Here is a 115,343-nt window from a genome sequence, read left to right as displayed (position 1 = left end):
TTGGATCTGCACTAACTACATTTCCGCCATGCTGAAATTTTACAATAGCCGTTTTTTCTAATAAATCTGAGGATCCCGGCCCCATCATCACGTTAGCTGGTTCGACACCTTCGTATTCGGCAATTTGCTTAACCAATGCTCCTAAAGCACCCCAAGAATAATGATTCCCCTCTGTAACTGCTTTTTGGAAAGCTTCCGCAGCCAATTTAGAAGGACCGTGCGGATTTTCATTCCAAACCAATCTTGCCTTTACTGTTTTAAGATCTGGAAATCGGGGAGGAGTATATTCGTCGAACGAGTTACTATAATTGTATAAAAATTTGTTGTTTTCTGCATTTGCATCAGAAACGGCTTTGGCCAAAAGATCTGCCGGTGCTACTGCAGCTGCTCCCATCGCAAGCGCGCCTCTTTTTAGCCATTCTCTTCTGTTAAGACTCATAATTGGTGGTATTTATGTTATATTTTAAAGTTAGAAATTAACACAACATTAAGCAATGGTAATACCTTAAAAATGAATACTATAAATTCCTAATTTCAAAAAATATTAATGGAAATTTAAGATTTGTAAAAATTCGGCAGATTTGATTAAAATGAGCCAGATTTTTAATGCGTCGTTCATTGTATTTTTGATTTAAATGAAATCAAATTTGTTCTCAGGTTGATTTTGGATAATTAAGACATGATTTATAGGCATTACTACTACTTATTGTTGGAGGAATGTCTATTTAATTATTACATTGAAAATTATTTAAGAAAGTTTAATAGGTCGCTCACGACTATATCCAAAAAATTATTCAAACTGAGTTCTATGAATCAACCAATTCTTGATCATGTTTCTAAAATTATTGATCTTACTGAAGAAGAAAAAGCCGAATTTTTAAGCATTCTGACTCCTGTGAAGCATGCTAAAAAGGATCTTTTAATAAGGGATGGAGAATTTGTACATCATAATTATTTTGTAGTTAAAGGATGTTTGCGAGCCTTCTATCGCGATGATTTCGAGAATGAAGCAAATCTGCAATTTGCAATGGAAGATTGGTGGATTAGCGATTATGAAGCTTTACTAGAAGGTAATCCCGCAAGGTTGAATGTAGAATGTCTTGAAGACTGCGAATTAGTGGCGATCCATAGAGATGCCCAAGAAGAACTCTATAGACGTATCCCTAAATTTGAACGATTTTTTAGAATTAAAGTCACTAACTCCTTTATAGCCTTACGTTGCAGAATTATGTCTAGTCTTCAAAAAAGCAGTAAAGAGCGTTATTTAGAATTTTACGATCGTTTTCCAGAATTAGAAAATAGAATTGCGAATTACCATGTCGCTAACTATTTAGGCATTAAACCCGAAAGTTTAAGTAGAATTAGGAAAGAGCTCATCTAGCTTAACAGTATTTAACAGCTTTCGCTAACATAGGTCAATGTACTCTTATTAGAAGATCGCTTAGATTTGTACTGAAAAAGGGATTAAAATTGCTATTTAAGTTCCGGCATATCGATGATTGCCGGAATTTTTGTAAAAAAGAAAGAACGATGAGTAAACAACCACTATTAGAAGAATATAATCTGAATGGCTTAAAATTACCAAACCGTGTGGTAATGGCGCCCATGACGCGTACTCGCGCTGATAATGATGAAAACGCACCGCGTGAAGAATATGAAGCTGAATATTATGCACAGCGCGCTTCAGCAGGTCTAATTATAACTGAAGGATCTCCAATTAACGATAAAGCGATTGGATATATAAATGTTCCGGGGATTTATAAACCTGCACAAATTGAAGGATGGAAAAAAGTAACCCATAAAGTGCATCAGGAAAACGGTCGAATATTTATCCAATTATGGCATGTAGGAAGGATGTCTCATCCAGATTTTCATAATGGAGAAAAACCATTAGCACCATCTGCTATCAATCCAGATGCGCAGGCTTTTACTGCAGACGGTTTTAAAGATACCGTTACTCCTAAGGAAATGACTATTGATGAAATTAAGCAAACCATAGAAGATTTTAAAACAGCAGCAAAAAATGCAATGGATGCAGGTTTTGACGGTGTAGAAATTCATTCTTCTAATGGATACTTATTGCATCAGTTTTTTAATGCGACCTCTAATACCAGAACAGATGAATACGGCGGAACTATAGAAAAGCGTGCTAAAATTCTTTTGGAAGTAATTGAGGCGATTAAAGAAGTAATGCCAGAACAAAAAATTGGATTGCGTTTAAATCCATCTCTAGATGGATTATTCGGGATGACATTGGATAAAGAAACGATTCCTACTTTCGATTATATCGTAAACAAATTAAACGAATATGATCTGTCTTATGTGCATTTATCTGAGCCTTTCACAGATGTTTCTGATAATGAGTTCGCGGTTACTGAAATTGCGAAACATTACAGACCATTATATAAAGGTACTTTAATTATTAACGCAGGTTTCGATCAGGAATCAGGAAATGATGTTATTGAAAAAGGAAATGCAGATTTGGTTGCCTACGGAAAACCATATGTTTCGAATCCTGATTTAGTGGAAAGATTTGAAAAAGATGTAGCACTTACCGATTGGGATAAAGATACTTTTTATACAACAGGAAAAGAAGGCTATTTAGATTATCCAATTAAGGCTAGAGATTAATTATAGACCTATTTTAATACTAAAAATCCCAGCAAATTGCTGGGATTTTTTTATTGCATGATTTTTTAGATTTTAACCTTGACGGTTGCTCGTTGCATAGATCTCAGTTTGCTTTTCAATTTGAAATGGGGCGCATTGCAAAGTGCAAGAAAGGAATCTTCGCTATAAATTTTGGTACCGAAAGACTTAGCTTCTTCAATAACGAAATCATCAGGATTTTTACCTGTGATCAAAATCCCCGTTTTAGTAGACATTTTGTGCTGCATTTCTACATTAAATCGCTTCAATATTTTTTTAATTTTAGAATAATCTTCGTTCAATTTTCCATCGATCAAAACTTTTTGTCCCTCAAATTCTTCAGCTAAAGTTTTAATTCTTCTCTTTTTTGATTGTTTATCGTCATCAGACAAATGCTGAATCACTAAAAATGAGATCAATAGAAAAATTAATACATAAGTTGCAATAATGATGGTTTCGGTTGTCATAGCATTATGGTTTAGTGTTCTTTTTTCAATTGAAATTCAGAATGGAAATACTTTGGATTGCTAAGCTGAATTACCCTTTATAAAGAGCGAAATTTATGCTAGAACAGTCGTTTAAGAATTATTTAACCTAAGTTTTAGAAAGCAAAAAAGGGATTCCGTTACTGAAATCCCTTTATTAATTATCGAATGTTGATTCCTAAATTATCAAATATAACTGATCACATTTTTACCAATCGATTTTCCGCTTTCCTGAAATTCATGAACTTCTCTAAACACATCGGTGTCCAGTCCTTCATAAGTTTTGTAGGCTGTAGATTTTAAACTTCCTTCTTCAAATAAAAGTCGTAGTTCTTCTAAGATTTTATGCTGAGCGATCATGTCTTCAGTTTTAAAAAGAGAACGGGTAAACATAAATTCCCAGTGAAAAGAGGCACTCTTATTTTTCAGTTTGTTTAAATCTAGCGGATCTTTATTTTCTACGATCGAACAAATTTGACCTTGTGGTTTGATTAATTTAGCCATCGCATCCCAGTGCATATCGGTATCAGAAAAATTCAGAATATAATCAACTTCAGTAATATTCGCTGATTCCATTTCTTGGGTAAGTTCATGATGATTAACGATAACATCTGCTCCTAGCTTTTTGCACCAATTGCTAGTTTCTTCACGAGATGCGGTAGCGATCACTTCGATATTGGTCAACTTTTTAGCAATTTGTATAGCGATAGATCCAACACCGCCAGCGCCGCCTATAATCAATAATTTCTTACCGCTTTCTCCATTTTTCCTTAAGCGCAAACGATCAAAAATAGCTTCCCAGGCAGTAAGAGACGTTAATGGCATCGCAGACGCTTCAGCAAAAGACAAATTAGAAGGTTTGTGTCCTGCAATTCGAGAATCTATCAACTGAAATTCAGCATTACAACCGGGTCTATCGTATTCGCCCGAATAGTAAACTTCGTCTCCAACTTTAAAATTAGAAACTTCGTTTCCTACCGCCTCAACAATACCGGCTGCATCCCAACCAAGAATCTTAGGTTCATCCAATTCTTCATCTTTAGCCGCATTTTGGCGGACTTTATAATCTACCGGATTTACAGAAACAGCGTGTATTTTAACCAAAAGATCATGATCTTCTGGCATTGGTTTTTCAGTTTCAAATGCGATAAAACAATTTTTATCTGATGTCGGTAAAGACTTTGTTATTCCTATAGCTTTCATAATTTTTTATTGAAAATTAAAACAAGAATTATGCTTCTCCAAAACTTTGACGTTTCTTTAATTTCCGCCAAATATCATCGCTCCTAATGGCACTAGAACTAGCGATAATATCATCGAAAAAACGATAAGCAAAGCCGATTGCTTTTCTTGCGATTTTAAAAACGAAGCAAATACTGCGAGATTGGCAGCGATAGGGAAGAGACCAATCAACGCCATGATGCGACGTTCTTTTTGTTCAAGCCCATCAATAAGCCAATATTCCAATCCTATTAATCCTGCGGTAATTACGATTGCCGCAATGGCTCTTACACCAAGAACTTTAGAATAATATTTCCAGTCTAAAGACTTAAACTCGATATTGGTTAAATTCATCCCTATAATTAGCATTCCCATTACTGAAACTACAGTTCCCATAACTTCAACTACGGGTTTCACAACTTCAGGTGTTTCTACTTTAAAACCTTTTAGGACTAACGCTAAAATAATGATGTAAATAAATGGAATCTTAAGTACTTCAATAATAGCTTGTTTTGTCCCGAATTTGGATTTTGCTACCTGAATATACCCTACAATATTTCCGTAAAGCGCGGTACCTACATAAATACAGACTAAGGTGGTTACGGCTTCTTCACCAAAAAGCGACTTTACGGTTGGAATTCCGAAGAAAGCCACGTTAAAATAGGAGAAGCCACTTTTTAGAATATTAATATCCCCAGATTTGTCCAGCCACTTGTCTACCAGCATAGCGGGGAAAATCATTAAAAAAGCCAATAAAAAAGAAATACTGGCTAAAATCAATAAATTGGAGAATTCTGCATTTAAAACATGATCTATTACCAGAATTGGTAAAAGAACAAAAAGCAACGGTTTATGGATCCATGCTTTAGGAATCCATTCTTTTTTGCTTATAAAATAGCCTACAGGAATGCAGCATAAGTAGGGTAATAAACTTGAATATAAAGATTTAAATGTGTCCATTCGTGGTTGTTTTGAATATGATTTCTGAGGCCAAGCGAGCAATTGTTCGTACGTTAAACCAAACGGCATTAACATCCATCAACATCCCGTTTACAAGATGTCCAACGCCATAAATATGATCTCCGTCAGCTTCAGACATACATTGCATCGTATGTGTATTAATTACTGCACCACCAATCGGATGTGGTTTTAGGTATTTTTTCTCTAGTAGGTTTTGCACAAGTACATTATCCATCTCTTCTAATCTTCCTGCACTTCCCGTAGCATTTACCAGTTTATCAACTTCAAAAACGCCATCTTTTCCTGTAGCAATTTTAAAACAGTTTTTATCTTCTAAAAATTCCACTTTATTATTTTGTGGAATAATTTCCAGTTTGCCCTCTTTTAAAAGTTTAGCCAACCTCTTGGCATTGTAGAGTGGAATGGCGTGCCTGGTGATCGTCCAGTGTCTACCTAGCCATTTCGTAAATAAAATTTGTTCGTGTAAACTCATCCAACTCCAAATAGTTGAAGTATCGTAGCGCATAGAATACGCCATATTAGATAATAAATCACCTCCTTTTTCGGCTACTTCAATATCATATTCCAATAGCGGTAATGGATCTTTAGAATGGCGATTAAAAGATTTCCAATCCAATGATTTCCCTTCTGCTGCTTCGACATCTTTTATAAATAGTCGAAACAATTCTTTTGCTCGTGGTGTATGTCCTTTATCTCGCTTTAATTTATGAAGATTTGCGAGAGTTAGATATTTACGTTCAAAACCTTTGTCTTCATCGGGTTGTACTCTGGGAAGCATTCCATCTGGAGAAAACATGGTAATTTTACCTTCGTGGCCATTATCGACCAAAGTCATTACCGTATCGATAGCACTAAGACTACTTCCTAAAACACCAACATGATCGTTCTTATTCGTTTTTTCTAACAAACGTTTTGTTGGCCAGGGAAAATCAATATAATTTGAATTTTCCTTAAATTGTGTAAATATGTTTGGTTTTGGAGTTCCCGGCGCAAGCAAAACTTCGTCAACTTCAACTGTATTTTCACTACTTAGATGAATAAGCAGTTTTTCGTTTTCAAGTTTGTCAATATTATAAGCCTCATCCTTAATCCGCTCTACACTAACATTATTCTTTTTCGCTTTTTCGATGGTTTCGTCTAATTGCTGCGAAACATAATGCCCGTATAGCAATCGGCTGGTATACGCATTGTCTTCATCACTCTCACTCTTTACATCATCTCTATACTTTCTGCCATTTTCCTTTAACCATTCCGCAAAATGTGCCGGTTCGTTGGCATATATTCCCATCAGGTCGGCTTGTGTATTTAGAATGTGGCTACGTTGTTTAGAACCAAAGGCTAAACCGTAGCCTGCTTTTTCTTTACGTTCTATAAGTACGAAGGAAATCTGATCTTGTAATTTGGCTGTGATACTTTGGATAATTAGCTCGATAAGAGCAGCAGATCCACAAGCACCGCCACCAATAATGGCGATTTTTTTCATCTGTAACATTTAGGTTTTCGGTAATTTAAAGAATCGTAGAGAAGGACTAAAATTATTAACTTTATTTAAGGTATGCTTGAAGTTTATTAGCATTTCAAAAACAACATCAGCATTTTAGAAAGGAAAAAAATATTATCAAATTAAGGCGAATCTCGACTATTAAAAGATAAATCTTTAGCAGAATTGATTACTACTGAAAAAACCGAAATGATTAGGCTCGTTTAAAACTGAAGCATTATTTTCGAATTCAAAATACCATTAACTACATGAAAAAATCGATTTTAACAGCATCCTTAGGTTTATTATTTATTAGCCAATTCGCAATAGGACAAGACTTGTATGTTCCAAGAGACGTAACTAAAGCCTACGAAAATAATACCCGCAGTAAAACAGGAAAACCGGGTGATAATTATTGGCAGAATTCGGCAGTATATAAAATCAACCTTCAGGTGAATCCTCCAAATCGAACGGTAAAGGCTTCAGAAGATATCACCTATACCAATAATAGTCCTGATACCTTAAATTCGTTAAATTTTAAACTAATTTTGAATAATCACAAACCCGGAGTTCCGCGTTTAGGAATGGCTTCAGAAGATTACATGACTAGCGGAATTCATATCGATTCGTATTCAGAAAATGGGAACGAAAAAGAATGGAATTCTAAGAACGACGGTACTAATAAAATGATCAAACTGGATACTCCGTTAAAATCCGGCGAAAGTATAGACTTAAGCATTAACTGGCATTTCGATATTTCTAAACAGAGTGGGAGAGAAGGCGCAATTTTAGAAAATACATTTTATCTAGCCTATTTTTATCCAAGAGTTGCGGTTTATGATGATTATATGGGTTGGGATACGATGACTTTCTTCGGAATGCAGGAATTTTACAACGATTTTAATGATTACGAAATCAGCGTTAGTGTTCCAGAAGATTTTATTGTGTGGTCTACAGGAGATTTACAAAATCCGGAAGAAGTACTTCAGAAAAAATATGCGAAAAAACTTGAAAAATCAATGCAAAGCGATAAAGTGATTCGTATTGCGACGCCAGAAGATCTTCAGAAAAAAGAAATTACCAAAAACGGGAATAATACCTGGAAGTGGAAAGCTTCCAATATTACCGATGTTGCGATCGCTATAAGTAACGAGTATAATTGGGATGCAGCAAGCGTTGTTGTCGATTCTACCACTAATCGCCGGGTAAGTGTGCAGGCTGCTTATGATAATGTTTCCGAAGATTTTAAAGAAATGGTAGATTATGGACAGCATGCCTTAAACTGGTTTTCTTTTAATTATCCGGGCGTTTCTTACCCATATTCCAAATCTACACTAGTTCGCGGTCATGGCGACATGGAATATCCTATGATGGTAAACGACAATTCTCACGAAGATCCAGAAATGGCTCGCTTTGTTGCCGAACATGAAATCGCGCATACCTATTTTCCTTTTTATATGGGAACCAACGAAACTCGGTTTGGTTTTATGGACGAAGGTTGGGCTACTACACTAGAGCATTTAATCGGAATCGAAGATCTGGGAATAGAAAAAGCAGTGGAGAGTTTTCAAAACTTTAGAGTTCGCAGATGGATTAGTGATGATAATATGGAACAGGATGTCCCAATTATAACACCTTCTAATATTTTAAGCGGACCGGTTTATAGAAATAATTCCTACGGAAAAGCGGCTCTTAGTTATCTCGCACTAAAGGATATGTTGGGGGATGAAGTTTTCAAAAAAGCCTTGCAAGGATATATGGAACGCTGGAATGGTAAACACCCAATCCCTTGGGATTTCTTTTATAGCATCAATGATATTAGCGGAGAAAACCTGAACTGGTTTTGGGACAGCTGGTATTTTAGCCCTAATTATATCGATATTAAGATTGAAGAAGTACACCAAAAAGATAATTCGGTTGAAGTTAGTTTGACTAATGTTGGAGGAATGCCGGCTCCTTTTGATTTGCAACTAACTTTTACAGACGGAAGTACAAAAAATATACATCAAAAATCGACAATTTGGAAAGATGCTGAAAACACCACCTCGATAAAAATTGCTACGGAAAAAGAAGTAAAAGCTGTAGCCATCGAAGGAGGAATCTGGATGGATGCCACACCAGATAATAATTCTTGGAAAAAGTAATTTGTAGTTTTTATTATTTCAATTGAAACAGCTTCTGATTTTCTATAATTAGAAGCTGTTTTTTTATTGCTGAAATTAAGATCTTAAATTTATTTTTAATGAATTATTATTACTTTTGATTATAATGTTCGATTTTAAATTACAAGTTTTTCAAAATGTAGCATCGCGGCTTAGTTTTTCTAAAGCTGCTGAAGATCTACATATTACCCAACCGGCTGTTACAAGGCATATTCGGCAAATGGAAGCGCATTTTAATCAAAAGCTTTTTGAGCGAAAAGGTAACAGCATAGCGCTTACTGAAGCTGGGAAACTTTTATTATCACATAGCAAGCTTATTTTTCAGCAATATGAGCAAGCGGAATTCGATATGAACTCTTTAGTAGATAAGAACGAAGGAACGCTTAGAATTGCGGCAAGTACGACTATCGCACAGTATATTTTACCAGAGGTTTTAGCCAAATTTCATCAAAAATTTCCAAAAATTAAGATTCATCTTTTAAATATGAATACCGAAAAGGTTGAAAAATCGGTAATGAATAATTCAGTGGAACTTGGTTTTATTGAAGGGCAATCCAGAAATAGAGAACTATCATATCAACCCTTTTTAAAGGATGAAATTGTATTTGTGGTAGATAAATCTCATCCTTTGGCAAAAAACAATCAAATTTCAATTACAGAATTAAAAGAAATTCCGCTGGTTTTACGAGAAAAAGGTTCGGGTACAAGAGAAGTGATCTTAAAAGCTTTTCAGCATAAAAATCTAAAAATAGAAGACTTAAATATTGAATTAGAGTTAGGAAGTTCAGAAAGTATAAAATCGTATCTATCTAACGGGCATAGCGGTAGTTTTCTTAGTATAAATACGGTTTTAAAGGAATTAAAACATGGCGACTTTTACATTCTCGATATAGAAAATCTACAAATTACCCGTGATTTCTTTTTTATACAGCAGCAAGGACATCACTCCAAACTAAATGCTGTTTTTCTAAAATTCTTACAGCATCATTATAACTTTTAGTTATAGAGTATAACAATTTGTCATTTGAATTCGACCACAGCTGAGACTATCTTTGGAGTTGTTAATACAGCTTATGAAAATTTCAACTCATCAGATCGTTTTTCTGCTTTTATGCCTGGCATGCTTCCTTCCGGTAGTAAATCCTCCAATAGCATTAGCCATTGGGATTGTTTTTGCACAGTTGGCTAAAAATCCATTTCAGGAAAAAACACAACTTACGATCAACTGGCTTTTAAAAATGTCGGTTATAGGATTAGGTTTCGGGATGAATTTCGATAAAGCTTTAGCCGCCGGGAAAGACGGATTCATTTTTACGATAATTTCAATTTCCCTAACTATTGGTGCCGGATTATTACTTGGTAAACTTTTCAGAATAGATCAAAAAATAGCGAAACTTATTAGTTCGGGAACTGCTATTTGTGGCGGGAGCGCCATTGCTGCGATTTCTCCGATTATAAAAGCTGACTCTAAACAGATTTCTATCGCAATTGGAAGCGTATTTCTTCTAAACAGTATCGCGTTATTTCTTTTTCCGGCAATTGGACATTATTTTAATATGAGTCAGCATCAATTTGGTATCTGGAGCGCTATTGCCATTCACGATACCAGCTCGGTCGTTGGTGCCGCTCAGGTTTATGGCAATGAAGCTTTAGAAATTGCGACGACCGTCAAATTAGCAAGAGCGCTATGGATTTTACCGGTTTCAGTTTTATTTGCTTTCAGTAGCCATACCGCGCTTAAAAACATTAAGATTCCATATTTTATAGGGCTTTTTATTTTAGCTATTTTGGCCAACACCTATATCCCGAATCTAGATTGGTTAGCACCAAAGATTGTTGCATTTTCAAAAACGGGATTAACACTGGTACTTTTTTTAATTGGTAGTGGTTTGCGTTACAATAGCTTTAAAAGAGTAGGGGTGAAACCTGTTTTTTTAGCGGTAATTATATGGGTTTTTATTAGTGTCATTTCCTTTTTAGGAGTGATGGAAATAATTCAATAAACTTCAAAATTTAAAAATCTGGCCATTTTAAGTGGCATAATTTTCTAAAAAGCTGGTATTAGTTTGCAATTTCAAAGGTTTTAGTATTTTTATAAGGCTTCCTCTTACCTAAGAACAGATTTAATTGGTTAAATTTATCATCTAAACGCTCAACCCAAAAGTTATAAATACATGAAAATCGGAATTGCAGCAGATCATGCTGGCCTAGAACAAAAGAGAAAATTACTGGATCTTTTAAAAGAGAAAAATTTCGATATACAAGATTTTGGAGCCTTCGAATATCAGGGTGAAGACGATTATCCAGATATAGTTACCCCTTTAGCCAATGCACTTATTGACAAAAAAATCGATAAAGCCATCGCTGTTTGCGGTAGTGGTGTAGGGGTGTCTATCGCCGCCAATAAATTTCCCGGAGTGCGCGCTGCACTAATTTCTGGAACCTATTCTGCCCACCAGGGCGTAGAACACGATGATATGAATATGCTTTGCGTTGGTGGCCGTGTATTGGGAACTTCATTAATTTTAGAAATCATCTTAGCGTTTTTGAAAGCTGAATTTCAGAAAGAAGAACGTTTTCAAAGAAGATTAGATAAAGTAATTGCAATAGAAAAAAAATATTTTAAATAACGTAGAAAACTAAAAAAGAATCATGGAAGAATTCGATTTTGGAATTGTAGGTCTTGGAGTAATGGGTAGAAACCTTTTACTTAATATGGCCGATCATAATTTCTCTGTAGCTGGCCTAGACTTAGACGCCGAAAAAGCTGCATCTCTAGAAAAAGAAGCCTTAGAAAATCATACTATAAAAGGAACAACCTCGGCAGAAGAGTTTTGCGGACTTATTCGTAAACCCCGTGCGATTATGTTGTTAGTACCTGCTGGTAAACCTGTAGATGCCGCAATTAAATCGTTATTGCCATTTTTAGAAGAAGGAGATGTTTTGGTAGATGGCGGAAATTCTTATTTCCCGGATACCGATCGTCGTGTTAAAGAACTTGCTGAAAAAGGAATTCATTTCTTCGGAATGGGAATTTCTGGTGGAGAGAAAGGAGCACGATTTGGTCCAAGTATGATGCCAGGAGGAAATGCTGAAGCTTACGAAAGACTTCGTCCTATTTTTGAAGCGGTAGCAGCGAAAGTAAATGGCGAACCTTGTGTAACTTATTTAGGACAGGGATCTGCAGGGAACTACGTAAAAATGGTTCATAATGGAATTGAATATGCTATTATGGAGCTTATCGCAGAAACTTATGATCTACTGAAAAGAGGTTATGGCGTTGAAGATTCTAAAATTCAGCAATTATTTGCGAAATGGAACGAGTCTGAATTATCGTCTTTCTTAGTTGAAATTACTTCTGAAATTCTCGAAAAACAAGATGAAGTTACTGGGAAAGGTTTATTACTAAATTACGTTTCTGATGCTGCGAAATCCAAAGGAACTGGTAAATGGACTTCTCAAAATGCTATGGATATTCAGGCGCCGGTACCGGCAATTGATGCTGCGGTGCAAATGAGAGATATTTCAAAATATAAGGAAGAGCGTGTTGAAGCTTCAAAAGTTTTAAAATGGAAAGACAACTCTGAAACTTCCGAAGAACAAATATTCGAAGAACTTACAGATGCTTTTTACTTTGCGATGATTAATATCTATGCCCAGGGAATGGCGCAACTATTTATCGCTTCTAAAGAATACAATTACGGTTTAAATTTAGAAGAAGTTGCAAAAATTTGGAGAGGTGGATGTATCATTAGAGCGGCTTGTTTAGAAGATTTGCGCCAGGCGTACACCAAAACGCCAGAGCTTCCTAATTTACTAATGGACGAAAAATTAGGCAAAGCGTTACAAGAAAAACAAGGAGCTGCGCGTAATGTGGTAAAAACATTTATCGATAAAGGAATTCCTGCTGCGGTATTTACTTCAACAATATCTTATTTTGATTCTTATAGAAGTGAAATTTTACCAACAAATATGATACAGGCCCAAAGAGATTATTTTGGTGCGCATAAATATGAGCGTAACGATCAGGAAGGAATTTTTCATACAGAATGGGTTTAATCCCTAACTAATTAAAAATTAAAATGAAAACAGAAAAGAAAGCTGCTCCTACGATTATAGTAATATTTGGTGGGACCGGAGATCTTGCCAGTCGTAAGTTAATCCCCGCATTTTATAACCTTTTTATAGACGATCGAATGGCCGATAATTTTGCAATTATCGGTTTAGGTAGATCTGAATTTGATAATGAATCCTATAGAAAGGATTTATATGCAAAATTAAAAGAATTTTCTCGTAGAGAACCAGATAATAAGGTTTGGAAAGAATTTCAGGAATCAATCCATTATTTCCAATCAGATATCACGAACGAGAAGTCTTATAAAGAATTACACACAAAATTAAGTGATCTTGATAAAGAATGGGGAGAACGAGCTAATCGCTTGTTCTATCTATCGGTATCTCCTAAATTTATCGACGATATTACGAAAAATCTAAAAGATCAAAAACTGGTAGAGTCTTTAGAAAAAGATCGTTTAGTTATCGAAAAGCCTTTTGGTTATGATCTAGAATCTGCTAAAGAACTTAATCAATTACTAAGACGTACTTTTGATGAGAAGCAGATATTTAGAATCGATCATTATTTAGGTAAAGAAACCGTTCAGAATATTTTAGCGTTCCGTTTCGGTAATGCTTTATTCGAACCTCTTTGGAATCGTAATTATATAGATTACGTGCAAATTACAGTTGCTGAAAAAGTAGGAGTAGGAACACGTGGTGGTTATTATGAAAGTTCTGGTGCGTTAAGAGATATGATCCAGAATCACCTGCTTCAGATCCTTTGTATGGTTGCTATGGAAGCTCCAATTTCGTCAGATGCTGAAGAAATTAGAAATCGTAAAGTAGAAGTTTTACGTGCTATCCGAAGAATAAAACCAGACGAAGTTTCTAAAAATGCCGTTCGTGGTCAATATAGTAATGGCTGGGTGCAAGGTGAAGAGGTGCCAGGATATCGTGAAGAAGAAGGAGTTAGTGAAAATTCTAACACCGAAACTTTTGCGGCTATCAAATTCTTTATTGATAACTGGAGATGGCAAAACGTACCGTTCTATTTGAGAACAGGTAAGCGTATGCAAGAAAAAAGTTCTTCAATTACAATTCAGTTTAGACCTGTACCTCATGCCACTTTCCCGGGAGAACAGGCGAGTAATATCATGCCGAATAGACTAACGATCAATCTACAGCCTCAAATGGATATTAGATTGCGTTTTATGACTAAAAAACCAGGATTAGAAATGAATTTGAATCCTTCTGAAATGGTTTTTGATTATGATAGTTGCTCTACTCATACTCCAGAAGCTTATGAGACTTTATTATTGGATGCTATGATAGGAGATACCACCTTGTTTATGCGTTCAGATCAGGTTGAAGAAGCCTGGGACGTGATAAAAACGGTGCAGGAATCATGGGAAGGTAGAGAATCACTTAATTTCCCTAATTATCAAGCGGGAAGCTATGGTCCGGAAAATGCAGAAGCTCTAATCGCTCAGCAAGGACATGTGTGGTCTATTAATCTTCGTAACAAGAAAGAAAAGAAAGAAGACGAATGCTAAATATATATAAATCCAAAGAAGAGGCTAGCCATGCAGCAGCATTGCATTTTGTAGAGCATGCGAAGCTAGCGATAGAAGCTAAAGGAAAGTTTACAGTTGCGCTAACGGGAGGTTCTTCACCGGCGGGAATGTATGATCTACTAACTACCGAATTCAAAGATCAGGTAGCTTGGGAAAAAATTTATATTTTCTGGGGTGACGAGCGTTGGGTCCCTATAGAAGATGAGCGCAGCAATGCGGGAAATGCTTTTAATGATTTTCTGAATAAAGTTGCTATTCCTAATGAACAAATCTATCCTATGTATAAGGATGGTGTTTCTGCTGAAGATTATGCCAAAAAATATTCTAAAATTATGGATGAAGTTTTAGAAGACGGTAGAACTTTTGATTTAATATTCTTAGGAATGGGTGATGATGGCCATACCGCATCATTATTTCCGGGACAAAAAGTAATTCACGAAAAGGACAAAAAAGTAGCAGCCTATTTTCTAGAACCTCAGGATATGTATAGAATCACTTTAACAGCACCAATACTCAATGCGGCTAAAAGTGTAGCATTTATCATATTTGGTGCTAAAAAAGCAGATGCACTTTACGAAGTTGTAAAAGGTGAAAAGAATATCGAAAAATACCCATCACAAATTATAGATCCCGTTGGCGAATTAATGTGGTACGTTGATCAAAACGCCGCGGCAAGACTATAGCCCAGGTTTATTTATAACGAACATTTTAAAAAAATCCAGACTGCTTTTGGCTGTCTGGATTTTTTATTTAAATACTTTCAATTCTATACCTGAAACCATTTATATATATATAACCTTAATTGTAGAAAGCTTAGAAAATAACCTTTAAATTATAATGTTAATAAAAATATAAATTCATTACAAAAAGCTTATTATTGCCTTTCATTTTATAAGGTTAACCGTTTTGAAATTCGTCATATTTTTTCTCATTTTTTTTCTAAATATAACTATTCATGCACAATGCCCTACAGGTAATATTATTATAAATTCCCAACAAGAATTTAATGAATTTTCCAATAATTATTCTAACTGTAAAATTGTTAATGGAAATGTTACAATTACTGGCGCGGTAACCAATTTGCAACCTCTTAAGAATATTGAAGAAATTAAGGGGAATTTAATTATTAGAAATACCGATATTGAAGATTTTACTTTAAATCTTTCGATTACCAAAATAGATGGTGATCTTCAAATACAAGCAAATACTCTTCTAAAAGATCTTAATTCATTCAACGAACTAATAAAGGTCAATAATATTTACATAGACGGAATGTTGGGTTATCTTGATGGCTTTACTAAATTGGAGCAGGTTAATACAGTCGACTTAAAAAGCCTTGGGATGTCGTTAGATGCATTTCAAAATCTAAAATTTGTTGAAAATACTATAGATATGGACAATTCAGGTCTAATATTAGGGGTGTTTAATGCATTTGATAAGGTAGAATATATTAAAGGTTCTCTTATAATGGAGGATTATCCACATGGAGTAGGATTGTTTTCGGAACTAAAATATGTGGGCAATAACCTTTTTATCAGGAGAACTGGTATTAATGAAATAGAGGGCTTTAATAAACTCGTATCTATAGGTAGTCTGGGAGGGGGCAATTTTGAAATTAGTGAATCCTTAGAACTAACCGTATTTACAGGATTTAATAGTCTGGAAAGAATCTATGGTAATATGATTATAAAAGATAACCCTGAATTACCAACGATCAGCGGATTTAGTAATCTCAGAAAAATTGATAAAGCCTTGATTATTCAAAATAATAATAATCTTCCAAGCTTGATGGGATTAGAGAATCTAATTTCAGTTAGCGGAAATTTTGGAATCATTGGCCTTATTGTTTCCAACAACTCGAATTTAAAAGATTGTTCCGCAATTTGTACTCTTTTAGCTAATGAGAAAGTCTACGACGATTTAGAAATTATCAATAATCCTTCTGAATGTAGTACCAGACAGGAAATTCAAGAAAAATGTCTACCAGATTTTGATAATGATGGAATTCCCGATGATATTGATTTGGATGACGATAATGATGGAATTCTAGATGTCATTGAAGATAATGGTATTTTAGATCGAGATACAGATCAAGATGGTCATCCTGATAAAAGAGATTTAGATAGTGATAATGATGATTGTTTTGATGTTATAGAAGCTGGATTTACCGATAAAGATAATAACGGAACGTTAGGAAGCTTACCTGATACTGTAGATGAAAATGGACTAATTATAAATGTAAAATCAGGATATGAAGAACCTCTAGATGAAGATGATAATGATATTCCTGATTTTCAGGAACAATTTTTACTAAATGCAGGGAATGATGTAAATCTTAATATATGTAAAAATGGAAGCTCGATAGACTTATTTGATTACTTGGGACCAAACGCACAGATCGGCGGAACTTGGAGTCCTAAACTAAGTTCAAATTCTTCTGTCTTTGATCCTTCTTTAGATAATGAAGGACTGTATGCTTATACAGTGAATAATTATTGTGTATCGAAAACGGCGCTAGTTGAAGTCGTTTTTACGCCCCAACCAAATCCAGGAATAGATTCAAGTATCACAATATGTCAATATGAAACCTCATTTGCATTAATTGATTATTTAGGTGGTAATCCAGATTCAAATGGCTATTGGGAACCTGCTTTACCAAATGGTATTTTTGATCCTCAAATAAATAATGCCGGTAAATATGTATATAGAGTATCCAACAATAATTGTGAAGTGCTATCAAGTGAGATTAATGTTGCAATTTTTGATCGAAATGAAACTGTAAATTATGAATTACTTACAAAATATAATAATGATGGCTCTTATGATATAAGTCTAAAAGCTGAAAATGAATCAAATTACATTTTCACATTGGATAATCGCGATAATGGTAAAGCAGAATTTTATAGCGTATTGCCAGGTGTTCATAAAATTGAAATTATAGAAATTGATGGATGTAGCTATACCAGCAATGAGATTTATTTAATTGGATTTCCTAATTATTTTACTCCAAATAGCGACGGTATCAATGATACTTGGAAGCCTATTGGAACTGGAGAAAAAGAGCTAAATATCCTTATTTATGATAGATATGGGACTTTAATTACTACTCTTACAAATGGGGAAGATTGGGATGGGACTTTTAATGGACAGCCATTACCTGAAGACGACTATTGGTTTAAAGCAACAATAGACTTAGAAACAGAAGAAAGGGGGCATTTCAGCTTGATTCGTTAACTATTCAAAAATTCCAATTGTTAATAAAATTCTGCAAAAAATCAAACAAAAATAGTAAATGGCACTACAATTGATATCTATTTACAAATACTTATTTAATTTATAAATAGCCGTAGCGTTTTATACCCTACTACAAACGAAGGCTTTTAGATAAAAACAATCGCATTTATGAGTTTGTTAGCATCTTACGTAGCGTACTTCGTACTTCATAGTAGTTTAGGGAATTTCACATTCACCTCAGTTTCCCTTATTTTATTTATTTTGCTTGCATTTTTTTTAGTGATGCTCTGTAACCGTGGTTTAATTTTTAGAGAGAATAATACCGAAACAGAACAAAGCTATATAGATTACAATACGGCAACCGAATATTCAAAACTTCTAGACAAGATTATGTGTAAAGAGAAGTTTTTTTTAATTCATAATTTAAAGATTAAACAGATTAGTCGGCATTTAATGTTAACACCAGGAGAACTCGATTATATTTTATTGAAAGCGAAAAGAAAAACCTTCAATGAGTATCTGGACGATTTCAGAATAAAGGAATTAAAAGAAATGCTTAATATTCCTGAATATCAGGAATGTGACTTAAAATGTCTTGCCGAAGCTTGTGGATTCGATGATTATTCCGATTTCGAAAAAGCCTTATCAAGGACATACCATATCAAACCAGAAAATTTCCGTAGAGAATTACTAGAAGAGTATTAGAAGGCACTAACCTAAATGTTAGTGGAAAAATCCTTGGAAGTACTATAAATACTAGTAATAGTGTTTTATATTTGTATATACAAATGTCATACAAAATTTAAGTCATGAAAAAGATACTTCACGTAATTTCAAGTTTAAACGGTCAAAACTCTTACAGCTTAGCTTTAGGGAACAAAATAGTAGAACAACTTAAAGAAAGCTATCCCGAAAGTACTATCGTTGAAAAAAAACTTGTTGCTGAAGATTTCCCACATCTTACTGAAGACAGATGGCAGGCGATCATTACTCCTGAAGAAAATAGAACAGCTGCTCAAAAAGAAAATATCGCTATACAAGACGAAGCGATCAAAGAATTATTTGATGCAGATATTTTAGTTGTTGGTGCTCCTTTATATAATTTTGGAATTCCTTCGCAATTAAAAGCATGGATCGACCATCTTGCTAAAGCTGGAGAAACTTTTAAATATACTGAAGAAGGTCCACAAGGATTAGTAACTGGTAAAAAAGTATATATCGCGATGAGTTCTGGTGGTGTTTATTCTGAAAATCCTGGATACGATTTTGTTTCAGATTACCTGATTAAAGTATTCGGATTCCTAGGAATGACAGATGTAGAATTAATTAGAGTAGAAGGAGTTGCTATTCCTGAATTAAGAGAAAATGCGCTAAATAAAGCTGAAAAAGAATTTGCAGAGATATTAGCTTAATTTCTTAAAGAAAAAGAAAAATTATCACTGGCCTTTCGGATGTATTTTCGAAAGGCTTTTTTTATTTAACTGAATAACGGATTGATGACGCTGTAAAATTAGCAATTCCTACTTCAGATCATTATTTACCTGTACTTTATACACTGGCCCTACAAGAAAATAAAGATGAGCTGGAATTTTTTAATGATAAAGCCGTTGGTGGGTCACTCACGATGACTTCGGTTAAATTATCTTAGCGCAAGCTAAATTCCTTAACCTTAAACATACACTTATTTAAAATTCACGTAAACACTTTTAAATCATATTCTTATACATTTAATTCGAATAATCGTTTTAATTGAAAAGCTTATGAAACGAAAAAGTGAATTCCAGAAAAGTGGTCACAGAAACTACTATTTTAAAGAACGATTCCAGCAATTATTAGTATCCGTTTTTGTTCAGCGTCGATTAAGCTCGATGATTTCGCCTTTCCGACTATCACATTAATGAAGATATTATATGCGATTCAGGGAACCGGAAATGGACATTTAAGTCGCGCTTTAGAAATTATTCCCATTCTTCAGAAAAAAGGAGATCTAGATCTACTGGTAAGCGGGACTCAGGGCGATTTAAAATTACCATATTTTGTAAAATATCAGTTTAAAGGACTCAGTTTTATCTTCGGAAAAAAAGGTGGTGTCGATGTTTGGAACACGTATCGCAAAAACCGAATGAAACGACTTTACAGCGAAATTAAAAGTGTACCTGTACAAAATTATGACCTTGTAATAAACGATTTTGAGCCCGTAAGTGCCTGGGCATGTTCGATGGCTCATAAACCGTGCTATGGCTTAAATCATCAATCGGCTGTTTTGCATCCTTCTGCGCCAAAACCTTTAAAAGAAGATTGGTTAGGATTAAAGATTCTAAAGTCTTATGCGCCATGTAGCTTCAGTTTTGGTTTTCATTTTAAAGCTTTCGACGATCGTATTTACACACCGGTAATACGCTCTGAGATTCGTAAACTTCAGCCTATAAAATCAAGTCATTACACCGTATATCTACCTTCATATTCCGATAAAAAGCTACTGAAATTATTCAGCAGTTTCCCAGAATTCAGATTCGAGATCTTTTCAAAACATTTTAAAAAAGCATCAAAAATCGATAATATCATCATTCGCCCTGTCAATAACGAAGTTTTTGTGGAAAGCTTAAGAACCTGTAAAGGGGTAATTTGTGGAGCAGGATTTGAAACTCCGGCAGAAGCATTATTTCTGAAGAAAAAATTATTGGTAATTCCTATGAAAGGACAATTTGAGCAACAATGTAATGCCGCAATGCTGAAAACCATGGGAGTAGCCGTGCTGAAGAATTTGAAAAAGAAACGATATCCTGAAATTGGACAATGGCTGGTTGAGGATAAACTTATCGAAGTGAATTTTCCAGATCAAACCGAAACGATAATCGACAAGCTTATTGAAATAGCGCTGAAAGAACACAAAACTAACAATACAACACCTGAAATTGCTTAAATGAAATCGAATTTTAATTCAACTTTAAAAAGCAGTGATTTTGGTGATGATTTTATTTGGGGAACATCTACAGCTGCATTTCAGATCGAGGGAAATCCCTATGCCGATGGTAAAAAAGCATCTATTTGGGATGAGTTTTCACATAAAAAAGGAAAAATATATAAGGGTCAAAATGCAGATATTGCGTGCGACTTTTATAATCGTTATCGTGAAGATCTATTGCTTTTAAAAGCCATGAATATTAAGCATTTTCGATTTTCACTTTCCTGGAGCCGAATTTTACCAGATGGTACAGGCAAAATAAATGAGGCCGGTCTCGATTTCTACGATCGATTGATAGATGAATGTTTAGCCTTAGGAATCACGCCCTGGGTAACTCTTTATCATTGGGATTTACCGCAAGCTTTAGAAAATAAAGGCGGCTGGACTAATCGTGAAATCATAAATTGGTTTACAGAATATGTAACGATTTGCGTGCATAGATTTGGGGATCGCGTAAAAAACTGGATGGTTTTAAATGAACCTTTAGTGTTTTTGGGTGCCGGTCATTTTTTAGGAATCCATGCGCCGGGTAGGAGAGGAGTCAAAAATTTTATCCCGGCGATGCATCATGCTTCACTTTGCCAGGCCGAAGGTGGCAGAATCTTAAGAGCTTACGATTCAAGCTTAAATATTGGTACAACATTTTCCTGTTCGTATATAGAGGCATATCGCGATCGTGTAAAAGATCATCATGCAGCAAATCGCGTAGACTGCTTAGTAAATCGATTGTTTTTAGAACTCAGTTTGGGTTATGGTTATCCTTTTGAGGAATTACCTTTTTTGAAAAGAGTAGATAAATTTTATAAAGCTGAAGATAATAAGTTGCTTCAGTTTGAATTTGATTTTATAGGAATTCAGAATTATACTAGAGAGATCGTAAAAAGTGCATGGTGGATTCCGTATGTCCAGGCGACCAATATAAAAGCTGAAACACGAAATATTCCTACTACTGAAATGGGGTGGGAAATCTATCCTGAAGGAATATTAGAACTTCTAAAGAAATATGATGCTTATCCTGAAGTAAAAAACATTCTGGTCACCGAAAATGGTGCCGCATTTCCAGATCATTTAGTAAACAATCAGGTTAAAGATCCTAAACGCCAAAAATACCTTCAGGAATATATCAACGCAGTTTTAAAAGCAAAACAGCAAGGCGTAAATGTAAACGGCTATTTTGTCTGGAGTTTTACCGATAATTTTGAATGGGCAGAAGGATATAAACCTCGATTCGGCATGGTTTATATCGATTATCCAACTCAGCAAAGAATAGTTAAGAATTCAGGAATGTGGTATCGCGATTTTATAAAGACACAATCGCAGAAGATAGGAACTCCGGAATTTTGCACTAAAATTAGTCGCTAATTAAAGATGATCTGATGTTTTTCTAATTTTGAAGGCTTTTACATTTTCAGTTTTTAGCATCAAATTTCAATATTACATTGCATTAGTTTAGGAAATTGAAAATGAATTAAATTATTTCAAACTTTAACATTAAAACGCAGCTCCCGCCAATACTACGCTAACAGCTAAAATTGTTTATTTTTAGACATATTTTTATAAATCAAACAGAAATATTTTCAAATTATAGTGTGTTATCGGAATATTAGTTGGATATTTGTCACTTATAATTTAATACATTAAGATGAGTAAAGGAACAGTAAAATTCTTTAACGACACTAAAGGATTTGGATTTATCACTGAAGAAGGAGTTGACAAAGACCATTTTGTACACGTTACAGGTTTAATTGACGAAATTCGCGAAGGCGACGAAGTTAAATTTGATCTTCAGGAAGGTAAGAGAGGATTAAACGCAGTAAACGTAGAAGTTATATAATATATATTTTTTCAAGGTTTATGAAAAAGCTCACCAGAAATGGTGAGCTTTTTTTGTTTTTGCCTAATTTTATCTTATCCCGTACCGTTTATTTTTTTAACTTGGTTACAGATCTAATACCTCAGTTTTATAAAGGTTAACCAGCGATTTTGCTATTTCATAATTACTAGAAAAAATAGATTAATGCGTAGTTTGTATTTTGTTATAGTGGTATTGTTTCTTGGAATTCAATCCTCAGTTGCTCAAGAGAAGCAGATCGAAAAGATTATATCATTTACTAAAAAAGGTTCTATCTATACTGATAATGTAGATTGGGATAGCTTAACACCAAAAGTTAAAGAGGCAGTCGATCTGAATGCCAATACTACATACGATCAACTAGCACCCGCTGTAGGCGTATTGTTAGATGCTTTAGATGATAGTCATTCTCAGTTGACTCATCACGACAAGCGGTCTGGCAGAGCTCATCCAACCGATAAATTTGAACGCTTAAACGATAGTACTAAAAGTATATTAAGATCTGGCGCCACACTTCATATTACCAAACTAGAAAATATTGGATACATACGTATACCCGGTAGTCATAATGAAGATGATGCTCAGATTTTTATGGAGGCGCTATGTGGGCTAGATATAAATAGTTTATCTGGTCTTATCATTGATCTTCGAATAAATACTGGAGGAAACATGTGGACAATGATTGCAGGACTTGCGCCAATATTAGAAAATGGAATTTTAGGTTATTTTGAGCAAGATTCTTATTTATCGGAATGGAAATTAAAAAAGAATAAAATATATAGTGGGAAAAATAAAATGATAAGGTTTAAAAAATTATGCTCTTTAGAGGAACCACTCAAAATTGCAGTGCTTCTGGGCCCAATAACGGCAAGTTCTGGAGAAATGACGGCAATTGCTTTAAAAGGAAAAGAATATGTAAAGTTTTTTGGAGAACGAACCGCTGGTTATGTTACTGTAAATAATCAATATAATATTGAAGGAGAACTTTACTATCAATTATCCTCGGGATATTGTTTAGATAGAGATAAAAATGAATATCGTAATTACGTAGAACCCGATATTGAAATTATAGGTGGCGATGCTTTTAATTATTTACAAAAAGATCAGAAAGTTATAAAAGCTATGGAATGGCTTCGATAGCAAAGAATGACTTTATTACCACTATATTAGATACATATAAGTTGAACTATAATTTATATTATGTAAAATAGAATATTTAGATAACCAGTTTTTTTTATTTTTCTTATTCTGTAAGAATTTCAAACCAAGCTTCAGATATCTAACTATTCTCCTTCTTCAGATGAAAGCTTGCTAAATTTTCCGGTATAAGAAATATTATCCCTTTGCGAACTATTTACAGATGTATTGGTATTTCCGTTAGGATATAATGTGACATAAAATTGATATTGTTCAGAATCATCATTTGCGGTAAATTCGTAGCGCACATATTTTTTGTCTTCGTTTTCAATGATTTCAAAATCCTCAGGAACTCCCTCAAATTTTATTGCACCACGATCATTATATCCGCCGCTCATTTGTCGCACACCAAAATACGGTAAGAACACATTAATAGAATCTCCTTTAAACCTTATAAAGTTGGCGTTACCTATCAAATTTATAGTTCCGCTATTAAAATTTGGATGATTTATAAAACTTACCGTATTAGCACGCATGGGATTGGCCCAGCGGTTTTCGATTTCAAATTCTCTATTTTGAGCAAAGGATTTCAGATCTTCGAAATTATTCACACCTTCGACAGCACTACTCGACGAGCCACAACTTAAAATTCCGAAGCTAACAGCAAAGCTAACTAATAATCGTTTTATCAATTTTATCTTTAAACGTTTCATACTTAATTGCTTTTAAATCAACTGATTTATGATCCATAATTACATTTTAATTTACAACTATTGTTCCGCTTTAATGCTAAATCCATACTAAAACAGGATTTTAGACTATTAGTCCGATCAATTTTATTGTATTTTGCGGCAACTAACTAAATCATTATGGCCGGAAATTCGAACATCGCAATATTTGGCGCTATAGGCGCTAATTTTTTAATAGCTGTAAGCAAATTTACAGCTTCATTTTTTACAGGAAGCTCAGCAATGATGGCTGAAGGAATTCATTCGCTGGTAGACACCGGCAACGGATTTTTATTATTGCTTGGTATAAAACGATCTAAACGGAAACCAACTAAGCAACACCCATTTGGCTACGGAAAAGAAGTTTATTTTTGGAGCTTTGTCGTAAGTATCCTCATCTTTGCTCTAGGTGGTGGTTTTGCTATTTACGAAGGAATTCATGCGCTGGAAGCTCCTGAAGTCGCTGAAGATCCTACCTGGAATTATGCCGTACTTATTGCTGCACTTTTGTTTGAAGGTACTGCCCTGGTTTTGGCACTTAGGACTTTTAATAAATCTAGAGCTGGTGCTAAAACAGGTAATATTATCACTAAAATTACTCAAAGTAAAGATGCTGCAACATTCGCTGTAATTATCGAAGATACGGCAGCAGTAATAGGTTTGGCCGTTGCTTTAATTGGTGTATTTCTTAGCCAAACGCTAGACAATCCTTATTGTGATGGTATCGCCAGTATTATTATTGGTTGTATACTTTTAGTAGTAGCAACTTTCTTGGCAAAAGAAAGTAAAGGTTTACTATTAGGAGAAAGTGCTCAGCCTGAAATTTTGGTTAAAGTTGAAGACATCTTAAACAATAATCCAAAGGTAAAAGAGATCGGACTGCCACAAACCATGCATTTTGGTCCAGAAAGTATTCTACTAATTGTTGAAGTCGATTTGTACGATGATTTAGAGCTGCTGGATGCTGAAAATGCGCTGCAAAGTTTAAGAGAAAAAATTAAAGCTGAAGTTCCCAAGATTACGCAAGTATATCTACAGACAACCAATAAACTTTAATTTTAAGATAAATTTATAATTTCAATACCACTACCCTATATTTATTAGGGCAATTATTGTTTTAGTTAACGATTTAAACAAGAACACCCCTTTATATTTAAATCTATCACAAAAAATTGTGAAATAGAGCTTAAAAACTTGTCTAAATTAGCATTATTAGCGTTCTTAGGTGTTTTAAAAAAAATTAATATGGAAACCATTTACCAATTTGTTGCTCTTAGTAAAAGTGAACGTTTACAAAACTATGTGAATGAGAAACTTGAGAAGCTAGAAAGAAAATATGACTTTATCACTCGTGCAGAAGTACACTTTAAAAGAAATCATGCAGAAGATCCTAAAGGTTTTATCTGTAATATAAAAGTAAGCATTCCAGGACCACAACTTTTTGCAGAATCAAATTCAGATTCTTTTGAAGCTGCTGCATCTCAAACTGTTAAAGATTTAGATAAGCAGTTGGATAAGAAAAAAGGGCAAATGCAAACACACTAGAAAAATTACCAATTTAAAAAAACCTTTCAGTTTCCTGAAAGGTTTTTTTATATCTAATTATCTCCTGAGTTATTCCTGAGCTTGTTCTTTTTTCAAGCGCTCTTTAAACTCATTTATAATTCCACCTTTAAGTAGAATATTTATTTGACGATCACTTAATGTATGCTTCGTCTCAAATTCTTTGTCTTCGCCGTTTTCCTTTTTTACAACAACCTTGATGTTGTTTCTCTTTTTAACATCTTCGCGAAGGTTTTTAAAACTTACCGTATCTCCCTGTTCGATTTTATCGTAATCTTCGACATCTATAAATTCTAAAGGTAAAATACCAAAATTCACTAAATTTTGCCATGCTATACGTGCATAGCTATTTGCGATTACAGCATGTTGTCCCAAATATTTTGGAGCAATAGCGGCATGTTCACGACTAGATCCCTGGGCATAATTGTCCTTCGCAACAACGATGTGGCCTCCCTCCTTTTCTTTAGATTCCATCGCTCTATCGTAGAAAGACTCGTCAATTACCGTAAAAGTATATTTACTTATTTCTGGTAGATTACTTCTAAAAGGTAAAACTTCAGCACCGGCTTTTAAGATTTCGTCGGTAGAAATATTATCGCCCATTTTTAATAAAACAGGAATATTAATTTCATCAGCTAAAGGTTCAATTTCAGGTAAGGATTTTATATTTGGACCTTTCTCAAGTTTCACTTCTTCTCCGTCATCTGCTGGCGGAACCAACATATCTTCATTTATAGTTTCAATCTCTGGTGCTTCAAACTGTGGATACTTCATATCGTAGATCTTCTCTAAATCTCTAGGATCTGTAATCTCTCCTGTTAATGCTGAAGCTGCCGCGGTTTCCGGACTTACCAAATGTACCTGATCGTCTTTTGTTCCACTACGATCTGGGAAGTTTCTAGGCATTGTTCTAAGACTTATCGTACCTGAAGCTGGTGCCTGTCCCATTCCTATACATCCCATACAACCAGATTGATGAAAACGTGCTCCTGCTTTAATTAAATTTGCAAAAGCTCGGTTATCAATCATATTCTGAATCATTTGTCGTGATGTTGGATTTACATCCATAGACACATCTGGGTTCACCGATTTATCTTTGACGATCGCTCCTGCTATCCAAAAATCTCTTAATCCAGGATTCGCAGAAGATCCTATTACCACCTGACTAATTTTTTTACCTGCAACTTCTTCAATTGGCACCACATTACCCGGACTTGTAGGTAAAGCAATAAGTGGAATCAATTCGCTTAAATTAATTTCTTCATGAAGATCGTATTCACAACCTTCGTCTGCCAATAATTCTTTCCAGTCATCTTCTCGCTGCTGTGCTTTTAAAAATTTCTTTGTTTCATGATCACTTGGGAAAACAGTAGTCGTAGCACCTAATTCAGCTCCCATATTAGCAATAACATGCCTATCCATAGCACTTAGATTATCTAATCCAGGACCGTAATATTCTATAATTTTTCCTACACCACCTTTTACATCATGCCTACGTAACATTTCCAAAATAACATCTTTAGCGCTTACCCAATCCGGTAATTTTCCGGTAAGCTTCACTCCCATCACTTGTGGCATTTTCACATAATATGGCTGTCCTGCAATCGCTGCAGCAACATCCAACCCACCAGTACCAATTGCAAGCATACCTAGTGAACCTGCAGCCGGTGTGTGACTATCAGACCCTACCATCGTTTTGCCCGGTTTCCCAAAACGTTCCATATGCACAGGGTGACTTACACCATTCCCTGGTCTACTAAACCATAAGCCGAATTTTCTGGCTGCAGAAAGTAGAAATTTATGATCATCGGCATTTTTAAAGTCGGTTTGCAAAAGGTTATGATCCACATATTGCACAGCAACTTCAGTTTGCGCCTTTTTAAGCCCCATAGCTTCCAGTTCTAGTTGAACTAGTGTACCTGTGGCATCTTGCAGTAAAGCCTGATCAATTTTGATTCCGATTTCTTTACCGGCGGTCATCATATCCCCTTCTAAGAGATGCTCTTTAATAAGTTTTTGAGTGACATTTAATTTTGACATAGTTGGTTTTCTTTTATCCTTTAATTTAAGAATTACGCTTTTAAGGAATAAGCTCTTTAACAATACGTTATGCTGAAACCCTACAATTTTCTCATACTGTTTAGAAAATTGCTATATTTTATATTTAAGGATAAAGCATTAAAAAACCCTGCAATTTCAAAAATGAAAAATACAGGGTTTTTCTTATCCTATATGTCGGATAATTCTATTTCTTATTTAGTTCTACTCAAATCGTTTAAAATATCAACTTGTTGCCCTTCTTCTACATTAAATGCAGGTTTTCCTTTTCTTGGGAAAAAATAGCTGAAATCATCTTCAAAAGCACTCCAGCTTTCAGCTAATCCAAAATCGTCATTTTCTCGCTTCATTTCAGGACGCTTAAAAGTGTTTAAATCTGAATCGTATGAAGATCCTACAGCATCATCTCCCGGGAATAACATACCACCATTAATTTCAGAATAAACTAGAACAGAAGCTCCACCATTTCCTGGTAGATCAATTACTTTGATACCAAAATGTTTCAGATCATTCGCCTGTGTCATGATATCTTTAGTTTTGAAATCATCTTTAAAATTATTTCTTGAATGCGCATAAACAGGAGCATTATCTGCATCTTTAGAAATAGTTTTAAGATCGGCATAAGCATTCTCTAAAATACCATCACAGGTAATTAGTAAACCTTTGATTTGATAACCTTCTTCAATCAATTTTTTAACCGCTGCTTTGGTTTCTTCCTCTACTACATCAATTAAAATAATATCACGGCGATTAATGTGTCTTATCGCATATCCCTGATTAAATACACCGTCTTTTTCTTTTCCTTTAATTAGAAATGTATCTGGAATAAGCTTTAAAAATTTACCAGTTTCGCCTTGCATAATATATTCAGCAGATTGGCTATGCAGCACCTCCATTTTATCAACAGTCTTCATATTGTAAATTGATTTTTTTATTAGTTAGTTTGAAGATACAAACCAATACGAATAACGACAAAAGTGTTTAGATGGGTTTAACTCGTATTTAGGAAAGCCTTAACTCAGCTCGAAATTTCCTGATTCTATAAATACAAAAAGCCGCCCATATGGACGGCTCTAAATTTTCAATAAGCAAAACTACAATTTAGTTCTCTGTAGTGTTTTGTTCAGCTTCTTTCTTAAGTTCTTCGTTAGCTACAATCGCTAATTCTACTCTTCTATTTTTCGAACGACCTTCAGCTGTAGTATTATCAAACTTTGGTTGTGCTTCACCGTACCATTTAGTTTCAAATCTACTTGCTGCGATACCATGACCAGTTAAGAAGTTAGTTACCGCTTGTGCTCTGTTCTTAGAAAGCGTTAAGTTGTAACTTTCGCTACCTGTATCATCTGTATGACCTTCAACTAAAATATTAGTATCTGGATATTCTTTAAAGATACCTACTAGTTTATTTAAAGTTTCTTCAGATTTGTCATTAATATTATATTTTTCCGAAGCAAAATAAACACCGCTATTTTCATCGAATGTTACATTAATTCCTTCTCCTACGCGCTCTACCTCTGCTCCCGGAACTTCGCTTTCAATTTTCTTTGCCTGCTTATCCATTCTATTACCAATATAAGCACCAGCTGCACCACCAACAACACCACCAATAATAGCGCCTAATGCACTATTACCATCACCGGTATTGTTACCAATTACACCACCGATAGTTGCGCCACCAGCAGATCCTATTACCGCACCTTTTTGTTTATTATTTGCGTTTTGAATGGCATCACATCCAACAAGCATACTTGCAGCAAAACAAACCGCCATTACTTTATTTAAAGTCCTCTTCATAATTATTATATTTATTTAACCGATTCTTATTTAGTAAACATCATTCTTATTACAAACGGAGATCCTTCTAAGGTTACTGTTTGTTCCCAAACCATAGAATTTTCAGAAAGATTTACAAGATTTAATCTAAATCCTTGATCACCATTAGTTGACTTGTATTTTTCATTTACTGGCTTAAGAAGAAAATCATACATTCCGCTTGGCGTATTTTCTTCATCAATAGACCAGATAAAATTTCTGGTTTCAGCAACACAATCCAAACCAGATACTTCGTAAGTTCCTCTATTATTATTAGAAACAAAATCCCAGGTACTACCCTCAAAGCAATTCGCTGAAGCATCATTAAATAATGTTACGTTAAATTCCCCAGTATTATTAGGATAAGTAATATTGGTAAGTGTCCAGTTTCCGTCAAACGTTTTTCTGGCTTCTTTTGCAACTTTGCTTGGCCCTCCACAGGAAACCAATAAAATTAATAGTGCAAAAATTGAAATTACTTTTTTCATAGTAGTAGTTTTAAATCATAAAAAACCAATGCAGCACATCTATCGAAGACGAAACTGCATTGGATAAGTTATTTAGTAATTTTATTATCTTCTAAAAAGTCTGCTTATTAGAGATATTACAAGAAGGACAACAAAGATGTAAAATATAATTTTAGCGATGTCTGTTGCTCCATCAGCGATTCCACCAAATCCAAATATTGCTGCTACAATAGCAATGATTAAGAAAATAACAATTAAACGTATCATAATAGATTTTTTTTGATTAGCTGAATCTAAATTAGCGCAGGGATACAGCGCTGGCAAAAGATTATTAATACTTTAACAGAGGCACTGTTAACAAATCTTAATTAAAGCACAATAAAAATACTAATTACTAATATTCTATTAATTCTTTTAGTTTTTCGCGGAAGCGTTGATACGGTAAATAGTTCGTCTCTAGGATAGAAGCAAAAGGAATCGGAGTCTCTAAGCTCCCTACTCTAATTACCGGAGCATCCAGAAATTCAAAGCAATTCTCTGTTATTTGTGCTGAAATTTCTGAAGCAATACTTCCAAACAAAGAATCCTCAGTAAGAATAATTACCTTTCCTGTTTTTCTTGCTGAAGCAAAGATTGAAATCGTATCCAAGGGCTGAAGTGTACGAAGATCTAAGACGTCTATATAATCGATTTTCTCTTCTTCGATAATCTTTAATGCTTCTTGTAAAGCTGCGCCGTAGCTTATAATCGTTAGTATTGTGCCTTCTTTTAATAGAGATGCTTTTCCAATTTCAGTAGTATAATAATCAAATGGTACTTCTTGTCTTTGCGTTCGGTAGAGCGCTTTATGTTCGAAATATAAAACTGGATTAGGATCGTTGATCGCTGCTATTAGTAACGCTTTAGCATCTACAGGATTAGATGGATAAACCACTTTTAGTCCAGGCACTTTAGTAAACCATGATTCGTTAGACTGACTATGGAAAGGGCCTGCACCAACACCGGCGCCACAAGGCATGCGTATTACCACATCGGCATTTTGTCCCCAGCGATAATGAAATTTCGCAAGATAGTTTACTATAGGATTAAAACCAGAACTCACAAAATCTGCAAACTGCATTTCTACCACGGCTTTCATTCCCTTTATAGAAAGTCCTGCAGCCACTTCTATGATTCCGCTTTCACAAATAGGCGTATTTCGAACTCGATCTTTTCCAAATTCTTCAACAAAGCCTTTCGTAATTTTAAAAACTCCGCCATATTCAGCAATATCTTGTCCCATTAAAACAAGATTGGGATGCTTTCTCATGGATAATCGTAAAGCATCACTTATCGCATCGATAAACCGAATTTCACTAATTTCGCCGGATATTTCAAAATATTGATTTTCAGTAACTTTAAATACATCATTTAATTCTATAGTTTCATCAAACTCGGGTAATCTATCTTCCGAAGCAATCGCTAAATGCGCTTCAATTTCTTGTTTTATCTTACACTTAATATGTTCTGCCCAATCCCAGTTTAAAATACCACGATCCAAAAGATGCTGCTCAAATCTTACAATAGGATCTCTTTCTCGCCAATGCGCTAAATCTTCGTCGGGAACGTAGGCTGTACCACTAGCCTCTTCGTGACCACGCATTCTAAAAGTTTTAAACTCAATTAAAACAGGACGCGGATTTTCCCGAACATCATTAGCGATATTCGATAATTTTTGATGAATTTCTAAAATATTATTACCATCGATGATATGCGATTCCATTCCGTAGCCTTTTGCTCTATCGGCCAGATGTTCACATCGATATTGTTCGCTTGTAGGCGTTGATAAACCATAAGCGTTATTTTCTATACAAAATAGTACTGGTAAATCCCAAACCGCAGCGATATTCAGGGCTTCGTGGAAGTCGCCTTCGCTAGTCCCACCTTCACCACTAAAAACTGCCGTCAATTTCTTTTCATTTTGAAGTTTGTGCGCAAGTGCTATTCCATCTGCAACTCCCAATTGCGGACCCAAATGCGAGATCATTCCTATAATCTTATATTCATGTGTACCAAAATGAAAACTACGATCTCTACCTTTTGTAAATCCATTTATCTTTCCCTGCCATTGCGAAAACAACCGATGTAAAGGCACATTTCTAGTTGTAAAAACACCAAGATTTCGATGCATGGGAAGAATATATTCATCTTCCTGTAAAATTGAAGTGACCCCTACTGCAATAGCTTCTTGCCCAATACCACTAAACCATTTACTTACCTTTCCCTGTCGCAAAAGAATCAACATCTTCTCTTCTACTAAACGAGGTTTCAGCAATTTCTCATAAAGATCTATTAGAAAATCTTGATGGTATCCTTCAGAGTCAAAAATCATATCTGTAGCGCTATACGACATATAAAAAAGGTATATTCAAATGTAGCAAATTAGTAAACGACCTTGTGCGGTACTTTAAAATAAATCCTTATAATTCATTTTAATTACTTAATTTTAGAAGCATAAACAGATATTTTATTCCTATTAGTTTTATCCTTTTTTCATTAAGTTTGTATGCTTTATCAATAAAAATTAGAGAATAAATGGCAATGACGAATATCCCAAGTGTAGATCTTGCAGACTTTGTATCTGGCGATTCTACACGAAAACAAAAGTTTGTTGATGAAATAGGAAAAGCCTACGAAGAGATTGGATTTGTGTCACTTAAAAATCATTTTTTAGGCGACGATCTTGTATCTGAATTATATAAAGAAGTAAAATCATTTTTCGATCTTCCATTAGAGACGAAACGGAAATACGAAATTGAAGGTTTAGCAGGACAGCGTGGTTATATTTCCTTCGGAAAAGAACATGCAAAAGGAAAAAAAGAAGGTGATCTAAAAGAATTTTGGCATTTTGGGCAGGAACCTGCTGAGGATGCAAATCTAATTGAAGAATATCCAGAAAACGTTCATGTAGACGAATTACTAGATTTTAATCATACCGGTATGGAAGCGTATCGTATGTTAGAAAAAACTGGTATCCATGTTTTGCGAGCTTTAGCACTATATATTGGATTAGAGGAAACTTACTTTGATCATTGGGCAAGCAACGGAAATTCAATTTTAAGACCAATCCATTACCCTCCAATTACAGAAGAACCAGAAGGTGCCGTTCGCGCGGGAGCTCATGGTGATATTAATTTAATTACCTTATTAATGGGTGCTTCTACTGGTGGCTTGCAAGTGTTGCGAAAAGATGGCGAATGGATCGACGCAGTGCCAAATGAAGACGAATTGGTAATTAATGTGGGCGATATGCTAGAGCGTCATACCAATAATAAATTACGTTCTACCATACACCGTGTGATTAATCCACCAAAGGAAAAATGGAGCGAACCTCGTTATTCTATTCCGTTTTTTATGCATCCAAGAAGTGAGATGCCTTTAGATTGTTTGGACGAATGTGTAAATGAAGAAAATCCTAAACACTACGAAGATATTACTGCTGGAGAATTTTTACACCAGCGACTTGTTGAAATTGGATTATTGAAAAAGTAAAATATTTATGGCCAAAAAGAAACTAGGACTAGAGGATTTAGGCGGATTTGTTTTTTCTACAAATGATGAATTTGATGATAGTGATTATGTAGAAAATGAAGAACAAGAAAACCTGAAACCAAAAGATCAGCGTCTAGAAGCTCATTTTAGTAATAAAGGTCGCGGTGGTAAAACCGTGACCATAATTAAAGGTTTTGTAGGTCCAGACGAAGACCTTGTCACATTAGGAAAATTGCTAAAAAAGAAATGTGGCGTGGGCGGATCTACAAAAGATGGCGAGATTATTATTCAGGGTGATGATCGCGACAAAATTATGCAAATCCTGAAAAAAGAAGGATATAACGTAAAACGCGTAGGCGGATAATTTTGGAAAAAAAACCTTTACATATTATTAATGGGGATAGCCTTGCAGAAAGTGCTGCAGCGCTAGATTTACCCGGTCAACAGATCATTTGGCGTGAAATGCTATGTGAAGGCCCAACAACACAGGAAGTTGGATCTGATGATTTTATCGAAATGAGATCTAAATTTCTGCATAATTACTACGGAATTTCAGCGCAGGATTATCAGGAAAAGTTTGTTTCAGAATTAAATAAACTGGGCGAAGTCGAAGATTATGATCATATTATTTTATGGTTCGAATTCGATCTTTTCTGCCACGTAAATATTCTGGCAACCATCAGTTTTTTAACCGATAAAAAGAATGATGTACCGTTTTACCTGGTGTGTAGTAAAAAACTAAAAGGCGATAAAAAGCTGACTCCGCTTTCGCAACTTTCAGAAAAACAACTTTTAAAACATTATCAAAAAAAGATATTGCTGGATGAAAATGACATCGAAGTTGCAAACCTTATGTGGGAGTTGTACTGTGGAAACAATCCGACGCTTCTAAAGCGACAGATCAAAACAAATACCAATTTTGAATATCTTTCCAGCTGTATTCGCGCTCATATAGAACGTTTTCCAAATAGCGTTACGGGGATTAATTCATTAGAGAAAAACATACTTCAGCTTATTAAGGAAAGGGATATTCATAATTATACCCAGCTTATGGGTTATGCGTTAGAATACCAGGGCTATTATGGATTTAGCGATATCCAAATGAAAAGAATACTGGAAAAATTATCCATTTTTTACGCTGCTGAAGACAACAAAATTCAACTTACCGAAAAAGGACATTTAATTTTAAATGGAAAAAAGAATTTCTACAGAGAATTAAAGAATGACGATATTCTTGGAGGTTCTAAAATGTATGATTTCCTTTATGATCCTGAGGTTCACCAATTATTAAAATTATAGCATGAGCTTAAAAGCTTCTGAATTTATACTGAATGAAGATGGCAGCATCTATCATTTAAACTTACGACCAGAACATTTAGCAGATACGGTTATCACCGTTGGCGATCCCGATCGCGTCGATCAAGTAACCAAACATTTTGACGAAATTGAAATTAGCGTTAAAAAACGCGAATTTCATACTCAAACAGGAACGTATCACGGGAAACGAATTACAGTTATTTCTACCGGAATTGGAACTGATAATATTGACATTGTTTTTAACGAACTTGATGCTCTTGCCAATATTGATTTTGAGAAAAAAGAAATTAAGAAAGAGTTGAAATCGCTAGATATTGTTAGAATTGGAACCACAGGAAGCATCCAGGCTGAAATTCCTATCGATTCTTTTCTACTTAGCGAAAAAGCAGTTGGTTTTGATGGTTTACTTCATTTCTATCAAGCCGATCAATTCTTAGATCAAGACTTTTCTGAAGCTTTTGTAAAACATATGGATTGGAATGCTAAAAAAGCAACTCCGTATGTAGTTGAAAATAGTAAAGATCTACAACAAAAATTAAATTCAGACACAATTTATAAGGGTGTTACCGCTACGAATATTGGTTTTTACGGGCCACAAGGTCGTTCCTTGCGTCTTAGTTTACAAGATGCAGAAATGAATGATAAACTGGCCAAATTTGAATTTCAGGATCAAAAAATAACGAATCTTGAAATGGAAACTTCCGGGATTTATGGCATGTCGAAACTTTTAGGGCATAATGCCGTTTCTATGAATGTAATTTTAGCGAATAGAGCTACTGGTGAATTCACTAAGACTCCTAAAGAAACAATGGAAAAACTTATTATTTATTGCTTAGATAAGCTTGCGAATTAACCTTATTTAACAGAAAATTAGAAGCTGAACATATCTCAACTTTGTATTTTTGGTCAAACAAGTGAACCAAAAAATGCAACAACCTACCGAAGATCGATTTAGACATCGGGATCTTAACTGGCTATATTTTAACGAAAGAGTTTTACAAGAAGCTGAAGATAAAAAAAATCCACTTTTCGAGAGAATACGATTTCTAGCCATATTTTCTTCAAATCTGGATGAATATTTTAGAGTGCGGGTTTCTCAACTTCGGCAGATGAAGCGGGTTGAGAAAAGTATTCGTAAAAAGCTTGATTTAAAGCCAAACCGACTTACAAAACAGATTTTAAAAATTGTAAAAGAACACCAGGAACGTTTTGGTGACATCTATACAAAACAAATACTCCCAGAACTTTCTGCAAATGATATTCATCTTATTGATTCAGATCATTTTGATGAAAAGCAGCAGAAATTTGCGAATTATTATTTCGAACATAGTATAAAAAATCATCTGGAAATTAAGAAGATCGACTTATCGACTGAAAACGATCTATTTCTAGATAATGCGATGATCTATTTTTTAATTGGTTTTAAAAATGAAAATCATCTAGGTATAGTAAATATTCCTGTAGATAAATGTGGCCGATTTGTATACTTTGAGCATGGTAAAAATATGCTTACTTATTTAGATGAAATTATTAGAAGTGAATTGCCATGTTTATTTCCTAACGATAAAATCACGGGGATTTACGAGATTAAATTAAGCAGAGATGCCGAGCTTTATATCGAAGATCAATATGAAGGTGTTTTAGCTGAAAAGATTTATGATAGCTTAGATCAACGCGCAGATGGGCAACCCACAAGATTACTTTACGATGCGAAGATGCCAAAAGACCTGCAAAAAAAGGTTAGAAATCTGCTGAAGTTGGGCAAAATAGATATGATGCCCGGCGGAAAATATCATAATTTTAAAGACTTTTTATCACTAAAAGATCCTACAGAAAATCCAGAACTTCAGTTTGAAAAGCAAGCTCCTATTCCGCATCGTGTTTTAGAGCATTCCAATAATTTCTTTGATGCCATCAAGGAAAAAGACCAACTAGTTCATTTTCCCTATATGTCTTTCCATTATGTAGAAAAGTTTTTAGACCATGCGGTTAAAGATGAGAAGGTAACGCACATTAAAATTTCACTTTATCGCGTTGCCGATAATTCACCATTAACTAGTAGTTTACTGGAAGCTCTAGAAAAAGGAAAAAATGTTACGGTTTTTGTTGAAGCTAAAGCGCGCTTTGATGAGGAAAATAATATTATTTGGGGTAGAAAATTTAAAGAAAAAGGCGCCAATGTAATTTATAGTTATCCTAAGATAAAGGTGCATTCTAAAATTATGATGATTACCCGGCAAGAAGGAGAAGAGTCGGTAAACTATTCTTATATAGGAACAGGGAATTTTAATAATGAGACTTCTAAAATTTACTGTGATCACGCCTTATTCACGGCTAATAAAGAGTTGACCAAAGAAATGTTTCGTCTTTTTATGGTTTTGGAAGGCGAACTTATTGTACCTAGAGAAAAACATTTATTGATCTCTCCATTTTCTACACGCCAAAAATTTACCACCTTAATTTATAATGAAATAGAAAATGCCCGCATGGGTAAAAAGGCGAAAATTACAGCTAAGATGAATAGTTTGGAAGATTACGAAATTATCGATCTTCTTTACAAAGCTAGTAAAGCCGGTGTTGAAATTCGACTTTTAGTAAGAGGTTTCACTTGTTTGATCCCAGGAGTTGAAGGTTTGAGTGAAAATATTTATATTACAAGTATTGTAGACCGTTATTTGGAACACGGCAGAATTTATCTTTTTGAAAACGGCGGAGAAGAAATTATGTATTTTGGAAGTGCCGATTGGATGAATAGAAATCTAGATCGAAGAATCGAAGTGGTTACCCCCATTTACGATAAAGATATTTTTGCTGAATTAAAAGATATTTTGGCAATTCAGCTTAGCGATAATGTGAAGGCCAGGATTCAGGATTCTAGAGAAAGCAATCAGTATGTTGAAGCTGAAGAAGGAGCGAAATCCAACCGGTCTCAATATTCAATTTATGAATATCTCAAACAAAAACATACCATATGAAAACTCTAAAAGTAGGTGGAGTCCCCGAACACTTTAACCTTCCGTGGCATTTATGCATAGAAAATGAAGAATTTAAAAAAGAAGATATAAATGTTATCTGGAAAGATTTTCCTGATGGTACCGGAGCAATGACAAAAGCGTTACGTAATGGAGAAATTGATGTTGCTGTGTTGCTTACTGAAGGTGCCGTAAAAGATATAATTTCTGGAAACGAAGCTAAAATTGTGCAATCTTATATTGCTTCACCTTTAGTTTGGGGAATTCATGTAGATGCCAATTCAGAATATAATAATATAGAAGATCTTGAAGGAAAAAAAGCAGCCATAAGTCGCGTTGGCTCTGGTTCTCAATTAATGGCTTATGTGAATGCACAAAATCAAGGCTGGGATATTTCAAATCTTGATTTTGAAATTGTTGGCGACATTAATGGTGCAATTGAGGCATTAAAAGAAGGTCGCGCAGATTATTTTATGTGGGAACATTTTACTACCAAACCTTTAGTAGATAATAACACTTTTAAAAGAGTAGACGACTGCCCTACTCCATGGCCATGTTTTGTGGTTGCTGTAAAGAACGAAGTACTTCGGCTTGATCATAGCGACGTACGCAAAATGATGGATATCGTGAACGCGAAATCAGCGGAAATTTTGAATGTGGAAGGAATTGATAACATTTTTGCTGAACGATACGGCCAAAAAATCGAGGATATTAGGAAGTGGATGGAAATTACCAGTTGGAGTCAGCATCAAATCTCTGAGGAAGAATTAAAAGAAGTACAACAGCAACTACTTCAGCTTAATCTTATATCGAATACTATTGATAATTCTTGTATTCTATATAATTTATAAGCGCTAATATTTTCAAAATAGACTAAAAAGGAAAAGAATTTAAATTGATTTTTTTCCTTTTTTTAATTTTATTCCTTTACATTTCTTTTTCAAAATATAAATAAATATACATTGCTGCTCCAAAATTGGACGCATCTGTAGAGGCAAGTCGATATCCATTCTTCGTATATTCACCTAACTTTTCCTGAATTTCAAGTTTTGAACTTTTTACGATATGATTAACATCCAAAGTTAATTTAGAATAATAAATTAATGTTTCAACTTTATAATCTTTCATATTTTTTAGGTTTTAAGTTGGTGTAGTTAATAACTAGCTAATTACTTAAATACTTTATAGTTCCGTTAATAGGAGAGATTTTCACTTCCGTATTACCCTCTATTAGATAAAAAACGTAGGAACTATTTTTTCCAATTAATTTGGCATCTAGTAATTCTCCATCAAGAAAGTTAATCTGATTATTATATTTTACTTCTCCAGATTCTATTTTTTGCTTTAACCTTAGACCTTTGCTATGTCCTGCACCTATAAAAATTCCGATAAAAAACATAATAGAAAATACGCTTAGTCCTTCAAATACTTTTTTTTCGATGTTTGTTTCTGATGGATCTAATTTTAAAAAGGATGTGAACCATTTCTTATCTTTTAATTTTCTGCTCATTTTCGGAACTGTAATCAATATTAAAATTACGAATGATGATAAAATCAATAATGAGACATTAGAAGACAATTTCGAAATAGGACTAATTAAGACATCAAGAATATCACTGTATTCTAAAATATTAATTCCAAACTGACTGTAGAAGAGTGTTTCATTGATAATACCAAGAGCTATTAAAAAAATATATCCTAGCTATAATATATTTTGTATTTTATCAAGATAATTATTCATTCCAGTGTTTGCTTATGGTTTAGTCAATGAAATACCCACAATTTTATTCAATAAACATGAAAAAAAATCGAGTTTATCTAACATGTATTCAACTATTTCATTTCCTTATAAGTATATCTATCTCAATTATGTTACACCACAATGTCTATTAAAATATTCTGAAGCTAAATCAAAAGCGATTTACCATCCTAACCCTAGCGAATGCTAAATAAATTATTATTTATTTTAAGCTAATATTATAGAAACACTAATTAGCAATTACTTAAATGGCTCGTTACTTTCCGAAAAATCTACCAATCAATTGGTTTTTTACCATTTGCGATCAAATACTCATTAGCTTCAGAGAAATGTTTATTCCCAAACCAGTACCCGCGATTTGCACTTAAAGGAGATGGATGTCCACTAGTTAAAATTAGGTGTTTTGAGCTATCAATTTTCGAAGCTTTTTTCTTGGCATAACCGCCCCACAGCATAAAGACAACATTTTCTTTTTCAGCAGAAACAATTTCAATTACACGATCGGTAAACTGTTCCCAACCTTTACCTTGATGCGATCCTGCCTGATGCGCTCTTACCGTAAGCGTCGCATTGAGTAATAAAACACCTTGATCTGCCCAGCGCTCTAAGTTTCCACTTTGTGGAATTTCGCTACCGATATCATTCTTAATTTCCTTAAAAATGTTCACCAAAGACGGTGGCTGTGCTATCCCATCATTTACCGAAAAACAAAGTCCGTTTGCCTGTCCCGGCCCGTGGTAAGGATCTTGTCCTAAAATTACAACCCTGGTATCTTCAAAGGTGGAATGATCAAAAGCCGAGAAAATTTTCTTACCCTGGGGATAAACATTAAAATTAGAATATTCAGTTTTAACAAATTCAACGAGATTTTTAAAATAATCTTTCTCAAATTCGGCATCTAAATGCGTTTTCCAACCTTGATTGATATTTACGTTCATTATAATTTTAAGTAAATTTGCAGTTCCTCAAAAGTATGAAAAAATGAAGAATCTTGAGGAATGCATAAAAGTTGTAAAAGAGAAAATATTATTGATAATTTCTAGTTTTCCCGATTCGTTTACAATCTTAATAAAAATAAGATTCAAATATAGATCGGAAACAGAAATTTAAACCCTTTGTGAGGGAGTTACTATGATAAAAATAACAGAGAAAAGCCTAGCCGACTTAGAATTTCCGGTAGTATGTGAGCAAATTAGCCAATTGTGCGTCACCGACCCTGGTAAAGCAAAAGCTTTAGAAATTAAACCTTATAAAACTTACAAAAAAACCTATTTTGGTTTACACCAAACCAACGAATATGTAAGTTCTAAATTACAGGAAAGCCCAATACCCAATCACGGTTTCGATCAAATTAATAATGAATTAAAATTATTGAAAATTGAAGAGACCTTATTAGAGGTTGCTGGTTTCAGAAAAATTGCAACGATTTCTGAAACGGTGAATACTCATATTCGATATTTCAATAAATACCAGAGAATTTATCCAAACTTACATCGAACAGTTTCTGAAGTTGAATATACTACGGTGCTTATCGATCAGATTAATAAAATTGTAGATCGTTTTGGTGAAATTAAAGATGATGCCTCTCCCCTTTTACAAAATCTAAGGCGTAAAATAAATTCGGTTAAAGGTCAAATTAACGGAAGTTTCAGCAATGCACTTAGCACCTATTCTTCTTACGGATATTTAGATGATATTAGGGAAAGTGTCGTAGAGAATGTAAGAGTTTTAGCCGTAACTGCCATGCACCGTCGTAAAGTTAAGGGCGGAATTATGGGAAGTTCTAAAACCGGAAGTATTGTTTTTATACAACCAGAATCTACTTTTCAGTATACTCGAGAACTTAATAATCTTCAGTATGAAGAGAAAGAAGAAGTAAATCGAATCTTAAAAGAATTAACCGAGTTTGTTCGACCTTTCCGCGAGCTTCTAATTCAGTATCAAGAATTACTAACTACAATAGATGTAATTGCTGCAAAAGCAAAATATGCAGATAAGATTAACGGTTTACTACCGACAATAACCACAGATCAAGAAATTCAGCTAAAAGAAGCGTATCACCCGCTGCTACTTATTAGTAATAATAAAAAAGGCGCTAAAACTTATGCGCAGGATATCGATCTGAGTAAGGATAATAGAATCGTTGTAATTTCAGGACCTAATGCCGGTGGTAAAAGTATCACGTTAAAAACCGTTGGATTATTACAATTGATGTTGCAAAGCGGACTTTTAATTCCGGTTCATGAATTTAGCCGCGTTTCCTTTTTCAGCAGAATTCTAACCGATATTGGCGATAATCAGTCGATCGAAAATCATCTAAGTACCTATTCGTATCGTTTAAAGAATATGAATTATTTTCTTCGGAAGTGTGATGATAAAACATTGTTCTTAATTGACGAATTTGGAACTGGTAGTGATCCTGAACTTGGCGGTGCTTTAGCTGAAACTTTTCTTGAAGTATTTTACGAAAAAGAAAGTTTTGGTATTCTAACAACGCATTACGCGAATCTTAAAAAATTAGCTAGTGAATTACCGAATATGAGCAATGCAAATATGTTGTTCGATTCGGCTAGTTTAGAGCCATTGTTTAAATTACGTGTAGGCGAAGCCGGGAGTTCGTTTACTTTTGAAGTAGCACAGAAAAACGGAATTCCGTACAGCCTGATTAACCGTTCAAAGAAAAAAGTGGAACGTGGTAAAATTCGTTTTGATAAAAGTATTGCTAAGCTTCAGCAGGAACGTAGTAAACTTCAGAAAACCACCGATTCTTTAAAACAAAAAGAGCAGAAAGCAGCAGTGCAAAAAGATAAGCTGGAAGAAACCAATACGCGTATTCAGCAGAAATTAGAAGATTATCAGGAGCTTTTTGATGCCAACCAACGTATGATTTACATGGGGCAAAAAGTTAATGATATTAGTGAAAAATTCTTCACGAATAATAACAAAAAAGAGCTTATCGGGGAATTTTTGAAGTTTGTTGCTATTGAAAATTCTAAGCGTAAAAAGCAAAACGCAAAACAGCGAAAAGCAGAAAAGGCAAAAGAAGCAAAAGTAAAAGCCGAAGCCGAAAAGAAAGTTGAAGTAATTCGACAAAAGAAGAAAGAAGAAAAGAAAAAAGAAGAAATTGAGGCTAAGAAAGAAGCTAATAAGCCAAAGTCGAAAGTGAAACTTGGCGATCGCGTTCGTTTGGAAGATAGCCGAAGTGTAGGAACGCTAGATAAAATTGAAAAAGGAAAAGCTACCGTTAATTACGGTATGTTTACCACCCAGGTTGCTATTGAAAAACTAGAGTTGGTGCAAGCCATGAAAAAATCATAATGAATATTCCAGAAAATAAGAAAATCGTGTTGTTTGACGGTGTTTGTAATCTTTGTAACGATGCCGTGATATTCATTATAAAGCATGACAAAAAAGACCAATTTCGCTTTGCATCTTTGCAGGGAGAAATTGGTAAACAACTGCTTGAAGAACGTGGTTTAGATCCTAATTATTTGGATTCCATAATTCTTATTGAACCCGGAATTGCCTGGTATCAAAAATCTGATGCTGCACTTGAAATTGCTAAAGAATTAAGCGGAATTTATCAAGGCTTAAAATTTTTTAAATTCTTGCCTACAGGTTTAAGAGACATAGTTTACGAGGATATTGCTAGCAATCGTTACAAATGGTTTGGTAAGAAAGAAAGTTGTATGATTCCAACACCAGATCTCAAGGCTAAATTTTTGGATTAGGTTTTTTTGTAGCTAAAGCAATTTTATATCTTACCGTTTTAAACTATAATTTATGGAGCCTCATTGGCATTGTGACCTTTGCGAACATCAAGATGTAAGCTTGAGGAAAGGGAACATCTGCGGATTAACAGGAAATAAGCCAAATTTTAAAAATACCTGCAATACTATCGAATTTGGAGAAAAAAGAAAACAAAAAGTAATCGATACCAATGCAAAACTTCAGAAGATACTGAAAAATAAATGGTGGGTATATAGTTACTTTATTCTATTCAATATTTTCGCTATCGTACTTTTCTATCTGGATTACTTATTTCTTAATTATCTGAAGCATTTCTTTCTAATGGCTTATGCTGTGCCTATCATCATTTCGGCAATTGCTATAGTTCTATTGGGAATGGGCTGGGGTGCTCTAAACAATTATCGAAATAACTTAAACATTGCCAAAGCGAACAAATCTGAAGTTGATGCCGCACTTTCTGCCTACGATATTAATTATGATCTTAAATTAGATTTTCTAAAATCTTTTCACGGAGTACCGAAGGTTAAAAGTTATCTGAAATTTTATTATATAAAATAATAATTCAGCACTCCGAATTTCAAATCAAGTTTCATACAAATTATGAATCATTAGGCAGAAAAACGCCGAATGAAGATTTTTTTCCGAAGCAATAAAAAGTACAAATCAGAATTTGCTAAAATTATTTATCTTCTTCTTTAGCGTACTCATCGTCCCATTCTTTCACATTTGGTGGTCCCATCATATCCACAGATTTTGCAACCATTACCGATACGGCAGCATCACCGGTTACATTGACGGTTGTTCTACACATATCTAATGGTCGATCTACTGCAAAGATCAAAGCTAAACCTGCTTCGGGAATACCGGCTTGAGCGAGTACAATTACTAACATCACCATTCCTGCGCCTGGCACCGCGGCTGAACCAATGGATGCTAATGTTGCGGTGGCAATAATTCCTAATTGTGCTCCAATACTTAAATCCATACCAAAAGCCTGTGCGATAAATACAGCAGCAACAGCTTGGTACAAACTCGTTCCGTCCATATTAATTGTTGCTCCAATCGGCAATACAAAACTAGTTACTTCTTTATGTACACCCATGTGCTCTTCTACTCTTTCCATCGTTACTGGTAAAGTAGCTGCACTAGAACTGGTAGAAAATGCTAAAAGCTGCGCCGGAGCGATCCCGTTGATAAAAAAGGAAGGTTTGTTTTTAGTAAAAATCCATACTAGTAACACATAAACACCAATCATTAAAGCCAATCCAGTTAAAACGGTTAGCGCGTACATCGCTAATGCCGCAAAAAGATCTGTACTAGGTGATTCTACAACTAAAGCTGCTAATAATGAGAAAACACCGTAAGGTGCAAAAAGCATAATTAAATCGATTAGTTTCAGAATCACTTCATTAAAACCATCAAAGAAATCTTTAACAGGTTTTGCCGTTTTTTCATCAATTAAAATCAATCCAATTCCGAAGAAAATAGCAAAGAAAATAACCTGTAGCATATTGGCATTATCACCTGCTGCAGCAAAAATATTACTAGGTACAAGATCTTCTAACGCCTGCAAAGGTCCAGCTTCTTTTTGCTTGGCGGCATTAGCCTGCACACCAACCGCATCACCTTCGTAACTGGCTATAAGCTCTTGCCGAGTATCTTCACCAATGGTAGCTCCCGGTTTAATCAAGTTAACCATTACCAGGCCGATTGTTACTGCTACAATGGTAGTAGCAATATAAATCCCGATCGTACGGAATCCCATTTTAGATAACTTCGAGATATCTTTTAAATCAGAAATACCTTTTATTAAAGAAGCTAAAATTAGCGGAACTGCAATTAGTTTTAAAGCATTTATAAAAATATTCCCGAATGGTTTTATCCAATCACTTATAAATTCAGCTCCCCAGCTAAAATTGGTCATGATTAAAGCAAAAACAACTCCGGCAAACATTCCTAACAAAATCTGCCAATGCAGTGCTAATTTCTTCATAGTGTGGTTTTCTGTATTGTTTTGTTATAATTTAGAAGATTTATTCTGAAGTAAAAAGTCGGCAATAGTAAGTGCTGCCATTGCTTCAACAATAGGAACAGCTCTTGGTACAACACAAGGATCATGACGACCTTTACCCTGCATTTCTACTAATTTACCTTCTTTATCGATAGTTTCCTGATTTTGCATAATCGTAGCCACAGGTTTAAAGGCAACATTAAAATAGATGTCCATTCCATTAGAAATTCCACCTTGTATTCCTCCACTCAAATTAGATTTTGTAGAACCGTCTTCGTTAAAAAGATCGTTATGTTCACTTCCTTTCATTTGAGTTCCTTCAAAACCGCTACCGTATTCAAAACCTTTAACGGCATTAATAGACAACATAGCTTTACCTAATTCAGCATGTAATTTGTCGAAAACCGGCTCTCCTAATCCTTTAGGCACATTGCTAATAACACATCGCACTGTACCGCCAACAGTATCACCTTCAGATCGAATTTGCTTAATATAGGCTTCCATTTCTTCAGCTTTCGCTTTATCTGGACAGCGAACAGGGTTCGTTTCAATTAAAGAAAAATCGACTTCGTAATGGGGTTTCTCTAAAGATATTTTACCCACAGAATCTACGTAAGCAGTAATTTTGATATTCTCTAGCATTTGCTTTGCAATCGCTCCTGCTACTACTCTACTTGCAGTTTCACGAGCAGAACTACGGCCACCACCACGATAATCTCTTACGCCGTATTTCTCATCGTAAGTATAATCGGCATGCGAAGGTCGATAAGCATCTTTAATATGAGAATAATCTTTAGATTTTTGATTGGCGTTATGGATTACAAAGCCAATTGGCGTACCAGTAGTTTGTCCTTCAAAAATTCCTGAGTAGAATTCTACCGTATCTGGTTCTTTACGTTGTGTAACAATGGAAGACTGCCCGGGCTTTCTCCGGTTTAGTTCTTCCTGAATTGCATCTAAATTTAATTTTAAGCCTGCCGGACATCCATCGATGATTCCACCTATTGCCGGGCCATGTGACTCACCAAAAGTGGTAAGTTTAAAAATTTTTCCGAAGGAATTTCCTGCCATTGCTACGATTTTGAACAAATGTAATTTTTTAGCCTATAAATTAAAAATGTTAACACAATTAATATTCAAGTAACAATAAAATCAGATTTAATGATTTAGTAAGATTTCTTTAAACTGAAATAAACCTTTAATTAGCTTAATTTCAGGTTCTTTACTTCAAATATTTAAGTATTGCGAAAAAAAAGAGAAATTGATTTGGTAGTAATTTCAGATGTGCATTTAGGAACATTTGGATGTCATGCCAAAGAATTGCTGTTATATCTGGAAAGTGTAAGCCCTAAAAAACTAATTCTGAATGGCGATTTTATAGATATTTGGCAATTTAGAAAACGCTATTTTCCGAAATCACATTTAGAGGTTATAAAAAAGATAATTGATTTAAGTACTAGCGGAACTGAAGTGATCTATATTACAGGAAATCACGACGAAATGCTAAGAAAATTCAGCGAAACCTTTTTGGGATCTTTTTCTATAGTAGATAAACTGGTGTTAGAATTAGATGGTAAAAAAGCATGGTTTTTTCACGGTGATGTTTTTGATGTTTCTGTACAAAATGCGAAATGGATTGCTAAACTTGGTGGCTGGGGCTACGATCTTTTAATTCTAATTAATCGATTTTTAAATTGGTGTCTTGTGGGTATTGGTAAAAAGAAATACTCTCTTTCAAAAAAGATTAAAAATCGTGTAAAAGGAGCTATAAAATTTATTGATGATTTTGAAAAAACAGCAACAGATCTTGCCATCGAAAATGGATATAAATACGTTGTTTGCGGGCATATACATCAACCCCGAATTGTGCGTAAGACAAATAAAAAAGGTACCTGTCTTTATCTAAATTCTGGCGATTGGATAGAAAATCTAACCGCTTTAGAATACCACGATAAAAAATGGGAATTAATCCGATTTCCTGAACTTGATTTCAAGAAACATGAGAAACCCCAACTGCTTACTGCTATTACCGTTGTAAAAAGTAGTAAATCGAAATAAGTAAACGTAATTAGAAACTTTCCTTTTCCTGGCGATCGTGTCTGGTTACGTGACCTTTTCGTCGTTTACGTTCTTCTAATAATAAAGAAAGCTCTCTACCTGTTTGTCCTTTTACAGAGGAATTTTCTTGTGCTCTTCGCATTAAATATGGAACAACATCTCTTACCGGACCAAATGGGACAAGCTTCGCCGCGTTGTAACCGCGCTTAGCAAGATTATAACTTAAATGATCACTCATTCCAAAAAGCTGACTAAACCAAATTCTGGAATCATTAAGATCTATATCCTTATCTTCTATGATTTGTAAAGCTAAGTAATTACTCACCTCGTTGTGAGTTCCTATAAAAACAGCGATATCTTGTAAATTTGCCAAACAATAAGACATTACGCTATTAAAATTCACATCGGTTGCTTCTTTACTTTCACAGATTGGGGAAACATAACCTAACTTTTTAGCACGTTCATTTTCCTTTTCCATATAAGCACCTCTAACTATTTTGGCGCCTATTTTAAATCCATCAGCTTTACCTTTTTCGTGTAAATTTTTTAAATACTCAATCCTATCCCAGCGATAACATTGCAACGTATTAAAAATTAATGCTTCTTCCTTATTATACTTTCGCATCATATCTTCCATAAGATCATCTGCTGCAGTTTGCATCCAGCTTTCTTCGCCATCTGCATATAATCTTACTTTTAGATCGTGCGCTGTTTTACAAAGTTTATCAACACGTCTTTTGATGTTTTCCCACTCCTTTTTTTCATCATCATCCAAACTAACATTGGCAGTCAACTTCTCCCAGATGTCAAACCTTCCAACTCCGGTAGGCTTAAATACTGCAAAAGGAAGTTCATTTTCTGCTTTTGCGAATTTTATTAAGCTTAATTTCTTCTCTAAAGCCGCATCAAATTCTTCTTCGGTTTCTTTACCTTCTACAGAGTAATCTAAGATGCTGCAAAGATTTGCCTCGTACATGGTTTTGATTGTGGGTTTACAATCTTCCATTGTTTCGCCCCCGGCAAATTGTTCAAAAATGGTTTTCTTGATAAGCCCTTCTACAGGTAATTTCAGTTTTAAAGACATTTTGGTAAGTCCAATACCAGATTTAACTAGAGTTGGTTTTCCCATCATACTAAATAGAAAGATGGCTCTATCTAACTCATTATCCGATTTTAATTTAAAAGCCGTTTTGGTATTGTTAAATATCTTTTTTCTTATCATGGGATAGCGTTAATTTTCGCAAATATAATTATTGAATATTGATTTCGATTTAATTATTTCTGCTTATTTTCGAATCTGTTACAAACAATCAATATTATGGTAGATACGGCAAAAGGAACCGTTTATTATAAAGAAGAAGCATACGAGCAAATTAACAAATATCTACAAGATGCAAATCATTCTAAAATTTTTGTACTTGTGGACTCTAATACCCACGAGCATTGTTTATCAGCATTTTTACCAAAAATAGCTACAGAAAGTACAATTGAAGTTATCGAAATAGATGCCGGGGAATCCTACAAAAATTTAGATACCTGCATGGGTGTTTGGCAAGCAATGTCTGATCTTGAAGGCGACCGGAAAAGTTTAATGATTAATCTGGGAGGTGGCGTTGTAACCGATCTTGGTGGTTTTGTTGCCTCTACTTTTAAAAGAGGAATTAATTATATAAACGTACCTACTACTCTACTTTCTATGGTCGATGCCTCTGTAGGCGGTAAAACAGGTGTTGATTTAGGTAACCTAAAAAATCAAATTGGAGTAATTTCTAATGCTGAACTTGTTGTGGTAGATTCCGATTATCTAGCCACCTTACCCACAGAAGAAATGCGCAGTGGATTGGCTGAAATATTGAAACATGGTCTTATCGCTAGTGAAGATTACTGGGATAAAGTTGGGCAATTAAGTGATCTAACCTTAAATGATTTAGACGAAATTATACGAACTTCCGTAGATATAAAAGCCAAAGTTGTTAAAGAAGATCCCTATGAAAATGGATTACGAAAAACTTTAAATTACGGGCACACTTTGGGACATGCCATAGAATCGTATTGTTTAACTCATGACGATAAAAAAACCTTGTTGCATGGTGAAGCTGTTGCTATAGGAATGATATTAGCAACTTATATATCAAAGCATTTGAAGGATTTTCCTTCTGAAAAACTAGATGATATCACTAAACGAATTGTTGATCTCTACGGAAAAACGGAATTCAGTCAGAAAGATATCGATCAGGTTATTGATTTGATGAAGTACGATAAGAAAAATGAAGCGGGTAAAATAAATTTCGTCTTGCTGAAAGATATTGGTGAAGCTGAAATTGATTGCCAGGTACCCAATGAATTGATTCTAAATGCCTTTGAATTTTATAAAAACGCCTAATTATTATAATTTTATTATTTCATTAAAAAATTGCACTTAAGCTTTTAGGTTTCTTATTTTTAAGTATAATTGCAAAAAAATCAACCTTAGAAAATGAAAAGAGTAATTGTTGACTTTAAAAAATTAACACCTGAAATATTAAGCCTTCTGGTTGAAAAATACCCTGATGGTTATGATGATGATCACATCATCTCCTTTAAGAACCTTAAAGGGGAAACAGTGGATGCTGTTGAAGTAAAAACCGAGGATGCAATTTATCTTGTTAAAGTAAGTACACGTTTAGAAAATAAAATGGCTAATTTTGACGAAGATGATTATGATGATGAAGACTTTAACGAGCCAATCGTAGATATTCCAGAAAAAGACAACGAAGAGGAAGAAGAAGAAAATTAATACATAATAAAAAAAGGAGAACTTTGAAGTTCTCCTTTTTTTTTATCAATTTTTTAAAATTGATTTATGCATGTTGGTAATCATGCTTTCCTTCTTTAATCTCTTCGATTAATTTATCATTAAAAGCTGGTAAATCATCCGGAGTCCTGCTTGTTACAAAACCTTCGTCTACTACTACTTCCTTATCTACCCATAAAGCTCCTGCGTTTTCAAGATCTTTTTTGATAGATGGGAAAGATGTCATCGTTCTTCCTTCAACAACTTCTGCGTTAATTAAAGATTGAGGACCATGGCAAATTGCAGCAACGATCTTACTTTGCTTAAAGAAATCTCTAATAAATACTAAAGCATCTTCGTTAGTACGTAAGTTATCAGGATTAATAACTCCACCTGGTAAAACTAGTGCGTTATAATCTTTAGCGCTTACTTCGCTAACTAATTTATCTACAGTAATATCTTTTCCCCAGTTGTCTACATCCCAACTTTTAATAGAACCAGATTTAATACTTACTACATCTGCAGTAAAACCTGCTTTTTCGATAGCTTCTTTTGGAGAAGTAAGTTCGCTTTCTTCAAATCCATCAGTTGCTAATATTGCGATTCTCTTTTCCATAATTTTCTTTTTTTTAGGTTTACCCCAAAATTAAGAACTAACAGGGAGAGGCTGTATTAAAGCGATTTTAAAATTATATTCTTTGGAGTTAATAAGAGTTAAACTTTAAGATTCTGCAGTTTCAGACCAATTTATGCATCCGGTTTTTTACCTTTCTTTGCCGCTCTAAGGTTCTCCTTCAATCTATCGATAATTCTTTTTTCCTCTTTAATCTGAACTTTCTTTTTCTCCAGTTTTTCCATTTCCTGATAGATAGCAGGCTCGCCATTTTTACCTAACTGTATTTTTTCGTTTTTCGCTAAAGCATATTGTACGGTAAACTCGGCGCCATAAAACAAAATCATACAGGCATAATAAACCCATAATAATATAAGCACAACACTGGATGCACCACCATAAACAGAAGTTGGCTCACTTGTACCAAAATAAAAGCCAATTAAATATTCACCAATCAAAAACAAGATTGTAGTTAAACTAGCTCCCCAAAAAGTAGTTTTCCATTTGATTTTAATATCTGGTAAGATTTTGAAAACTGCCATGAATAAGCTAGTTATTACAAAAAAGCTAATTACAAAATTGATTATATACAACATTGCGCCAGTAATATTCGGAGCTATGAAGTGAATTTTTTCTTTGATAACATTCAATAAGGCTGAAAGTACCAGTGAAACTAGAAGTAAAAGGCCGATAACCAGGATCATTCCAAAAGAAATCGCTCTATCTAACAATAATCCCCAAAAATCATTACGTTTTTCAGCCACATTCCAAATATTATTCATTGCCAGTTTTAGCTGAACAAAAACACCGGTAGCACCAAATAATAACATTCCTACGCCAAAAATAATAGCAAAAGTTGAATCTTTAGAAAGCCAGGCATTTGAGATCATACCCTGAATGGCATTAGCAGCATCAGATCCTATAAATCTTCCAATTTCAGAGGTAATTCTACCCTGAACCGCTTCTCTTCCAAAAAAATATCCGGCTATTGTTACAATTATGATCAATAATGACGGTAAGGAAAATAATGTATAATAGGCTATCGTCGCACTACGAGAGTACGGCTCATTCTTATTCCAACTATTAAAAGCTCTTACTAATAGTTTAAAGAAAGACTGTACCGATTTGAGATATTTTGGGGGATTCTTCAAAGTTTGTAGCGTTCTTGTAAAATTTTTAAATGGTGCTTAGTATGGCCAACGATTATAAAACCAATAGCTCTGGGTGTTGCCGATGCACCATTCATCTGTCCAGAAGTTGTAAGCATGTTATCGGTAAAAGAATCAAATAAAAATGAAGTCGATTTTCTTACAATTTCAAATTCTTCTTTTAAACTTTTTAAACTCCGATTTTCTGCTCCTGAATTTACGGCATATTCTTCGTGATCAAAACCGGGCAAAGATTTTACTTCTTTCCGTGCTAAACTTAAAGCTCTAAATTGAAAAATGCGTTCCACATCGATCAAATGCTGTAGCACTTCAGCAACGCTCCACTTTCCTTCCTCGTATCTATATGATAATTGATCTTCAGATAAATTTTCTAATAGATGTGAAACCTCTTTCAGATTATCTAAAAATAATATCCCCAAAGAAGTTTCTTTGGGGATAATCTTGATATAATTTTCATAGAACGAATTATATTCAGATGCACTTATTTGCTCTACATTCATTATGCAGAATTTCTACTTGCATTAATATTTCCGTATAATGATCTGGTAACCATTTTTTCAAATTCATCTAAACGGGCGCCATCTTCACCTTTTTGGAGTTTCTGCACCATTCTTAATGCATGTTGCTGTATTGTAAGTAATGGTAGTACGATACGCTCTCTAGCTTGTATAGAAGCTCTCATCGCAGGTTCGTTTTCCATTAATTCCTTATAACCTGTAACTTTTAGCAACATTTCTTTAGAACGTTCATATTCATCATGAATTAATTGCCAGAATTCACCAAACTCTTCATCATCCTTCATATAAGAAGTAAGTTCGAAGAAAGATTTAGTTAAACTCATCATACTATTTTCCAACAAGGTTTTAAAGAATATCGAATTATTGTAAAGTTGCTTCACTTTATCAAATTCTCCTTTTTCCTCGTATTGCTTCAATGCGGTTCCTACTCCAAAGAAACCAGGAACATTCTGCTTTAACTGGCTCCAGCTACCTACAAATGGTATCGCTCTTAAATTATCTAAGTTTAATTCATTATTGTTTCGCTTAGATGGGCGACTACCAATGTTTGTTTTAGCATAATACTTTAATGTACTCATTTTCTCTAAGTAAGGAATAAACCTTGGATGAGATTTGAAGTTCATATAAGTATCATAGCTAGATTCGGCTAAATCTACCATCGTCGCGCGATCTTCTTCAGATAAATTATTTTTACCGTGATTAAAGATCTCGTTTGATACTCCAGCACTAATTAACTGCTCTAAGTTGTATTGGCAACTGTCTTTAGTTCCAAAATTAGAACTAATGGTTTGTCCCTGTACTGTTAACTGAATTTCTTCATTTTCGATAGCAGATCCTAAGGAAGCATAGAACTGGTGAGTTTTTCCACCACCACGCGCTGGTGGTCCTCCACGACCATCAAAGAAAGTTACTTTAATATCGTATTCTCTAGAAATCTCAGTTAATTCTTGTTTTGCTTTGTAGATACTCCAGTTAGCCATTAAATAACCACCATCTTTTGTACCATCACTAAAACCAAGCATTATCGTTTGCTTATTCCCTCTGCGCTCTAAATGCTCACGATAAACAGGATTGCTGTATAAAGTCTTCATCACATCTGGTGATGCCTTTAAATCTGGTACTGTTTCGAATAACGGAATAATATCTACCGTTGGCTTATCCCAACCACATAACCTTAAGAATGCAAAAGGTTCTAAGATACTCTGTGGAACTTCACTGTGACTAATTATATAGCGATTAGCTCCTTTTTCACCATTTTTCTGCTGAATTTCTTTCATAGCATGGATAGAAGAAATCGTAGCTTGTCCCATACCACCTTCTTGATTAAACTCATCTGCAGAAAGATTTCCTTTTACATTCGTAAGAATTTCAATTTGCTCCTCGTTAGAAAGCTCTTTGTAATTCTTCGGAATTAAATTGTCTCCTCTTTTTTCACAAACTTCGATAATTTCAGAAAGAACTTCTTCGTGAACACCACTATCCTGACGGATGTCTAATGTTGCTAAATGATAACCAAAAAGGTTTACTTTATTTAATAGATCATCTACATCATCCAAGAAAAGCGATTGATGCTTATCGATAATTACTTCTCTTACTGACTGAAGTTTAGACTTCAAGTCTTCAAGAGATAATTTAATATCACCGCTTTCAGAAACTGCACCTTCGTACAATTCTTTTTCGATCTCTTCAATGGTCTCTCTTACTCCTTCAAAAGTCAATCTTCTTTTCAGTTTTCTGGCATCTTGATAATAGCAGAATAGGATGGTACTTTTTAATCTTTTAGCTACCTGAAGTGTAATATTTGTTGTTACAAAAGGATTACCGTCACGATCTCCACCTGGCCAGAAACCTAATTCTATAATTTCATTTCCTACACTTTCACCATCAAATAAATTTTGCTGAATGTAGTTGTAGATTTTACTTACGCTTTGATAAAACACGTTTTCAAAATACCAAATTAAGCTAACAGCCTCGTCGTAAGGCGTTGGCTTTTCTTTTTTGAAAAATGGTGTTTTTCCTAATTGTGATAAAAGCTGCTTAATTTTTAAAAGATCATTTTCTTGAATTGCTTTATCCAAATCGGTAATAATTCCAAGAACAGCTCCTGGATAAAATTGAGTTGGATGGGCAGTTAAAGTTGGTCTTACCTTAAATCGCTTTAAAAATTCTCTTATTCCTTCTGTCTGATTTTGAGATTCAGACTCTTCCTTCATATTTCTTAAAGTCCCAATACCATCCATGTTATTCACAATCGGGAATGCAGCATCCTCAATAGCATCAAACAATACAACCTGTCTTTCTATATACTGAATAAACCTAAAAAGTAGTTCATTCATCTCATTTTCAGAAGGATCATCAAGATATTTATCAAAAAATGCTTCTACAATTTCAGAAGGATTTTTCTTTTGCTTGAAACCTTCCTCACAAACTTCCTGAAAAAGAGGAAGTAAAGAGCCTGTCTTTTTGATATCATCAAAAGGCAAGGTTAGAAAAAGACTGTTATAAATTTGGTACTTAGAAAGAACGTTTTCATTAAAACGCTCTAACTTAGGTTCTCTATGCATAATAATTGGTATTTAGTTGATTTAAAAATATAAAAAAACCCTTCAAACAAAAGAGCTTAAAGGGTTTTTAATAAAAGTTTAAGTATTCCCTTAATTACAGCTCCTTGAAGATAGAGTGCATTAAACGCTTCTTATCGTTGATGCTTTCTTCTAAAGAAATCATAGTTTCTGTACGGTAAACTCCTTCAATATCATCTAATTGGAAAATAATTTCCTTAGCATGTTGTGTATTACGAGCACGAACTTTACAGAATACATTAAATTTCCCTGTAGTTACGTGAGCAACAGTCACAAAAGGAATCTCATTGATTCTTTCTAAAACAAATTTAGTTTGAGAAGTGTTTTTAAGGAAAACACCTACATAAGCGATAAACGCATATCCCAGTTTTTGATAATCCAATGTTAAAGAAGAACCTATAATGATTCCCGCTTCTTCCATTTTCTTAACGCGAACATGAACAGTTCCTGCAGATATTAAAAGCTTTTTGGCAATATCTGTAAAAGGAGTCCTAGTATTCTCGATAAGCATGTCGAGAATCTGGTGATCGGTTTCGTCTAATTTAAATTTGGCCATTTTCTTAACTTCTTTTTATTATATGAAGTTCAAAAATAATACAAAAACTTTGAAGTATTTATAATTTTTTGAAGAATTAATCACATTTAACCATTAAAATCTCTTTATTTAAGAGTATTTTATCGACTACAACGTTTTCGACTAGTGACTTCTCCCCTTCTAATTCAAGAATTTTTCCGTTTCCATCAATTTCGCGATGACCATATTTATCAATTTTAGCGCTTATATTTTCAATTTTTGGTATAAATTCTACTTTCTCTCCCTCTAATTTTTCTGAATACTGAATACTAACATCAAAAATACCGTTCTTAATACGTACATTTTTGATTAAAATATCATTGAATTTCTTCCCATTTTCAGGTATTTTGAAGTAGTCTTCTCCGCTAAAATTCAGATAACTTTTAGTAGCGATGCTTCGTAATGAAGAAAAGATACTAGCAACTGCAAACTCTCGAGTAGTTTCTCTTGTGTAATCATTAGGGAAATGTCCTTCTTCAAATAAAATTGTTGGTACACCTTCACTTTGGAACGTATCTCCGGTACAATTTAAATTGAAACCATCATCATATCGTCCAATTTGTTCTGGTAATACTGTTTTTAAATCTTCAGCAATTTGTGCAATTACCTTCATGCTTTCTAATCGCTTTGGGGTGATATTGCGCTCATGATCTTCAGCTGGCGTTAAAAAGGACATTACAGCAGACTTATTGGTTAGTCCTGCACTAAAAATAGTTCGTTGCCCATGTAGATTTAAGCAAAAATCTGGTTTAATTTCCTCAAAAATCTTTCTAAGAATGCGACTTTCCGGTTGTGTAAGGTGTTGCGCATCTCTATTTAGGTCTACATTATTATAATTAAAGCGAGTATACTTTCTAGAACCATCAGGATTAAGCATTGGTATACAATAGAGTGTAATATTATCTAAAATCAACTTCAGATCTGCCGAATCTTTGCTAATTAATGCATTAAAAACGTCCAAAATGGCTTTGGTTGTAGTCGATTCGTTTCCGTGCATTTGCGACCAGGCCAGAACATTGGTTTTTCCGCTACCAATTTTTAAAAGATGAATAGGTTCTTTATTTACAGAGAATCCAATTTTTGAGATTTCTACATGCTCTTCAAATTTATTCAATATTGGTTGAATATGGGACTGATTAATATATCGACCCTGAATTTCTTTAAGCTTAAAATCTTCGTAGAGATTCACAATACTTCCTATAGTTGCTGCATACTTTTTCATGTTGACAAAAGTAAAAAACCTTTATTTTACAATTGTAAACACTTCAATATATTATAATTGTTTACAATTGTGACATTATGTTCAGGAGTCGATCTATTATCTGCTGGAAATTTTCCATGAAACTACAAAATTATATCTAATATATTATAATTTAGCGTATTAAATGTCTTTACATGAACTTATTATTCAATAAATTACAATGGTTTACATTTGTGATTTGTTTCATTGTAAATTATAGTTTACATTTGTAAAACATTAAACGGAGCTTGATTTTACAATGGTAAACACGGAAGAATTTACAAATAGACTACAGAAGATCATTGAATATTATGATTTAAGTGCTTCTTCTTTTGCAGATAAAATTGAGGTGGGACGCTCTTCTATTAGCCACCTTCTTTCGGGAAGAAATAAACCGAGTTTAGAATTTGTGATGAAAATTGTAAAGACTTTTCCCGAAGTCGAACTCTATTGGTTACTTAATGGCAAAGGCGAATTTCCTAAAAGAGATCAAGCTTTTGAGAAAAAAGAAGAGCCTAAAGCGGAAACTAAACAGCAATCTACAACCGCAACTAAGAATAGTGATAATGATCTGTTTACAGAAAGTCAGGATAATAATAAAGAACAAAGGAATAGGACGCCTATTATTCCTAATAACGGAAAGAAAATTGCGCGTGTAATTATATTTTATGAAGACGGCACTTTTGATGCCTTTGAAAATTGAATATCTAAGCCATTTGGATTAATTTTGCACTATGAAAAAATTAATCTTTCTTCTTATACCTTTCCTATTCTTAAGCTGCTTTGAGCCTGAAAAAAATTGCAAGGATTTTCATACAGGAACTTTCGAGTTTCAAACCTATTTAAATGGCGAAATGGTTACTTCCCGTTTTGTTCGTAATGATAGTATAGAGATTGATACTTTCCAGGGTAAGACCGATACTTCTTCTGTAAGATGGGTAAACGATTGTGAGTATGTAATTAAAAATTTGCATCCTAAAAACATTAAAGAGCGCCAAGCGATTCATATCCGTATAATAAAAACCGATAAAGATGGATATACTTTTGAATATGGTAAAGTAGGAGATCCCCGCAAAGAACGAGGATCTGTTTATAAAGTTGAAGAATAAAATCTATTTTGAATTATTATTCTTTAGCAATTCATTTTGCTCTTTTACGAGATCGGTCAAATTCGAGAGTAATTCTATATCCTTTGGCGTAGATACCTTTTTATTCTTAGGATCTTGCGCTTGTGCTCTAAATCTGTTCATAAACTTTACCACGAGGAATATGGTAAAGCCAATAATAAAAAAGTCTATTAGCGCTTCTAATAAAGTTCCGTAATTTATCGCCACTTCTTCGATCGCTTCTCCACTAGCAGTTACTGAAGCATCTACAGCATCCCTTAAAACAATCTTGCGATTGGAAAACTGAATTCCATCGGTCATTAAGCTTAGCGGAGGGGTTATTACCTGCTTCACTAAAACATCAATCACTTTATTAAAGGCAGCACCAACGATTACCCCTACGGCAATATCTACCATATTACCTTTAATGGCAAATTCTTTAAATTCTTTAAAAATCCCCATTATTCTTCGTCAAATAATTTAGTCTGATTTTCTTCGGAAGAATCTTTATCCTCCTTAAAACTTGTCCCGGACTGATTGAAATCTACTTGGTTTTCTTCTTCGTCTTCATCCTCTTCTGGGTCGGGAACGTCTGGTAAAGGATCAAGTAGATTAATCGATTTCACCTTATCCGTAGTTAATTGATTTCCAAGCGCCTTAATTCCTTTTACTGAAATGAATTCTTCAATATTCACTTCTTCGTTTGGACGGCGATCTTTTCCTTTCAGTTTCGTAAATTCAATCTCGATCATCGGGAAAAAGTCGGTAGAAGCAATTTCTAAATAAGCATTTTCATGATCACTTATAAATTTCTCTTCTCTATCTGGATGTTCGATTAAGAATCGTTTTACATAATATCGCTCTTTTTCTGGCTCCCAATAAATTGCTGAAATTGGCTTTTTTGGATTCCATTTTTCAAGCACCACCATTGCCTCGTTAAAATGTTTGGTTAACTCTGGCTTAATAGTTTTTACAATACCATCTTGTGTAACGATCAATAAACGATCTTCTCCTTTAAATTCTCCTAAAAGTTCACCACGTTCATCAACATTTAGTCGTTTCACAACTTCATCAAACCAAATTTTTCTAGGCTTTAAAGTAGAAACACCTTCCTCTTTCATTTCAATCCGTTTCACCGAATATTTGGTGACAATATTTCCTTTTACGTTTCGCCCTTTGATTAAAATTTCAGCAAAATCTAAATCAAACTTCAGTTTTTTAATACTACCTACTTGTCTAAGGAAAACAGTAATAACTTCAGCTTCACCATTTGGATTCGCTGAGAAGTAATATACTTTAGAATCTTTTTTACCCTGCGTTAGATCGTATTCGCGATCTCTGGTAATCGATGTGACCGCAAAACGTTTTACATAAGTTTTACCAGCTTTTCCATCGCGATAAATCATGTTGTAAATAGTACGCTTGTCTTTCTTTTTAAAGACGGCCACATGTATAATATCTTTACCAATAAAAGTTTTAGTATCTACTTTGGTGACCATCATTTTACCATCTGCAGTGAAGCAGATAATATCATCAATATCAGAACAGTCAGTAACATATTCATCGCGCTTTAAAGCCGTACCTACAAACCCTTCTTTACGATTAACGTATAATTTGGTGTTACGGATAACAACTTTAGAAGCTTCAATGTCTTCGAATAATCTTAATTCGGTTTTTCGATCTTTATCCTGGCCATATTTCTCTCTTAATTTTGAAAAATAATCTACAGCGTAATCTACAAGATTATCCAAATGATGCTTTACACGGGCAATTTCATCTTCAAGAGCGTCAATCTTTTGCTGGGCTTTGTCGATGTCGAATTTAGAAATTCTTTTAATTCTAATTTCGGTTAACCTAATAATATCTTCTTCAGTAACAGCCCTTTTAAGATGCTTTATATATGGTTTTAATCCTTCGTCAATCGCTTTTATAACCCCTTCCCAGGTTTCTTCTTCTTCGATTAGACGGTAAATTCTATTTTCTATAAAAATACGCTCTAATGAAGAAAAATGCCACTGTTCGTCTAATTCATCTAGGGTAATTTCCAGTTCGCGCTTCAGTAAATGAAGCGTATGATCTGTAGAATATCTTAAGATATCGGATACTCCTAAAAATTCTGGTTTATTATCAACAATTACGCATCCAAGAGGTGCCAGTGAATTTTCACATTGGGTAAAAGCATACAGCGCATCTATAGTACGATCTGGAGAAATATTATTTGGAAGATGAATTTGAATTTCTACTTCAGCAGCAGTATTGTCTTCAATCTTCTTAATTTTAATCTTTCCTTTATCGTTGGCTTTTAAAACCGAATCTATTAAACTTGTCGTCGTGGTGCCAAAAGGAATTTCAGTAATGACCAGCGTATTTTTATCAAGCTGACTTATTTTTGCGCGTACTCTTACACGCCCTCCTCGTTGGCCATCGTTATAATTGGAAACATCTGCTATCCCTCCCGTTGGGAAATCTGGAAACAATTGAAATCTTTTTCCTCTAAGATGCTTTATTGACGCATCTATTAATTCATTAAAATTGTGCGGAAGCAAACGTGTACTTAAACCAACGGCAATACCTTCACCTCCCTGTGCTAATAGCATTGGGAATTTTACCGGTAAATTTACAGGCTCTTTTTTACGACCATCATAAGAAAGTTGCCACTCGGTTAATTTAGGATTATATAAAACTTCGAGCGCAAACTTAGATAATCGCGCTTCTATATATCTGGGAGCTGCTGCACGGTCACCGGTTAAAATGTTCCCCCAGTTTCCCTGCGTATCAATTAAAATATCTTTTTGGCCTATTTGTACCATCGCATCACCAATACTGGCATCACCGTGAGGGTGATACTGCATGGTGTGCCCAACGATATTCGCTACTTTATTATAGCGACCATCATCAAGATCTTTCATAGAATGCATAATTCGCCTTTGCACCGGCTTAAAGCCATCTTCCATGGCTGGTACAGCACGCTCTAAAATAACATAAGAAGCATAATCCAAAAACCAGTCTTTATACATCCCGGTTACTCGGATAATTTCTTCTTTAGGATTATTTAATTGTTCGTCTTTAGATTCTTCGGGATTCTCTTCCATAAGTTAAGCCACAGCTTTAGGTTTGTCCAAAACATTTTTTAAAGAACCGACCAATTCTCGTTTCTTTTTTCTACTTAAAAATGTGGTGTTAAAAGTATATTTTTTAAAACCTTTTCTTCGTCTGGATTTTATATAAATAGTGATGCTTGAATAAACACCATAATCTGAAAATTTATAATCGGCGAGCTTCCTCTTCGGAAATTCTGCTTTCTTTAATCGGTATTCCATAAACTTCGAAAAGAAAACGCCATTATTTTTGAGAATTAAGGTTTCTCCTTCGCCATCAAAATCAAAACTTACCCCAATTCTATGCACAAATAAGAATAACAAAAAGGTCACTATATTTGGCAAAAAATGACTAAAATTAATAGGCTCATCGCGGCCCATTAATTCGATATTCACAAATATATTAGTAAGAAAAACGGCCACCAAAACAATGTAAACTGGTGGTATTATTTTTACTTCGTTTTTATTATTCAATCTCATATGCCTAATTCTTCAATGAGATCAAGTTCAACCTTCAAATTGTCAATAATGAATTCCTGTCGATCTGGTGTATTTTTACCCATGTAAAAACTTAGTAATTCTTCAATAGATTTATCTTTATCCAGCATCACAGGATCTAATCGTATATCTTCTCCGATAAAATATTTAAATTCATCTGGTGATATCTCTCCTAAACCTTTAAATCGGGTTATTTCAACCTTTCCTTTAAGCTTATCTATAGCCTGTCTTCTCTCTTGTTCAGAATAGCAATAGATCGTTTCCTTCTTATTCCGCACTCTAAAAAGAGGTGTTTGAAGAATATAAAGATGATTTTCTTTAATCAATTCAGGAAAAAACTGAAGGAAAAATGTAATCAATAATAATCGAATATGCATACCATCAACATCGGCATCTGTTGCGATCACTATATTATTATATCGTAAATCTTCTAATGACTCTTCGATGTTTAAAGCCGCCTGCAAAAGATTAAATTCCTCGTTTTCGTAAACAATTTTTTTACTTAGTCCGAAACTGTTTAATGGCTTTCCTTTTAAGCTAAAAACAGCCTGTGTATTTACATCACGTGATTTTGTGATCGATCCACTTGCCGAATCTCCCTCTGTAATAAAAAGAGTACTCTCAAGATAACGTTCTTTTTTACTATCCCCTAAATGAATTCTACAATCCCTAAGTTTTTTATTATGAAGACTGGCCTTCTTCGCTCTCTCTTTGGCAAGTTTACGTATTCCCGATAAATCTTTACGTTCACGCTCAGCCTGTAAAATTTTACGCTGAAGTTTATCTGCCGTTTCCTGGTGTTTGTGCAGGTAATTATCAAAATTACGCTTTACAAAATCATTAATATAAGTTCTGACCGTTGGGAAATCACCTCCCATATCAGTTGATCCTAATTTTGTTTTGGTCTGACTTTCAAAAACTGGTTCCATTACTTTAATGGAAATAGCTGCTACCACAGATTTTCTAATATCTGAAGCATCATAATTTTTTCCGTAGAATTCTCTAACGGTTTTCACCAAAGCTTCTCTAAAAGCAGCAAGGTGTGTCCCTCCCTGCGAAGTATTTTGACCATTTACAAAAGAGTGATACTCTTCACTATATTGAGCTTTACTATGCGTGATTGCAAGCTCGATATCATCACCACGTAAATGTATAATTGGATATAATCGATCTTCCTGATTCAGTGTATCACTTAAAAGATCTTTTAATCCATTTTCTGAATAAAATTTTTCTCCATTAAAAATTATAGTCAATCCAGGATTTAGATATACATAATTTTTAATCATCTTCTCTATGTACTCATTTCTAAACTTGAAGTTTTTAAAAATAAGCTCATCTGGTACAAAAGTTACTTTGGTACCACGGCGACGAGAAGTTTCCTCCAATGATTCTTCTTCCTTTAAATTCCCCTGCTCAAATTCTGCGGCATGGGATTTCCCGTCTCTATTCGATTCAACTCTAAAATAAGAAGAAAGCGCATTTACTGCTTTTGTACCAACTCCGTTTAATCCAACAGATTTTTTAAACGCTCTAGAGTCGTACTTACCACCGGTATTCATCTTAGAAACAACATCCACAACTTTCCCAAGTGGAATACCACGCCCGTAATCACGAACGATAACACGTTGATTTTGTACAGAAACTTCGATAGTTTTACCAGAGCCCATTACAAACTCATCGATACAGTTATCTAAAGTTTCTTTAAGTAAAATATAAATTCCGTCATCTGCACTAGAACCATCTCCCAGCTTCCCAATATACATCCCGGGACGCATTCGGATATGCTCTTTCCAGTCTAGCGACCGAATATTATCTTCAGTATACTTTGTTTCCTGACTCATATGTGTAAATAGTGGAGATTCCCGGCTAATATAACATATACCGATAAAAGTTAAAACTCTGCAGCCACAAAGTAATTAACAAAGACTTTAGAAAAAGTGTTAATTCTCTTAATCTGACTAAAAAGCGCTTCAAATTCCTTCCTGAAGAATAAAATTACTTCAGGAAAAGGCTAAAGAAGATACTAATAATATAATTTTAGGAATGATATTATTTAATTACAATTGTGTTGAATTACACATTGAACCTAAAATGCATTACATCGCCATTCTGAACAATATATTCTTTTCCTTCAACTCGCATTTTACCAGCTTCTTTTACTTTAGCTTCAGATCCTAATTCTGAAAAATCATTATAAGAAATTACCTCAGCACGAATAAAGCCTTTTTCGAAATCGGTATGAATAACTCCCGCTGCTTGTGGTGCCGTAGAACCAATCGGAATAGTCCACGCTCTTACTTCTTTAACTCCGGCTGTAAAATAAGTCTGTAAATTCAGAAGACTATATGCACCGCGAATAAGTTTTGCAGATCCAGGCTCTTCTAAACCTATATCCTGAAGAAACATTTGGCGTTCTTCGTAATCATCAAGTTCTGTAATATCTGCTTCAGTTCCTACAGCAAGTACGATAACCTCAGCATTTTCCTCTTTTACTGCTTCACGAACACGATCTACGTGGCTGTTACCATCTACTGCAGCTTCTTCATTCACGTTACAAACATACATTACCGGTTTATCGGTAATAAACTGTAATGGATTGATAAATTCTCTATGCTCATCTTCAGTAAATTCAACCGCTCTAATAGATTTTCCTGCTTCTAAACCTGCCTTTGCTTTTAGTAAAGCAGCTTCTTCTTTCTGAGCTTCTTTGTTACCAGTTTTGGCTGCACGCTTCACTTTATCCAGCTTTTTCTCAACAGTATCTAAATCTTTAAGCTGAAGTTCCATATCGATCGTTTCTTTATCTCGAATAGGATCTATAGAACCATCAACGTGCACAATATTGTCGTTATCAAAACATCTTAGCACATGAAGAATAGCATCGGTTTCACGAATATTAGCCAAAAACTGGTTTCCAAGACCTTCCCCTTTACTAGCTCCCTTAACAAGACCAGCAATATCTACAATTTCTACAGTTGCAGGTTGTACTCTTTCTGGATTTACTAATTCTTCTAATCGTTGGATACGAGGATCTGGAACATTAACTACCCCTACGTTAGGTTCGATCGTACAAAAAGGAAAATTTGCACTTTGCGCTTTGGCATTGGAAAGACAATTAAATAGAGTCGATTTTCCTACGTTTGGTAATCCTACAATTCCGGCTTTCATAAACTAAATTTTGATGCTATTTATTTTGCGGCTGCAAAGATAGGAATTAGATACGAATTTACTCGATAATACCGATTTTAAATGTATCTGCAAAAATAGTGTTATAAAAAAAGGAGAACTTAGCTGTTCTCCCCTATTTCACACGGAAATTTCAATCAAAATTAGTAGATCTCCGAATAAATTATTCTACAATATACATTTCGTTCGAGGCTTTGATATATTCCTGCGGATTAAAAGTAGATTCGAAGGTGTTTTTTACAATATCCAGTTTCACTTCTAATTCTCCCATCTCCTTTTTCAAATAAGGATCCTTTTTATACTTTTCTATCAATCCTTCATACTTTTTTAAGTTTTCTAAAATTCTGAAAGTAATATCACCAAAACGAATTTTGAGATTCTGAACGGCTAGCATTTCATCATGGTAACTTTGCTTCCAGTTTTCAGGATTTTTTTCACGCTCCTCTACTATTTTATTTTCAGCAATTTTTGAAATATCCAGAATATATTGAGTTCTTTTCTTTGCATCGGTTTCTCCTGTAAATTTTCTATCAAATTCTTCAAGATTAACACCAAGCATTTTTACGAAATTTTCCTTCATCTCTTTATCCTGAAGGTTTCTCAATTCATCCAGACTTTTATTGATCGCCTCCCATTCAGTTTCAATTAGATCTTTGTCGTGCGTAAACTGAGATACCGAAGTTGTTAACTTCAACATCTCTATACTTTGTTTTTGAAGCTCTTTTTGTCTTCGGTTTAGAGATTCAATAAAAGTCCCTATTCCATCAAAAAGACTTCCAGCAAACATTCCTACAAATGGAGTTCCCTGGCTTAAATCACCGGTTACAGCCATAATATGATTTAAAGCGGCTAAGCTTGCATTGCTATCCTGTTCTTCTTTTACAAAATTTTGAAATTTACCAAACCATTCTTGATAACCTTCGTAATGCATAGGGTTACTCACTCTATCTAGCGTAGAGTAAAATTCTCTTGAGCTATTAAAAAGGTTTAGCGGTTTTATCTCTCGCTCCATACTGGCAAGATTTAATACTGCGGAACTGTAATTATATTTATAAACGCTTACCGTATTCTTATCGATTTCAGTTTGGCGTTGTTCCAAAAACTTTACGCGCTCTAAAAGTTTTTCAACTTTATCTGAAGCATTTTTAGAATTCTTGATACTCTCGTCAAGATTGGTGATTTTAGAGTCAATTTCTTTAATGCGAAAATCTAGATTCTGACTCAATAATGCTCGTTCCCGATTCAATTCTTTTAAAACCTGATCGGTTACCGTTTCATTAGGAACAGTAGTAGAAAGACTTTGCGCAAAAGTAGCTCCGCTAAAAGCAAGAAAGAGACTAAAGCTTATGGTTAATTTCTTCATTAGTGGTTAAAGTTGATATAGTTATCCAGCATTTTTTATGCCAAGCTAAATTATCAATTTTTACTTAATAATCGAGATTAAATGCTTCAACGCTACGCTTAAATATTCATTTTTTATAAAAGTTTACCAATTTTAAATAATATTGGGAATTCTATCGTATTTGAAGTTCCAAAGCTCATTTTTAGATCCTTATAAATATCATCTACAGGATCATATCCATTTTTAGCAATAAAATGTTTAACTGCAGACCATGTTTTTAAATAGCCAATAAGTCGATCAAAACTCCATTCTTCTTTAAAATTGATTTTGGATGTAGCTATTTCTTTAAACGGAAATGGGATTGTGTCATAACCTTCATCTAAATATTTTCGCTCTTCGTCCCAATAAGGACCAATGACTTCATAATAAAAATGTTGCATAATTTTATTAGTTTCAGCATTAGTTTTAAAAAGACTATAGCCTAAAACCGCTAATATCCCTTCAGGTTTCAGCGTTCGCTTTACTTCATCATAAAATTTATCAAAATCAAACCAATGGATGGCTTGAGCGACAGTTATTAAATCGAAAGAATGATCTTTAAAGTCAACATTTTCGGCAGGTTGAATGCTATAATTAATATTCTTTAATTTTGGAGCCTGTTCTATTTGATTTTCGCTAATATCAGTAGCCTCAACTTGATTAAACAATTTTGAAAGTTCTTCAGCAACCTGCCCATTACCTGTTGCGCAATCCCATGCTTTTGATCTTTCAGCAACATGCTTCATTATTTCATTGAAAACTGCGTTTGGATATTTAGGACGAAAATTTGCATAATTCTGAGACTGGTCTGAAAAGTTATCTTTCATTGGTTGGCTGTGTTATGATTTAAATACTGAATTTCAATTCTAATATTTTCTTCTGAATTGATCTTCAGAAATATACAAAATCGTATTATTTCTGCACTTGGATCTATTAAGATTTTAAATCCTTTTTCAATATTAATTATCTAAAGCTTAGCTTTCGCCTAATTATCTTTTGCGTCCATGACTTCCTAGCCACACAAATGTTTTTTTTATCGATTTCACTTCTTAGTTCTGAGAATTCTATAGTTTTTAGCTAAAACGATTTATTCTCTTAGATTTTATTTTCGTATAATAGCAATATCAATTAATTTTCGTTGTTATATCATGAAAAAAAAGTTATTTACGATTTTGGCGCTTCTCTCGCTCTTTAATAATGCGAAAGCGCAAGACCATCTTATTGAAGCCATAGATAATCCTGTAGATTTTGTAAATCCGCTAATGGGAACAGATTCTAAGCCAGAATTATCGAATGGAAATACTTACCCAGCTGTTGCAGTGCCTTGGGGAATGAATTTATGGACACCCCAAACAGGCAAAATGGGAAATGGATGGGCGTATACATACAATGCAGATAAAATACGCGGATTCAAACAAACGCACCAGCCTTCTCCCTGGATGAACGATTACGGCCAGTTTTCATTAATGCCAGTTACCGGCGGAATGAAATTTAATCAGGACGATCGTGCAAGCTGGTTTTCACACAAGGCTGAGAAGTCTACTCCTTATTACTATAAAGTCTACTTAGCCGATCACGATGTAACGGTAGAGCTTACTCCTACCGAACGTGCAGCGCAATTCAGAATGACTTTTCCAGAATCAGATAGTTCTTATGTGGTGATCGATCCTTTTGATAAAGGTTCTTATGTTAAAGTGATTCCTGAAGAAAATAAAATTATCGGGTATACCACGAAATATGCGCGAGGAAAATTAACCAATTTCAAGAACTATTTTGTAATTCAGTTTGATAGATCTTTTAATGATGTAAATACCTGGGAAGGCGATAAATTGGCTAAAGGACAAGCCGAAATGGAAGCCGATCATGCCGGAGCTATTGTTGGTTTTAAAACCAAAAAAGGCGATGTAATTAATGCAAAGGTGGCCTCTTCTTTTATAAGTTTAGAGCAAGCGCAATTAAATTTAGATCGTGAGATAGCAAATAACGAATTTGAGACAACTAAGCAAAACGCTCGTGATCTTTGGAATGAAAAATTAGGAAGACTAGAAGTTTCTGGCGGAACGATCGACCAGATAAGAACATTTTATTCCTGCCTTTACAGAACTTTATTTTTTCCGAATAAATTATACGAAATAAATCAAAATGATGAGATCGTACACTGGAGCCCTTACAACGGAGAAGTACTTCCCGGCTATATGTTTGCTGGTACCGGATTCTGGGATACGTTTAGAGCTCTATATCCTTTCCTAAATTTAGCATATCCCTCAATAAATAAAGAGATGCAAGCTGGTCTTGTTAACGATTTTAAAGAAGGTGGATGGTTACCAGAATGGTCCAGTCCCGGATATGCGAATATTATGGTAGGAAATAATTCAGCTTCTGTAGTGGCAGATGCATATATCAAAGGACTTAGAGGTTATGATACTGAAACCCTTTGGAAAGCTTTAGAAAACGGTGCAAATAACGAAGGACCCATGACTGCTGTTGGACGTGCGGGAGCCCCTTATTACAATGATCTTGGTTATGTTCCTTACGATGTTGGTGTTCACGAAAGTGCTGCTAGAACTTTAGAATACGCTTATGATGATTTTGCGATCTACCAATTTGGTAAAGCGATTGGAAAGTCTAAAAAAGAAATAAAAAAGTATAAAGAGCGTAGTATGAACTATAAAAATCTTTTTGATCCCGGCTATGGATTAATGAGAGGTAAAAATGAAGATGGAACTTGGCAAGAAGATTTTAATCCATTTAGATGGGGAAATCCATTTACTGAAGGAAATAGCTGGCATTACAGCTGGTCAGTTTTTCATGATGTTGAAGGTTTAATTGATCTTATGGGTGGTAAAGAAAATTTTGTCAAAAAATTGGATTCTGTGTTCTCGATGCCTCCAATATTCGATGAAAGTATGTACGGCGGAGTAATTCATGAAATTCGCGAAATGCAAATTGCAGATATGGGACAATACGCACATGGTAATCAACCCATTCAGCATATGATTTATCTTTACAACTATGCTGGTGAGCCTTGGAAAACTCAGAAATGGGCACGAGAAACTATGGATAGAATGTACATGGCAACTCCAGATGGTTATTGTGGTGATGAAGATAATGGCCAAACTTCTGCATGGTATGTATTTTCAGCAATGGGCTTTTATCCGGTGACACCCGCTGTAGATGAATATGTATTAGGCGCGCCATTATTTAAAAAGGTAACCGTGAATCTAGAAAACGGAAATAAAATAGTAATTGATGCTCCTAAGAACAGCAATGAGAATAAATTTGTTGAGCACATGGAGCTTAATGGAAAAACTTACAAAAAAAATTACGTAAAACATTCTGAATTGGTTGAAGGTGCTACGATAAATATCGAAATGAGTGCATCCCCAAATAAAGATCGCGGAACTAAAAAAGATGCTTTTCCATATTCATTTTCTAACGAATAGAATTAATTCATGATTTTAAATTCATTTAAAAAGGGAGTCCGACTTTTAAGCGCTGGTATTTTACTAAGCTCTTTAAGTTTATATACTTCCTGTAAAGACGCTGAGGCCGAAGAAAATTCGGTTTCAACATCTAAAATAAAAGGTGCTAAGGATTTTGCGCAATATATAGATCCAATGATTGGTACAGCTAAAATGGGACACACCTATCCCGGTGCAACTGTTCCTTTTGGTAGTGTACAATTAAGCCCAGATACAGATACTATTCCTTATGCTGTAGATGGTCATTACAATCCAGATGTCTATAAATATTGTGCAGGTTATCAATACGATGATAAAACCATCGTTGGTTTTAGCCATACACATTTTAGCGGCACAGGACATTCAGATCTTGGTGACTTTTTGATTATGCCCACCACAGGAAATCTTAAATTAAATCCTGGTACAGCTACAAATCCAGAAAGTGGTTATCGCTCCCGATTCTCTCACAATAAAGAAAATGCTGAGGCTGGTTATTACAGTGTAATGCTAGACGATTATAATATTAAAGCTGAAATGACCGCAACCACTCGCGTGGGAATGCATCAATATTCTTTTCCTGAAAATGTAGAAGCACACCTTATTTTCGATTTAATGCATGGTATTTATAATTACGATGATAAAAACGTATGGACATTTGTACGTGTAGAAAATGATACTTTGGTAACAGGTTATCGCCAAACAAATGGGTGGGCAAGAACACGCCGAGTTTACTTTTCCATGTCTTTTAGCGAACCAATCAAAGAGTATGGTAGAAATCGTTATGATAAACAACCTTACAATGGATTTTGGGGAAAATTCGACCAATCTAAAAATTTTCCTGAAATCGCTGGAGAGAAAATTAGAATGTATTTTGATTTCGATTTAGAACCTCAAGAAAAATTAAAGGTGAAAATGGCTATTTCTCCGGTAAGTTCTGAAGGTGCTTTAAATAACATGAAAGAGGAAGTTCCACATTGGAACTTTGCAAAGATTAAAAACGAAGCAAAAGCGAAATGGAACCGCGAGCTTAATAAAGTTCAATTAGCTTCAGAACATAAAGATGAACTAACTAATTTCTATACTGCAATGTATCATGCCTTTTTAGGCCCTACAGAATATATGGATACAGATGGCAAATACAAAGGTTTGGATATGAATGTTCATCAAACCGATGGATTTACCAATTATACTAGCTTTTCTCTTTGGGATACTTATAGAACTTTACATCCACTGTTTAATATTTTACAACCAGAACGAAACGCCGACATGGCCGAATCGATGATGGCGCATTACGACCAGAGCGTTCATTCTATGCTACCCGTCTGGTCTCATTATGCAAACGAAAACTGGTGTATGATTGGCTATCATAGTGCTTCGGTTTTAGCTGATGCTATTATAAAAGGAAATGCAGATTTCGATCAGGAACATGCATTAGAAGCTATGGTAAATACGGCAAGAACCAGATATTACGATGGTCTTGGTTATTATATGGATATGGGCTATGTTCCAGAAGATAAAAATGGAGCCTCCGTTTCTAAGACTTTAGAATATGCCTACGATGATTGGGCGATCGCTCAGGCTGCCAAAAAATTAGGGAAAGGAGACATCTATCAGGAATTTATTAAACGTTCAGAAAATTATAAAAATGTTTACGATGCAAAAACCGGTTTTATGCGTCCTAAACTTAGCGACGGCACCTTTAAAAAGGACTTTGATGAATTAAATACACACGGGCAGGGTTTTATTGAAGGAAATAGCTGGAACTACAGTTTATATGTTCCACACGCTCCTGCTGAAATGATCGAGATGATGGGCGGAAAAGATCAATTTTCTCAGCATTTAGATTCACTTTTTACTATGGAACTTCCAGATAAATATTTTGAAAATACTGAAGATATTTCTCGTGAAGGGATTATTGGGAACTATGTACACGGTAACGAGCCGTCACATCATGTTCCTTATCTTTATAACTGGACCAATACACCTTGGAAATCTCAAGACAAAATTAGAATGATCTTGAAAACTAAATATCAAACAGGATCTGACGGATTAAGTGGTAATGATGATTTTGGACAAATGAGTGCATGGTATATTTTCAGTAGTCTCGGCTTCTACCCTGTCGCTCCAGGATCCTTAGATTATGCTTTAGGAAGTCCCGCGGTTAAAGATGCGACTATAAATCTTGAAAACGGAAACTCATTTAGAGTACTTGCTAAAAATCAAAGTGATAAAAATGTATATGTGGAAAAAGTAGAGCTAAATGGTAAGGAATTATCTAAACCTTTTATTTCTCACGATACATTAATTAAAGGTGGCGAGCTAATATTTCATATGACTAATAAACCAAATAAAGAATTGTTTATAAAATAGTTCTATCATATTGTTTAAGACATAAAAAGGCGAGCATTTAGCTCGCCTTTTTAATTTTCGTGAATTTATGCCATAAACAACTTATCTAATAAGCTGAAAATTAGTTTTCATCTAAACCGTCTTATATGCGGAATTTTACAGGAAGTGCATAGATAATATTCACAGGTTCACCATCTTTAATAGCAGGCTCACTTCGCCTCAATTTCTTAACTGCTCTTTTTATATGTTTTGCAATTTTTTCATTCTCAAAATCAACGGTTATTTTGTCTATTTTTCCTTTGGTATTTACTCTAAACTTTGCAATTGCTGTATATAATCCTGGCTCTAAATTTTGTCGTTTTATAAAATTGATATCCACCCGATTCATTACAGTTTTTTGCACGCTTTTGCCATAACAAATCCGTAAAGCTCTGTTATCTAAATCTGAATCACAGTCTTTTGCCACCGGTACTTTGTCTACAACATCCAAATTAAGGCCAGGGCTATTATCCTGAGCATTGATAGAAAAAGAAAGAAAAATTAAAATTAAAAATGTAAATACCTTTTTATGCATTGCAATTAAAATTAAAATGAAATGCCAAAATAAAGAATCGTAAGAAGAATGAAGTAGAACAATAAAAATTTTATTTTTTATACCTAAGCGTATATTTATTGTAATTTGCTAAAAATATCAGTTTCTCCAAATTACTTAAATGAAATTATTCATCACTATTTTCATGAGTTTGCTATGTTGTTCAGCAATTTCTCAAACTAAAATTTCAGGTAAAATTATCGAAAATGACTCCACTCCAATTGCTTTTGCTGAAGTTATTTTAAAGCCACTAAATTCAGAAAAACTAATCGGTACCATTACCGAGGATGACGGAAGTTTTCAGTTGAATGCTACTCCGGTAATTACACTTTAGAAATTTCATATGTAGGTCAACAACTGTTTAGTAAAGCAATTGAAGTCAAAAACGAACCTATAGATTTAGGAACAATTAGTGTCGAAAATGCTCAAAAATTGGATGAGGTGCTAATCACTTCAAAGAAGAAACTGATTGAGCGAAAAATTGATCGGCTTATTTTTAACGTTGAAAATTCATCAAAATCTTCGCAAGGCGATGTAGTTGAGGTTTTAAAAATAGTTCCCGGTATTCGTGTAGAAAACGATGCGATAAACATGATTGGCAAAGGAAATATGAGAGTGATGCTAAATGAACAAATACTACAACTATCTGGCGTTGATCTTATTAATTTTCTGCAAAGTATCGATTCTGAAACTATTAAAAGCATCGAAGTGATTAGCAATCCACCGGCAAGATACGAGGCTGAAGGAAATAGCGGACTAATAAATATTATCTTGAAAAAGCCCAAAAGCGATTCTTGGAATGCGCAGCTTAAAGGAACGTATATTCAGCGAACCAAAGCGAATTATAGAAGTTCAGCAAATTTCAATATCAATAAAAACAAATTCACCTTTTCGGGTCGGCTTGGTTTTATAAATCATCAAATAGCACTTCAGGAAAGCCTTAAATCTACGTATCCCGAAGAAACTTCAGCAACATTAACTCCTATTGATATTGATTTGGAAGGCTCGGTAGCTTCCGCAGAAATTAGTTATGAAATTGACGAAAATTGGCAATTAGGTGCACAATATTATTTTAATGGAACTACCGTAGATATCCAAACGTCACCTAGAACTACTATCACTCAAAATAATTCAGTAAATAGCTTTATAAGAATTGAAGGATCAGAACCACAACATCCAAGAGTTCATAAATTCAACCTAAATAGTAATTTCAACCTCGATTCCGTAGGAAAAAAATTGATTTTGAATTTGGATTATCTGTATAATACCAACGAAGATAAAAAGTATTATCAAGGGATCGAATCGCCTAGCCTGGATGAAAATGCAGAGAATAGCTATTTTAGATCTTTTAATAAAACTAATAATAATTATGACATTTATTCGGCTAAAGTTGATGTTGAAAGTCCATTACAATGGATCGATTTAGATTTTGGGGCAAAGTATGCTTATTCCGACATTTCTAGTGATATTGAAAGTTTCAATACTGGGTACACGTCGAATCCTACAGATGATATTCCTGATGTTCCTGCCATTCCTTTTAACTACGAAGAAAACATCGCTGCGGCTTACATTTCAGCAAATAGAAATTTTGGCGAGCGTTGGTCTGCACAGTTTGGTTTGCGCCTAGAAAATACTGCTATAAGCGCACTTTCTCCAAATTTGGACATAAATCGTGAGGATAATTACACCAACCTCTTCTCTACTTTTTACATTAACTACAATCTTGACAAGGAAACAAATTTCTCGCTTAATTACAGTCGCAGGATAGAACGCCCAAACTTTAGAGATCTTAATCCTAATACTTATTATAGAAATCCTTTAATATTTTATTCAGGAAACGCATATTTAGATCCCTCATTTATTCATAATATTGAATTTAGTGTTTTACATCATGATTTTGTAACCCGACTTTATTTTACTCGGGAAAACAACGCATTTGGTGAAGTTCCTATAGCCAATACATCGACTAATAGTACAGGATTTAGTTATAAAAATTATATTGACAGGACGCTTTTAGGAATCTCTGAAAGTTTTACATGGAGTCCAATACATTGGTGGACTAACGTAAATAATTTGGATCTAAATTATGCAAATTCGACTTTTAATTTGGAGCAGCCACAAGCAGATCGCAGCGGTTTTAATAGCAGAATTAGTACTAATAATGATTTTAATATAAATTCTGAAAAAACGATTATCGGCGGAATCAATTACTGGTATCAATTTGCAGGTGTCGATGGTATTTTTGAAACCAAAGCGCAGAGTTCTTTAGGACTTTCCCTGCAGTTTTTACTCTTAGATAAAGATTTGAATATTAGCCTGCGTGGGGAAGATTTATTTAGAAATAGTATTGAGCGAAAAACGGCTAAAATAAACGGCGTTACTCAGCACATTAGAAATTTTTATGATACCCGTCAATTTTGGCTGAGTATAAGCTATAAATTCGGAAATGATAATTTGAAAGTACGTTCTCAAAAATCAGGAAATACTGATACCGAAAGACGCGCAGGAGGTTGATCTCAATTAAATGTAGATGAAATAAAAAAATGAAGTATTTGGCCAAATTTTACTGCTGACCAAATACTTCAATCAATGCTCTAGATTCTGGCTATTTTAGGCTTTTAAAGCATTCAGCAGAATACTTACCGGATGTTGTGCATTTCGCTTTGTTCCGTCGTAGATCTGATGCCTACAACTTGTTCCGTTTGCTGAAATTATCGTTTCTTCAGAAGCTTTTCTAACCGCAGGGAACAAAGTCTGCTCTCCTACCGCCATACTTACTTCATAATGTTCCTTTTCGTAACCAAAACTACCCGCCATGCCGCAGCAACCTGATGGAATGATCGTTACCTTATAATTTTCAGGGAAATTCAAAACATCAAAAGTTACAGCCGTATTCGATAATGCTTTTTGATGGCAGTGACCGTGAACTTTTATGTTTTTTTCTTCGGAAGTAAAGTGCTCTTTTTTGATGTTTCCCAGAGCGATTTCTTTCTTCAGAAATTCTTCAATAATAAAGCAATTTTTAGATAATGCTGTTGCTTTTTCTTGATCATCAGCTAATCGCAAATATTCATCTCTAAATGTCAAAATGGCTGAAGGTTCCAAACCTAAAAGCGGTTGATCTTCTGAAACCAGATTACTGAAAATCGAAACATTTTTATTCGCCATTTCTTTCGCTTCTTCTAAAAATCCTTTAGAAATATGCGCTCTTCCACTCTCTTCATGATCGGTAAAAATGACTTTATAATTCAGTTTACTTAATAATTCCAACGCATCAAAACCAATTTCAGCATCTAAAAAATTCGTAAACTCATCATTAAAAAAGTAAACCGATTTTATTGGATTTTGAGGTTTTAACCGATCTTTATTCTTTTCAAAATAAGATTTTAAAGTCATTTTGGCCAATTTAGGCAATGTTCTTTGTGGCGCAACACCCATCACTTTCTTAGCAATTCCTGAAGTAACGCTATTGGAAAACATAAAATTGGCCACTCCCGAAACTTTAGAAGCCATTTTATTCATTTTCCCATTGTTTGCAAAAGCTTTGCTTCGATTAGAGAAGCCGTTTTCCTTTTGATATTGATATTGAAATTCTGCTTTTAAAGCAGCAACATCAACACTACTTGGGCATTCACTTTTACAACCTTTACAACTTATACAAAGATCAAAAGCCTCTTTAATTTCTTTATGGCTAAACTTATTTTCTTTATCTGAGTTTGTTAAAAATTCTCGTAACGTATTTGCTCGCGCTCTGGTGGTATCTTTTTCGTCTTTAGTAGCGCGATAACTAGGACACATGGTGCCGCCACTTTCCGCAGATTTTCTACAATCGCCACTACCGTTGCACTGTTCAGCTAAACGCAAAATCCCCTTACTTTCATCGAAATTCATCAGTGTTTTGATTTGCGGCTCTTTCCTATCAGGTTGATATCTTAAGGACGTATCCATTGCCGGAGCGTCGATAATTTTCCCGGGATTAAAGATGTTTTCAGGATCAAAAGCAGCTTTTACTTGTTTTAATAGTGCGTAATTTTTAGATCCTACCATCATTTCTACAAACTCGGCACGCACACGACCATCGCCATGTTCACCGCTCATAGAACCATTGTATTTTTTCACCAATTTCGCAACATCGGTCGTAATTTTTCTAAAAAGCTTTACATCCTCTGTTTTCTTTAAATCTAAAATTGGCCGTAAATGAAGTTCTCCAGCGCCAGCATGAGCATAATACACCGCATTTTGCTCATAAGATTTCATAATCTGGCTAAACTCTTTGATGTAATCTGCCAACACCGGTAAGGCAACGGCAGTATCTTCAATACAAGCCACCGCCTTTTTATCGCCAACGATATTTGCCAATAAACCAAGCCCCGCTTTTCTTAATTCTGAAGCCATATTAATTTGCTCTCCATAAAGAATGGGATTGGCGTAACTAATTCCGTTTTCCTCCAGTGTATTCAACAAAGCTTTTGTTTTCTCCTGAAGTTCATCGGCGGTATTTGCTCTAACTTCGAGCATTAAAATCGCTTCAGGATCGTCCTGAATAAAAAATCGATTTTCTCGGTATTTAATATTCTGTTTGGTGCAATCTAATATGGTTTTATCCATCATCTCGCAAGTGAAAAGCGAATGCTCCATAGTTGAAGCTACATCCTGCAAACAACCTTCGATACTGCGGTAATGCGAAGCGATCATAGCTGCTTCAGGTGGCTGTAAATCGTCTAGCTGTAAGGTAAGCTCTGTTGTAAAAGCTAATGTTCCCTCACTACCGGCAAGAAGATGACATATATTCAGGGGTTCGTTGGAATCTTCAGAAAAAGCATCAGAATAAATTAATTCATCTATCGCATAACCTGTATTTCGGCGATGTAATTCTTTCGGCGGAAATTCCTTTATGATCTCTGCTTTGTTTTCTTCCGAAGAAAGTATTTCAGAAATATTTCTATAAATATCACCTTCTAAATTATCAAATTTCAGTTTTTCCTGAAATTCTTCTTTTGGAATAGCCTTAAATTCGGCTTCGCTGCCATCACTAAGAATCGTCTTTAAAGCGACAGTTTTTTCTCGAGTTGTTCCGTATTTAATGGAAGTCGTTCCACTACTATTGTTTCCTACCATTCCTCCTACCATACATCGGTTAGAAGTTGAAGTATTAGGACCAAAGAAAAGACCATATTCCTTCAGCATTCTATTAAGATCGTCCCTTATTACTCCCGGTTGAAGCGTCACCGTTTTATTTTCTGTATCGAGACTTAGAATTTTCGTGAAGTTCTTAGAAACATCTACCACAATCCCTGTTCCTACACATTGCCCTGCAAGTGAGGTTCCGGCTGTTCTGGGAATTAACGATGTCTTATTTTCTTTAGCAAAAAGAATAAGCTCTTTTATATCTTTTTCGTTTTTAGGATAACATACCGCTAATGGTAGTTCTCTATAAACAGAGGCATCGGTAGCATAAATTGATCGCCAAAGTTTATCAAAAAATAACTGACCATCTAAACGCGTTGCTAATTGCTGAAGTTTCTTTTCCATACAGTTTTTAAAATTAAGCAAATTAGCTAAACTGCTTAACAGATTTTTAGAGATTATTAACAATAGATTGGCTAATTGAAATAATGTTACTTTCAGTCAAAAAGTATTTTTGCCCAAAATCTATAAATTAAAACAATGAAGAAGTTTTTAGTTATTGCATTGATTGCCTTAGGATCGGGCTTATTTACGAACGTAAGTGCACAGGAAATTGCTGAGAATGCTATTGGTCTTAGACTTGGCGGAAGCAATGGTTTTGGTCCAGAAGTTTCTTACCAAAGAGCGGTAGGAAGTGATAACAACCGCTTAGAATTTGATCTTGGTTGGAGAAGCCATTCAGATTACAATATTGTAAAAGCAGTTGGTCTTTATCAATGGGTTTGGAATATCGAAAACGGATTTAACTGGTACGCCGGTGCTGGTGCTGGTTTTGCTAATGTTAATGACGATCGAAGAGATTTTAATGATGGTGCTTATCTTTTCTTGGCTGGGAATATAGGAGTTGAATATAATTTTGACATTCCACTTGTATTATCGTTAGACCTAAGACCAGAAATTGGATTTAGTGATTACAAAGCAATAGACGATTTATCTCCAGATTTGGCAATTGGTGTTCGTTACCAATTCTAAATTATTGAATAATTTATATAAAAAAAGTGGAAATTAATTTTCCACTTTTTTTGTGCTTTTTTCTAAAAGTTCAGAATACATTGTTTCGTACATGGGCACAATTTGATTAATATCAAAAGTAGCTGCAACTTTTCTTGCGTTTCGCTTGAAGGTTTTTAGCGTCTCGTTATCACTTAGTATAGAAATTGCTTTTTTGGCCATTCCTTTTACATCACCTACATCACATAAATAACCTGAAACTCCTTGTTGGTTAACTTCTGGCAATCCTCCAGTATTACTAGAAACTACAGGCACACTATTTATCATAGCTTCTAGAGCCGCTAGTCCAAAACTTTCTCTTTTTGACGTCAGTAAAAATAAGTCTGAAAAACAAAGAATCTTGTCAATTTCGTGGCTTTGCCCTAAAAACATCACTTTATCCTGAATGCCAAGCTCTTCTGCCAAAGCTTCGGCTTTTTCTTTTTCGGGTCCTTCACCTACCATCATTAAACGGCATTTTAAACTCTTCTGAACTTCGTAAAAAACCTTGATCGTATCCTGAATTCGTTTTACTTTCCTGAAGTTACTAATATGCGTAATAATCTTTTCGTCACCCTCTGCCATCAATTCTCGCTGACAATTGGTAAACGTTTTTTCCTGATATTTAGACGCATCAATAAAATTAGGAATTACTTTTATTTCTTTCTTGATTTCGAAAAGTTCAAGAGTATCCTTCCGTAGACTTTCAGAAACTGAAGTCACCATATCACTGGCATTTATACTAAATGTCACGGCAGGTTTGTAAAAAGGATGATTGCCTACAAGCGTAATATCTGTACCATGTAGTGTAGTTACCATCGGAATATGAATTCCCTGATCTTCCAGCATTTTTTTAGCCATATAACCAGCATAAGCATGTGGAATAGCATAATGAACATGCAACAACTCTATACCGTGCAATTTCACCATGTTTACCAGTTTACTACTTAAAGCCAACTCGTAAGGTTGATAGTGAAACAAAGGATAATCTGGTACGTGAACTTCGTGAAACTTTACATTGCTGGATAATTGATCTAATCGTACCGGCTGCTTATAGGTTATAAAATGAACTTCGTGACCTCTTTTTGATAGCGCCAGGCCAAGTTCTGTTGCCACTACTCCACTACCACCAAAAGTGGGATAACACACTATTGCTATTTTCATTAATCCTTTTTTAAAACCGGCAAAAACCGATTCAATTTAATCATTTCTAACACATCAAATCAGTAATCTATAGCATCGTAGATTACTTCCTGTATTTTCGTTCTAATATTTTCGCGTATCAATTTTCTATTGGTAGAATCTGGATACACGCGATTAGATAGAAAAATATATACAATCTCTTCTTCTGGATCTGCCCAGGCTAAAGTTCCTGTAAAGCCGCTATGTCCAAAGCTACTGCGTGAAACGCAAGAGCAAACCGGACCTCCGCCACTAATTTGAGGTTTGTCGAAACCAACCCCACGCCTTACATTTTTATTGCAATAATAACAGGTATTAAACTTATCTATGGTTTTAGATTTTAGATAGGTTTGATCGCCATAGCTACCACCTTGCATATACGTCTGCATTATTTTAGCGACATCGTTGGCATTGCTAAACAAACCTGCATGACCGCCAATGCCACCCTGCATGGCAGCTCCCTGATCGTGAACATAACCATGTACCAACTGTCCTCTCCATAATTTATCATTCTCGGTTGGAACAATCTCATCTAAGGGAAATCTTGTAATTGGTAAATATCCCGTATAATTTGCACCTAGAGTTTTGTAAAGCTTATTTTGAGTGATACTGTTTAAGTTGGAACCATAAAATCCTTCCAGATAATATTTTAAAATGTAAAATGGAAGATCACTGTATTTATACTCCTTTTTTCGATTTAATCCACTTTTCGCGATAATATCAATAATCGTATCCTGCATATCTTTTCTAATATACATATCATTTGCTACCTTCGTATTAAAGCGTTCATTTGGTGCTTCGTTATAGTATAAGGTTGAAGGATGCTTGGTTACCGCGTCTATCGTAGGAACATAGAAAGGAATCCAGGCTTTTAGTTTTGCATAATGCATTAGCATATCCTGCAACCTTATGTTTTCTTTATTTGTTCCCTGAAAAACCGGCATCATTTCACCCAATTTGGTATCAAAACTGATAATACCATCTTCTACCTGCTTCATTACTAAAGGTAAGGTTGAGAGTATTTTGGTTAAAGATGCTAAATCGTAAACTGAAGTATCGGTAACAGGATTTATATGCTCATATTGATGAAAACCAAAATTCTTACTATAAATCACTTTTCCTTTTCTTGCTACTAAAACCTGTGCACCCGGCGTCATTTTCTGGGCAATAGAATAATTTACAATCGAATCTATTTTCTTCAATTTAAAGCTATTCATCCCAACACTTTCTGGGGAACCATAAGAAAGTCGGTTTATAGACTTGGTATCATAGCCAGTTCCTTCAGGAAATTCTATACCTATACTCACAGGCAATTTACCTTTAGCTTCAATTGCGCCAAAAATAACCTGTGCTGCTTTTTTCTGAGCGATTTCACTATTTTGATAGGCTTCTAATATGCTCTGAATATTTGTAGTGCTTTTTATGTCTAAAATTGAATAAGGACTTGCAAACACAGTTAAAAGCGTATTATTTTCTCTCGCTATTTCATGCAGCCAAACTAACTCCTGATTGCTAAAGCTGTAAGATTTCCAAGGATTATCATTGCTTTTATGAAAACCTATAATCACATAGTTGTAATCCTTTAGTTTATCTAGAAGTTGTGGTAATTTTTCTGCGGAAATATGATCAACTTTCGCGTATTTTTTCAATTGCTGAAGAAATACAGTGCCATCGTCATCACCTAATTCTACGTACGCGATTTTCTGTTCATCTAAATTCTTAATAGGCACCATTCCTTTGTTATTCCGAATCAAAGTCATGGCATTTTCCATTAAGTTTTCGTAAAGAACCTGATCTCTAACACCGTTTAATTCTTCGTAAAGAAAAGCTTCTTCAACAGGTTTGTAATCATTTAATCCTGCTTTATACTTTGCTTTTAAAATCTTTTTAACCGAGTGTGCCAGTCTATCTTCAGTAATTAAACCTGAAAAATATGCAGATTTCAGTTTCTCTACAGATTTTGGAACGTCTTCAGAAATTAATAAAATATCGTTTCCTGCTCTAAAAGCGGCTAGATCTATTTCTCCAGGTTCGTCGTAATTGGAAGCACCACGCATATTTAAAGCATCTGTAAAAATTAGACCTTTAAATTGTAGATTTTCGCGAAGCATTTCAGTAACAACCTTTTTAGATAAGGATGTAGGTCTTCCTTCCTGAGTTCCTAAAGCAGGAACATCCAAATGCGCTACCATTACACTGCTTAAGCTGTCTTTTATTAAGCTGCGATATGGATAAAGCTCTACTCCTTCTATACGCTCTTTCGGAAAACTAATAGATGGTAAGGTTTTATGAGAATCCTGATCGGTATCTCCATGACCAGGGAAATGCTTCGCACTCGATAAAATTCCTTCTTTATGCATTCCATGCATAAAGGCTAAAGCCTTTTGCGTAACATTAAATTTATTCTCGCCAAAAGAACGATTACCTATAATTGGATTCTGAGGATTTGTATTTATATCTACAACTGGTGCAAAATTGATATGAATTCCTAGTCGCTTTGTATGTCTTGAAATTGCAGCACCAGCTTCTTCGATCAATTTATTATTCTGAATAGCTCCCAAAGTCATATTCCACGGAAGCGCAAAAGTAGAGTCCAATCGCATGGCTAGTCCCCATTCTGCATCCATACCGACCAAAAGTGGAGTTTTACTAAGCTTCTGAAATTCGTTAGTCAGTTTTGCTTCTCTTACTGGTCCACCTTTAGAAAAAATAACTCCGCCTATCTGCTGCTCTCTAATAAGCGATCGTACTCTTTCGAAATCTCTCTCAGATCCGCTCGAAAAAATATCGACCATAAAAAGCTGCCCTAGTTTTTGTTCTAAGGAATAATTGGAATATATACTATCTACCCATTTCTCTTGTGCCAGACTGTCCTTCGTTATTAAAGGATCGGGAGTGTTTATAAGCTGCGCTTTTAAAATAGAATTGAAAAAACAGAAGGATAGAAAAAATAATGTAACCCTAGCATTAATTCTCATTAATTCATAAATCTCTTATGCCAACTCTCCGATGCTGGGACTTCCCAATCTGAAAGATATTCAGCTTTGTTATTTACTAGGTTATTGAAGACGATAGTTTTAGGCGAAACCGACTTATTTTTGGCTAATTTTCTAAAGTCTGCCAATGGTTTATAGGCCACAAATTCTCCTTGTTTGAAGGATACATTCATCTTATCTAACAAGTCTACATTGTATTCTTTTTCAATACTTTGAATAAACTGAACTGAAGCATCTATTGAACATCCTGAAGCTGCATTCATTTCCTGATCCAGGCCAATTGTTATAAACCTTTTATATTTAATATCGTAACCTGCCTGAAGACTGGATCCATGTACAGTCCACTGCGTTAAAAATTGATCTAATTTTTGTTTAATTTGATCTAGTTCTTCTTCAGTAAAAGATCGATTAGATTGATAGATCCAAACTCTTGCATTATCAGGTAAGGATTCGAAAGGTACTAACATATTGTGGTGGTAATTTATCGGTTTATGAACTCAATTTACAGATATATAGTCGCAAAAAAGCTACCATATTTCAAATAAATTAAGCTTTAATAAGAGAATTTTAGTTAGGTATTGATTTAAAGATCTTTAGCATTTGCTATCATCTCTGCCACATCCATTACAGCAACATTATCTTCCTGATCTTTACTTTTAACTCCATCAGTCATCATAGTATTACAGAAAGGACAACCAGCAGCAATAACTTCAGGTTTAGTTTCCATCGCCTGCTCGGTTCTGGCAACATTTACGTCTTTGTTACCAGGCTCTGGTTCTTTAAACATTTGCGCGCCTCCTGCCCCACAACAAAGTCCGTTGCTTTTGCATTTACGCATTTCGATAAGTTCAACTTCAAGCTTTCTTAAAAGATCTCTAGGTGCTTCGTATTCACCATTGGCTCTACCTAAATAGCATGGATCATGGAAAGTAATTCTTTTTCCTTTAAATTTTCCTCCTTCAACCTTCAGCCGACCTTCATTCAGTAACGTCTTCAAAAATTGTGTGTGGTGCATTACCTCATAATTTCCGCCTAATGAAGGATATTCGTTTTTAATGGTATTAAAACAGTGTGGACAAGCAGTAACCACCTTTTCTATCTCGTAGCCGTTTAAGACTTCAATATTCATGGAAGCCTGCATCTGAAATAAAAACTCATTTCCAGCACGTTTAGCAGGATCTCCAGTACAAGTTTCCTCGGTTCCTAAAACTGCAAAATCTACTCCTGCTTCATTTAAAAGCTTTACAAAAGCTTTTGTTATTTTTTTGGCACGATCATCAAAACTTCCTGCACATCCTACCCAAAACAAAACTTCAGGCTTTTTACCTTCAGCCATGTATTCTGCCATAGTTGGTACTTTTATCGCTTCTGCCATATTCCTTCTATTCTATCTGTTCAATTAATTTTCTTCAGCCCACTTTAGACGATCCATTTGATTATAAGGCCATGGAGCTCCATTATTCTCAATATTTGTTAGCGAAGCTGATAGCTCGTTAGGAGCAGCACTTTGTTCCATTACCAAATATCTACGCATATCTAAAATTATCGATAAAGGATCGATCCCAACCGGGCAAGCCTCTACACAAGCATTACAAGTGGTACACGCCCATAATTCTTCTCTTAAAATATAATCGTCTAATAATTGCTTACCGTCATCTTCAAATTTGCCATTTTTATTGATATTCTCTCCAACTTCTTCAAGACGATCTCGAGTATCCATCATGATCTTCCGAGGAGATAATTTTTTTCCAGTCTGATTGGCAGGACATTCCGCAGTACATCGACCACACTCTGTACAGGTATAAGAATTTAATAGTTGGACTTGATTAAGATCCATCACATCTGAAGCTCCAAACTTTTCAGGTTCCCCTTCATCTTCAGCCGGTGCAGCAAAAGGATCGGCATTTGGATCCATCATAAGTGCTACTTCTTTCTTTACGGCTTCGAGGTTATCCATTTCTCCTTTAGGTTTTAGTTTAGAGAAATAAACATTTGGGAATGCTAAAAGAATATGAAGATGTTTTGAATAATATAGATAATTAAGGAAAAATAATATTCCCAAAATATGTAGCCACCAAGCGGCTCTTTCGATAATTACTAAAGTTGTATTGGAAAGTCCTTCAAAAAGAGGGGCTATAAACTGGCTAATAGGAAATCCACCAGTTATTCCTCCTTCGTGGGCATAATGCGTAGCACCATTTAACTGAAGTTGATAATCTGCAGCGTTCATTACCAGAAATAGCGTCATTAAAACCATTTCAAAATAAAGAATATAATTGGCATCGTTTTTTGGCCAACCTTTTAATTCTCTACTTAAAAATCGATAAATATTCAAGATATTTCTTCTAATCCAGAAAACCACTACGCCGACAAATACCAAAAGTGCTAAAACTTCAAATATCCCAATTAAAACGTTGTAGAGACCTCCCATAAAAGAAAGTATACGGTGTGTACCGAAAATACCATCGATTATGATTTCTAAAACTTCAATATTTATAATTATAAATCCTAAATATACAATGATATGAAGCGCTCCTGAGACTGGTTTTTTTACCATCTTAGATTGTCCAAAAGCTATTCTCATAGTTTTGGACCATCTTTCTGAAGGATTATCGATACGATCAATTTCGTTCCCAAGTTTTATATTTCTAAGCAGTCGCCTAATATTTCTTACAAAAAATGAAATACCGGCTACTAGTGCTATAAGAAATACTATTTGAGAAACAATTTGCATACCTATTTTATTTTAGAGAATCCTTAGGCTCATCGTAAGGACCAGGATTTTTACCGAAAACTGAGAAATGAACGTATCGTTTAGGATTCAGTTTAATATCCTGAAGTAATTCTTCTAATTGGTGGGTTGCACGATCAAGATTGTTATAAACCTTATCGTCATTTAGCAACTTCCCTGCAGTTCCTTGACCGTTATTAAGATTATCGGCTATATTACGAAAATCGGCAACTACAGTTTCCAGATCATCTGTGATCTGACCTAAATTAATAGCTTTCAATGAATCTGATACTGTTTTAAAGTTACCAGACATCTTATTTAGATTGTCGAAAGTTTTATTAAGATTTTCAGCATTCCCCTGCACAATGCCTTCTAAAGAACCACTAGTATTCTTCAAAGATCGCATCGTTGCGTTTAGATTTTTGAATGTGTTATTGATATTTTCGGTTGTACTATCATTTAAAACATCGTTTATAGAAGTAAGTAAAGAATCTGCACTAACAACGGTTCTCTCTAATTTCTGCTGAAGTGGCGTAAGACGTTCATTAACCAATTCCATTATTCCTTCCTCAACATTACTATCTAATGTGTCGCCTGTTTGAGCCATTTTACCTTTTTCGTATTCTGGCACGATAGCTAATGATTTTCCTCCAATAATACCGCCTCCGTACACTTTTGCGGTACTATTTTTAGAAAAAGTAAAATCTTTCTCTACAGTAAAAGTAACTACAAGTTGACCAACTTCATTAAAGAAATCTATATTTGTAACCTGTCCTACTTTAAGACCATTAATAGTTACTGCGGAAGATGGTGATAATCCTTCAACATCATCATAAATTGCGTAAAATGTACGACTGGAATCTAATAAGTTCTTACCCTTTAGAAAGCTGTACCCAAAAATAAGAAGTACAATTGCAACGATTGCAAGAATAGCGGTTTTAACCTCTTTAGAATATTTCAAAAGCTAGTTTTTTAGTATGCAAACAAATTTAGGCATAAATATAGAAAAGTATCTTAATTGACATTAGTTTTTAACGCGTCATTAACTGTAATCTTTTCGCCATTTTTAAAGGCTACGATATAACTATTTGGATAGCCCTTGTTTATCGCATTTTGATGCAGTTTTTGTATATCGAGGTAACTAGAGGTTTCTCCCAGATAATATTTGTACAATTTGCCTTCTTTTTTTCTAAAGACGTTTTCAATACCCTTAAAATTATAAGATTTTGTCTCTAATTTAGAAGAACCGGCAGCAAGTTGCACGCTAAAAATAATTCCTTCGTAATAGTCTGCTGGTTTACCGTCTATACTTACCCCAGATTCAGATTGGGGAACGGTTTTAGGAGTTTGAGCAATACTTTCTAAAGAGGACATATTAATTTGTGCACCATAATTTAGAATACCCTCTACTATAGCACCAGACATTTTACTTTGGCCTGCGTTACTATTTAGAAAAGCACCCTCACTATTATTGGTAAGAAAACCTACCTCTACCAAAACGCTCGGCATGTAGGTTTGGTGTAACACAATTAAAGCACCTTCTTTTACTCCACGGTTTTTACGCTTTAGATCTAAAGTAAATTTTTTCTGAATTAAATCGGCTAATAAAATACTTTGATTAAGATACTCTTCCTGCATTAATGTCATACCTATAAAGGATTCGGGAGAATTAGGGTCAAAACCATTATAGGTCACCTTATAATCCTCCTCCATATATATCACCGAGTTTTCACGCTTAGCTACCTCAAAATTAGTTTTATTTCTATTTAGCCCCAACACAAAAGTTTCAGTTCCTGAAGCCTGGGAATTGTGAGAGTTACAATGTACTGAAACAAAAAGGTCGGCTTCCGCATCGTTAGCAATCTGCCCTCGTTCCATTAAAGGAATAAAAACATCGGTATTACGGGTATAAACCACTTTGATGCCCCTACTTTCCAACTCTTTTCCTACCTTCAATACAATATTAAGGGCTATATCTTTTTCTTTATAGCCATTCCCCATATTTCCAGGATCCTTACCACCGTGACCGGCATCCAGAACCACGACAAAGGGATCTGTAGGCATAGGTTTCTCTGCAGCTAAACTTAACTGTCCTGAAACTAAAATAAATGCTAATAATAAAAGTCTAAGTATATTCGTTCTCATAAATAAGCAACGCTAATTCTTGGGTGAATATTTTAATTACTATTTTCGCGTGATCACAAAAGTTAGCTAAAAAAATATATGTATTTTTGGAAACTCAAAAAGTAAGCCATTCTTTACAAAAATAGTACTTAAAGCATTGCAAACAAATATACCCAATATACTTTTTTGCTGTATTTTCCTATTGTTCTCTGGTGCCCTTTTACAAGCTCAGGAAATAGAACAAAATCGAAGTATTAGGATAGAAGCCGAGAAAGATTCGCTTGTTCTGGTAAGTACCTTACCGTTAGCACAAATGATCAAATCCCAGGATAGTATTCTTGGCCTTTTTCAAACAGATACCCTTAAGCAAGAGCGAAAAAATCGGATGATTACCGATGTTGTAGATTACAAAGCCACCGATTATATGAGGCTTAGTAATCGTGAAAAGAAAATGTATCTCTACAACGAAGCTCAGGTGGTGTATCAGGATATGACCATCGATGCCGGTTACATTATAATAGACAACGAAAAAAATGAAGTCTATGCCTATGGAATAACGGACTCTACCGGCGCCTACACTCAAACACCAGTTTTTCAGCAGGGAGCAAAAACTGTAGAACCCGATTCTATTCGGTTTAACTTTGATACAGAAAGAGCTTTAGTGTATAATTCCAGAACACAAGAAGCTTCTTTTAATGTAAAAGGAGAGGTTACGAAGAGAGAGAATGACTCTGTTTATTTTATGAAGAATGTTCGGTTTACCACTTCAGAAAACGTAGACGATCCAGAATATTATTTTTATGCCAGAAAGATAAAATTTGTTCCAGACAGGAAAATTGTATCTGGTTTTGTAAATATGTATATCGCAGATATTCCAACACCTTTAGGATTACCTTTTGGGTATTTCCCACTTACTGAAGAACGAACTTCAGGATTTATTATTCCATCTTTTGGAGATAGCCAACAGGGTTATTTTCTACAAAATGGAGGATATTATTTTGCGCTGAGTGATTATGCAGATCTTTTGGCAGTCGGGGATTATTATACCAACGGAAGTTATGCCATGCGACTTGAATCCAGTTATACGAAAAGGTACAAATTTAGAGGTAATTTTAGTTTTAGATACGAGCGGCAATATAATAGTGAGCGAGGTTTTCCTGATTTTTCGGAAAGTTCGGTTTATAACATCCGTTGGTCCCATAGTCAGGATGCAAAAGCGAGTCCTTCTTCAAGATTTTCTGCTTCCGTCAATTTAGGTAGTAGTAATTATTATCAGCAATCTGTAAACCAAAGTAACACCGCAAACTTCTTAAATAATACACTTAGTTCTTCTGTTTCTTATAGTAAAACTTTTGAAGGAAATCCTGGAGTAAATTTCAGTTTAACAGCAACCCATAGCCAAAATACAAATACGGGAGAAATAAATATGACTTTGCCAACATTACAGGCAAGCGTAGATCGAATATATCCTTTTGCTCCTCAAGGCGGATCAAAAAAAGGAATTATTCAGAATATTAATTTACAATATAATTTAAGAGCTGAAAATCGATTTAATACTACAGATTCTTTATTCTTTCAACCAGAAATGTTTAGAGATGCCGTTTTGGGTGCACAGCATAGTATTCCATTAGCTACAAATTTTAAGATACTGAAATATTTTAGTGTAAGCGCAAGTACCAATTTTGAAGAAAACTGGGTTTTTAAAACCTACGAGCGGTCTTACGATGAAACTACAAATAGTGAGGTTATCGATACGATTAATGGATTCGATTCTTATCGAACTTATAATTTCAATACCAGTATAGGTACAACACTTTACGGTCGTAAGGATTTTAGTAAAGATAGTAAGATACAGGCCATAAGACACGTTATTCGCCCATCGATTAGCTACGGAATAAACCCTGCTTTCGATCAATATTACGACACTTACGAAAGAGAATCTCTTACAGATAGAGATGGATTAACAGATCTTGTTGAATATTCTCGATTTACAGGAACACTTTACGGAGCGCCCAATCGAAACTATTCAAGTTCTATTGGATTGAGCGTTAGTAACACGTTAGAAGCGAAAGTAAGAGATAAAGATAGCACTGCAACCGAGCCAAAAAAGATCAAATTATTGAATAATTTCAGCTTCAGTACTTCTTATAATTTAGCTGCAGATAAGTTAAAACTAGCACCAGTTTCGGTTCGAGGTGGTATTCCTATTATTCAGAATAAATTAGACATAAACTTTACCGGGAATTTAGATCCTTACGCCCTTAATAACAATAACCAGCGAATTGACAAGTTGAATATTGCCAATGGCGGTAGTTTATTCAGATTAACTAATGCTAACGTAAGTTTCGGATATTCGTTTTCCAGCAAAGATTTTTCAGATAAGGATAATGAAAATGAAGATGAAATTGATAACGAATCTTATAGAAATGGTGGTCGTAAAGATGATCTCTTCGGAAAAAATACCGATTTAGACGGCAATCTTTATGAAGATGAAGATCCTTTTGAAGGCGATGAGGAAGAAGAAAAAAACAAAGAATGGTATCGCTATAAAATTCCATGGGATATACGATTATCGTATACGATGACGTATAGCAATCAAAGAAGACAGAGCGAGATTTCTTCACATTCCTTAATGTTTTCTGGTGATGTTGAATTATCTCCAAAATGGGCTGTTGGAGCCTCTTCTGGATTCGATATTAGAGAAGGTGGTTTTACCTATACACAATTGCGTTTCCAGAGAGATTTAGAAAGTTGGAGAATGAGTTTTAGCTGGGTGCCATTTAGTGCAAGAAGATCATGGAATTTCTTTATCGGCATAAAATCTTCAGTTTTAAGTGATATTAAATACGACAAGCGTAGACAGCCTACAAGAACTATCGGAAGAAACTAAAACCTATAACCACTAAATACAGATTATGAAAAAACAAATAATAAAAACAGAAAAAGCACCTGCTCCTATCGGTCCTTACAATCAGGCTGTGAAAACCGGGAATATGATTTTTATTTCAGGACAAATTGCGATTAATCCGGTAACCGGAAATTTGGAAACTAGTGATTTAGAATCGGAAACTAAAATGGTGATGGCTAACCTTCAGGCTATTTTAGATGAAGCTGGCTGCACATTCGAAAATGTGATTAAAACCTCTATTTTTATAAGTGACATGAATAACTTCAGTAAAATAAATGAAATCTACGGAACTTATTTTGAAGCTAAAACTGCTCCCGCAAGAGAAACTGTAGAAGTTGCCAATTTGCCGAAGTTCGTAAATGTAGAAATAAGCGCTATTGCGGTAGTAGAATAAAATTAAGTATTAAAAACCTCGAATCTTAATTCGAGGTTTTTACCGTATTATCCATTCAGTATTTTCTCTATTTTTTCTAGTTCTTCCGCTTTAAATTCTAAATGATCTAAAGCTGCAATATTATCCTCCAGCTGCTTTATCTTGCTCACTCCTACTAGAACTGAACTCACGCGATTATCTTTAAGCAACCAGGCAACAGCCATTTGCGCTAAACTTTGATTCCGGTCTTTTGCTATTTCATTTAATTGCTGCACTGTATTCACAATTTCAGGAGTGATTCGATCTTTCTGCAAGTAGGTTCCTTCCTTATCAGCTCGAGAACCTTTCGGTATGCCTTTTAAATATTTATCTGTCAAAATCCCTTGCTGAAGCGGAGAAAAAACAATACTACCAAGACCAGCATTTTCTAGAGTATCTAACAGATTATCTTCTTCAACCCAACGATCCATCATGCTGTATTTGGGTTGATGTATTAAAAATGGAGTTCCTAGTTCTTTTAAGATTTTAGCAGCTTTGGCAGTTCTATCTGCGGGATAATTTGAAACACCAACGTATAATGCTTTTCCGCTTCTTACAATTTGATCTAAAGCGCCCATTGTTTCTTCTAATGGCGTTTCGGGGTCTGGCCGATGATGATAAAATACATCAACATAATCTAATCCCATTCTTTTTAGGGATTGATCCAAGCTTGCTATTAAATATTTTCTAGAACCAAAGTTTCCATACGGGCCTGGCCACATATCATAACCTGCTTTGGAAGAAATTATTAATTCATCACGATAGGATTTGAAATCTTCAGCAAAAATTTTTCCGAAGTTTTTCTCAGCACTACCGTAAGGCGGACCATAATTATTTGCCAAATCAAAATGAGTAATGCCATTATCAAAGGCAGTTCTCAAAATCGCTCTAGAATTATCCAAATCGTCCACATCGCCGAAATTGTGCCACAGGCCCAGTGAAATCATTGGCAATTGAATTCCGCTTTTACCGCAGCGGCGATATTTCATTTTAGTATATCTGTCTTCCTTTGGTTGATAATTATTCATTTTTAGCATGTTTAATGAGCAAGACTACAAGCTAAGAAAACAATTGAAATTCCATTAATTTTACCTGAAATAGTTACCGAAAAAAGACAAATATTGAGTTTCAGTTTAAAAATATCTTTAATAAGAGGTTTAATTTATGTAAATACTATTTATTTGTAAAAAATTTAAAAAAATGAAATTGAAAAGCTTTAATCTAAAGCTATATTTTCAGAGCTTACTTTTTGTTTTAACCGCATCATTAGTAGCTCAGGAAGGAACTCCTGAATTTAATACCACTTTTAATAATCCTGAAGAATCTACCTGGGAAACCTTAAAAGGTGACGCAGAACTTATGTTTGGCGGATTAAAATACACATATTCAAGACCTTTCCAATGGCAAAATAATGATATCGGTCTTTTTTTAGGAACGGCTATAGGAACCGCAGGGCTGAATCTTATGGATGAAGAAGCTCATCAATTTTTTAGAGATCAAGAAGAAGATGTTCCGGGTGTTATCAAAGAATTTGGATGGTATTTTGGAAGTCCGCAGAACAACTACGGAGTTACCGGATTAATCTATTTTACTGGATTGTTCACTAAAAGTCCTAAAATTAGAAGAACGGGAATTTTAATGATTTCAGCAGCCAGTAGTGCAGGACTTATTCAAACTATTTCTAAGAATATTGCGGGAAGAGCCCGTCCCGGTGATGGTAGAGGTCGATTATCTTTTAAACCATTTTCTAAAGAGGGTACTTACCATTCCTTTCCTTCAGGACATACCATATTATCATTTACGACATTTTACGCTTTAAGTAAGCAATTTGAGAGTCCCTGGGCTAAAGGTGGTTTATATTTAGCCGGTATGGTTTCCCCCGTATCTCGACTATGGCAAGGCGCTCACTGGCTAACAGATGTAGCTTTAAGTATGGCTTTGACTATTGCTGTAGTAGATTCGGTAGATAAATATCTTGATCAGCAAACATTAATGAGAGACAATCCTGAATTAAGAAAAGAGACTAAAGTGAGTTGGCATTTAACTATTGGTGCTGGTACCATAGGTGTTGTAGGAAAATTCTAGCGGTTTTAATTTAGAATAAATATTAATGAAAAAACAATCTATAGCCATAGACATGGACGGTGTTATGGCAGATGTGGAAGCACATTTTATAAACTGGTATAATAAGGAATATACTGAAAATCTATCTAAGGAAGATATCAGAGGTAAATCTGAATCTAAAGCTTTTCCTGTTGATGGCATTATAAAGAAATATGCAAATTCTGCACGTTTTTTTGAAACTGCACCGGTAATGGATGGTGCTGTAGAAGCCATAAGAAGATTACAGAAAAACTATGAAGTTTATGTTGTTTCTGCAGCTATGGAATTCCCAATTAGCCTTACTGAAAAAAGAAACTGGCTAAAAGCCAACTTTCCTTTTATTAGCTGGAAGAATATTATTTTCTGCGGAAACAAAAGTATCATCAATACAGATTTTATGATTGATGATCATCCAAAAAATCTAGACCCTTTTAAAGGAGAAACATTACTTTTTGAAGCTTTCCACAACCTGAAAGTTAAGAATCACTCTAGGGCCAAAAATTGGAAAGAAGTTTTAGATTTTTTTGAGATTTAAAGCAAATAGTATTTTTATAATAAATAAAATCCTATGCCAATATCTAATACTAGAGAATCATAACCATCATTCACCTGATTGATGTTAGCATTAGAAACATGGCGATAACCTATCCGTGAATCCAAAAAAAATCGGTTAATATCGTAACTAAAACCTATTGCCAAATTATCAGAAAAACCAATTCCTTTTTCCATACGTTCACTGGTCTTCTCAAAATAACCTGGACCAATACTAGCAAGAAAATAAAGACTACTGGAATGGCCGATTTTCTTTCTAGCAATCATCCCAAAATTCATTATATATTCATGAAATTTTTTAAGTGTTTTCATTTCCTCCACTCTATCAATTAAAGGATGATTAACACTCACAATATACCTATCACTAGTGAGTTGATGTTTAACGGTATTATATTCTGGCTGAAAAATAAATTCTAAATCATAAAGAATTCCTTCTTTAATTTTATAGTAAATCTCAATTTTTCTAAGCTGAAAATCATAGAAATAATCATCATCTGTAAAGATCGGATTGTCTACACTTCCAAACCCATAGTTAAAACCTAATTTATAAAATTCACCTTGATAATTAGATTTATTTTTCTGTCCAAAAGAATTATAAAACGAAAAAAGTATCGCAATAAATAATAGTGGTTTATTATACTTCAACTGAAAAATCTATTTAAATACCCTCTACTAACAGTTTTGCCGTAGCCGGATTTGTTGCTAAAGGAATATTATGAACATCGCAAAGTCTCATTAGCATAAAAATATCGGGTTCATGCGGATGTTTATCCATAGGATCTCTAAAGAAAACCACCATATCTACTTTACCCTCTACCAACCTACTCGCTATCTGTGCATCGCCACCAAGCGGACCAGACAATAATTTATGTACACTAAATCCAGCAACCTCGGCTTTGCTACCCGTTGTTCCGGTAGAAATTAATTGCACGTCTTTTGATTCCAAAACGGTTCGATATTCATTAAGAAACTGAACCATTTCAGCTTTTTTCCCATTGTGGGCAATAATTGCGATTGTCTTCATTAAGTAGAAAGGATTTCAGAAATTCTAAGTAAGTCTTTATTTATTGATGGTTTTTCGTGAATTACATCATCTAATGGACAGGAAATTATATTATCATCTTTTAGACCTACCATTAGATTTTTTTGATCATCTAATAACAGTTCTACAGCCTTTACAGACAATCTACTTGCTAATACTCGATCAAAACAAGTAGGAACTCCTCCTCGCTGGATATGTCCTAAAACTGTAACTTTGGCGTCGTAATACGGCAAATTCTCTTTTACATAATCTGCTAGTTGAAAAACACTCTTTCCTATTTTATCACCTTCAGAAACAATAACAATACTAGAAGATTTTCCTGACCTTCTACTTTTTTCCAAAGAATCTAATAAGCGGTCTAATCCTAAGTTTTCTTCAGGAATTAAAATTTCTTCAGCTCCTGCTCCAATTCCAGTATTTAGAGCAATAAAACCGGCATCTCTCCCCATTACTTCAATAAAAAATAAGCGATCATGAGAACTCGCTGTATCTCTAATTTTATCTATAGCGGTAACAACGGTATTCAATGCCGTATCGTAACCTATAGTGTGTGAAGTACCAAAAATATCATTATCAATAGTTCCCGGTACACCAATAACCGGAATATCGTATTCTTTACTAAAGATTTGGCCACCGGCAAAAGTTCCATCACCACCAATTAAGACCAATCCGTCAACTTTTTCTTTTTGAAGAACTTTATATGCTTTTGCTCTGCCTTCTTTTGTTCTAAATTCTTTAGAACGAGCACTTTTTAAAAAAGTACCTCCCAAATTTATAATATTACGTACACTACGAGCATCAAGTTCTTCAAACTCTCCGTTTATTAGTCCGTTGTATCCATTGAAAAAACCTACACAGCTAACATGATAATAAGAGCATGCTCTAACCACAGCGCGAATTGCAGCATTCATTCCAGGTGCATCACCTCCAGAAGTTATTACCCCGATTCGTTTAATTCTTTTACTCATAAAATAATTATAATTTGGATTGTAAAATTACAAAGTAAACACGAAAATAGTAAGCGAACTGGGATTTAATTGACTTCAAATTATCAATTATTTTTTACTATTTATAAATCTGTATCTTCAGATGGAAAGTTGATATAGTCTGGAGCTAATGAGTTTTTAGCTTCAATTTTCTCGTTTACATTTTCCTGAGGAGTATTGGAGCTTTCCAATTCTTTATTTGTTATTTTTCTAATCAATTCTTTGAAAGTATCGAAATCTACAGAATATGATAATCCAACACCTTGGGTAAATCCAATTTGCTCACCTATAAATTGAATATTATTTTCTCTATTAAAAACCGTAGCTCTTAAAGAACCATCTTCATTTAACAAAAAATCGATTTCCAAATCTCCAACAATAACCGATTCGGTAGTACCACCAATAGGAACTCCCACTGCTCCATTAATAAGTACTCTTTCACTAATTTGGGTACTCAATGTAAGTCCAAATCGATCGACTGTTTGTTGGTTTGGGGTACGATCTCCCTGAACGTAATTAACACCTACCTGAAATTTACCATCATCATCGGCAAAAATATCGTTTACAATACTCGAAGCTCTTTCAGCTAACGTACCGGTAATCGCAGTTTGATTTAATCCAAATTCGCTGTAAAACGCATTTTGTGTTACTAGAAATAATGCCTGTAGCTCTCTGCTTGCCCTATCATCCATACGATATTCTAATTCTGAACGCACTACAGAACTTGCCGTTGGAAACTGAATATCAAAATTAATATCTGGTTGGATTACCTGTCCTTGTAAATTGATCACAACGTCTACAGGGATTTTTCGATTCACTGAAGGGTTTTCTAATAAGACTGCAGGATTGGCATTTAGCGAATAAATAGCGCTAACATTTAATTCTGCTTGTAATGGATTACCGTCCCAATTGATACTTCCGCCAGATTTTACATTAAATACTTTTTGAACTAAACCAGCATATTTAAAATTATAAACACCCTCATAAACGATAAAATCACCCCACATATTAAATTTACCACTGGTGTTAATTTCTAAAAGCAAATTTCCCGCACCGCGACCTCGCAAAGTACTTCCGCTTGTCTGATCTATTACTACTTCTACTTCAGCATCACGGGTAACATCAAGATCAAACAATAATTCAATACCTTTTACTTCAGGAATTTCGATCTCTTTACCCGCAGCTCGTGCTGCTTTTTCTTCCGGAGTTAAAAAGTGGATATAGGAGTTATCCCCCACAGATTCTTCATCACTAAGCGGAATTTTAAATATCGTTCCTTCTTCTGTAGTAGCATTAACATCGATCACTAATTCATCTGTAGGCCCTTTGATTCCGGCATCACCACTAATAAAAGCTGTTCCGTAGTACAAGGCATCTTCATCTGCTTCAGTATCCAAAACAAGCAATCGATCGGTTGTAATCCCCAAATCTAAAAACCATTTTGTGAAATTCTCGTGAGCAATATTCCCCTTCAGTATTCCGCGGGTTTTATATTTTGTATCCCGAATATCGATATTATTGAATATAAACTGCTGTTGATCTAAAATGACTTCAGCTTGATTCAGAAAATCAATATCAACATTCAAATACGGAACTTTTAGACCTGCTTTATCTAAAAATAGACTTCCGCCAAAATCTGGATTTTTATAATTACCAGTTACCGTTGCCGTTCCCGACGCTAAACCACGAATATTAGCTATTACATCACCTCCTAAAGGACTAAAAGCAGCCATATTCAATTTCTGAAGCGCCACTTCTAAATCGATGGTGGGTTGTGAACCTTCAACATTTATAGCTCCGTTAGCTGAAAGCGATTCGATACCTTCTTTGCGTAGTTGAGCGTTAATATTGTAGCTTGTTAAATTTTCATTCCCCGAAACATCTAAACTCATATTCCCAAGCAGAATTTCGTTTATTTTTAATGAATCGATCATCATCGACGTATTGGGATAATACGCTCCTTTTTCCTGAATCACATCTAATTTACCGTTTAGAATCCCCCCAATCCCCAAACTATCAATTTCTGGAGTGATTTTATGCAGATCAACATTATCAAAATTCATCTGCAAATCTTTATAAGTTGAATCTCTAAGCACACCACTTAAACGGATTTCTTCATTTCCGTGATTCATCACCAAAGAATCAATCGTGATGTCTTTGAAGCTATTTTCGAAAACAATCTTGTTTTTCTTATTTCGATTTTGATTTATATACCACGTATTCTGTTTAAAAGTTAGATCACTTCGTTGAATCCCTACTACAGATTGATTTTCTTTATTTATGGTGTGATACAAATTGAGGTTGAAGACATCTTCGTCGCTCTTCCCTCCTTTAAACTCAGATCGTATAAATAAAGTATCTCGTTGGGTTACGTTGATAAAACTAAATTCTGAAAAGTTATAGCTCGCCGTAGCTACACTATCGGCTTCAAAATACGTGTTATAAATTGGGTTGGTGTTATCTACCTGAAGATTCACTCCCTGAAACATATTGTCGAAAAGATCTATTTTTGGCGATCTAAAATTCAGTGTAAATTCAGATTCATCAGATTCTACTCTACCACGTAAAAAGGTATTAGGCGATAATGTCAAATCTGGGTAAAAAACTTCAACAATCTTATTATAGATATCAAAATCGAATTCCATAAACTGATTATTGGTAATCACATTCGGCTCGTAATTGGTATAAATCGAGCCTATAGAATTCTGAAATAAAGCTTGTAACTCAGATAATCTAAAACGTCCTTCCATTTCGCCGCTAAGCACATCTGGACTATTGATGGCAATTGTTCTTATATCAGCATTAAAACTAGATTTGATACTAAAATCATCGAATCTGTATAAATCCATTTGATTTTCGTAAGATGTATTCAGCAATAAAATTTCTCCAACAGCATCGTCGATGTTTGTTCCTGCCATATTCATAATAACATCACCTTTAAAAATAGAAATCGTATCACGAGTAATAAGATTCATTTTAAAAAGATCTGCATAACCAACAGAGGCTTCAAAATCGTAATTATTAATATCTGAAGACAAATCTGCAAGACCATTAAACTCCATTCGTAGATTAGGATCATTAATCGCCAAATTTCCATTGAAAACTGGTGCGCGCATATTTCCGATCACGCGAATATTCGAATAATTATATCCTTTAAATCCTAATTTCGAGATTTGCCCTTTTAGCTTCGTATTTAAATTATCAGCAGTAAATCCAGTTCCGTCGATATCCAAATTGAAGGATGTTTTTCCTACTTCTTTGTTTTCGATTAACCTACCGATGTTGAAGTCTTTCACTGTTAAGTTCCCGGCATAACCAGCATTATCACTATTTAGATTATCAAAATTAATTTTTGCAATAGCCGATCCTAATTGAGAATTTAAATTGATATCTAAATCTACGGATGTACTGGTGATTTTTGCGTTACCGGCAACTCTTACACTCCCAAAAGTGCTAAGTTGCTGCGGAAGTTTACCACTTAATACTCCGGGTAAAAAGTTGACTAAATCATAATAATTAGAAGAAAAATTTCTAAGATCTCCAATTAATTCAAAATCTTCAGCTTCACCTGTAAAAGCGCCTTTCATGTTTAGATCTCCATAAATTGCACTTCGATCCAAACCAAATAGTTGCACGTCGTTCATCTGAAGATCATTCAAAGTTCCACTTAAATTTACGCTAAGATTTAAAATCTCATCATCTCCAAACGCATCATAGAACACCTGAAGATCATCTGAAGAAATCTCAGATTCGTGAAAATCTGCATTAAGTTTTACTTTATTGAAAAAATCACCAAAATCACCTTCCTGGTACTTAAAATCTAAATCTGCATAAATTTCTGAATTTGCCGTGATTATTTCCAGCTCACTCAGCTTCATTTCAGTAGGATTATAGAGAAAATTAGTGCTTAGGCGTTTTATTTGCATTCCACGCTTATCATGCGCTCTTATTAACTTAATATCAGCAGTAATTTCAGCACCATCTACTCCAAAATTATCAGCATTGATGCTCAATTCATCAAATTTGATAATTTCAGGATACTTATTATTTTCATCAATAAAACTGTAGCGACTATCCAGCACCTGAAGATTCGATACGTTTAATTTAAAAGGTTTGCTTTCAGAAGAGGTTTCAGAATTCAATTTACTTATAAAAACACCCATATTATCCAAATCTTCCCCTTCATATCGGCGCATTCGCATCGTGAAATCTTGTACGGTTGTTTTTCCAAGTTTTGGAGAACTATTTAATAAATTTCCTAGACCGAGTATTGAGGTTCTTAATTCTTGAGCAAATATTAAAGTGTCCTGATGATGATCTTCTATAAAAATGTCGTTAACCTGAACGTCGCCAAAATAACTTAGCGACACACGGCCAATATCTATATTAACGTTATTGTTTTCTTTTAAAGATTTGGTAAGTTTATCGGCCAAAGAAGTTTGGACCGCCGGTATCGAAAAAACTATAAGCAGTAGTATAAACAGCAAAAGCAATCCAACCAATGTTCTAGTTAATATTTTCCAGAATTTTTTGATATGCTTTTATGTTTTAACTTTGCGTTCTAATTATCAATATTTATGCCCAACAACCCAAATATGGCCCAAGATATCTATATTTTAGGAATAGAATCCTCTTGTGACGACACTGCTGCTTCTATACTTTGCAACGGCAAGATACGTAGTAATATTGTCGCTACTCAAGAAGTTCATCAACAATATGGTGGTGTAGTTCCAGAGCTTGCCTCTAGAGCGCACCAACAAAACATTGTTCCTGTAATTCATCAAGCCATTGCCAAGGCAAATATCGGTAAAAAAGATATATCTGCAATTGCTTTTACAAGAGGTCCGGGACTTATGGGATCTTTACTTGTTGGCACCTCTTTTGCAAAAAGTCTATCAATGGGATTAGGTATTCCATTAATAGAAGTTAATCATATGCAGGCGCATATATTAGCTCATTTTATTGAAGAAGATGGATTTGGAAAACCAGAATTTCCCTTTTTAGCCATGACGATTAGTGGTGGGCATACTCAAATTGTGAAAGTTACCGATTACTTTTCGATGGAAGTTATTGGCGAAACTATCGATGATGCTGTTGGAGAAGCTTTCGATAAAAGTGCAAAAATTTTAGGTTTGCCCTATCCTGGTGGACCGCTAATCGACAAATATGCCCAAGAAGGAAACGCTAAAGCTTTTAAGTTTCCTAAACCGAAAGTAAGCGGACTAAATTTTAGTTTTAGCGGATTTAAAACTGCGGTTCTTTATTTTGTTGAAAAGCAGTTAAAAGAAGATCCCCATTTTATAGAAAAGAACCTCAAGGACATTTGTGCATCAATTCAGTATACTATCGTTGAGATTTTAATGGATAAACTGAAAAAAGCGGTGAAAGAAACCGGAATAAATCAGGTTGCTATTGGTGGCGGAGTTTCCGCGAATAGCGGTATTAGAACTGCGTTACTTGATGCTGAAAAAAGATATAAATGGAAGTGTTTTATTCCAAAATTTGAATATACTACAGATAATGCTGCCATGATTGCGATTGCAGGACATTATAAATTTCTGAAAAAGGAATTTTCAGATTATTCGACAACCGCACAGGCCAGATATAAAATTTAAGCATGCAATTATTTTTTCAACCCGATATCGACGAATCTGCTCAACAAGTAGTATTTAGTAGAGAAGAAAGCAAACATATTATCAAAGTATTGCGACGAACCGAAGGTGCTTTGCTAAAAGTAACCAATGGTAAAGGTTTACTCTTCACGGCGCAAATCGTCAATGCAGATATTAAACAATGCGTTGCAAAAATTATCGATACTGAAAAAGAAGCCCGGCCAAAGTACTGGTTGCATTTAGCCGTTGCTCCTACAAAAATGAACGATCGTTACGAGTGGTTTTTAGAAAAAGCTACTGAAATTGGTGTAGATGAAATTACTCCCGTTTTCTGTGAGCATTCAGAACGTAAAGTGGTAAAATTAGATCGTTACGAACGTGTTTTACAAAGTGCCATGAAGCAATCATTACATTTTAGAATGCCTAAATTAAATGAACCGGTAGCATTTTCAGAATTTGTAAAGCAATCGTTTAAAGCTGAAAAATTCATTGCGCATTGTGAAGAAAATAAACCAAGAATTCTATTACAAAATGCCGCAGCTGCCCAAACCGACACGATTATCCTTATTGGACCAGAAGGTGATTTTTCTACGGAAGAAATTGATATCGCTTTAGAAAATGACTTTTCTCCGGTAAGTTTAGGCACAAGCCGATTACGTACAGAAACTGCAGGGATTGTGGCGTGCCACACGATTAACTTAATTAACGAATCCGTATAATGAACAAAAAGTGGCTATTTTTATTTTGTTTGAGTTTTGGGCTTCAATTCGGAAACGCTCAAAAAGTAGCGCTTTTAAAATATAATGGCGGCGGCGATTGGTATGCAAATCCTACCGCACTACCCAATCTTATCCAATTCTGTAATCAAAATATTGCTACAAAATTAGATGCTAAACCCGTAACAATTACCGCTTCTGGCCCAGAGCTATTTATGTATCCTTTTGTACACATGACGGGGCACGGAAATGTTGTTTTTACTGAAAACGAAGCCGAAAATTTAAGAAATTACCTTTTAGGTGGTGGTTTCCTTCATATTGATGATAATTACGGGATGAAGCAATATTTAACCGTAGCTCTCAAAACTATTTTTCCTGAAAAAGAATTAATAGAATTACCATCTTCGCATCCTATTTTTCATTCGAAATTTGAATTCCCTAAAGGGTTACCAAAAATCCACGAGCATGATGGCAAACGCCCACAGGCATTCGGGATTTTTGATAATGATCGACTTGTTTTACTTTTTACGTTTGAAAGTGATTTAGGTGATGGATGGGAAAATGAAGAAGTACATCACGATCCCGAAGAAGTTCGCTTAAAAGCTTTAAAAATGGGTGCAAATATTGTAAAATATGCCTTTGAAAACTGATTCACAACTCAACCATTCCCAAAATAAATTCAGCAGTAAGAAATTTCCTGTGACGCTTGTTTTAGATCAAATTTCAGGAGAAGCAAATATTGGAAGCATCTTCAGGTTGAGTGATGCATTTCATGTAGAAGAAATTATTTTCTGCGGAATTGAACCAAATTTAAATAGCAATAGACTGAAGAGAACTTCAAGAAGTACGCATGAATATGTCGAATTTCAGTTTCAGGAAGATTCAGAAAAAATTATTCAGCAAAAAAAAGAGGAAGGCTATAAAATAATTGCTCTTGAAATTACCGAAAACAGCATTCCGCTTCAGGAATTACAAATAACGCCTTCAGAAAAAATTGTTCTTATCGCAGGTCACGAAAACTTTGGAATTTCTGAAAATATTCTTAGTTTTTGTGACAAAGTTGTTCATATCAACATGTTTGGGAACAATAGTAGTATGAACGTGGCACAATCTGTTGGAATTTCTCTTTACGAAATTACAAAAAGCTTGATCCCTTAAATTAGAAAATCCTATATTTAGCCTGTGAATGCTAAAGAATTTTCGTACGGAATATTAAGAGCCGCTGGTATCGCTCTGGGAATCATGATTTTATTATTTTTCCTTTACGAAATCCAGTCGGTTATCGTTTATATAGTAGTTGCTGCCATCATCTCTTTGATCGGTCGGCCAGTAGTTATTTTTCTAAGACAGCGTCTAAAGATCCCCAATCAGATTTCGGTAATTATCGTTTTACTTTTGGTTTTAGCGATTTTCGTTGGGATTATTTTAGTCTTTGTTCCTATAGTTATAGAACAAAGTCAATATCTGGGAAGAATTGATATCGAAGCTTTTAAAAGTGATCTAAACGATCTAAACGCTCAGATAAACGCATATCTTGGGATTGAGGAGATCAATATCATAGAGAGCCTTAAAGAAAGTCAGTTTGTTAGAAGTCTGGATGTAAGTCTAATTCCTAAATTTTTAAATAACGTTTTTGGAATTTTAGGTGCAACGATCGTGGCACTTTTTTCAGTAATATTTATTTCTTTTTTCCTTTTAAAGGATAGCAAACTGATGCTAAACAGTATACTTGTTTTTGCAGATCGCGGAAAAGAGCAAAAATTCGTACGTGTTTTTAATAAAATTAAAATTCTACTTTCTCGATATTTTGTGGGACTAACGCTTCAGATCACGGTTCTGTTTATCCTTTACATGATCTTGCTGACGCTTTTTGAAATTAACAATCCTGTAGCGATTGCGTTTATATGTGCATTTTTAAATTTAGTTCCTTATTTGGGGCCTGTTTTTGCAGGAATACTAATGGCTTTATTCGTAATTTCAAGCAATTTAGGAGCAGATTTTCAGGCGATCATTCTTCCAAAATTAATTTATGTAATGTTGGGATATGCTATTTGTCAGGTAATCGATAACCTGATTTCTCAGCCTATGATTTTTGGAGCCAGTGTAAAATCTCATCCATTAGAAATCTTTTTGATTATTCTTATCGCAGGTTTGGTTTTTGGGATTGTAGGAATGGTTGTCGCAGTTCCTGTTTATACCGCTATAAAAGTGATTGCAAAAGAATCTTTGAGCGATTACAAGATCGTAAAAAGACTTACCCGAGATTTATAATTATAATATTATGAATATCGAACTTTTAAAACCCGAAGTTCAACAATTTGTAAATGAAAATCTAAGAGCAGATATTTCTGCATTAGTTTTAAAGGGTAGTCCTTTCCCGAAAATTACTGCGGCGGAGCTTGCCACTCAAATAGCCGGTAGAAAAACTGCCGAAAGAAAGCTTCCGCTTTGGTTCGAAAATGAGCATATTTTATATCCACCGAAATTAAACTTAGAACAAACTTCTTCGCAAATTACTGCGGAATACAAAGCCTCGCTCATTTCTGGAAAGTCTTTGGCAGATCTTACCGGTGGCTTTGGTATCGATAGCTATTTCTTTTCTAAAAAGGTGGAGAAGCTTTTTTATAATGAGATGAATGAAGATTTAGCCCAAACAGTGAAAGCGAATTTTACTGCTCTAAAAGCGGCGAATATTGAAGTAAATGTTGGAGACGGATTAGAATTTTTAAGATCAAAAACACCCAAAATTGACTGGATTTTTCTAGATCCTGCCAGAAGAGACGATCATGGTGGCAAAGTATTCCGCCTTTCAGATTGTACTCCAGATGTCGTAAAACATCTACCCTTACTTTTCGAAAAAGCAAATCGTATTCTTATAAAAACTTCACCACTACTCGACCTCAAATTAGGCATTTCTGAATTAAAATTTGTTGCTGAAATTCATATTTTGGCCGTCGAAAATGAAGTGAAAGAATTGCTTTGGATTTTAAAGAAAGATAGTACTTCAGCAGTAAAAATTATTACTAAAAACTTCAGCAAAAAAGAAGATCAGAGCTTCGAAACTATTTTTGAAGAACAGGATCAACCTCTATACAGTCTGCCTGAAAATTACCTTTACGAGCCGAACGCTGCCATAATGAAAAGTCAGTTATTTGGTAAGCTTTCCAATTATTTTGAAGTGAAAAAACTTCATCAGCATTCTCATTTATTTACTTCAGAAGAAAATATAGATTTTCCGGGAAGAAAATTTCAAATCACTGAGGTATTAGCTTTTGGATCGAAGGAATTAAAGAAAAAATTTAAGGGAAAAAAGGCCAATATTAGCACTCGTAATTTCCCGATTGATGTATTGAGTATTAGAAAAAAATATAAAATTAAAGATGGAGGTAGTGATTATTTGTTCTTTACCACCAATCTAAAAGAAGAAAAGATCGTATTGGTTTGTGAAAAGTCTTAATTGCAACGCAACACTTTTAAAATGAATGTATCTAACTTAAAATCATTTAAATGAAACAATTATTATTGCTGTTATTTTTTGTAATTACAGTTTCTACTTACGCTCAAGAATCTTCACTGCGTATTTTTTATGGATTCGCTGACGCCGAACTTTTAGAAGGCAAGGACTTAGATGGAGTTTCCAATAGCGAAGTAGAAAATCTTTTCGAGTTAGGGATGGAATACACAATTCCTATTTCTGCTAAGCTAAGTATAGTGCCAGGCCTTACTTACACTAAAACAGATTTGAAAACTAGCTCAAGACTATACTATGATTTACTTTCATCTTATCATGACGAAGGTAATGACACACAACCCGCTCCACAACTTGAAAAAATAGAAATATTATCCATTCCTATTTTAGTAGAATTTAGTTTTTGGAACTACTTTTTTGTAAATGGCGGACCTGTTTTGAGCTTTCAGCTAAATGATAACATCATTAACTCGCAAGAAGGCATTGGCTATCATTTAGGGTTTGGTGGTCAGTATAATTTTGGGGACTTTTTTGTATTTGCTAATCCATATTTTAAACAATTTGGCACTATCGATTTTAAGGATGAAAATCGTGATCGTAATTTAAGTCAGTTTGGAGTACACGTTGGACTTGGTTATCAGTTTTAAATCGATCTTAAGTCGTGAAAAATCATTGGCTTTCGACTTTCTTTTGGAAATTTTTTCCGGAGTAATTCTGAAGCTGATATTCGATGAATTTCAAGTTTAATTTGAAGTTTCTCCCTTAATAATTCCTGAATTTCAGTAGGTTTCATTGAAAATTCTTCTGAAACTTTTATACAAACCTGGTCATTTCCGAAGATATCTTTTTTGGCCTCGATGAAATAATCAGAAATTTCTAAAGCATTCATCCCCTCCTGAATATGTTGTGGATAAAGTGAAGTACCTTTAATCTTCAGCATTTGCTTTTTTCGACCAATTACTGGCCCAATTCTTTTTGATTTTCTACCGCACGCACAATCATCTCCAATATTCATAAGCATATCACCCGTAGCGTATCGTATTAGTGGCATACTTTCAACTTGTAATGGAGTAACCACCAACTCTCCTACTTCTCCATTCTTAACCGGTTTTCCGGCTTCATCTAAAATTTCAGTATAGATAAGATTGGGCAAAATATGATTGCCTTTATGAAGTTCACATTCGGTAAAAGCTGTAGCCATTTCTGTAGAAGCATATGTTGAATACAATTCTACATCCCATAATCGCTGAATTTTAATTCGTAGCGCTGATGCCTCTAAATGCTCATTCAGCAATGATTCGCCAATACAAATAACACCTTTTACAGACGAGTTTTTATAATCGATTCCGTTTTTCTCTGCATAATCAATTAACTTCAGTAAAAACGACGGTACCGCTACTAAAAATTTCGGTTTAAAACGCTCAATACTATCCCATTGTAGACCCGGCAAACCGCTTCCTGTTCTAATTATTCCTGCTCCCAGCTTGCGTAAACCTAAATAATAAGCCATCCCCGCCATAAATCGGCGATCTAAAGTTGTGGTAATTTGCACGACGTCATTTTTCACTATTCCGGCAATTTTAAAAGACTCATATTCGTTGTAAGCCAATCGCTGCAAATCTGCTTCATTCAGCATAAAATTAACCGGATTCCCTAGAGTTCCCGAGGTGGTTACATGATCGATAATTTCTGAATAATCCACTGCCAGAAAATCAAGATTATGTCTTTGCAAGTCCTCTTTTGAAGTTATTGGAATTTGTTGAAAATCACGATAAGTTTCTATTCCTGAAACATTAATTTTATTCTTATCTAAAAATCGTTTATAAAATGGCGAATTTTGCTTCGCATAAAGCAAATGTTCTCGCAACAATTCAAATTGCTGTTCAAGTGATATATCTGGAGAAAGAAAGTCTTTCATTTAGAGTTTTCTGTAGGATTTTTTAAGTAATTTTTCTAGATGCTCTTTTTCAGGAAGTGTGGTTACTTCTCGACGCAGCGCCTGCTTAAAATCGATAATCGCTTTTTTGTAATTTCCCTCACGATAGTAATATTGACCGCTTAAATAATAAGCCTGCCAAAAGTGGGGATTCAGTCGTTTTAAAGCTTCTGCTTCATCTTGAGATATAGACTCTTTATTACTTAAGGCTTTGATGAACTCTTCCCTTAAATTTCGATATTCTTCGTAGTCTTTATAGTTTTTAGTTTTCAGAAAATCGGAAGCAGGAATAACTTTTTCAGTACTCATCACACTTCCTTTTACATTTCCTTCTTCAAATTCAGCAAAAACCTTATCTAAATCGTAAGCTAAAAAAGCACCCATCTGATAAGGATTGGCCGAAAGCCAAACCTTTTTTTCTTCAGGTTTAAAAACGATTCCGTGATGCGCTAAAAGTTGATTGATCGCTTTTTCATTTCCGTAGCCTATTTTTTTATCATCTAATCCATTTCTATTTCGTAGAATCTCAACTGCTTTTTCAGTAGTCAATTTATCAGCTTCATTAACCAGTTCTGTCATACGCTCAAATCGATATTGCGAATGACTTTCTTTTATAGTTTTCTGATTCCTTTTATCTTCTGTATAAGCTAAACTCTGAAAGTGATTACTACAAATTAACTGATCTGAATTTTCGACTTCATAAATTCCAAAATTCTTAGGACTCACCTCTATTAAAACCGCTTTATGATCTTTTGCACTCCCAATCATTATTGATTCTGAAACGAAAACTTCTCTTTTTTTAGCAATTTCAATCGCCTCTTCCAAATTCGAAGCATGTTGCAAAATTTCTCTAGAAACCAACGTTATCGGATCTTTCGCTAACATGGGAACCTTAGACTTCCCTGCGTTTATGGTAACGGTAAGGCCTTCTGTATTCATCCCGCTAACAGCCCCAATCATTCCTCCCCAGGTGTACATCATAAATTTATGGCCATCGTCAGGGTTTACAAAAGCAACCATTTTTTGATCGGAAAACTCGTCGCCAGCATAAAAATCGAAGTTGCGTCCCAACAATAATTCGCCATCGACTGTTTTATTATCCCAAGCTGCAAAACTGGTACAACCTACCAACATTAAATCCTGTAGCGCATGCCCAATATCGTGCGCGCCATGGAAGTAAAGCATACGCATATAGGCCGGTGCAAAATCATCATATTTTTTGAGTCCGAATCTTGACACTCCGTAAATTTCCTGTTTGTACTCTTCAGGAACGTACAAATACATTTTTCGATTAAACCAGGAAACCATTTTTTTAAGGAAATTTCGATAACCTTCAGAAGGCACCATCTCGTAAATCTTACCCATAAATGCATTTTCCTGATGATGGATAAGATCCTGAGTTAAGGCTCCATTAGCCAAGCCCAACTCCAAGGCATCGCCTTCAATATAAAGTTCCCAAACTCCATATTTATTCTGAAAAAGATTGTTTTTACCTAAAGTGAAATGAGTATCACTAAGCCTCGTTCTTACGGTATCAACTTCAGCAATACCAGAAATATCCGGCTTGTCCTGAAAGGATTTTTTAATTCCGCAGGAAAACATAAAAAACAGTCCAAAAAGGGCGAAAAGCTTCTTCATTCTATTTCTGTTCAAACACTAAAATTCCGCTTTGGCGATAAGTGATTTCAAAATTAGCATCGAGCAACCACTGCGTTTTCAAGTCTGTATTGAGTACAACAACTTTCTTTCCGTAATTTTTAATCACTCTTTTAATCTCTTCTAATTCACTCAAATCGTGATTAGGAACTACAAAAGTAGCGCAGGTTTTAGCTTTCCCAATTTCAGTAGTAAAATTTAAAAGCTCATGTTTACTACGGAAGCAATTTTGCGCTACTTCGATATCCTCTGAAGTTTCGTAACCGGTAATACTTGAGTTTGGATTAATATAACTAAGATAAATTGGGAAAACTCCGATCCCTGAATAGAAAAAGAACACACACTCGCCTTTTTCTATAAAGTTGGAAACTCTTAAATAGGGCTCTTTCCTTTCAGCAAATAAAGATTTTGCCTCATTGTAAACAGGCTTGTAACGGTAATTATCCAAAACAGCATCACGATAGTAAAGATCCTGTTTGTAATAAATTTTATTCCGAATAAAACTACCAATTCTACTAAATCGGAATGGTGGTAAACCTCGTTTTCGCCGATTAATAAATAACACATGAAATAACCAAACCTGAATTACAAACGCCACTAAAACTGCCGAAAAAACTCCAATTATAGAAACTGTAGATACCGATTGTAATGCAGGATGTTTTGCAAAAATCAAGGCTCCAATTCCTAATAAAGTGGTAATTACAGAAATTAAAATGGACGTCTGATAGGTCTTTAGTTCACTTTTATCGGTTTGATACTCTTTAAGACAGGCGTTGGTTATAAAAATGCTATAATCCAGCCCAAGACCAAAGACAAAGGTGGAAATGATAATATTCAGAATATTAAATTCTATAGCTAAAGCTGCCATCACACCTAGCGCGATGATCCAGGTGATTCCTATAGGAAGCAAGGTTAGCAGACTAATTTCCAGATTTTGGTAAGAAATTAAAAGGATGATAAAAACCGCCAAAATTGATATCCCAATTAGCTGATTAAAATCATCTTTAAGATTGCCCAGAAAACTTTCGTTAATACGCTCGCGATCGATGATTAGTGTATTATCCAGATTTTCGAATTGTGAAGTAAATTCTTCTGAAGGTAACTCTCCTAAATTTACGGTAGTGGTAACGGTGGCAAAATCTTCACTATTAGAAATAAAGTCACTGAGAAAGAGATTAGTAGTGTTTTGATAGTCGTCTAACTGGAGATTCTGAAAATTCTTTTGCAGTAAATCATAAAAATCCTGAAAACTTTCCGGCTTAAACCCATATTGAGCAGATTCTGCTAGAATTTTATTTTTGATTTCCAGCGTGTCTCGCTTACTCCAAAAATCTTTCCACTGCTCTATTTTCTCATTCTGCGATTGTGTAGACAAAACCAATCCTCCAATGCTACTGTAGCTGTTTAATTCTTCCCGATCGTTGATGCTTTTAACTTCTTTATACACTTTAGAATTTTCCTGTAAAGCTTCATCGATGGTTTTGCCGTAGCTTACCAGATACAATGTCTTTCCGCTACTATTTGCGATATTCTGGATTTTTTGTTCTGCTTTTTTAATCGCTTCAGGCTGAAAATTGATTTTGCTGAGATCATTATTAAATTCAACTTTTGTGAAGAAGAAAAGACCTAATACAAATAATGCGATCACTCCAAAAAATAAAGGCTTAATTTTAAAAAACTGAATCCCTGCAAGCTTATCTAAGAAATTGATTTTAGGCTTTTCCCCGACTCTTTTTCCGTAGAGTACAGGAATCAACAATAAAGCTAAAACTGCTGCAAACACTACGCTTAATGCAGCAAAAATCCCGAGGTCATTAAGTGCTTCACTATTTACAAATAACAAACACAAAAAAGCTATCGCAGTAGTACAACTGCTCATTAAAATTGGTTTTGTAACTTCTTTATACAACTGGGCAACATCCCGATTATTACGATAATGTGTTAGAATATGAAGACCATAATCTAAAGTTATTCCCAGTAAAATCGAACCAATTCCTATTGAAATTGCAGAAATACTGCCTTTAAAAATGTAGAGAATAGCTATCGAAGTTACTGCTGCGATGATCCCCGGTATGAATAGAATTAGAGGAACATAGATCTTACGATAAAAAAAGATCAGTAAAATCAATAATATCGAAATAGCAATACTTATGGTTATTTGCACATCCTTCTTAATCTGGTTGGCATTGGCCAAGGAATATAAAACTCCGCCGAAAAAATCGCCCTCAACACCATCGTATTCCGAGTTTAATTGCTGCTGAATTTTCTTTAGCTGTTCAACAAACTCATTGTTTTTATTCGTTTCTGAAGCTGGCAGCGTCGGAGTTATAAATAGAAGTAGATGTTTTTTATCTTTAGTTAGTAGATAATCATTGTAAAGCAGGTAATTATCCCTAATTTGTAATTCCCGAAGCTTTTCTAATCCTATAGGTCCTAAACTAAGTGGATCCTGGAAAATAAAATTTTTGGTCACAATTCCAGTTGGAGAAATAATACTGCGGTAGTCTTCTTTAATTTGTTTTGATATTGCTGAATCTGAAAGCTTATTTTCAATTTCAACATAATCTTTCTCGTCTAAAAATAACGGAAGGTTTTGGTAAACGAAATTGTAAACTTCACGAATACCTTCTTCAGGAACTTTACCTTCAATATTTTCTACAAAATCCGGTAATTTTGTATTTACCGAATCTATAAAACGATCGGCATATTCAGTTAATTTCTGCGGCTGCTTCCCTTCCGAAGAAATCGTCACCACTATTTTATCTGAAAATTCAGTTTCATTTAAAACTCGCTTCAATACATCCTGATCTTCTCCTGAAGGAATTAATCCTGTCACGTCTTCTTCCAACGCTACTCTAGAAGCTAAAAATCCCACACAGGCTATAAAAACCAATAATAGTGAAAAACCTAGCAGTTTCTTTTGCTGAAAAAAATAATAAGATTTGAGGAAAAATTGATGCATTTAAGATTTGATGATCTGCTTTTTATTCAAGATCGAAAATAACAAATAAAACACAATCCAAGCCAGTATTGAAGCAGTAATTGCCAGAATAAGACTTCCTAAAATGTACTGGCCTAATCCAAGAAAAACATCGGTGGTAGAGCTTATACTTTCTAATTTTAAGCTCCAATCCCATCCATTCCCCATAACCACAGATCCTATTTGGAAACTCAAATAGAGAATTACAGGTATAAAAGGCGGTATACTAATGTTAGAGAATAAGAAAGCGGTAATCTTATTCACTTTAAGAAATGCCGCCAGTACGAAAACAAGAAAAGTATGAATTCCCCAAAAAGGTGACAAACCTACAAAAATGCCAACAGCAATAGCAGTCGCTTTTTTCGCCGAACTTTCATCGCTTTTTAAAACGTCCTCTTTCCAGAATTTTTTAAAGCCTTTTTGCTTAAAATCGCGATACTTATTGCGAGGATGAATCCAGAAAAAGCTTACCAATACAAACCACATATATAAGAGCGTGATTCTCACGATATCCCAGAAAGGACGAAAATGACTTACACGATTTTCCTTGTCGTAAAGTACTTTTATAGGTACGTTTTTAACATCAACTTTGCGCCAGCTTGCTTTAACGATCGTTTCAATCTCGAATTCAAATTTCCAGGTATAAAAAGTAATAGAATTCATCACTTTTAATGGATACAGTCGATAGCCGCTTTGCGTATCATGCAACTGAAATCCCGTAACCACAAGATACCAATAGCTTGAAAAATCGTTTCCGGTAGCACTTTTACCAGGCACACCGTCACTACCCATATTGCGATCACCAATTAAAAGTAGCTCTTTATCACCGGGCTTTCTATTTTCCAATTCAGATAAAAAAATGTCTAAATCGTCGGGATAATGCTGCCCATCTGAATCTATGGTGATAGCATACTCATAGCCTAATTCTTCAGCAATTTTGAAGCCTTTTTTTAAGACCTGACCTTTCCCCCTATTTTTCTTGAAATTCCTTACTTCAAACTGATCGAAATTTTTAAGAATTTCAATAGTAGCATCGGTACTTCCATCGTTTAAAACAATAATCTGATTCGTATAACCCAAAAGTCCTTCTAATACTGAAGCTAATGTGCCTTCATTATTATAAGTTGGAACTAAAATACAACAGTTTAAAGCCTTAAAACGGTTTTGGTAAATGCCAGAAGTATTCAAAATGATTCTTTTGCTTAGCGCAAAAGTATCAATTAAAAATACCTAAACATAGTAAAAATGGATTAAGAAATAGAGAACCTAGACCGCTTTGTATAATGCGTTGAATTTTAAAGCTAAAGCATTATTCTGCTTTGCTATGCCTTTAACTTTAGTGATACCTTCTTCTTCGGTAATTTGTGTTTCAAGAATAACTTCGTCTGAAGTATTTGGGTCTACCACAGCCATAAATTTTACGTTACTCGCTTTTATTAAACCTAAATTCTGGCTTGTACGCCTTTCAGCTTCTTCCTTAAAAAGATGCATTAGAATAACACCCGGAGTTACGGGACGATCGGGAAAGTGACCTGAATATAACGAATGGGATTTTTCAATATATATTTTAGTAATAAATGTTTCTTCTTCTTTAGAAGATTCTAAGACTTTATAAAAATCTTTAAGCAACATAGTAGGGATTTAATTCCGACTAAAATACAAGTTTATGTTCTAAAATTAGCATAGAAAGTAGTTTTAACTCTATAATTGAGAAGTTTTTCAGTTCTTATAATAAAATTGCTAAAAATTTATATTATGGTTGAAAAACGGCGGCTTTTATAGTCTTATTCATTTCCCAGTTTTGAAAACTAATTAAGGTGTAGTCTCCGCTTTCCTCAACTAGCTTTACCGATTGAAGCATTTTATCTTCACTAAAGCTCATAATTACTTTTTCAAACATATCGGCCATGCTTTTGTCCTTTGGAGAAATTACAGCTTCTACAAGATTATTCTTTTTTTGATATTCAACATCAAAATGTTCATCATCTTTTAATAATTTACCATTAAGACTTCCGGTAATAAGATCACCAAGTTTCGCAAACATTTTATTGCTGCTCATATCTTGTTTACTCTTATGTCCATCATCATCGATGTACAAAAAGTTATCTTTAAAAAGTAATGAATATGGGAAAGGCTTTGTGTATTCCCATTTTATAATATCAGGAGATTTGTAATAAATTTTTCCATAAGAAGTTGATTCAGCATCCATCATTTTCATCACTTTGGTTTGCTCGAATTCTCCGTAAAGACTTTTGGCCGATTCCATTTTTTCGGTAAGCTGTGAAGATCTTTTTAAGCTAACACTAGTAAAATTGTTACTTTGTGCAAACATCCCAAAACTCCAAAAAAACAGGATTATACTAAGTATACGCATTGATTTTGAATAATTGATCTGGCCTAATTGCCCGATATCCGTTTGATTTAAGATGCAACAACAATTGTTCCAATATTATTATCGTCTGTTCCTTGTTATCGTGTAATAAAATAACATCGCCAGGTTTCAATTTTCGTTTTACCCGAGTAACAATTTTAGATTCATCATTTAAAATAGCATCGTACGTTCTAAGATTCCACCCAATAACCAGATGCCCGGTTTTCTCTAACGCACTTTTAGTTTTAGGATTAATAATCCCAAACGGTGGCCTAAATAAATTGAGGTTAAAACCTGTAATATCATTCGCTATTATATTGCACGCATCAATTTCTCTTGCCAAACTTTTAGAGGAAAGAAATCCCATTTTTCGAGTATGAGAATAGGTGTGATTTCCAATTACATGTCCTCTTTCGATAATATCT

The 115,343-nt window shown here is 34.6% G+C and carries 100 protein-coding genes (2 of these 100 cut by a window edge); 48 read left to right on the top strand and 52 right to left on the bottom strand.

Annotated elements, in window-relative coordinates; all coding sequences use genetic code 11:
- Positions 1-439, bottom strand: partial view of a pyridoxal phosphate-dependent aminotransferase gene (locus QWY91_RS04160; protein ID WP_290231987.1) — the 5' portion only. The gene continues 746 nt to the left of window position 1, outside the view; 439 of the gene's 1,185 nt are visible here — the first part of the coding sequence; it begins with the start codon at positions 437-439; its stop codon lies off the left edge, out of view.
- A 369-nt stretch (positions 440-808) separates the two neighbouring features.
- Between QWY91_RS04160 and QWY91_RS04155 the strand changes: the two genes are divergently transcribed.
- Positions 809-1,381, top strand: coding sequence for a Crp/Fnr family transcriptional regulator (locus QWY91_RS04155; RefSeq protein ID WP_290231985.1), 573 nt, complete (start codon positions 809-811; stop codon positions 1,379-1,381).
- A 149-nt stretch (positions 1,382-1,530) separates the two neighbouring features.
- Positions 1,531-2,631 (top strand): alkene reductase, encoded by a 1,101-nt coding sequence (locus QWY91_RS04150; RefSeq protein ID WP_290231983.1) that lies wholly within the window; start codon positions 1,531-1,533, stop codon positions 2,629-2,631.
- 65 nt (positions 2,632-2,696) lie between these two features.
- On the opposite strand, the gene QWY91_RS04145 is transcribed toward QWY91_RS04150, so the two are convergent.
- From QWY91_RS04145 to QWY91_RS04130, 4 genes are all read right to left on the bottom strand, one after another.
- The gene (locus QWY91_RS04145; RefSeq protein ID WP_290231982.1) at positions 2,697-3,116 is read right to left on the bottom strand and encodes a BRCT domain-containing protein; all 420 of its coding nucleotides are present in this window, start codon (positions 3,114-3,116) and stop codon (positions 2,697-2,699) included.
- 204 nt (positions 3,117-3,320) lie between these two features.
- Positions 3,321-4,337 carry a zinc-binding alcohol dehydrogenase family protein gene (locus QWY91_RS04140; RefSeq protein ID WP_290231980.1) on the bottom strand — a complete coding sequence of 339 codons (1,017 nt, stop codon included), beginning with the start codon at positions 4,335-4,337 and terminating at the stop codon, positions 3,321-3,323.
- A 57-nt stretch (positions 4,338-4,394) separates the two neighbouring features.
- Positions 4,395-5,315, bottom strand: a complete 921-nt coding sequence (locus QWY91_RS04135; protein WP_290231978.1) for an AEC family transporter — start codon at positions 5,313-5,315, stop codon at positions 4,395-4,397.
- Positions 5,302-6,819 carry an FAD/NAD(P)-binding protein gene (locus tag QWY91_RS04130; RefSeq protein ID WP_290231976.1) on the bottom strand — a complete coding sequence of 506 codons (1,518 nt, stop codon included), beginning with the start codon at positions 6,817-6,819 and terminating at the stop codon, positions 5,302-5,304. Before QWY91_RS04130 ends, QWY91_RS04135 begins: the two co-directional genes overlap by 14 nt.
- A 266-nt stretch (positions 6,820-7,085) precedes the next feature.
- Here QWY91_RS04130 and QWY91_RS04125 point away from each other — a divergent pair, with 266 nt between their 5' ends.
- The 14 genes from QWY91_RS04125 to QWY91_RS04055 all read left to right on the top strand — a co-directional run bounded on the left by QWY91_RS04125 (position 7,086) and on the right by QWY91_RS04055 (position 23,799).
- Positions 7,086-8,960, top strand: coding sequence for a M1 family metallopeptidase (locus QWY91_RS04125; protein WP_290231974.1), 1,875 nt, complete (start codon positions 7,086-7,088; stop codon positions 8,958-8,960).
- Positions 8,961-9,084: 124 nt separating this feature from the next.
- On the top strand, positions 9,085-9,978 hold the full coding sequence (locus QWY91_RS04120) for a LysR family transcriptional regulator (RefSeq protein ID WP_290231972.1): 894 nt from the start codon (positions 9,085-9,087) through the stop codon (positions 9,976-9,978).
- Between the two features lie 73 nt (positions 9,979-10,051).
- Entirely contained in the window at positions 10,052-10,981 is a 930-nt protein-coding gene (locus QWY91_RS04115; RefSeq protein ID WP_290231970.1) for a YeiH family protein, read from the top strand.
- 171 nt (positions 10,982-11,152) lie between these two features.
- On the top strand, positions 11,153-11,608 hold the full coding sequence (locus QWY91_RS04110) for an RpiB/LacA/LacB family sugar-phosphate isomerase (protein ID WP_290231968.1): 456 nt from the start codon (positions 11,153-11,155) through the stop codon (positions 11,606-11,608).
- Between the two features lie 22 nt (positions 11,609-11,630).
- Positions 11,631-13,037, top strand: a complete 1,407-nt coding sequence (gnd, locus tag QWY91_RS04105) for an NADP-dependent phosphogluconate dehydrogenase (protein ID WP_290231966.1) — start codon at positions 11,631-11,633, stop codon at positions 13,035-13,037.
- 23 nt (positions 13,038-13,060) lie between these two features.
- Positions 13,061-14,587, top strand: a complete 1,527-nt coding sequence (zwf, locus tag QWY91_RS04100; RefSeq protein ID WP_290231963.1) for a glucose-6-phosphate dehydrogenase — start codon at positions 13,061-13,063, stop codon at positions 14,585-14,587.
- Positions 14,581-15,291, top strand: a complete 711-nt coding sequence (gene pgl / locus QWY91_RS04095; protein WP_290231961.1) for a 6-phosphogluconolactonase — start codon at positions 14,581-14,583, stop codon at positions 15,289-15,291. Before zwf ends, pgl begins: the two co-directional genes overlap by 7 nt.
- Before the next feature lie 223 nt (positions 15,292-15,514).
- Positions 15,515-17,842 carry a T9SS type B sorting domain-containing protein gene (locus tag QWY91_RS04090; protein WP_290231960.1) on the top strand — a complete coding sequence of 776 codons (2,328 nt, stop codon included), beginning with the start codon at positions 15,515-15,517 and terminating at the stop codon, positions 17,840-17,842.
- Between the two features lie 168 nt (positions 17,843-18,010).
- Positions 18,011-18,547: a helix-turn-helix domain-containing protein gene (locus QWY91_RS04085; protein ID WP_290231958.1), complete on the top strand. Its 537-nt coding sequence runs from the start codon at positions 18,011-18,013 to the stop codon at positions 18,545-18,547.
- Between the two features lie 104 nt (positions 18,548-18,651).
- Entirely contained in the window at positions 18,652-19,254 is a 603-nt protein-coding gene (locus QWY91_RS04080; protein WP_290231956.1) for an FMN-dependent NADH-azoreductase, read from the top strand.
- Positions 19,255-19,739: 485 nt separating this feature from the next.
- Positions 19,740-20,765, top strand: coding sequence for a glycosyltransferase family protein (locus QWY91_RS04070; protein WP_290231953.1), 1,026 nt, complete (start codon positions 19,740-19,742; stop codon positions 20,763-20,765).
- Positions 20,766-22,169 (top strand): GH1 family beta-glucosidase, encoded by a 1,404-nt coding sequence (locus QWY91_RS04065; RefSeq protein ID WP_290231951.1) that lies wholly within the window; start codon positions 20,766-20,768, stop codon positions 22,167-22,169.
- A gap of 280 nt (positions 22,170-22,449) precedes the next feature.
- Positions 22,450-22,641 carry a cold-shock protein gene (locus QWY91_RS04060; protein ID WP_270058108.1) on the top strand — a complete coding sequence of 64 codons (192 nt, stop codon included), beginning with the start codon at positions 22,450-22,452 and terminating at the stop codon, positions 22,639-22,641.
- A 183-nt stretch (positions 22,642-22,824) separates the two neighbouring features.
- The gene (locus QWY91_RS04055) at positions 22,825-23,799 is read left to right on the top strand and encodes a S41 family peptidase (RefSeq protein WP_290231946.1); all 975 of its coding nucleotides are present in this window, start codon (positions 22,825-22,827) and stop codon (positions 23,797-23,799) included.
- Positions 23,800-23,942: 143 nt separating this feature from the next.
- Here the strand turns inward: QWY91_RS04055 and QWY91_RS04050 are convergent, their stop codons facing one another.
- Positions 23,943-24,509: a DUF4251 domain-containing protein gene (locus QWY91_RS04050; protein ID WP_290231944.1), complete on the bottom strand. Its 567-nt coding sequence runs from the start codon at positions 24,507-24,509 to the stop codon at positions 23,943-23,945.
- A 156-nt stretch (positions 24,510-24,665) separates the two neighbouring features.
- Here QWY91_RS04050 and QWY91_RS04045 point away from each other — a divergent pair, with 156 nt between their 5' ends.
- A complete protein-coding gene (locus tag QWY91_RS04045) occupies positions 24,666-25,580 on the top strand; it encodes a cation diffusion facilitator family transporter (RefSeq protein WP_290231942.1) in 915 nt (304 codons plus the stop codon).
- Between the two features lie 138 nt (positions 25,581-25,718).
- Positions 25,719-26,069 carry a ribosome hibernation-promoting factor, HPF/YfiA family gene (gene hpf, locus QWY91_RS04040; RefSeq protein ID WP_290231940.1) on the top strand — a complete coding sequence of 117 codons (351 nt, stop codon included), beginning with the start codon at positions 25,719-25,721 and terminating at the stop codon, positions 26,067-26,069.
- Positions 26,070-26,138: 69 nt separating this feature from the next.
- Here the strand turns inward: hpf and QWY91_RS04035 are convergent, their stop codons facing one another.
- From QWY91_RS04035 to QWY91_RS04010, 6 genes are all read right to left on the bottom strand, one after another.
- On the bottom strand, positions 26,139-28,127 hold the full coding sequence (locus tag QWY91_RS04035) for an aconitate hydratase (protein ID WP_290231938.1): 1,989 nt from the start codon (positions 28,125-28,127) through the stop codon (positions 26,139-26,141).
- Positions 28,128-28,339: 212 nt separating this feature from the next.
- A complete protein-coding gene (locus QWY91_RS04030; protein ID WP_290231937.1) occupies positions 28,340-29,059 on the bottom strand; it encodes an MBL fold metallo-hydrolase in 720 nt (239 codons plus the stop codon).
- A gap of 187 nt (positions 29,060-29,246) precedes the next feature.
- Complete coding sequence (locus QWY91_RS04025; RefSeq protein WP_290231935.1) at positions 29,247-29,942, bottom strand: YiaD family glycine zipper/OmpA-like lipoprotein; 696 nt, start codon at positions 29,940-29,942, stop codon at positions 29,247-29,249.
- Positions 29,943-29,968: 26 nt separating this feature from the next.
- Positions 29,969-30,448 carry a lipocalin family protein gene (locus QWY91_RS04020; RefSeq protein ID WP_290231933.1) on the bottom strand — a complete coding sequence of 160 codons (480 nt, stop codon included), beginning with the start codon at positions 30,446-30,448 and terminating at the stop codon, positions 29,969-29,971.
- An 84-nt stretch (positions 30,449-30,532) separates the two neighbouring features.
- On the bottom strand, positions 30,533-30,694 hold the full coding sequence (locus QWY91_RS04015; RefSeq protein WP_290231932.1) for a DUF1328 domain-containing protein: 162 nt from the start codon (positions 30,692-30,694) through the stop codon (positions 30,533-30,535).
- 127 nt (positions 30,695-30,821) lie between these two features.
- On the bottom strand, positions 30,822-32,819 hold the full coding sequence (locus QWY91_RS04010) for an alpha-ketoacid dehydrogenase subunit alpha/beta (RefSeq protein WP_290231930.1): 1,998 nt from the start codon (positions 32,817-32,819) through the stop codon (positions 30,822-30,824).
- A gap of 188 nt (positions 32,820-33,007) precedes the next feature.
- Here QWY91_RS04010 and QWY91_RS04005 point away from each other — a divergent pair, with 188 nt between their 5' ends.
- The 6 genes from QWY91_RS04005 (at position 33,008) to QWY91_RS03980 (ending at position 39,098) form a co-directional block, all read left to right on the top strand.
- A complete protein-coding gene (locus QWY91_RS04005) occupies positions 33,008-33,958 on the top strand; it encodes an isopenicillin N synthase family dioxygenase (protein ID WP_290237059.1) in 951 nt (316 codons plus the stop codon).
- Between the two features lie 7 nt (positions 33,959-33,965).
- Positions 33,966-34,322, top strand: coding sequence for a translation initiation factor (locus QWY91_RS04000; protein ID WP_290231928.1), 357 nt, complete (start codon positions 33,966-33,968; stop codon positions 34,320-34,322).
- A gap of 2 nt (positions 34,323-34,324) precedes the next feature.
- Positions 34,325-35,257 (top strand): DUF1835 domain-containing protein, encoded by a 933-nt coding sequence (locus tag QWY91_RS03995; protein WP_290231926.1) that lies wholly within the window; start codon positions 34,325-34,327, stop codon positions 35,255-35,257.
- Between the two features lies 1 nt (position 35,258).
- On the top strand, positions 35,259-36,128 hold the full coding sequence (locus QWY91_RS03990) for a nucleoside phosphorylase (RefSeq protein WP_290231925.1): 870 nt from the start codon (positions 35,259-35,261) through the stop codon (positions 36,126-36,128).
- A gap of 73 nt (positions 36,129-36,201) precedes the next feature.
- Positions 36,202-38,250: a polyphosphate kinase 1 gene (ppk1, locus tag QWY91_RS03985; protein WP_290231923.1), complete on the top strand. Its 2,049-nt coding sequence runs from the start codon at positions 36,202-36,204 to the stop codon at positions 38,248-38,250.
- Positions 38,247-39,098 carry a substrate-binding domain-containing protein gene (locus QWY91_RS03980; RefSeq protein WP_290231921.1) on the top strand — a complete coding sequence of 284 codons (852 nt, stop codon included), beginning with the start codon at positions 38,247-38,249 and terminating at the stop codon, positions 39,096-39,098. The genes ppk1 and QWY91_RS03980 overlap by 4 nt, the downstream gene beginning before the upstream one ends.
- A 76-nt stretch (positions 39,099-39,174) precedes the next feature.
- Here the strand turns inward: QWY91_RS03980 and QWY91_RS03975 are convergent, their stop codons facing one another.
- From QWY91_RS03975 to QWY91_RS03965, 3 genes are all read right to left on the bottom strand, one after another.
- Positions 39,175-39,375, bottom strand: coding sequence for a DUF4177 domain-containing protein (locus tag QWY91_RS03975; protein ID WP_290231919.1), 201 nt, complete (start codon positions 39,373-39,375; stop codon positions 39,175-39,177).
- A gap of 37 nt (positions 39,376-39,412) precedes the next feature.
- Positions 39,413-39,757 carry a hypothetical protein gene (locus tag QWY91_RS03970; protein ID WP_290231917.1) on the bottom strand — a complete coding sequence of 115 codons (345 nt, stop codon included), beginning with the start codon at positions 39,755-39,757 and terminating at the stop codon, positions 39,413-39,415.
- 521 nt (positions 39,758-40,278) lie between these two features.
- On the bottom strand, positions 40,279-40,944 hold the full coding sequence (locus QWY91_RS03965; protein WP_290231914.1) for a uracil-DNA glycosylase: 666 nt from the start codon (positions 40,942-40,944) through the stop codon (positions 40,279-40,281).
- A 193-nt stretch (positions 40,945-41,137) separates the two neighbouring features.
- On the opposite strand from QWY91_RS03965, the gene QWY91_RS03960 reads away from it, so the two are divergent.
- Genes QWY91_RS03960 through QWY91_RS03950 form a run of 3 tightly spaced genes read left to right on the top strand, consistent with a single transcriptional unit; the run spans position 41,138 to position 44,314 of the window.
- The gene (locus QWY91_RS03960) at positions 41,138-43,324 is read left to right on the top strand and encodes an endonuclease MutS2 (RefSeq protein ID WP_290231912.1); all 2,187 of its coding nucleotides are present in this window, start codon (positions 41,138-41,140) and stop codon (positions 43,322-43,324) included.
- Positions 43,324-43,737, top strand: coding sequence for a thiol-disulfide oxidoreductase DCC family protein (locus tag QWY91_RS03955; RefSeq protein WP_290231910.1), 414 nt, complete (start codon positions 43,324-43,326; stop codon positions 43,735-43,737). The genes QWY91_RS03960 and QWY91_RS03955 overlap by 1 nt, the downstream gene beginning before the upstream one ends.
- A 52-nt stretch (positions 43,738-43,789) precedes the next feature.
- A complete protein-coding gene (locus tag QWY91_RS03950; protein ID WP_290231908.1) occupies positions 43,790-44,314 on the top strand; it encodes a hypothetical protein in 525 nt (174 codons plus the stop codon).
- A 121-nt stretch (positions 44,315-44,435) separates the two neighbouring features.
- Here QWY91_RS03950 and QWY91_RS03945 read toward each other — a convergent pair whose 3' ends face one another.
- Together QWY91_RS03945 and aroC are read right to left on the bottom strand one after the other, a co-directional pair.
- Complete coding sequence (locus tag QWY91_RS03945; protein WP_290231907.1) at positions 44,436-45,749, bottom strand: dicarboxylate/amino acid:cation symporter; 1,314 nt, start codon at positions 45,747-45,749, stop codon at positions 44,436-44,438.
- Between the two features lie 24 nt (positions 45,750-45,773).
- Positions 45,774-46,838, bottom strand: coding sequence for a chorismate synthase (gene aroC, locus QWY91_RS03940; RefSeq protein ID WP_290237058.1), 1,065 nt, complete (start codon positions 46,836-46,838; stop codon positions 45,774-45,776).
- Between the two features lie 171 nt (positions 46,839-47,009).
- On the opposite strand from aroC, the gene QWY91_RS03935 reads away from it, so the two are divergent.
- On the top strand, positions 47,010-47,825 hold the full coding sequence (locus QWY91_RS03935) for a UDP-2,3-diacylglucosamine diphosphatase (protein ID WP_290231905.1): 816 nt from the start codon (positions 47,010-47,012) through the stop codon (positions 47,823-47,825).
- 10 nt (positions 47,826-47,835) lie between these two features.
- Here the strand turns inward: QWY91_RS03935 and QWY91_RS03930 are convergent, their stop codons facing one another.
- Entirely contained in the window at positions 47,836-49,047 is a 1,212-nt protein-coding gene (locus QWY91_RS03930) for a proline dehydrogenase family protein (protein ID WP_290231903.1), read from the bottom strand.
- 96 nt (positions 49,048-49,143) lie between these two features.
- On the opposite strand from QWY91_RS03930, the gene aroB reads away from it, so the two are divergent.
- Together aroB and QWY91_RS03920 are read left to right on the top strand one after the other, a co-directional pair.
- Positions 49,144-50,208, top strand: coding sequence for a 3-dehydroquinate synthase (gene aroB, locus QWY91_RS03925; RefSeq protein ID WP_290231901.1), 1,065 nt, complete (start codon positions 49,144-49,146; stop codon positions 50,206-50,208).
- A 93-nt stretch (positions 50,209-50,301) separates the two neighbouring features.
- Positions 50,302-50,601 (top strand): hypothetical protein, encoded by a 300-nt coding sequence (locus QWY91_RS03920; protein WP_290231899.1) that lies wholly within the window; start codon positions 50,302-50,304, stop codon positions 50,599-50,601.
- 64 nt (positions 50,602-50,665) lie between these two features.
- Here QWY91_RS03920 and QWY91_RS03915 read toward each other — a convergent pair whose 3' ends face one another.
- From QWY91_RS03915 to QWY91_RS03890, 6 genes are all read right to left on the bottom strand, one after another.
- Positions 50,666-51,214 (bottom strand): type 1 glutamine amidotransferase domain-containing protein, encoded by a 549-nt coding sequence (locus QWY91_RS03915; RefSeq protein ID WP_290231897.1) that lies wholly within the window; start codon positions 51,212-51,214, stop codon positions 50,666-50,668.
- 131 nt (positions 51,215-51,345) lie between these two features.
- Positions 51,346-52,362, bottom strand: coding sequence for a YihY/virulence factor BrkB family protein (locus QWY91_RS03910; protein ID WP_290231895.1), 1,017 nt, complete (start codon positions 52,360-52,362; stop codon positions 51,346-51,348).
- Positions 52,359-52,880: a DinB family protein gene (locus QWY91_RS03905; RefSeq protein ID WP_290231893.1), complete on the bottom strand. Its 522-nt coding sequence runs from the start codon at positions 52,878-52,880 to the stop codon at positions 52,359-52,361. The genes QWY91_RS03910 and QWY91_RS03905 overlap by 4 nt, the downstream gene beginning before the upstream one ends.
- Positions 52,880-55,462, bottom strand: a complete 2,583-nt coding sequence (locus tag QWY91_RS03900) for a phosphoenolpyruvate carboxylase (protein ID WP_290231891.1) — start codon at positions 55,460-55,462, stop codon at positions 52,880-52,882. The genes QWY91_RS03905 and QWY91_RS03900 overlap by 1 nt, the downstream gene beginning before the upstream one ends.
- 94 nt (positions 55,463-55,556) lie before the next feature.
- The gene (locus tag QWY91_RS03895) at positions 55,557-56,036 is read right to left on the bottom strand and encodes an Lrp/AsnC family transcriptional regulator (protein ID WP_013072138.1); all 480 of its coding nucleotides are present in this window, start codon (positions 56,034-56,036) and stop codon (positions 55,557-55,559) included.
- A 76-nt stretch (positions 56,037-56,112) separates the two neighbouring features.
- Positions 56,113-57,276: a M14 family zinc carboxypeptidase gene (locus QWY91_RS03890; protein ID WP_290231882.1), complete on the bottom strand. Its 1,164-nt coding sequence runs from the start codon at positions 57,274-57,276 to the stop codon at positions 56,113-56,115.
- A gap of 277 nt (positions 57,277-57,553) precedes the next feature.
- Here QWY91_RS03890 and QWY91_RS03885 point away from each other — a divergent pair, with 277 nt between their 5' ends.
- Positions 57,554-57,997 carry a helix-turn-helix transcriptional regulator gene (locus QWY91_RS03885; RefSeq protein WP_290231881.1) on the top strand — a complete coding sequence of 148 codons (444 nt, stop codon included), beginning with the start codon at positions 57,554-57,556 and terminating at the stop codon, positions 57,995-57,997.
- A 31-nt stretch (positions 57,998-58,028) separates the two neighbouring features.
- Positions 58,029-58,403, top strand: coding sequence for a DNA topoisomerase IV (locus tag QWY91_RS03880; RefSeq protein ID WP_290231879.1), 375 nt, complete (start codon positions 58,029-58,031; stop codon positions 58,401-58,403).
- Positions 58,404-58,406: 3 nt separating this feature from the next.
- Here the strand turns inward: QWY91_RS03880 and mscL are convergent, their stop codons facing one another.
- The 7 genes from mscL to QWY91_RS03845 all read right to left on the bottom strand — a co-directional run bounded on the left by mscL (position 58,407) and on the right by QWY91_RS03845 (position 67,390).
- The gene (gene mscL, locus QWY91_RS03875) at positions 58,407-58,862 is read right to left on the bottom strand and encodes a large conductance mechanosensitive channel protein MscL (protein WP_290231877.1); all 456 of its coding nucleotides are present in this window, start codon (positions 58,860-58,862) and stop codon (positions 58,407-58,409) included.
- Complete coding sequence (locus tag QWY91_RS03870; RefSeq protein WP_290231875.1) at positions 58,862-61,492, bottom strand: DNA gyrase/topoisomerase IV subunit A; 2,631 nt, start codon at positions 61,490-61,492, stop codon at positions 58,862-58,864. Before QWY91_RS03870 ends, mscL begins: the two co-directional genes overlap by 1 nt.
- 3 nt (positions 61,493-61,495) lie before the next feature.
- Positions 61,496-61,978, bottom strand: a complete 483-nt coding sequence (locus QWY91_RS03865; RefSeq protein WP_290231873.1) for a hypothetical protein — start codon at positions 61,976-61,978, stop codon at positions 61,496-61,498.
- A complete protein-coding gene (locus QWY91_RS03860) occupies positions 61,975-63,837 on the bottom strand; it encodes a DNA topoisomerase IV subunit B (protein ID WP_290231871.1) in 1,863 nt (620 codons plus the stop codon). The genes QWY91_RS03865 and QWY91_RS03860 overlap by 4 nt, the downstream gene beginning before the upstream one ends.
- Before the next feature lie 232 nt (positions 63,838-64,069).
- A complete protein-coding gene (gene ychF, locus QWY91_RS03855) occupies positions 64,070-65,164 on the bottom strand; it encodes a redox-regulated ATPase YchF (protein WP_290231869.1) in 1,095 nt (364 codons plus the stop codon).
- A gap of 181 nt (positions 65,165-65,345) precedes the next feature.
- Complete coding sequence (locus QWY91_RS03850) at positions 65,346-66,545, bottom strand: hypothetical protein (protein ID WP_290231868.1); 1,200 nt, start codon at positions 66,543-66,545, stop codon at positions 65,346-65,348.
- A 113-nt stretch (positions 66,546-66,658) separates the two neighbouring features.
- Positions 66,659-67,390 carry a class I SAM-dependent methyltransferase gene (locus tag QWY91_RS03845; protein WP_290231866.1) on the bottom strand — a complete coding sequence of 244 codons (732 nt, stop codon included), beginning with the start codon at positions 67,388-67,390 and terminating at the stop codon, positions 66,659-66,661.
- A gap of 321 nt (positions 67,391-67,711) precedes the next feature.
- Between QWY91_RS03845 and QWY91_RS03840 the strand changes: the two genes are divergently transcribed.
- A complete protein-coding gene (locus QWY91_RS03840; protein WP_290231864.1) occupies positions 67,712-70,006 on the top strand; it encodes a GH92 family glycosyl hydrolase in 2,295 nt (764 codons plus the stop codon).
- Positions 70,007-70,015: 9 nt separating this feature from the next.
- Complete coding sequence (locus QWY91_RS03835) at positions 70,016-72,394, top strand: GH92 family glycosyl hydrolase (RefSeq protein ID WP_290231862.1); 2,379 nt, start codon at positions 70,016-70,018, stop codon at positions 72,392-72,394.
- A gap of 121 nt (positions 72,395-72,515) precedes the next feature.
- Here the strand turns inward: QWY91_RS03835 and QWY91_RS03830 are convergent, their stop codons facing one another.
- Complete coding sequence (locus QWY91_RS03830; protein ID WP_290231860.1) at positions 72,516-72,947, bottom strand: energy transducer TonB; 432 nt, start codon at positions 72,945-72,947, stop codon at positions 72,516-72,518.
- Positions 72,948-73,086: 139 nt separating this feature from the next.
- On the opposite strand from QWY91_RS03830, the gene QWY91_RS03825 reads away from it, so the two are divergent.
- Entirely contained in the window at positions 73,087-73,299 is a 213-nt protein-coding gene (locus tag QWY91_RS03825; RefSeq protein ID WP_290231859.1) for a peptidase associated/transthyretin-like domain-containing protein, read from the top strand.
- A 107-nt stretch (positions 73,300-73,406) separates the two neighbouring features.
- On the top strand, positions 73,407-75,479 hold the full coding sequence (locus QWY91_RS03820) for an outer membrane beta-barrel family protein (protein WP_290237057.1): 2,073 nt from the start codon (positions 73,407-73,409) through the stop codon (positions 75,477-75,479).
- A 96-nt stretch (positions 75,480-75,575) separates the two neighbouring features.
- Here QWY91_RS03820 and QWY91_RS03815 read toward each other — a convergent pair whose 3' ends face one another.
- On the bottom strand, positions 75,576-78,497 hold the full coding sequence (locus QWY91_RS03815; protein WP_290231857.1) for an FAD-binding and (Fe-S)-binding domain-containing protein: 2,922 nt from the start codon (positions 78,495-78,497) through the stop codon (positions 75,576-75,578).
- 135 nt (positions 78,498-78,632) lie between these two features.
- Between QWY91_RS03815 and QWY91_RS03810 the strand changes: the two genes are divergently transcribed.
- Entirely contained in the window at positions 78,633-79,124 is a 492-nt protein-coding gene (locus QWY91_RS03810; protein ID WP_290231855.1) for a hypothetical protein, read from the top strand.
- A 33-nt stretch (positions 79,125-79,157) separates the two neighbouring features.
- Here the strand turns inward: QWY91_RS03810 and bshA are convergent, their stop codons facing one another.
- The 7 genes from bshA to QWY91_RS03775 form a co-directional block, all read right to left on the bottom strand.
- Complete coding sequence (gene bshA / locus QWY91_RS03805; RefSeq protein WP_290231854.1) at positions 79,158-80,306, bottom strand: N-acetyl-alpha-D-glucosaminyl L-malate synthase BshA; 1,149 nt, start codon at positions 80,304-80,306, stop codon at positions 79,158-79,160.
- Between the two features lie 59 nt (positions 80,307-80,365).
- On the bottom strand, positions 80,366-83,302 hold the full coding sequence (locus QWY91_RS03800) for a serine hydrolase domain-containing protein (protein WP_290231852.1): 2,937 nt from the start codon (positions 83,300-83,302) through the stop codon (positions 80,366-80,368).
- A complete protein-coding gene (locus QWY91_RS03795) occupies positions 83,302-83,787 on the bottom strand; it encodes an ABC transporter ATPase (protein ID WP_290231850.1) in 486 nt (161 codons plus the stop codon). Before QWY91_RS03795 ends, QWY91_RS03800 begins: the two co-directional genes overlap by 1 nt.
- A 116-nt stretch (positions 83,788-83,903) precedes the next feature.
- Positions 83,904-84,695: a (Fe-S)-binding protein gene (locus QWY91_RS03790; RefSeq protein WP_290231848.1), complete on the bottom strand. Its 792-nt coding sequence runs from the start codon at positions 84,693-84,695 to the stop codon at positions 83,904-83,906.
- 24 nt (positions 84,696-84,719) lie between these two features.
- Positions 84,720-86,054 (bottom strand): 4Fe-4S dicluster domain-containing protein, encoded by a 1,335-nt coding sequence (locus tag QWY91_RS03785; protein WP_290231846.1) that lies wholly within the window; start codon positions 86,052-86,054, stop codon positions 84,720-84,722.
- A gap of 7 nt (positions 86,055-86,061) precedes the next feature.
- Complete coding sequence (locus tag QWY91_RS03780) at positions 86,062-87,012, bottom strand: MlaD family protein (RefSeq protein WP_290231845.1); 951 nt, start codon at positions 87,010-87,012, stop codon at positions 86,062-86,064.
- Positions 87,013-87,065: 53 nt separating this feature from the next.
- Complete coding sequence (locus QWY91_RS03775) at positions 87,066-88,196, bottom strand: N-acetylmuramoyl-L-alanine amidase family protein (protein WP_290231843.1); 1,131 nt, start codon at positions 88,194-88,196, stop codon at positions 87,066-87,068.
- 136 nt (positions 88,197-88,332) lie between these two features.
- Here QWY91_RS03775 and QWY91_RS03770 point away from each other — a divergent pair, with 136 nt between their 5' ends.
- On the top strand, positions 88,333-91,065 hold the full coding sequence (locus QWY91_RS03770; protein ID WP_290231841.1) for a putative LPS assembly protein LptD: 2,733 nt from the start codon (positions 88,333-88,335) through the stop codon (positions 91,063-91,065).
- 25 nt (positions 91,066-91,090) lie between these two features.
- Positions 91,091-91,477 (top strand): Rid family detoxifying hydrolase, encoded by a 387-nt coding sequence (locus QWY91_RS03765; RefSeq protein ID WP_290231839.1) that lies wholly within the window; start codon positions 91,091-91,093, stop codon positions 91,475-91,477.
- A 47-nt stretch (positions 91,478-91,524) separates the two neighbouring features.
- On the opposite strand, the gene mgrA is transcribed toward QWY91_RS03765, so the two are convergent.
- The gene (gene mgrA / locus QWY91_RS03760; protein WP_290231837.1) at positions 91,525-92,523 is read right to left on the bottom strand and encodes an L-glyceraldehyde 3-phosphate reductase; all 999 of its coding nucleotides are present in this window, start codon (positions 92,521-92,523) and stop codon (positions 91,525-91,527) included.
- 172 nt (positions 92,524-92,695) lie between these two features.
- Here mgrA and QWY91_RS03755 point away from each other — a divergent pair, with 172 nt between their 5' ends.
- Both QWY91_RS03755 and QWY91_RS03750 read left to right on the top strand, forming a co-directional pair.
- On the top strand, positions 92,696-93,580 hold the full coding sequence (locus tag QWY91_RS03755; RefSeq protein WP_290231835.1) for a phosphatase PAP2 family protein: 885 nt from the start codon (positions 92,696-92,698) through the stop codon (positions 93,578-93,580).
- Positions 93,581-93,605: 25 nt separating this feature from the next.
- On the top strand, positions 93,606-94,133 hold the full coding sequence (locus tag QWY91_RS03750) for a 5' nucleotidase, NT5C type (RefSeq protein ID WP_290231833.1): 528 nt from the start codon (positions 93,606-93,608) through the stop codon (positions 94,131-94,133).
- 14 nt (positions 94,134-94,147) lie between these two features.
- Here the strand turns inward: QWY91_RS03750 and QWY91_RS03745 are convergent, their stop codons facing one another.
- The 4 genes from QWY91_RS03745 to QWY91_RS03730 form a co-directional block, all read right to left on the bottom strand.
- The gene (locus QWY91_RS03745; protein ID WP_290231831.1) at positions 94,148-94,795 is read right to left on the bottom strand and encodes an acyloxyacyl hydrolase; all 648 of its coding nucleotides are present in this window, start codon (positions 94,793-94,795) and stop codon (positions 94,148-94,150) included.
- A 13-nt stretch (positions 94,796-94,808) separates the two neighbouring features.
- Entirely contained in the window at positions 94,809-95,174 is a 366-nt protein-coding gene (locus tag QWY91_RS03740) for a methylglyoxal synthase (RefSeq protein WP_290231829.1), read from the bottom strand.
- The gene (gene pfkA / locus QWY91_RS03735; protein ID WP_290231827.1) at positions 95,174-96,160 is read right to left on the bottom strand and encodes a 6-phosphofructokinase; all 987 of its coding nucleotides are present in this window, start codon (positions 96,158-96,160) and stop codon (positions 95,174-95,176) included. Before pfkA ends, QWY91_RS03740 begins: the two co-directional genes overlap by 1 nt.
- A 101-nt stretch (positions 96,161-96,261) precedes the next feature.
- A complete protein-coding gene (locus QWY91_RS03730) occupies positions 96,262-100,611 on the bottom strand; it encodes a translocation/assembly module TamB domain-containing protein (RefSeq protein ID WP_290231825.1) in 4,350 nt (1,449 codons plus the stop codon).
- Between the two features lie 162 nt (positions 100,612-100,773).
- Between QWY91_RS03730 and tsaD the strand changes: the two genes are divergently transcribed.
- From tsaD to QWY91_RS03695, 7 genes are read left to right on the top strand one after another with little or no spacing between them, the layout of a single operon-like run.
- On the top strand, positions 100,774-101,793 hold the full coding sequence (gene tsaD, locus QWY91_RS03725; protein WP_290231823.1) for a tRNA (adenosine(37)-N6)-threonylcarbamoyltransferase complex transferase subunit TsaD: 1,020 nt from the start codon (positions 100,774-100,776) through the stop codon (positions 101,791-101,793).
- A gap of 2 nt (positions 101,794-101,795) precedes the next feature.
- Complete coding sequence (locus tag QWY91_RS03720) at positions 101,796-102,509, top strand: 16S rRNA (uracil(1498)-N(3))-methyltransferase (RefSeq protein WP_290231822.1); 714 nt, start codon at positions 101,796-101,798, stop codon at positions 102,507-102,509.
- Positions 102,509-103,156 (top strand): DUF4159 domain-containing protein, encoded by a 648-nt coding sequence (locus tag QWY91_RS03715; protein WP_290231820.1) that lies wholly within the window; start codon positions 102,509-102,511, stop codon positions 103,154-103,156. The genes QWY91_RS03720 and QWY91_RS03715 overlap by 1 nt, the downstream gene beginning before the upstream one ends.
- Complete coding sequence (locus tag QWY91_RS03710; RefSeq protein WP_290231818.1) at positions 103,146-103,664, top strand: TrmH family RNA methyltransferase; 519 nt, start codon at positions 103,146-103,148, stop codon at positions 103,662-103,664. Before QWY91_RS03715 ends, QWY91_RS03710 begins: the two co-directional genes overlap by 11 nt.
- A 24-nt stretch (positions 103,665-103,688) precedes the next feature.
- The gene (locus QWY91_RS03705; protein ID WP_290231816.1) at positions 103,689-104,777 is read left to right on the top strand and encodes an AI-2E family transporter; all 1,089 of its coding nucleotides are present in this window, start codon (positions 103,689-103,691) and stop codon (positions 104,775-104,777) included.
- 10 nt (positions 104,778-104,787) lie between these two features.
- Complete coding sequence (locus tag QWY91_RS03700) at positions 104,788-105,963, top strand: class I SAM-dependent methyltransferase (protein ID WP_290231814.1); 1,176 nt, start codon at positions 104,788-104,790, stop codon at positions 105,961-105,963.
- Positions 105,964-106,013: 50 nt separating this feature from the next.
- Positions 106,014-106,622: a hypothetical protein gene (locus QWY91_RS03695; RefSeq protein ID WP_290231813.1), complete on the top strand. Its 609-nt coding sequence runs from the start codon at positions 106,014-106,016 to the stop codon at positions 106,620-106,622.
- Here QWY91_RS03695 and flxY read toward each other — a convergent pair.
- The 7 genes from flxY to QWY91_RS03660 all read right to left on the bottom strand — a co-directional run.
- A complete protein-coding gene (gene flxY, locus QWY91_RS03690) occupies positions 106,619-107,893 on the bottom strand; it encodes a flexirubin biosynthesis putative acyl-CoA ligase FlxY (protein ID WP_290231812.1) in 1,275 nt (424 codons plus the stop codon). The two genes, QWY91_RS03695 and flxY, sit on opposite strands and share 4 nt — an antisense overlap.
- Positions 107,894-109,549, bottom strand: a complete 1,656-nt coding sequence (locus tag QWY91_RS03685; RefSeq protein WP_290231811.1) for a C45 family autoproteolytic acyltransferase/hydrolase — start codon at positions 109,547-109,549, stop codon at positions 107,894-107,896. It lies immediately after the preceding gene.
- 1 nt (position 109,550) lies between these two features.
- Positions 109,551-112,529, bottom strand: coding sequence for an MMPL family transporter (locus QWY91_RS03680; RefSeq protein WP_290231810.1), 2,979 nt, complete (start codon positions 112,527-112,529; stop codon positions 109,551-109,553).
- Positions 112,530-113,735 (bottom strand): DUF2062 domain-containing protein, encoded by a 1,206-nt coding sequence (locus tag QWY91_RS03675; protein WP_290231809.1) that lies wholly within the window; start codon positions 113,733-113,735, stop codon positions 112,530-112,532.
- A gap of 78 nt (positions 113,736-113,813) precedes the next feature.
- Positions 113,814-114,179: an ApeI family dehydratase gene (locus QWY91_RS03670; RefSeq protein WP_290231808.1), complete on the bottom strand. Its 366-nt coding sequence runs from the start codon at positions 114,177-114,179 to the stop codon at positions 113,814-113,816.
- 121 nt (positions 114,180-114,300) lie between these two features.
- Entirely contained in the window at positions 114,301-114,921 is a 621-nt protein-coding gene (gene lolA2, locus QWY91_RS03665; RefSeq protein WP_290231806.1) for a flexirubin biosynthesis/transport protein LolA2, read from the bottom strand.
- Positions 114,908-115,343, bottom strand: the 3' portion of a protein-coding gene (locus QWY91_RS03660) for a polysaccharide deacetylase family protein (protein ID WP_290231805.1). The gene runs 335 nt beyond the window's last position; only the last 436 of its 771 coding nucleotides appear in the window; its start codon lies off the right edge, out of view; it ends in the stop codon at positions 114,908-114,910. The genes lolA2 and QWY91_RS03660 overlap by 14 nt, the downstream gene beginning before the upstream one ends.

The sequence above is a fragment of the Zunongwangia endophytica genome, from assembly GCF_030409505.1.
GTDB classification, from domain to species: Bacteria; Bacteroidota; Bacteroidia; order Flavobacteriales; family Flavobacteriaceae; genus Zunongwangia; species Zunongwangia endophytica.
This window is presented reverse-complemented; position numbering and strand designations above follow the sequence as displayed.

Bases quoted from the DNA above. Each gene is read 5' to 3' on its own strand.
- QWY91_RS04155 (WP_290231985.1), top strand. From the start codon at position 809: ATGAATCAACCAATTCTTGATCATGTTTCTAAAATTATTGATCTTACT.
- QWY91_RS04150 (WP_290231983.1), top strand. From the start codon at position 1,531: ATGAGTAAACAACCACTATTAGAAGAATATAATCTGAATGGCTTAAAA.
- QWY91_RS04145 (WP_290231982.1), bottom strand. From the start codon at position 3,116: ATGACAACCGAAACCATCATTATTGCAACTTATGTATTAATTTTTCTA.
- QWY91_RS04140 (WP_290231980.1), bottom strand. From the start codon at position 4,337: ATGAAAGCTATAGGAATAACAAAGTCTTTACCGACATCAGATAAAAAT.
- QWY91_RS04135 (WP_290231978.1), bottom strand. From the start codon at position 5,315: ATGGACACATTTAAATCTTTATATTCAAGTTTATTACCCTACTTATGC.
- QWY91_RS04130 (WP_290231976.1), bottom strand. From the start codon at position 6,819: ATGAAAAAAATCGCCATTATTGGTGGCGGTGCTTGTGGATCTGCTGCT.
- QWY91_RS04125 (WP_290231974.1), top strand. From the start codon at position 7,086: ATGAAAAAATCGATTTTAACAGCATCCTTAGGTTTATTATTTATTAGC.
- QWY91_RS04120 (WP_290231972.1), top strand. From the start codon at position 9,085: ATGTTCGATTTTAAATTACAAGTTTTTCAAAATGTAGCATCGCGGCTT.
- QWY91_RS04115 (WP_290231970.1), top strand. From the start codon at position 10,052: ATGAAAATTTCAACTCATCAGATCGTTTTTCTGCTTTTATGCCTGGCA.
- QWY91_RS04110 (WP_290231968.1), top strand. From the start codon at position 11,153: ATGAAAATCGGAATTGCAGCAGATCATGCTGGCCTAGAACAAAAGAGA.
- gnd (WP_290231966.1), top strand. From the start codon at position 11,631: ATGGAAGAATTCGATTTTGGAATTGTAGGTCTTGGAGTAATGGGTAGA.
- zwf (WP_290231963.1), top strand. From the start codon at position 13,061: ATGAAAACAGAAAAGAAAGCTGCTCCTACGATTATAGTAATATTTGGT.
- pgl (WP_290231961.1), top strand. From the start codon at position 14,581: ATGCTAAATATATATAAATCCAAAGAAGAGGCTAGCCATGCAGCAGCA.
- QWY91_RS04085 (WP_290231958.1), top strand. From the start codon at position 18,011: ATGAGTTTGTTAGCATCTTACGTAGCGTACTTCGTACTTCATAGTAGT.
- QWY91_RS04080 (WP_290231956.1), top strand. From the start codon at position 18,652: ATGAAAAAGATACTTCACGTAATTTCAAGTTTAAACGGTCAAAACTCT.
- QWY91_RS04070 (WP_290231953.1), top strand. From the start codon at position 19,740: ATGAAGATATTATATGCGATTCAGGGAACCGGAAATGGACATTTAAGT.
- QWY91_RS04065 (WP_290231951.1), top strand. From the start codon at position 20,766: ATGAAATCGAATTTTAATTCAACTTTAAAAAGCAGTGATTTTGGTGAT.
- QWY91_RS04060 (WP_270058108.1), top strand. From the start codon at position 22,450: ATGAGTAAAGGAACAGTAAAATTCTTTAACGACACTAAAGGATTTGGA.
- QWY91_RS04055 (WP_290231946.1), top strand. From the start codon at position 22,825: ATGCGTAGTTTGTATTTTGTTATAGTGGTATTGTTTCTTGGAATTCAA.
- QWY91_RS04050 (WP_290231944.1), bottom strand. From the start codon at position 24,509: ATGAAACGTTTAAAGATAAAATTGATAAAACGATTATTAGTTAGCTTT.
- QWY91_RS04045 (WP_290231942.1), top strand. From the start codon at position 24,666: ATGGCCGGAAATTCGAACATCGCAATATTTGGCGCTATAGGCGCTAAT.
- QWY91_RS04035 (WP_290231938.1), bottom strand. From the start codon at position 28,127: ATGTCAAAATTAAATGTCACTCAAAAACTTATTAAAGAGCATCTCTTA.
- QWY91_RS04030 (WP_290231937.1), bottom strand. From the start codon at position 29,059: ATGAAGACTGTTGATAAAATGGAGGTGCTGCATAGCCAATCTGCTGAA.
- QWY91_RS04025 (WP_290231935.1), bottom strand. From the start codon at position 29,942: ATGAAGAGGACTTTAAATAAAGTAATGGCGGTTTGTTTTGCTGCAAGT.
- QWY91_RS04020 (WP_290231933.1), bottom strand. From the start codon at position 30,448: ATGAAAAAAGTAATTTCAATTTTTGCACTATTAATTTTATTGGTTTCC.
- QWY91_RS04015 (WP_290231932.1), bottom strand. From the start codon at position 30,694: ATGATACGTTTAATTGTTATTTTCTTAATCATTGCTATTGTAGCAGCA.
- QWY91_RS04010 (WP_290231930.1), bottom strand. From the start codon at position 32,819: ATGTCGTATAGCGCTACAGATATGATTTTTGACTCTGAAGGATACCAT.
- QWY91_RS04005 (WP_290237059.1), top strand. From the start codon at position 33,008: ATGACGAATATCCCAAGTGTAGATCTTGCAGACTTTGTATCTGGCGAT.
- QWY91_RS04000 (WP_290231928.1), top strand. From the start codon at position 33,966: ATGGCCAAAAAGAAACTAGGACTAGAGGATTTAGGCGGATTTGTTTTT.
- QWY91_RS03990 (WP_290231925.1), top strand. From the start codon at position 35,259: ATGAGCTTAAAAGCTTCTGAATTTATACTGAATGAAGATGGCAGCATC.
- ppk1 (WP_290231923.1), top strand. From the start codon at position 36,202: ATGCAACAACCTACCGAAGATCGATTTAGACATCGGGATCTTAACTGG.
- QWY91_RS03980 (WP_290231921.1), top strand. From the start codon at position 38,247: ATGAAAACTCTAAAAGTAGGTGGAGTCCCCGAACACTTTAACCTTCCG.
- QWY91_RS03975 (WP_290231919.1), bottom strand. From the start codon at position 39,375: ATGAAAGATTATAAAGTTGAAACATTAATTTATTATTCTAAATTAACT.
- QWY91_RS03970 (WP_290231917.1), bottom strand. From the start codon at position 39,757: ATGAGCAGAAAATTAAAAGATAAGAAATGGTTCACATCCTTTTTAAAA.
- QWY91_RS03965 (WP_290231914.1), bottom strand. From the start codon at position 40,944: ATGAACGTAAATATCAATCAAGGTTGGAAAACGCATTTAGATGCCGAA.
- QWY91_RS03960 (WP_290231912.1), top strand. From the start codon at position 41,138: ATGATAAAAATAACAGAGAAAAGCCTAGCCGACTTAGAATTTCCGGTA.
- QWY91_RS03955 (WP_290231910.1), top strand. From the start codon at position 43,324: ATGAATATTCCAGAAAATAAGAAAATCGTGTTGTTTGACGGTGTTTGT.
- QWY91_RS03950 (WP_290231908.1), top strand. From the start codon at position 43,790: ATGGAGCCTCATTGGCATTGTGACCTTTGCGAACATCAAGATGTAAGC.
- QWY91_RS03945 (WP_290231907.1), bottom strand. From the start codon at position 45,749: ATGAAGAAATTAGCACTGCATTGGCAGATTTTGTTAGGAATGTTTGCC.
- aroC (WP_290237058.1), bottom strand. From the start codon at position 46,838: ATGGCAGGAAATTCCTTCGGAAAAATTTTTAAACTTACCACTTTTGGT.
- QWY91_RS03930 (WP_290231903.1), bottom strand. From the start codon at position 49,047: ATGATAAGAAAAAAGATATTTAACAATACCAAAACGGCTTTTAAATTA.
- aroB (WP_290231901.1), top strand. From the start codon at position 49,144: ATGGTAGATACGGCAAAAGGAACCGTTTATTATAAAGAAGAAGCATAC.
- QWY91_RS03920 (WP_290231899.1), top strand. From the start codon at position 50,302: ATGAAAAGAGTAATTGTTGACTTTAAAAAATTAACACCTGAAATATTA.
- QWY91_RS03915 (WP_290231897.1), bottom strand. From the start codon at position 51,214: ATGGAAAAGAGAATCGCAATATTAGCAACTGATGGATTTGAAGAAAGC.
- QWY91_RS03905 (WP_290231893.1), bottom strand. From the start codon at position 52,880: ATGAATGTAGAGCAAATAAGTGCATCTGAATATAATTCGTTCTATGAA.
- QWY91_RS03900 (WP_290231891.1), bottom strand. From the start codon at position 55,462: ATGCATAGAGAACCTAAGTTAGAGCGTTTTAATGAAAACGTTCTTTCT.
- QWY91_RS03895 (WP_013072138.1), bottom strand. From the start codon at position 56,036: ATGGCCAAATTTAAATTAGACGAAACCGATCACCAGATTCTCGACATG.
- QWY91_RS03890 (WP_290231882.1), bottom strand. From the start codon at position 57,276: ATGAAAAAGTATGCAGCAACTATAGGAAGTATTGTGAATCTCTACGAA.
- QWY91_RS03885 (WP_290231881.1), top strand. From the start codon at position 57,554: ATGGTAAACACGGAAGAATTTACAAATAGACTACAGAAGATCATTGAA.
- QWY91_RS03880 (WP_290231879.1), top strand. From the start codon at position 58,029: ATGAAAAAATTAATCTTTCTTCTTATACCTTTCCTATTCTTAAGCTGC.
- mscL (WP_290231877.1), bottom strand. From the start codon at position 58,862: ATGGGGATTTTTAAAGAATTTAAAGAATTTGCCATTAAAGGTAATATG.
- QWY91_RS03870 (WP_290231875.1), bottom strand. From the start codon at position 61,492: ATGGAAGAGAATCCCGAAGAATCTAAAGACGAACAATTAAATAATCCT.
- QWY91_RS03865 (WP_290231873.1), bottom strand. From the start codon at position 61,978: ATGAGATTGAATAATAAAAACGAAGTAAAAATAATACCACCAGTTTAC.
- QWY91_RS03860 (WP_290231871.1), bottom strand. From the start codon at position 63,837: ATGAGTCAGGAAACAAAGTATACTGAAGATAATATTCGGTCGCTAGAC.
- ychF (WP_290231869.1), bottom strand. From the start codon at position 65,164: ATGAAAGCCGGAATTGTAGGATTACCAAACGTAGGAAAATCGACTCTA.
- QWY91_RS03850 (WP_290231868.1), bottom strand. From the start codon at position 66,545: ATGAAGAAATTAACCATAAGCTTTAGTCTCTTTCTTGCTTTTAGCGGA.
- QWY91_RS03845 (WP_290231866.1), bottom strand. From the start codon at position 67,390: ATGAAAGATAACTTTTCAGACCAGTCTCAGAATTATGCAAATTTTCGT.
- QWY91_RS03840 (WP_290231864.1), top strand. From the start codon at position 67,712: ATGAAAAAAAAGTTATTTACGATTTTGGCGCTTCTCTCGCTCTTTAAT.
- QWY91_RS03835 (WP_290231862.1), top strand. From the start codon at position 70,016: ATGATTTTAAATTCATTTAAAAAGGGAGTCCGACTTTTAAGCGCTGGT.
- QWY91_RS03830 (WP_290231860.1), bottom strand. From the start codon at position 72,947: ATGCATAAAAAGGTATTTACATTTTTAATTTTAATTTTTCTTTCTTTT.
- QWY91_RS03825 (WP_290231859.1), top strand. From the start codon at position 73,087: ATGAAATTATTCATCACTATTTTCATGAGTTTGCTATGTTGTTCAGCA.
- QWY91_RS03815 (WP_290231857.1), bottom strand. From the start codon at position 78,497: ATGGAAAAGAAACTTCAGCAATTAGCAACGCGTTTAGATGGTCAGTTA.
- QWY91_RS03810 (WP_290231855.1), top strand. From the start codon at position 78,633: ATGAAGAAGTTTTTAGTTATTGCATTGATTGCCTTAGGATCGGGCTTA.
- bshA (WP_290231854.1), bottom strand. From the start codon at position 80,306: ATGAAAATAGCAATAGTGTGTTATCCCACTTTTGGTGGTAGTGGAGTA.
- QWY91_RS03800 (WP_290231852.1), bottom strand. From the start codon at position 83,302: ATGAGAATTAATGCTAGGGTTACATTATTTTTTCTATCCTTCTGTTTT.
- QWY91_RS03795 (WP_290231850.1), bottom strand. From the start codon at position 83,787: ATGTTAGTACCTTTCGAATCCTTACCTGATAATGCAAGAGTTTGGATC.
- QWY91_RS03790 (WP_290231848.1), bottom strand. From the start codon at position 84,695: ATGGCAGAAGCGATAAAAGTACCAACTATGGCAGAATACATGGCTGAA.
- QWY91_RS03785 (WP_290231846.1), bottom strand. From the start codon at position 86,054: ATGCAAATTGTTTCTCAAATAGTATTTCTTATAGCACTAGTAGCCGGT.
- QWY91_RS03775 (WP_290231843.1), bottom strand. From the start codon at position 88,196: ATGAGAACGAATATACTTAGACTTTTATTATTAGCATTTATTTTAGTT.
- QWY91_RS03765 (WP_290231839.1), top strand. From the start codon at position 91,091: ATGAAAAAACAAATAATAAAAACAGAAAAAGCACCTGCTCCTATCGGT.
- mgrA (WP_290231837.1), bottom strand. From the start codon at position 92,523: ATGAATAATTATCAACCAAAGGAAGACAGATATACTAAAATGAAATAT.
- QWY91_RS03755 (WP_290231835.1), top strand. From the start codon at position 92,696: ATGAAATTGAAAAGCTTTAATCTAAAGCTATATTTTCAGAGCTTACTT.
- QWY91_RS03750 (WP_290231833.1), top strand. From the start codon at position 93,606: ATGAAAAAACAATCTATAGCCATAGACATGGACGGTGTTATGGCAGAT.
- QWY91_RS03740 (WP_290231829.1), bottom strand. From the start codon at position 95,174: ATGAAGACAATCGCAATTATTGCCCACAATGGGAAAAAAGCTGAAATG.
- pfkA (WP_290231827.1), bottom strand. From the start codon at position 96,160: ATGAGTAAAAGAATTAAACGAATCGGGGTAATAACTTCTGGAGGTGAT.
- tsaD (WP_290231823.1), top strand. From the start codon at position 100,774: ATGGCCCAAGATATCTATATTTTAGGAATAGAATCCTCTTGTGACGAC.
- QWY91_RS03720 (WP_290231822.1), top strand. From the start codon at position 101,796: ATGCAATTATTTTTTCAACCCGATATCGACGAATCTGCTCAACAAGTA.
- QWY91_RS03715 (WP_290231820.1), top strand. From the start codon at position 102,509: ATGAACAAAAAGTGGCTATTTTTATTTTGTTTGAGTTTTGGGCTTCAA.
- QWY91_RS03700 (WP_290231814.1), top strand. From the start codon at position 104,788: ATGAATATCGAACTTTTAAAACCCGAAGTTCAACAATTTGTAAATGAA.
- QWY91_RS03695 (WP_290231813.1), top strand. From the start codon at position 106,014: ATGAAACAATTATTATTGCTGTTATTTTTTGTAATTACAGTTTCTACT.
- flxY (WP_290231812.1), bottom strand. From the start codon at position 107,893: ATGAAAGACTTTCTTTCTCCAGATATATCACTTGAACAGCAATTTGAA.
- QWY91_RS03685 (WP_290231811.1), bottom strand. From the start codon at position 109,549: ATGAAGAAGCTTTTCGCCCTTTTTGGACTGTTTTTTATGTTTTCCTGC.
- QWY91_RS03680 (WP_290231810.1), bottom strand. From the start codon at position 112,529: ATGCATCAATTTTTCCTCAAATCTTATTATTTTTTTCAGCAAAAGAAA.
- QWY91_RS03670 (WP_290231808.1), bottom strand. From the start codon at position 114,179: ATGTTGCTTAAAGATTTTTATAAAGTCTTAGAATCTTCTAAAGAAGAA.
- lolA2 (WP_290231806.1), bottom strand. From the start codon at position 114,921: ATGCGTATACTTAGTATAATCCTGTTTTTTTGGAGTTTTGGGATGTTT.